Raw genomic sequence first — 108988 nt, forward strand, 5'->3', positions numbered from 1 at the left:
ACCCCCACCCCGACAGCCTCTATCTGGCTCGGTTCGCCGCGCCGGAGTTCACCTCCCTGTGCCCGATCACCGGCCAGCCCGACTTCGCCCACCTGGTGATCGACTATGCGCCGGCCGACTGGCTGATCGAATCCAAGTCGCTGAAGCTGTTCCTCGGCGCCTTCCGCAACCATTGCGGCTTCCACGAGGATGTGACGGTCGGCATCGCCGAACGATTGGTTGCCGAGATGAAGCCACTCTGGCTGCGGATCGGCGGCTATTGGTATCCGCGCGGCGGCATTCCCATCGACGTCTTCTTCCAGACGGGCGAGCCGCCGAAGGGCGTCTGGATCCCGTCGCAGGACGTCCCGACCTACCGTGGCCGCGGCTAAGCCCGCTCCGCTGGCGTCCGCCGACCCGGCGCGGCTGCGGGAGGCCATCCGCAACCGCGCGCTGGCGGTCGGTTTCGACGCGGTGGGGTTCGCCCCCGCCGCGCTGGGACCGGAAGCGCGCGAGCGCCTTGCCCAATTCGTGGCGGAGGGCCGGCACGGCGACATGGGCTGGATGGCCGAGCGCAGCGACCAGCGCAGCCATCCCCAATCCCTGTGGGACGAGGCACGCACCGTCATTGCGCTGGGCACCAGTTACGCCCCCCACGACGACCCGCGCCGGCTGGCGGAGCATCCCGACCGCGGCATCGTTTCCGTCTATGCCCGCAACCGCGATTACCACGACCTGATCAAGGGGCGGCTGAAGACTCTGGCCCAATGGCTGGCTCACCAGACCAAGGCCGGGGTGAAGGTGTTCGTCGACACCGCGCCGGTGATGGAAAAGCCGCTGGCGGCGCAGGCCGGGTTGGGCTGGCAGGGCAAGCACACCAATCTGGTGTCGCGCGACCATGGCTCCTGGCTGTTCCTGGGCGAGATCTACACGACGCTGGACCTGCCGCCCGACCCGCCGGCGCGCGACCGCTGCGGTTCCTGCGACCGTTGTCAGACCGCCTGTCCGACCGCCGCCTTTCCGGCGCCTTACCAGATCGACGCCCGGCGCTGCATCAGCTACCTGACCATCGAGCACAAGGGACCGATCCCCGACGAGCTCAAGCCGCTGATGGGCAACCGCATCTATGGCTGCGACGATTGCCTTGCCGCCTGCCCCTGGAACAAGTTCGCCCACGCGACGGCCGAGCCGGCCTTCCTGCCGCGGGCCGAACTGACAGCCCCCCGGCTGGCCGACTTGGCCCAACTGGACGATGCCGGCTTCCGGCAGGTGTTCAGCGGCTCGCCCATCAAGCGCATCGGCCGCGACCGCTTCGTCCGCAACGTGCTGGTCGCCATCGGGAACAGCGGCGATCCGTCGCTGAAGCCTGTAGCGGCGGCTCTGTGCGAGGATGCGAGCGACGTGGTGCGCGAGGCGGCCGGATGGGCAGCGGCACGGTTGAGCGCTGCGGCAAATACACACGCTTGAATGACATTTCTTCTGCGCGACGATGGCTTCCGCTTACCTTGTCGCCGCCGGCGCTGTTGCGCTATCATTCCTGCGGAGGCATGCATGTCCAACAATGCGGAAGTTCTGAGTGCGCTTCTGGATCTGAAGACCCACTTCGACGGCAAGTTCGATCGGGTTGAGCAACGTCTCGACCGGGTGGAGCAGCGTCTCGACCGCTTGGAGCAGCGGGCCGATGGAGTCGACCAGCGCCTGGACGACATGAACCACCGCCTCAAAGACCTGCAGATCACCACCCACAATCAGGGCGAACGCATCAGCCGGATGGAAGGCCGTCTGGACGAACAGTCGCGCATCCTCGCCGCGCTGATCCCGACCCGCGTCGCCGCGGTTCCGCCAGCCGCCGAATGAGCGGAGGCCAGCCGTTTCCCTCCCCTCGCCAGAGCCCGACTATGGTCCGGCGCATGCCGACGAACTGAGCGCAGTCGCCCGGCTGGCCCGGCTCGGCTTCGGGCTGTCGCGCGACCTGTTCGACCGCTATGCGGCTCTTTTCGGCCCCGACACCATCCGGGTGCTGAGACGTCCGCAGGGCACCGGCACCACCCCGGTGGCCTGCGCCGCGCACTGGATGATGGACCAGTGGTTCGGCGGAAGCCCGGTTCCGGTACAGGCGGTCGCCATGGTGGCGGTCGATCCCGCCCTGCGCGGCGCCGGCCACGGCAAGGCAATGATGCGCGCGCTGCTGATGGAGGCGCGTGCCGCCGGAGCGGTACTCTCGGTCCTCTGCCCCGCCACGCTGCCTTTCTATCGCGGGCTCGGCTACGGGTGCGGCGGCGTCACCTGCCAGTGGAGCGCACCGCCCACCGCCTTCGCCGCGCCAGTCTCCGGCGCAGCAGTCCTCCGGCCGACGGATCCGCTCGACGCCGCGCCGCTGGCCCTGCTCCGCCGCCCATTGCTGGCCGACGGGAACGGGTTGCCGGAACGGACGGAGGCGCTGTGGACGCTTGCCCTTTGTCCGGACGGCGATCCGGCCGACCTCTTCCGAGACGATGACGGATACATCGCCATAATGCCGCCGCGGGATCGGCGGCTTGCGGTCGCCGACCACTGCCTACCCTCAGGCGCAACGCTGGGCGGGGCAATGGGCCTGCTCGCAGGCTTCCGCGCCCAGGTGGACCGGGTAACATGGTCCGGCGGTCCCAACGACCCCCTGGCGCTCCTGGCCGGTGACGGCTTGCGGCTGGACGGACAGGAAGAGTGGATGGTCCGCCCGTTGGACGTTGCGGCGGCGTTGGAGAAACGCGGCTATCCGGCGGGTCTCACCGAATCGGCTACTTTCGAGATAAGAGATTCTTTAATCTTCGGCAATTGCGGGCGATACCATCTTGAGGTTGCCCGCTCCAGGGGGAATATCTCCCAAATCGAGCAAGTTGTCGAGGCGCCGGCCAGGATGGAGATTGGCACCTTCGCCAGTCTGTTCACCGGACACGCAAGCGCTCGCGCATTGTGGCGGGCGGGTTTGCTTCATGGTGAAGAAAAGATGATCGACCGGCTGCAGCGCATATTTTGCGGCGCGGCACCGTGGATGCCCGACCGCTTCTGAAATAAGGCAGTTTCCTGACCTGAATCAAACCGGACGTTAACCGACCTGTGGTTCAATCGGACAATGATCGGGAGAAAAGCGTCTCCGGAAGGGCGACGCGAGCGGGGAGTCCACCATTCATGACGATCGGAACGCGGATCGCGCTTGGCTTCGCCACCGTGCTGCTTCTGACGGTTGGCGTGGCGTTCGTCGGCTGGAACAGCCTCAGCACCTATGCCGAGCGAGTCGATCTGGCGGCCCACACCGCCGACCTCGACACGCGGCTGAAATCGGTGCGGCTGGAAGAGGCGCGCTTCGTGACCGAACGCGACGCAAAGGCCGCGGCCAATGTTCCCGGCATGCTGGACGCCCTGCAGGCCGAAGCGCAGGAGACCCGCGCCGCGCTCGCCGAAGGGGAAGGCCGGCGCCTGCTGGACGAGGTGCGTTCGGGCATCGACGGCTACCGCGCCGCCTTCACCAATTTCGTCACCCAGGACGCAGAGGCGCACGCCCGCACGGCCAGCATGGAGACTCGCGCGCGCGCCCTGCGCGAGATCGCCGAGAAGATCGGCAAGCAGCAGTCGGAGCGCTATGACCTGAACATGGCCAGCAAGCGCGACGCCGACGCCGAACTGCGCCATGCCATGGACACCGCCGAGCGGGCCAACCGCGTGATCGAACGGGTTCTGGAGGTCCGCCGCCGGCAGAGCGATCTGCGGCGCAACCCCGAGGAGGCGCTGGCCGCCCAGATCGGGGAGGCGCTGGACGAGCTTGTGCAGACCACCGACACCGTCGCCAAGGACCTTGTCGGCACCAACGACGAGACGCTGGCCGCGCGGATCGCCGACGACACCCGTGCCTATCACGGCACGGTGCAGGCCTTGCGCAGCAGGGGAGCCGCGGCGCTGGCCGATCCCGGGGTCGCCGCCGGGCTGGACGAGGCCGCACGCGGCGTGCAGGAACGCGCCGTGGAGCTTCAGCAGAACCAAGCCATCGTGACCGAAGCGCTGCGCGAAGCCTCCAAATACGCCCAGAGCGAAGTGAACGAGGCGGTGATGCTGCGCGGTCTGGCGATGCGCCTGGTGCAGGGTGCCCAGTCCGCGATGCTGGGCCAGCGTGATTTCCTCCTGTCCGGCGCGTCGGATGCATCCACAGGCGCGAAGGCCGCGGTCGCCGCGGCGGTCAAGGAGATCCTCGACATCGCCGGACAGGCCGGAGCCGTGCTGGTCGACCAGGAAGGGCGCGCACTGATCGCCGCCATCACCGACGCCGCCCGCGCCTTCGACTCGGAATTCGCAGCGCTATCGGCCGCCGCCGCCAAGCAGCACGAGGCGTCGGCCGCCATGGCCCAGGCCTCCTCCGCGGTCAGCGGACAGGTCGGCCGGCTGGTCACCCTCCAACGTGAGGATCGCGAGGCCGGCCGCGCCAGCGCCGGCATGGTGATCGCCATCGGTGCGGCGGTGGCCCTGCTGCTGGGCGCGCTGATGGCCTGGATCATCGACCGTGCGATCACCCACCCGCTGCATGCCATGACCGGCGCCATGGGCCGGCTGGCCGAAGGCGATCTGACGGTCGAAATCCCCGGCGGCGACCGCAAGGACGAGATGCGCCACATGGCCGACGCCATGACCATCTTCAAGGACAATGCCCTGGAGATGCAGCGGATGGAACGCGAGCGCGAGGAGATGCGCATCCAGATCGACGCCGACCGGCGCCGCACCATGAACGAGTTCGCCAACGGCTTCGAGCAGGCGGTGTCCGGCGTGGTGATGTCGCTGACCGAGTCGGCAGGGTCGCTGGGTCGCGACGCGCAGGAGATGTCGTCCGATGCGGCGCTGACCACCGCCAAGTCCACCGCCGTCGCCACCGCCTCGCAACAGGCGACCGCGAATGTCCAGACCGTCGCCGCGGCGGCGGAGGAGCTGTCCGCCTCCATCGCCGAAATCTCGCGCCAGCTGAACGCCAGTTCCGCCACCGCCTCCGGCGCCGCCGACAAGGCGGTGCAGACCAACAGCATCGTCGAAGGCCTGTCGCTCGCCGCCGAGCGGATCGGTCAGGTCGTCGGGTTGATCGGCGAGATCGCCGAGCAGACAAACCTGCTCGCGCTCAACGCCACCATCGAAGCGGCCCGCGCCGGCGAGGCCGGCAAGGGCTTCGCCGTGGTGGCGACGGAGGTGAAGAACCTCGCCGGCCAGACCGCCAAGGCGACGGAGGAGATCTCGGCCCAGGTCGCGGAAATGCAGACCGCCACCTCCAGCGCCGTGGCGGCCATCCGCACCATCTCCGACGCGGTGACGGCCATCAGCGGAACCGTCACCGACATCGCCCACGAGATGGAGCAGCAGGGCAGCGCCACCCGCGAGATCGCCCAGAATGTTCAGCAAGCCGCGGAAGGCACCCAGCAGGTGATGCGCAACATCGCCGAGGTGACCACCGCCGCCACCAAGACCGGCGGCGCCGCCGATGCGGTCCTGAATGCCAGCCGCACCCTGACCGCCCAGGCCGACCGCCTGCGCGGCGAGGTGCAGGGCTTCCTCGACAAGGTGCGGACGGCGTAGCTGTTTCCGGTAATCCGGCTTGCTGCGGTTGCGCCGGTTCCTCCCGTCCCTTCGGTGGCGAGGGGGGCCGGCACCTGCAGCGGATCGTGTCCGCTAAGCGGCCGCCGGCGACGACCAGCGTTGGATGGGTGCGCGGGATAGGGACGAGTTGCCGTAGGCCCGCAGCGTGGTGACCTCCGCCCCGATCCAGTCGGGCAGCGGAACGGTCTGGTCGGGGTCTTCCAGTTCGACTTCCGCGATGATCAGGCCGGTGTTCTCACCGTGGAAGACGTCGATTTCCCAGCACAGGCCATCCTGGCGGTGACGGTAGCGCGTCTTGTCGATCACCCGCCCCTCGCAACCGTAGAGCATCAGGCGGCGGGCGAAATCCAGCGATAGGGGATGTTCCACCTCCTCGCGGCAGGCCCCCTGCTTCAAGGATTTGATGGTGAGTGTCGCGCGGTTATCGGCGATACGGACGCGGACCGTGCTGATGCCGTCGGACGGCAGATATCCCTGGACGATTCGCACACCGTCCCGGCAGAGATGCCGGACGTCCTTGCGGACCAGGAATCGTCGCTCGATTTCCAGTGCCATGACCGGGCCCTTCGGACGAGTTCGCCGACGACCCTAGCCGAAAGTCGTGCCCGCCTTCAACCTCGCTGCCCTGTGTGCGGCGCAACCGAGACCGCATGCGGCTGTACTATGCCGTGACGATCAGTCGCAAACACTCCGTCCTCGGTGCTATCCTGGAGCGATGAACGCCGAATCTTCCGCCAACGGTCTCTGGGCCGCCATTCCCTGGCTGGTCCTGTTCGCCTTTTATGGGCTGCCGCTGCTCCATGTGGCGCTGTCGCGCCGCGGTGGCGGATGGCGCCCGCCTGCCGGATCACGCTGCCCATTCGGACCGCGCGCCGGCTGGCTGGTGATGGTGCTGATGCTGGGGCCGGTCGGGTGGCTGATGTTCGCCCTCCGCCGGCCCCGCCGTGCATCAGACAGATAGACTGCCGACGGGCCGTGGATCAGATCCGGCCCATCAGCAGCAGGACGATCAGGACGATCAGCAGCACGCCGAGGATGCCGCTGGGACCATAGCCCCAGCCGCGGCTGTGCGGCCAGGCCGGGACGGCACCGAGAAGCAACAGAATCAAGATGATGAGCAGAATCGTGCCGAGCATGGCCTTCTCCCTTCTGGTGGAGCATTCGTGACGGACAAGCGGAAACGGAACGGGTATCCCTGGACTTTGTTCCTGTCCGGCTCGAACGTGACATTTCGCCACCACCAAGGGGGGATTCGGCTCCTCCGGCGCTCCCCGAACGCGACGCCTGCGGACTTCCGGCTGGTCGGCCCCTGTTGACGGGGCGGCGGCGGCAGCTTAGGCTGGTCCCATGATCATGCATCGCTTCGACGGCATTCTGCGAATTAGCGGCCCGGTTCTCCTTTGAGAGCCGGGGATTTCGCTCGTCCATTCCGCAGAACCGTCTGAAAGCCTGATTACGCCATGTCCCAAACCGTGAAGACCACCGCTGCATCCGCGTCGGATGCGCGCGCCACCGCGCCCGGTCGCCGGGTCGCCTTTTCCCTGGTCGCCGATGCCGATCCCGGCACCCTGCCCCGCGTTCTGGAATTCGTTGCAAAGCGCGGGCTGGTCCCGCTGGCCCTGCACAGCCGCCTGACCGACGATACGCTCGCCATCGCCATGGAGGTGGGTGATCTGCCCCAGGCGGAGACCGACCATATCGGCCGTTGCCTGGGACAGATCCCGATGGTGGCGCGGGTCATCGTTGCGGAACTTGCCGCCACCGCGTCCGCCGCGGAACTGGTGGCGGCGGAATAGCGGCGGCGGAACGCAGCAGGCGGAAGGCCGGTCAGACCGGCTTCCGCGGTTCCTCTCCGGACGCTGCGATGTCGTCAGACGGCTGCGCCCCGGAAGAGACTTCGTCCCCAGCATCCAGCCCCGGTTCCGCGATCTCCGTGCGCATCAGTTCCGCGGCACTCTGCAGCTTGCGGAACTGGAGGACGGAGAAGGGCAGCATCGACAGATAGGCCAGCCCGACGATGGACAGCGTCCACCAGGGCTGGCTGACCAGCATGGCGGCCAGCAGCCCGACACCGGCCAGCGCCGGCACCACCCATTGGGCCGGCACACGGGCGCCCTTGAAGGAGAATGTCGGCAGGGTGCTGACCATCAAACCACCGATCAGCAGGGTCCAGGGCACGATCACCGCCGGATGGCCGAGGAATTGCGGCCCGATCTCGAACCCCAGGATCATCGGCAGCAGGACGAGACCGGCGCCGGCCGGAGCCGGAACCCCGGTGAAGTAGTTGTAGGCCCAGGGCGGCAGATCGACCACACCGAGTCGCGAATTGAATCGCGCGAGACGCAGCGCGCAGCACACGGCATAGGCCATGGAGGCGATCCAGCCCAGGCTTCCCGCGCCGTTCAGCCCCCACAGATACATCATGAAGGCGGGCGCGACGCCGAAGCTGATGGCGTCGGACAGGCTGTCCAACTCCTCGCCGAACTTGCTCTGGCCGTTCAGCAGGCGGGCGATCCGGCCGTCCAGCGCATCCAGGATGGCGGCGATGACGATGGCGATGACCGCCGGCTCCCACCGCTCCTGCATGGCGAATCGGATCGCGGTCAGGCCGGAGCAGAGCGCCAGCACCGTCAGCACGTTCGGCAGCAGGTGGTTGATCGACAGCCCCTTCAGCCGCGGATGCGGCCGGCCGGGACGGCGCGCGCGGTGCGGGCGGAAAATCTGCTGGCGGAAGACGGGCGGTCGTTTCATCGACGCACATCCCCCTGCCGTTGCACTTCCGTCCCGTCCAGGTCGGCCAGGATCGTCTCGCCGCCGATGGCGGTCTGGCCGACGCAGACCAGCGGGGCGACTCCGTCCGGCAGATAGATGTCGGTGCGGCTGCCGAACCGGATCAGGCCGAATCGCTCACCCGCCTTCACCTCCTGCCCGGCCTTGACCCACCACAGGATGCGGCGCGCCACCAGACCGGCGATCTGGACATAGGCGATCTCGCGCCCGTCGGGCAGGCGGTGGCGGAAGGCCATCCGCTCGTTCTCGTCGCTGGCCTTGTCGAGCGCGGCGTTGACGAAGGTGCCCTTGTGGTATTCGGCCGCCACGATGGTGCCGTCGGCCGGCACGCGGTTGACGTGGACGTTGAAGACGTTGAGGAACACGCTGATCCGGGTCAGGGGCTTGTCGCCCATGCCCAGTTCCTTCGGCGGCACGGCCTGGACGATCATGGTGACGCGCCCGTCGGCCGGGCTGACCAGCAGGCCGGGCCGGGTCGGCGTCACACGGTCCGGATCGCGGAAGAAGTAGGCGCACCAGAGCGTGAGGACCAGCCCGATCCAGCCGAGCGGCGCCCAGACGGCGAGACCGAGAACCAGGGAGACCACGGCGAAGCCGGCGATGAAGGGCCAGCCGGCACGATGGATGGGGACGACGACGGTATCGATGGCGGACATCGCCTGCTTTCTTCGTATTTTCAGACCACAGCGAACAGCCATTCTAGACGCGCGTTCCGGGCCTTTACAGAATTTTAGCTGGCGGAGCCCATGCTGTCGTCTCAATCGCCCCAGAAGCCGAGCGTACCGCCTTGTCCGTTCCCGATCTGAAGACCATTCAATCGCTGGCCGAGGTGCCCGACGGCGCCCTGCCGATCAGCCCCGGCTCCATCGAGATGACGCCGGAAGGCGTGCTGGGCATCGCCAGGCCGCCGCGCCCCTGCAAGCTGACCTTCATGGCCGACGGCCTGCCCTTCAACGTCGCCGTCCGGCATGAGAGCGAAGAGGAAGGCGGCGGGTCGATCTGCCAGATTTGGGCCGATGTCGGCCATGTGCCCTACACCGCCCAGGCGCCGGAACGCCGCCGCTCCCTGCTGGCGGTGCTGCGCGGGATCGAGGGGCTGCCCCATGTCCGCTTCATTGTCCAGGGCGGGCAGAAGATCATCCTGTTCTCGGAAATCAGGCTGGAACACCACGCCTCGCCCGAGGATTTGTTCCACCAGACGACGCTGGTCCTGCAGGAAGCGCGTCCGTTCCTGCGGCTTCTGGGCGAGTACCTGTAAAGCGGGGCGGCTGGACGCCTTCAGCCCTCCGGCCAGAACGCATCATCCATAAGCTGGGCGAAGCTCCACGGGCATTGAACCGGAAACACCGCTTCGTCGAAGCCGGTTTCGGCAGCGGCATCGCGCCGCGCCAACCGGTACGAGTCGGCAATCGACTCGTCGAGCTTCGATTTAAGGCTTGGATTGTCGCGCAGATGCGTTTCGATCTCGTCGCGGCTGTTGGCGACCGATAGACGCCAGGAATTGCCGCGCCGGGCCGGCTGATGCGCCCACTTCAGCAGGTGGTGCAAGAGCACGCGCAGCCGGCTGATCAACTCGCGCTTCTCGGTCTTGCCCATGCTTTCGATCTCCTCGGCGATGTGCTCGATGTCCGCCGCGTCGAGCTTGCCGGCCCGCAGAAGGGCGGCCTGTTCGTTCGCCCAGGCGTAGAAATCGCTGTCGTAGAGGCTGCTTCCGTCCATCGCCCACCTCCCCACATCGCCGAAGGGCGCGACGGACAGGAGGCTTTCACCACCGGTTCGCCGCGCCGTACGCTGCTTACTTCGGAACCTTGCCCTGCACGCCCTCGACGTACCAGTCCATCTTCAGGATCTGCTCGTCGGTGGCGGTCTTGCCCTCGGGGATCACCACCTTGCCGGCCTGGTCCTTGACCGGACCCTGGAAGGAGTGGCGCTTGCCCGACACGATGTCGGCCTTGAGCTGATCGGCCATCTTCACGACGTCGGCCGGGATGGCCGGGTTGTAGGGGGCCAGCTCGACCATGCCGGTGTTGATGCCGCCCCAGGTGTCGATCGGCTTCCAGCTGCCGTCCAGCACCGCCTTGACGCGCTGGACATAATAGCCGTTCCAGTCCTCGACGATCGCGGTCAGGTGCGACTTCGGACCGAATCGGGTCATGTCGGACGACTGGCCGACCGACCACAGCCCACGCTCCTGCGCGGTCTGGATCGGGGCCGGGCTGTCGGTGTGCTGGACGATGACGTCGGCACCCTGGTCGATCAGCGCCTTGGCCGCCTCGGCTTCCTTGCCGGGATCGTACCAGCTGTTGACCCAGACGACGCGGACCTCGGCCTTCGGGTTCTGCTCGCGCAGCGCAATCGTGAAGGCGTTGATGCCGCCGACCACCTCGGGAATCGGGTAGGAGCCGATGTAGCCGATGATGTTCGACTTGGTCATCTTGCCGGCGATGGCGCCGACGACGGTGCGGCCTTCATAGAAGCGGCCGGAGTAGGTCGCGACATTCTCGGCGCGCTTGTAGCCGGTGGCGTGCTCGAACTTCACGTCGGGATAGCGCTTGGCCACCTTCAGCGTCGGGTTCATGAAGCCGAAGGAGGTGGTGAAGATCAGCTTGTGGCCGCTGGCGGCCAGCTGCTCGACCACACGCTCGGCGTCGGCGCCTTCCGGCACATTCTCGACGAAGGTGGTGGTGACCTTGTCGCCCAGCGCCTTCTCCACGGCCAGACGGCCCTGGTCGTGCTGGTAGCTGTAGCCGTGGTCGCTGACCGGGCCGACATAGACGAAGCCGACCTTCAGCTTGTCCTGCGCCAGGGCGGAGCCCATGCCCACGCTCAGCGCGATCGCGGCGCCGGCCAGACCCAGCACCGCCTTGCCCATCGTCCTTCTGTTCACGTCGAAGCTCCTTGTTCTTGATATCTCTGTGATATGGGCTTTGTTTCGATTTCAAAACGACGCGTCAAGCATCGGGATGAAACAGTTTTCCCAGACAGGCCGGCGCGTTCAGGCGGATGCGGGCGACGTCCCGCGAAATCAGCACCAGGACCAGGACGGTAGCCAGATAAGGCAGCATCGACAAGAGCTGCGAGGGCACGTCGATCCCCAGCCCCTGAACGTGCAGTTGCAGGATGGTGACGCCGCCGAACAGCCAGGCGCCCAGCATGGCGCGCACCGGTTTCCAGGTGGCGAAGACCACCAGCGCCAGCGCGATCCAGCCGCGGCCCGACGTCATGTTCTCCGCCCACATCGGCGTGTAGTCCATCGACAGGAAGGCGCCGCCCAGCCCCGCCATGGCGCCGCCGAACAGCACGGCGAGGAAGCGGATGCGCAGCACCTTGTAGCCCAGGGCGTGGGCGGCCGTGTGGTTCTCCCCCACCGCGCGCAGGACCAGCCCGGCGCGGGTGCGGTACAGGAACAGGTGGACCAGCGGTACCGCGGCGACCGCCAGATAGACCATCATGTCCTGGCCGAACAGCGCCTGCCCCACCACCGGCAGGTCGGTCAGGCCGGGGATGTACAGCTTGGGCAGGCCTTCCAGCGGGATGCCGACGAAGCCCTGCCCGATCAGCGCCGACAGACCGACGCCGAACAGGGTGAGCGCAAGGCCGGTCGCCACCTGGTTGGCCAGCAGGAACAGGGTCAGCACGGCGAACAGCGAGGCGGTGGCGGCACCGGCCAGCGCCGCGACCAGGAATCCGGTGACGGCGCTGCCGGTCTGGATCGTCACGGCGAAGCCGCAGACGGCGCCCACCAGCATCATGCCTTCCACGCCCAGGTTGAGGACGCCGGACTTCTCGACCACCAGTTCGCCCAGCGCGGCGAACAGCAGCGGCGTGGCGGCCGCGAACATCGCGGCCAGGATCGGGCCGATCAGGGCAAAGTCGCTCATGCCACCGCCCTCCGCGCCCCGAAGCGGACCCGGTAGCGGATCAGCACGTCGCTCGCCAGCAGGAAGAACAGAAGCATGCCCTGGAACACTCCGGTGATGGCCTTGGGCAGGCCCATGGCGATCTGCGCCGCTTCGCCGCCGATGAAGGACAGCGCCATCAGCAGCGCCGCCAGCAGGATGCCGACCGGATGCAGCCGGCCAAGGAAGGCGACGATGATGGCGGTATAGCCGTAGCCCGGCGAAATGCTGGCCGTGACCTGCCCGATCGGCCCGGCGACCTCGCCCATGCCGGCGATGCCGGCCAGGGCGCCCGACAGCAGCAGGGCCAGCCAGACGATGCGCTTCTGGTCGAAACCGGCATAGCCGGCGGCGGCCGGGGTCAGGCCGATCACCTTGATCTGGAAGCCGATGAAGGTCCGCGCGATCAGCAGCCAGCCGCCCGCCACCGCGAACAGAGCGAACAGCGCGCCCAGATGGACGCGGGTGCCCGTCCACAGGATCGGCAGAACGGCGTCGGCCTCGAACAGGCGCGACTCCGGGAAGGCGAAGCCGTCGGGGTCGCGGTAGGGGCCGTGGACCAGATAGTTGAGCAGCAGCAGCGCCACGTAATTCAGCATCAGGCTGGTCAGGATCTCGCTGGCGTTGAATCGCAGCCGCAGGAAGGCAGGCACCGCTGCCCAGACCGCACCGCCGACCGCACCGCCGATCACCATCAGCGGCAGCAGCCACCAGCCGCCCTCGCCGTAGAAGGCCAGCGCCAGCCCGCCGCCGGTGATGGCGCCCAGCGTCAGCTGCCCTTCGGCACCGATGTTCCAGACATTGGCGCGAAAGCCGATGGCGAGGCCGACGGCGCACAGCACCAGCGGGGTCGCCTTCACCACCAATTCGCCCAGCCCGCGCACCGAGGTCAACGGAGCAATGAAAAAGGCATGGAGCGCCCTGACGGGGTCGAATCCCATCGCCAGGAACAGGATGAAGCCGCTGAGCAGGGTCAGCGCCACCGCCAGCAGCGGCGTGACGTAGACCATTGTCTTCGACGCCTGCCCGCGCGGCTCAAGACGGATAAAGCTCATGCGGCGTCTCCGGCAATCACGAAACCATCAGACCGCACGCGTGATCTCCCCGTCTTCGTCCGGCGGCGTGCCGAACAGGCCGCCCATCAGCAGGCCGATGCGTTCCACCGTCGTCTCGTGCGTCGGCCGGCTGTCGGACAGGCGGCCGTGGAACAGCACGGAAATCCGGTCGCTCAGCACGAACAGCTCGTCCAGGTCCTGGCTGATCACCAGAACCGCGGCACCGGAGCGCGCCAGCCCGATCAACGCCTTGTGGATCGCCGCCGCGGCACCGGCATCGACGCCCCAGGTCGGCTGGCCGACGACCAGAAGCTTCGGCTTCTGCAGGATCTCGCGGCCGATGATGAATTTCTGCAGGTTGCCGCCCGACAGCGACCGCGCTTCCGCCCGGTGGCCGTGGGCGACCACGTTGAAGCCGCGGATGATCGTCTCGGCATAGGCCCGCGCCCGGCCGAAATGGACCATGCCGCCGCGCACCAGCGGTTCACGGGCATAGCCCGACAGCAGCGCGTTCTCCGACAGGCTCAGTTCCGGGACGGCGCCGCGGCCCAGACGCTCCTCCGGCACGAAGGCGAGACCCAGCGCGCGGCGGGCCCGCGGCCCGAGATGGCCGGCCGACGTGCCTTCGATCACCACGGCATCGGCGTCGGCGATCAGCATCTCGCCGCTGAGCGCGGCCATCAGTTCCGCCTGACCGTTGCCGGCGACGCCGGCGATGCCCAGGATCTCGCCTGCCCGCACCTCGAAGCTGACATCCTTCAGATTGGTGGCGAAGGGGTTGTCGGAGGTGGTGGACAGGTGGCGCACCGACAGGCGCGCGGCCCCGGCGGCACCCTGCGGCGGCCGTTCGGGCGTAGACAGCTCCGCCCCCATCATCATCTCGGCGAGGCTGCGCGCGGTCTCCTGCCGCGGGTCGGTGGCGCCCACCACCTTGCCGGCCCGCAGGACGGTCGCGCGGCTGCACAGCGCGCGGATCTCCTCCAGCTTGTGCGAGATGTAGAGGATGGTGCAGCCCTCCGCCGCCAGGACGCGCAGCGTCTCGAACAGCTTGGCGGCCTCCTGCGGCGTCAGGACCGAGGTCGGCTCGTCCATGATCAGCAGCTTCGGGTCCTGCAGCAGGCAGCGCACGATCTCCACCCGCTGCCGCTCGCCCACCGAAAGGTGGAAGACATGGCGTTCCGGGTCGAGCGCGAGGCCATAGCGTTCGGACACGCTGCGGATGCGGTCGGCCAGCTCGTCCATCCGGCCGGCATCGTCCAGGCCGAGCGCGATGTTCTCCGTCACCGTCAGCGTGTCGAACAGCGAGAAATGCTGGAACACCATGCCGATGCCCAGCCGCCGGGCGCCGGCCGGATCCGGGACATTGGTCTCCACCCCCTGCCACAGCATGGTTCCGGAGTCGGGGTGCAACACCCCGTAGATCATCTTGACCAGGGTGGACTTGCCGGCGCCGTTCTCACCCAGCAGCGCATGGATCTCGCCCGGCTGGAGGACGAGGTCGACATGGTCGTTGGCGAGGCATCCGGGGAATCGCTTGGTGATGCCGCGCAGCTCCAGGCGGGGCGGCGAAGCGTCCGGGGGAAAAGTCTCGGCGTGCGAAGGCAAGGAGGGGAAATCCGGAATAAGGTCAAACCTGTATGGCAATGCCAAAGCCGTGCCACCGCTACCAACAGAGTAATCCGGTGGCACCACCGGCCGTCAACAGCCGATCCTCTGCCTATACGCAATGCATTTGCCGCTTTGGTCATCATGCCACAGTCCGTGGCGGCAACCCAGCCTTTCGCCCGGGGGGCTGTTGCGATGCGGCAGACCCTTGCCAGCCGGCCCGTTCGGACCAACACTCCAGACGGTCGGCAGTTCGGCCGATCGGACAGGGTGGAGGCAAGGATGTCGGCGGGTTACGCGGTGCTGGACCGGCGGAGCGTGGTGGCGGTGACGGGGGAGGACCGCAAGGCCTTCCTGCAGGGGCTGGTGTCCAACGACATGCTGCGCGTCACCCCCGATCATGCCGCCTATGCCCTGTTCCTGACCCCGCAGGGCAAGTTCCTGCATGATTTCACCATTGTTGAGTCGGATGCCGTCGAGTCGGGTGCGGATTCGGCCGCCGCCCTTCTGCTCGATCCGGAGACGGACCGCCGCGCCGACCTGCTGCGCCGGCTGAAGATGTACAAGCTCCGCTCGAAGATCGCGCTGGAGGACCGGGCCGAGGCGCTGCGCGTCGCCGTAGCGTTCGGCGACGGCGCGCTGACGGCGCTGGGACTGCCGGCGGAGCCGGGCACGGCTCGGCCCTTCGGCGGCGGGATCGCCTTCACCGACCCCCGCCTGCCGACACTGGGCGCCCGCCTGTTCCTGCCTGCGGACGGCATCGCGGCGCTGGAGGCGGCCGGGCTGGTGCGACGGGATGCCGCGGACTACGACCGCCTGCGCCTGTCGCTCGGCGTGCCGGACGGGACCGCCGATCTGATTCCGGAAAAGTCGATTCCCCTGGAGAACCGGATGGACGCGCTGAACGCCATCTCCTGGGACAAGGGCTGCTACATGGGGCAGGAGCTGACCGCCCGCACCAAGTACCGCGCCCTGATCAAGAAGAAGCTGTTTCCCGCCGCCGTCGACGGCCCGATGCCGGAGCCCGGAACCGCGGTGACGCTGGACGGCAAGGAGGCCGGGGAGATCCGCAGCGTCCGCGACGGTGCGGCACTCGCCCTGCTGCGGCTGGAGGAGGTGGAGCGCGCGGCCAAAAACGGGCTTTCGTTCCAGGCCGGTCCGGCGACGCTGACGCCGCAGGAACCGGGTTGGGACATTACCACCAAGGGCTAGTTCCACACCGAAAGAGTTCACGGAAGGTGAAATCAAACGGGGCTTGCGCCTGTTGTTCTGGTGTCTTTCGACACAACGACAAAGGAGCCACCCCATGCGTCGCACCCTGATTGTCACCGCCGCCACGCTGGCTTTGCTCTCCGGTGCCGCCGTCGCGCAGACCACCTCGCCGACCGTGGGCAATCCGTCCTCGTCGACCTCCACCATGTCCAACAGCGCGTCGCCGGACAGCGCCACCACCGGCAGCTCGGCCACGTCCGGCGCCACCGGCGGCCAGTTGGCCAGCGCCGAGGAGCTGATCGGCAAGAACGTCTACGGCCGCGACAACGACAAGATCGGCGAGGTCGACGACGTCATTCTCGATGCCAACGGGCAGGCCAAGCAGCTGGTGGTCAGCTCCGGCGGCTTCCTCGGCATCGGTGAGAAGCAGGTCGCAGTCGACTACACCGCCGCCAACTGGGATTCGCAGAACAACCGCCTGAATCTGGCCGGCATGAGCCGCGATGACGTCAAGGCGATGCCGGAGTTCAAGTACGACGACACTATGACGTCGCTGAACAAGAACCGGAAGCCGGCCGAAGACGAGAAGGCGGCGCCGGGCGCCGCCCCGACCGCCGGCTCGACCGGGACCACCGGCAGCAGCACGGCGAAGTAAGGCGGACCAAGCCCCCTCCCTAACCCTCCCCCACCTTCGGTGGGAGAGGGAACTGCCGCCGCAATCGGAAATCTCCCCTCTCCTGCAATCGGATCGGCCTTCGGCCGACCGAGGGCGGGGGAGGGAGGGGCCCGCGGCAAAGCCGTGGGAGGGAGGGGGCATCCACCCCAGCAACCTACCCCCGCAGCAGATCCACGAAGCGCCGGCAGGCCACGATCTCCGCACGCACGTTCGCGCGGCGCTTCGTGGCCTCGGCGTCTTCGCCCCATTGTTCGATCTGGTAGGTCTCGTCCAGCTGCGAAACCTCGAAGGCCTCTTCCGCACTGATGCGGCCTTCCAGCAGGGCCAGCGCCACGATGATGGAGCCGCAGACGCCGGTCGTGGTCTGCAGCGCCGACAAGTACCAGTCGTCCGTCCGCTCCACCACCCGGCGCAGGGCGGCCAGCGCCTCCTCCGGCTGCGGCTTGGGCATCAGGCCGGCGCAGACATGGAGAGGCGCGTCGTAGGTCAGCGCCGCCCAGTCAAGCAGCGGCTGCCACAGCTGCGCCTGCCGGTCCACCAGCGGCTGCGGATGTTCGGCGCGGTAGCACAGCAGGTCGGTGCCGGCATAGGCGCTGATGGCCTGGACGATGTCCTGCCGCTTGGCCGGGATCAGGTCCACGGCGGTGCTCGACAACTGCATCAGCGGCATGGAATGGGCGTGGATCTGGTCGCCCTGCGCCGCCCATTCGTCCGCGACGCCCTGGGCCAGCGGCCGGCTGGGGAAGACCAGCGGCGCCTTGGCCGGGCTGCGCACCGGACGACCGTCCAGCTCGACCCGGAAACCGCCCTCGGTCTCGCCGACCCCCGCCGCCTTGTAGAAACGCTTCATCGCTTACCCTTCCAAAAGCTCCAGCACCGCGGTGGCGACATCCCGCCCGCGGTGAACGATGCGGTCCGCCCCGGCCCGCTCCAGCTCCGGCACCGCATGATAGCCCCAGGAGACGCCGACCGAACGCACCCGCGCGTTGCGGGCCATTTGAATGTCGTAGGTCGTGTCGCCGATCACAACCGTGCCTGCCTCCTCCGCGCCGGTCTCCGCCAGCGCGCGCTGGACCATGTGCGGGTTGGGCTTGCCGGGACCGACATCGGCAGTCTGCAGCGTGACGAATCGCCCGGTCAGGCCGTGCCCCTTCAGCACCGCGTCCAACCCGCGGCGCGACTTGCCGGTCGCGACGCCCAGCAGGACGCCCGCCTCTTCCAGCGCCGCCAGCGTGTCGACGATGCCGGGGAACAGCGGCTCGTCCACATCGCCCCGGCTGCGCGCGGCAGCGAAAGCGCGCTTGTAGCTCTCCGCAACCGCGACATGGGCCTCGGCATCGTGCTTCGGCAGCAGCAGGGACACCGCCTCCACCAGCGACAGCCCGACCATGCGGCGGACCTCCATCGGGTCGGGCTCGCCCAGCCCGTGCTCGGCCCAGGCCTGGGTCATGGCGTCGATGATCGCAAACTGGCTGTCGACCAGCGTGCCGTCGCAATCGAACAGGGCCAACCGCAGGGGCGATTTCCCGGAAGCCGCCATCACTCGAAATCCTCGAACGGATCGTCGCGCAGGTTGGGGCTGAAGCCAAAATACTTCCAGGTCGCCTGCATGTGGTCGGGCAGCGGCGCCGTCACGTCGATGGTCTTGCCGCCGCGCGGGTGCGGCAGGATCAGCCGGCGGGCATGCAGATGCAGCTTCTTCGCCACCTCCGCCCCGGCCAGGAAGGCGCCCTGTCCGGCATATTTGCCGTCGCCGAGGATCGGCGTGCCGACGGCGGCCATGTGGACGCGCAGCTGGTGGGTGCGGCCGGTCAGCGGCCACATGGCGACGAAGGCCGCCTGCTTGCCGACATTCTCCTGCACCGAATAGACGGTGACGGCGCGCTTGCCCTCTTCCTTGTTCTCCGCCACCCGCTCGCCATGGGGACCGCCTTCCTTGGCAAGCGCGAGGTCGATCTTGCCCTGATAGGGCGTCGGCACGCCGACGGTGACGGCCCAGTAGATCTTGCGCACGGCGCTGCCGCGGAACAGCTCCGTCAGCTTGCTGGCGGCGAAGGTGGTGCGGGCCAGCAGCAGGACGCCCGAGGTGTCCTTGTCCAGCCGGTGGACCAGCTTCGGCCGCTCGTTGCCGTCGAAGCGCAAGGCGTCGAGCATGGCGTCGAGGTGCTTGGAGGTGCCGGTGCCGCCCTGCACCGCCAGACCCGCCGGCTTGTTGATGGCGATCACGTCGGCGTCGCGGTAGAGCACCAGCGCCTGCAGCTCGGCGATCTGCTTGTCCGACATGCCCTTGGGCTTGCCCGCCCCCGGATTGGGCCCCCTGACCGGAGCCGCCCAGGCGGCCAGCGGCGGGATGCGCACGCCCTGCCCCGCCGCCAGACGCGACGACGTCTCCGCCCGCTTGCCGTCGATGCGGACTTGGCCCGTACGCAGCAGCTTCTGCAGATAGCTGTGGTTCACGTCGGGGAAATGCCGCTTGAACCAGCGGTCGAGCCGCATATCGGCCTCGTCGGCCGTGACGATGCGGGTTTCGACCTTGCTGTCGCCCTTGGATTCGGTCGACGCGGTATCGGCGTGATCGGCAGCGGGATTGGGAGAGTCAGTCATCAGAGGGACACCGAAACAAGAGAACGCACGGCCCACAGGCCGGCAAAGAAGCCCACCACGCTGAACAGCGTCGAGGCGAGGAAGTATCCCGCCGCCGCGGCGAACTCGTCACGGGCGACGAGAACGCCGATGTCCAGCGTGAAGGAGGAGAAGGTGGTGAAGCCGCCGAGCACGCCGACCAGCAGCAGGGCGCGCAGCTCCGGGGATGGCGACCAGGTCAGCGCCGCCAGTTCCGACAGCACGCCCATCACCGTGCAGCCGATCACGTTGACGACGATCGTCCCCACCGGGAACCGGGTGCCGGCCCACTGCATGATCGCCAGCAGCATCAGATAGCGCGCCACCGAACCGGCGGCACCTCCGGCGGCGACGGCAAGCAAGGACAGGGGGGATGCGAGCACGGCGCCTCCGGTTCAGCGCAGAACGGTGGGAATGGGGATCGAGCGCCGGATTAGAGCCAGAAACCGCGCCACTTGTCACGCGATGGACAATGGCGGCAGGATCGTCGGCATGGAAACGCTCCCCAACAACACCGCCCTGCTGGTCGTCGACCTGCAAAAGGCCATCGACGACCCGCGCTGGAGCCGCATCGGCCCGCGCAACAACCCGCAGGCCGAAGCCAACATCGCGGCATTGCTGGCCGCCTGGCGGCAGGGCGGGCGGCCCATCGTCCATATCCGCCACGATTCGACCGATCCGGCCTCCACCTATCGTCCCGGCAGTGCCGGCCATGCCTTCAAGGAGGAGGCCATGCCGCTGCCGGGCGAGACCGTGATCGGAAAGCGGGTGAACAGCGCATTCATCGGCACCGGCCTGGACGAGTGGCTGCGCGGCCGCGGCATCGGCACGCTTGTGGTGGCCGGCGTCATCACCAACAACAGCGTCGAGGCGACGGTGCGGATGGCCGGGAACCTGGGCTACGACGTACGTCTGGTCGCCGACGCCTGCTTCACCTTCGCCCGTCTGGACCGGGCGGGGAGATTCCGCACCGCGGACGAGGTCCACGACCTGTCGCTCGCCAACATGGACGGCGAATATGCGACGGTGAGGGAGACGGCGGAGGTGTTGGGAGAGGTGTTGCGGTGATGCCCCCTCCCCATCCCTCCCCCGCTTTGCGGGAGAGGGGGTAGGAGCTTTGCGGGAATCCGGCGGAGTTCCCTCTCCTGCGTTAGCGGGGGAGGGTTAGGGAGGGGGCAACAGCACGCCTGCCTACGCCAGCTTCGCCTTCAGGAACTCCACCGTGCGCTTCCAGGCCAGATCGGCGGCCTCCTTGTTGTAGCGTTCGGCCGAAGTGTCGTTGTGGAAGGCGTGGTTGACGCCCTCGTACATGTGGATCTGATGTTCGACGCCGGCCTTCTTCAGCGCCTCGTCATAGGCGGGGATGCCGGCGTTGATGCGCTGGTCGAGCCCGGCAAAATGCAGCATCAGCGGAGCCTTGACGGTGGTGACCAGCGCCGGGTCGGGCGTCGGGCCGTAGAAGGCGACGCCGGCCATCAGGTCGGGCGCCTTCAGCGCCAGCCGGTTGACCATGCCGCCGCCCCAGCAGAAGCCGATGGCGCCGACCTTGGCCGAGGAATAACGGTAGGCCATCAGGTAGCTCATGGCCGCGATCAGGTTGTTGACCGTCTTGTCGCCGTCCAGTTGGCCGATCATATCGCGTGCCTTGTCCGGGTCCTGCGGCGTGCCGCCCAGCGGCGACAGCAGGTCGGGCGCCAGGGCCACGAAGCCTTCGGTGGCGAGCCGGCGGGTAACGTCCTCGACATAGGCGTTCAGGCCGCGGTTCTCGTGGATGACGATCACCGCCGGGGCCTTGTCCGAGAGTTTCGGCCGGGCGAGATAGCCGGCAACGTCGCCGGTCGCCCCCTGGAAGCTCACTTTTTCCGCCGCCAGACGCTTGTCGTCCTCGCCGACGATGGCCGCGTGGGCATAGTTCGGCTCGATCGCAGACAGAATGGCCGGGATCGCCGCCGCACTGCCGGCCAGCACCGCCAGCCGTTCCAGGAAGACCCGGCGCGGCAGCGGTGCATGGGTGTATTCGTCGTAGAGATCGATGATACGCTGGTCCATCCCCGATGCCCCCTGTCTTGCCTATGCCGCAGCTCAGCCGGCGCGGTCGCGCTTGAGAGTGGGGGCACGACGCCGGCTTGGCAACCGGGGGAAGGACGCGCTTTCGGCCTATGACGCGTCCGGCACCGCCTCGGCCAACGGGACCAATTCCGACGGCTGGTACTCGACCAGCCGCCCGTCGCGCATCTCCAGAACCCGGTCCATGCGGCGGGCGAGGTCCAGATTGTGCGTCGCGACCAGGGCCCCCACCTTGGCCTGACGGACGATCGCCGACAGCATGGTGAAGACATGCTCCGCCGTATGCGGATCGAGGTTGCCGGTCGGCTCGTCGGCGATCAGCAGCGACGGGGCGTTGGCCAGCGCGCGGGCGATGGCGACTCGCTGCTGCTCGCCGCCCGACAGGCGGGCCGGACGGTGGGTGCCGCGCTGTTCCAGCCCGACCATGCGCAAAAGCTCGTCCGCGCGCTGGCGGGCGACCGACTTCGGCACGCCGGCGATCATCTGCGGCAGGACAATGTTCTCCCGCGCCGAGAATTCCGGCAGCAGGTGGTGGAACTGGTAGACGAAGCCGATGGACCGGCGCCGAACCTCGGTCCGTTTGCCGTCGTCCAGGTTCGAGACGTCGGTGCCGGCGATGCGCACCGTGCCGCCGGTCGGCCGTTCCAGCAGGCCGGCGATGTGCAGCAGCGTGGACTTGCCGGCACCCGACGGGCCGACCAGGGCCACCAGTTCGCCGGCGCCGACGGTCAATTCGACCCCGCGCAGCACCTCCAGAATCTCGCCCGCCTGTTCGAATCGGCGGACGATGCCCTTCAGTTCCAGCATCGGTTCCATAACGGCGTCACTCATAGCGCAGCGCCTCCACCGGATCGAGCCGGGCGGCGCGCCAGGACGGATAGATGGTGGCGGCGAAGGACAGGCCGAGCGCCATCAGCGTCACCTGCACCACCTCGCTCCAGTCGATCTTGGCCGGCAGATGGGAGAGGAAATAGATCTCGGCGTTGAACAGGTTGGTGCCGGTCAGCCCCTGGATGACCTGCCGGATGCTCTCGATGTTCAGCGCGAAGGACACGCCCATCGCCAGCCCCAGCAGCGTCCCCGTCACGCCCACGCTGGCGCCGGACAGGAAGAAGATGCGCATGACCATGCCGCGCGTCGCCCCCATGGTGCGCAGGATCGCGATGTCGCGCCCCTTGTCCTTCACCAGCATGATCAGGCTGGAAATGATGTTGAAGGCCGCGACCATGATGATCAGCGACAGGATCAGGAACATCACGTTGCGTTCGACCTGGAGCGCGGTGAAGAAGCTGGCGTTCGACTGCTGCCAGTCGACCACCCGCCCCTCCCCGGCCACCGCCGACTGGACGGCGGCACGCGCGGCCACGATCTGCATCGGGTCGTCGATGAAGACCTCCAGCGAGGTGACGGCGTCGCCGGTGCGGAAGAATGCCTGCGCCTCCTCCAGCGGCAGGAAAATGAAGCTGTTGTCGTATTCGAACATTCCGACGTCGAAGATCGCGCCGACGGGATAGCTGCGCATCCGCGGCACGGTGCCGAAGGCGGTGACGTTGCCCTGCGGCGCGATCAGCGTGATCTGGTCGCCGACACTCAATCCCAGCCGCTGGGCCATGCGCGATCCGATTGCGATGCGGTCGTCTCCGAACTCCTCCGCCGAGCCGCGGATGACGTTGTTGGCGAGCGTCGGCCGCATCTTGAAGTCTTCTGCCCGCACGCCGCGGATGACCGCGCCGGACGCGACGCCGCGCACCGACACCAGCGCCTGGCCTTCCACCGTCGGCGTGACTGTGTTGACGCCGGGCGTGTTGCGCAGCTTGCCGGCCAGGATGTCGAAGTCCGGCAGCGGCCCGCCACGCATGTTGTAGACGTTGAGGTGCCCGTTGAGGCCGAGCACGCGGCCCAGCAGCTCCGCCCGGAAGCCGTTCATCACCGCCATCACGATGATGAGCGTCGCGACGCCGAGCGCGATGCCCAGCAGCGAGAACCCCGCGATGACCGAGATGAACCCTTCCTGGCGGCGCGCCCGGAGGTAACGCATCGCGACCATGCGTTCGAAGGCGTTGAAGATCATGCGGCTGGGGTCCTGTGGGTGGGCTGAAACGACGCCCTACATAAGAACGTGAGCGTGGCGGGAAAAGGGCAAAGCCCGGATCGCCGGCTTAGGCGAACCGGGCTGCCTTTTCGAGCTAATCCGATCAGCCCAGCAGCTTCGCCAGGGCCGCCTCGACCGGCAGTTCTTCCTTCTCGCCGGTGGCGCGGCGCTTCAGCTCGACGACGCCGTTCTTCAGGCCGCGCGGGCCGACGACCAGCTGCCACGGAACGCCGATCAGGTCCATGTCGGCGAACTTCGCGCCGGGACGCTCGTCGCGGTCGTCATAGGCGACCTCCAGGCCGGCCGCTTCGAGCTTGGCGTTCAGTTCGGCGCAGACGCGGTCGGTCTCTGCATCGCCGGACTTCAGGTTGATCAGGCCGACGTTGAAGGGGGCGACGGCGTCCGGCCAGATGATGCCGTTGTCGTCGTGGCTGGCCTCGATGATCGCACCCATCAGGCGCGACACGCCGATGCCGTAGCTGCCCATCTCCACCGGGATCGACTCGCCGTTCGGGCCGGCGACCACGGCATTCATCGGCTTGGAGTATTTGGTGCCGAAGTTGAAGATGTGGCCGACCTCGATGCCGCGGGCCGAGACCAGATCCGATTCCGGAAGCGGGCTGTTGGCCGGATCGTGCTTCTCGTCGGTCGCCGCATAGATGCCGGTGACGCGGTCGAAGAAGGGCTGCAGGTCGTCCTCCATGCCGGGGGCGTCCTTCAGCACGTCCAGGTTCATCCAGTCCTTGTGGCAGAAGACGCCGCTTTCGCCGGTCTCGGCCAGGATGATGAACTCGTGGCTCAGGTCGCCGCCGATGGGGCCGGTGTCGGCGCGCATCGGGATCGCCTTCAGCCCCATGCGGGCAAAGGTGCGCAAGTAAGCCAGGAACATCCTCTGGTACGAACGGCGCGCGCTGTCCGCATCGATGTCGAAGGAGTAGGCGTCCTTCATCAGGAACTCGCGGCCGCGCATCACGCCGAAGCGCGGGCGGATCTCGTCACGGAACTTCCACTGGATGTGGTAGAGGTTCAGCGGCAACTGCCGGTAGCTCTTGACGAAGGAGCGGAAGATGTCGGTGATCATCTCCTCGTTTGTCGGGCCGAACAGCATCTCGCGGTCGTGACGGTCGGTGATGCGCAGCATCTCCTTGCCGTAATCGTCGTAACGGCCGCTCTCGCGCCACAGATCGGCCGACTGGATGGTCGGCATCAGCAGTTCCTGCGCACCGGCGGCGTCCTGCTCCTCGCGGACGATCTGCTCGATCTTGCGCAGAACCCGATAGCCCAGCGGCAGCCAGGCATAGATGCCGGCGCTGGTCTGGCGGATCATCCCGGCCCGCAGCATCAGGCGGTGCGAGACGATCTGCGCCTCGGTCGGGGTCTCCTTGAGGGTCGGCATGAAGAAGCTGGACAGCCGCATGGCTCTGCTCTCGTGTGCGAGGTGTTCGACAAGGCCGCGCGGACATGCTCCATTTTCGAACAGGAGCGGACTCGGGCGGCGGGTGAGCGACTTTAGGAAGGTCGCCCGCACTTGTCCACTGTAAGCCCCCGCTTCCTCCCCTGCCTGTTCCGGCCCTACCGGGCGCGGCAATAGGCGTAGAGGCGGTCCTCTGCCCCCGGATCGATCGGCTGGCCGTTGAGATAGAGCCGGTCGCCGACGACGCTCAGCCAGACCGAGGTCACGTCGTCGGGCAGGAACGGCACCGACGGCAGGACGATGCCCATCCGCCGGGCGAGATCGACCGACAGCGGCAGGTCGATGGGAGTGGGCGGCTGGGCGCCCGCGGTGCCCGGCAGGTCGGCCGGCACCACCGGGCGGCCGTTCACATCCACCCCCGGCCGGTATTCCACATCGGCGGCCGGCACATGGCGGGTCAGCCGCTGGCACAGCGACAAATCGATCACCGGCCGCTCGCGGGCGGCATCGGGGGTCAGCGGAATGGGCCCTGGCAACTGCGGCTGCGATTGCGCCGAAGCGGTGCCGGCCGCCAGAGCCAGCAGGCACGCCGTCAGGCCGGCGCGCAGGGCCTTTGGCGCCGTCACAGCGTGTGCCGCTCGGCCACCAGGGCCGGGTTGCGCATGGCTTTCCAATAGAGCGACAGGTAGGGCATGCCTTTCTCCGCCTCCTCCTGGGTCCGCGCCGACTGGCGGATGTATTTGCCGATGAAGGGCTTGTTCACATGCTCCAGGTCGACCGCGGCCTTCAGCACCAGGAACTCGCCGATCTTGTCCGGCAGATTGTAATGCCATTTCTGCAGGCAGTCCGAGGTCACACCCGGCTTCGCCTGCTCGGGTTCGGGCATATAGAATTCCTGGTGGTGGTACTGCGTGATTTCCTTCCAGGCCTGCGCCACCCGGCCGGGCTTCAGCCGCGGCAGGGCCTTCAGGATGCGGACATCGTCGTGGAACAATGGCAGGAAACCGCGCTTCTCCGCCAGTTCGGTCAGCATGATGTGCAGCCCGGCCATCACGCCGCCCTCCGCGCCACCGCCATGGCCGCTGTCGGACCTCTCCTCGCGCTTGCGGCCGAACAGGGCGCTGAAGAAGCCCTTCTTCGGCTTGGCGCCGCCACCTGCCCCGCCACTGTCCTGCCCGACCTTGCGCTCGTCCCACAGCGAATCCCAGGCATACTCCCAGGCGGTGAAGACGGCATTGGAGCGGTCGTCGAGGACCGTCAGCAGATATTCGCGCCCCTCCCGCGCCCAATCGACGTCGCCGACAATTGCGCGCACCGGCCGGCGGCTGAGCACGACCGGCAGGATGCCGACACGCACGAGGTCCTGATAGAACTCGACGAAGGACGGCGTCTGGATGAAAGGCAGCATGGAGCAAGGCTGCTGATCCGGCGCCAGCAACTCCATGCTTTTCCTGGTCCGCTCCAACAGTTCGGTCGTCAGAACCGCGGCGAACTGATCGAACCGTTCGTTTTCGTTCGCGGCCATCGGCGCCTCGACTGTCGTCCTTCTTCTGACGCCCGCCGGAACGGGCGATGACCGGCTTGTCCGATCGGCCAATGCGGACGGCCACCTGGGCGGCGCGTGCCTCCGGGCGGCGTTCTTTGCGACCATTCCCGCCGGAAAGGGAGAAACCCCAGGGCAGAGGCGGGCCGAGCAACGCTACCAAGGAAACCGTTAACGTTTTCTGGACCTGCAGCGGAAATTTCCCGTCCGCAGGCAAACAATCGGCATCGCGGATAAAGAAAGGCCGCGCGGCAAATGCGGCGCGGCCTGTCGAGTTTAGGGAGGAATCGCCACCAGGCGTCGGAAAGGGAGGAAGAACCTCCCTCGTCACAGCAAAAGTGTGGACCCGAGCCGATCCCGTGGCAAGCCTAAAACTGAGGCAGAGCCCTGTCATGCTCAAAGTTTTTGCAATTTTGCCCAGCCTTTCGGCGATTGCCGCCGTTCTGACCGGGACATTGCCTATTTCACGGGCTCATACCCGCGATAGCCGTTGTCGACCGCGGCTTTCCAGGGCGGACTCTGCGCCAGGACGGCGGCGTGGACCGGGCAGTCCGGCTGATGCGCGCCCGGCAGGTAGCCGAGGCTCATCAGAAATTCGCCGACGATCTCGCCGCCGGTGAAGCGAAAGGTCCGGCCGAACAGCTTCACCCATTCCGCTTTGGTCAGCGGATGGTGGGCGCGCAGCCAGCCGTCGAATGAACCGTGGGTTTCGCGCAATGCGATGATGCGGCGGGCATTCTCGATCACCGCATCGACCTTCAGGCGGTTGCGGATGATGCCGGCGTCGGCCAGCAGCCGTGCCCGCTCCGCCTCGCCATAGGCGGCGACCCGATCGATGTCGAAATCGTCGAAGGCGGCGCGGAACGCCTCGCGCTTCTTCAGAATGGTCAGCCAGGACAGCCCGGCCTGGTTGATCTCCAGAACGAGCCGCTCGAACAGCACCCGGTCGTCGCCGCTCGGGAAGCCGTATTCGCCGTCATGGTAGGGACCATGGTGGGGATGGCCGGGTGCGGCCGCGCAGTAGGTCAGGCTCACCCCGCCCTCTCCTCTCCGGTCGGTCAGTACATATGCCGCGCCATCTCGCGGAAGGAGATGATCCCGGATTGTTCCACGCCGAAGATCACCAGCCAAACCAGCAGGGCGACCACCGACGTGATCATGAACTTGCGCAGGATGCGCGGTTCGACAGGCGCGGAAGAGGCCATGCCGGGCTCCGGCTCGTCCGGCGTCCTGACACCCCAGGGCAGCACCCCGAACAGCACCACCCACCACACGACGATATAGACGAAGACCGCCGTCACCCAGTTGTCCATCGCCCTCTCCGCGCTCCAGTCCCGTCAGGCAGGGTCAGGCCTGTTCCAGTTCCACAAGCGTCCCGCAAAAGTCCTTGGGGTGCAGGAACAGGACCGGCTTGTCGTGGGCGCCGATCTTGGGCTCGCCGTCGCCGAGCACGCGGGCACCCTGCTCCTTGATCCGGTCGCGGGCGGCGAGGATGTCGTCCACCTCGTAGCAGATGTGGTGGATGCCGCCGGACGGATTCTTTTCCAGGAAGCCGGCAATCGGCGACTTCTCGCCGAACGGATGCAGCAGCTCGATCTTGGTGTTGGGCAGGGTGACGAAGACGACGGTCACGCCGTGCGGCGGCAGATCCACCGGCTGCGACACCGCGGCACCCAGCGTGTCGCGGTAGAGCGCCGTCGCCGCCGGCAGGTCCGGAACGACGATGGCGACGTGGTTGAGCTTCCCGATCATGCGTGTCCTCTCGCTGGCTTTCCGTTCGGCCCGTTATCGGGCTCTGATAAGCCTGTTATACACAATTTCCGTCAGACGCGGACCAGATGGACCTCCGTCACCGGCTTCTTGCCATGGGTCGCATTGAAGCAGCGGCGCACGGCGATCCGCGCCGCCTCCTTCACCTGAGCATCGTCGGCCCGCGCCGATTTCGGCAGCATCGCCACCGATTCGCGCACCGCGTCAATCACATCGAGCAGAATGTCGCGGTCGGTCGCCTCGTCGATCAGCCCCATCACCGCCATCTGCGGCGCGGTCAGCAGTTCGCCCGTTCCGGTCATGACCAGCGTCACCACGGCGGCACCATTGTTCACCATGCGGTTGCGCGCCCGCATCATGCCGGTGTCGAGCGGCACCAGCCGCTTGCCGTCCACCGCCATGCGGCCGGACCGCACATGGGCCACCACCTGAGCGCCCTCCACCCCGTCGAGCCGGATCAGTTCGCCATTGGCCGGCACGATGCTGTGGGCAACCTGACAATCCTCGGCCAAAGCGGCGTGGGCCTGCTGGTGGCGCTGCTCGCCATGGACCGGCACCGCGATGCGCGGACGCACCCACTGGTACATGCGCACCAGTTCGTCCCGCGCCGGATGGCCGGAGACATGGACCGCCGCCTCGTCCGCCGTCACCAGCTCGACCCCCTGGGCGACCAGCTGGTTCTGCATGCGGCCGATGGCCCGCTCGTTGCCGGGGATCTCGCGGGAGGAGAAGATCACCACGTCGCCGCGCGACAGGGTCACCTGCGGATGGTCGTTGGCGGCGATGCGGGCAAGGGCGGAGCGCGGCTCCCCCTGGCTGCCGGTACAGATCAGCACCAGCTTTTCCCGCGGCAGGTAGCTGGCGTCATGCTCCGACAGGAATTTCGGCACGCCGGCCAGATAGCCGCTGGCCCGCGCCGCCTCGTTGATCCGCCACAGGGACCGTCCGACCAACGCCACGTGGCGGTCGTGGGCGGCGGCGGCGGCGGCGATGCTCTCCAGCCGCGCCACGTTGGTCGCGAAACAGCTGACGGCGATTCGCGAGTCGCGGTAGCGCCCGAACAGCTCCATCAGCGAGGCGCGCACCGTCGCCTCCGACCCGGCGGAGCCCGGAACCAGCGCGTTGGTGCTGTCGCCGACCAGCGCCAGCACCCCTTCGTCACCGATGGCGCGCAGCCGCGCCTCGTCGGCGATGTCGCCGACCAGCGGATCGGGGTCCAGCTTCCAGTCGCCGGTGTGCAGGACGGTGCCGGCGGAGGTGCGGATGGCGAGCGCGTTCGGCTCAGGAATCGAATGCGTCATGGTGACGTATTCGACGGAGAAGGGACCGATCTCCACCGTGCCGCCCAGCGGAATCTCGTGGATCGGAACCGTCGCGCTCAGCCCCTTCTCATGCAGCTTGGCGCGCAGGAAGGCTGCGGTGAAGGGCGTGCAATAGACCGGGCAGCGCAGTTCCGGCCACAGATACTGTACGGCGCCGAGATGGTCCTCATGCGCATGGGTCAACACCAGCCCGACCAGATCCTGCCGCCGCTCGGCGATGAATGCCGGGTCGGGCATGATCACGTCGAGGCCAGGCATGGTGTCGTCGGCGAAGGAGATGCCGAGGTCCACCATCAGCCACTTGCCCTGATGGCCGTAGAGGTTGAGGTTCATCCCGATCTCGCCGGAACCGCCGAGCGGGAGGAAATACAGGGCGCCATCCTCCGGAACGAAGGTGTCCGCCGGGGCTGCAGGGGTTCCGGCGGCTGTCTTGGAGGATTGTGTCATTGGACCGTGTTGCGCTTGTGGATCAGGAGGAGACCGCGGAGCGTCAGCTCATTGTCGGTGTGTTCGATCACATGGGTAGCCTTGGCGAAAAGAACAGCCAATCCGCCAGTGGCGACAACCCGCATCGGTTCGCCGTACTCCGCCCGGATGCGGGCCACCAGCCCTTCGATCAGGCCGACATACCCCCAGAAGATGCCCGACTGCATGCAGGCGATGGTGTTCCTGCCGATCACGTGGTCCGGCGGCTGGATCTCGACCCGCGGCAGCTTGGAGGCGGCCATCTGCAGCGCCTCCAACGACAGGTTCAGCCCCGGTGCGATCACGCCGCCGCAATAGTTGCCGTCGGCATCCACCACGTCGAAGGTCGTCGCCGTGCCGAAATCGATGACGATCAGCGGGGTCTTGTAGGTCGCGGCGGCTGCCACCGTGTTGACAAGCCGGTCGGCCCCGACCTCCTCCGGCCGGTCGACCAGCGCCTTGGCGCCCAATTCGACGCCGGGCTGGCCGACGATCACCGGTTCGCAGCCGAAATGATCCTTGCACAGGCGCTTCAGGTTGAAGGTGGCGCCGGGCACGACGCTGGCGATGATGGCGCCATGGATGTCGACCGGCTTCAGCCCTTTCAGCGCCATCAGGTGCGTCAGCCACACCATGTATTCGTCGGAGGTGCGTTTGGGATCGGTCGCCGTGCGCCAGATGCCGCGCTGGCGGTCGCCGTCATAGATGGCGAACACCACATTCGTGTTTCCGGCGTCGATGGCTAGCAGCATGGCGTGGTCCTGAAGGCGATGGGCACTTGGGATTAGCTGGCGGCGGGAGGCGCGAAGAACACGTCCCCGGCGGCGATCCGCTGGCGCGGTCCGCCGTCCGTTGGATCAAGCAACAGAACGCCGTCGCTGTCCAGATCGGCGAAGGTGCCGGGGATCGTCCGATCGGCCAGCCTGACCAGGATCGGCCCGCCCAATCCGCGGGCCCGAGCCAGCCACGCTTCACGCACCGGAGCGAAGCCATAAGCGCGCCAGCGCCCATACCAGTCCGCCAGATGGCCGGCAAAGACCTCCAGCAGCGCGCCTGCCCCCATCGGCGGCGCCCCCTCCGCGATCAGCGATGTCGCGCCGTAATCGGCGGTCGCGGGAAAATGCCGCAGGTTGATGCCGACGCCCAGCACCACCCAGGCGACCGTACCGTCCGCCGCAGGCTCCGACTCGAGGAGGATGCCGGACAGCTTGCGGTCTTGCACCAGCACGTCGTTCGGCCATTTGCAGCGCACGCCGCCGGGATCGGGCAGCACGGATTCGGCGGTCTCGGCGATGGCCAGCGCGGCGACGAAGGAAACCTGTGCGGCTTCCGCCGGTGGCATCCCGGGCCGCAGGATCGTCGAGCTGTAGAGATTGCCTTCGGGCGAGGTCCAGGCCCGGCCGCGTCGGCCGCGCCCGCTTTCCTGGCGGCGGGCCCAGACGATGGTGCCTTCGGGTGCCCCTGAACGCGACAAGGCCTTCGCTTCGTCGTTCGTACTGCCGACGGAGTCGAAGGCCTTGACCTGGAAGCCGGGAGGCAGGCGCAGACGCGCCGCCTCCGCTTCGAGCGATACCGTCATCGGTCCGCCGTCACCCGGCGAACAGGGCCGCCGCAGCAGCAGCCGCACCGTTCAGGATCGGCGCCGGAGCGACGAAGAACAGCAGGGTGAACAGGCTGGTGACAACCAGGACGCCGGTCATGCCGTCGTCGTCCACCTTGTCGACCACAACCGCGGGCTCATCGAAATACATGATCTTGATGATGCGCAGGTAGTAGAAGGCGCCCACGACGCTCGTCAGCACGCCGATCACGGCCAACGTGTATTCCTGTGCCGCGACGGCGGCCAGGAAGACGTACAGCTTGCCGAAGAATCCGGCCATCGGCGGGATGCCGGCCATGGAGAACATGAAGATCGCCATGGTCGCGGCCAGCATCGGGTTGGTCTTCGACAGACCGGCGAAGTCCTTGATCTCCTCCAGCATCTGGCCCTTGGCCTTCATGCTGAGGATGACCGCGAAGGCGCCGATGTTCATGGCGATGTAGAGCGCCATGTAGATCAACACGCCGCGCACGCCGTCCTGGGTGCCGGTGGTCAGGCCGACCAGGGCGTAACCGACGTGGCCGATGGAGCTGTAGGCCATCAGGCGCTTGATGTTCGTCTGCATGATGGCGACGAAGGACCCGATCACCATCGACAGCACGGCGGCGGCGACCAGCACCTGATGCCACTGGGCGGCGAGATGGCCGAACGGCTCGATCACCACCCGGGTCAGCAGCGCGATGGCTGCGACCTTCGGGGCCGCCGCGAAGAAGGCGGTCACCGGGGTCGGCGCGCCCTCATAGACGTCCGGGGTCCACATATGGAACGGGGCCGCGGAGATCTTGAAGGCCAGGCCAGCCATCACGAACACGAGGCCGATCACCAGCCCCGGCGACACGTGGGCGCCGCCGGCGAACAGCGCCGCCACCTTGTCGAACGAGGTCGTGCCGGCGAAGCCGTAGACCAGCGACGCACCGTACAGCAGCATGCCCGAGGAGAGCGAGCCGAGGACGAAGTATTTCAGGCCAGCTTCAGACGACTTGGCGCTGTCGCGGCGGAAGGCCGCGATGACGTAGAGCGCAAGGCTCTGAGTCTCAAGGCCAACATACAGAGAGATGAAATCGTTGGCCGAGATCATCATCAGCATGCCGAGGGTCGCGAAGACCATCAGCACCGGGAACTCGAAGCGGGCCATCTGCTCCCGCTCGTTGAAACCGAGCGAGAGGACGACCGCGAAGGCCGCGGACACCAGCACCAGCACCTTCATGAAGACGCCGAAGGCGTCCATCACGAACATGCCGTTGAAGGTGACGATGCGGCCGCTGCCGTAGCCCATCGCCAGGACGGCGGCGAGCAGCATGCAGACGATCGACAGGTAGGAGACGGGACGGGTGAAGCCGTCGCCGCGGAACACGCCCAGCATCAGCAGGGCGACGCCCGAGAGTGCCAGGAAGATCTCCGGCAGGGCCGGCCAGATGTCGGGAAACACTGCGGTCATGTCGAAGAACCCCTTACCGAGCGGCGACCGAGACGCCGGACGCGGCGTGCGACGCGGCCAGCTTGGTCTGGTAGGTCTGGATCAGCTGCTCGACCGATGCCGAGGTGACGTTCAGGAAGCTGCTGGGATAGACGCCCATCCACAGGACGACGGCGACCAGCGGCAGGAACACCGCGATTTCGCGCGGGGTTATGTCGAACATCGCCTTGACGTCCGGCTTCACGAGCTTGCCGTAGACGATGCGGCGGTACAGCCACAGCGCGTAGGCGGCACCCAGCACCATGCCGGTGGCGGCCAGGGCGGCGACCCAGGTGTTGTCGCGGAAGACGCCGAGCAGCACCAGGAACTCGCCGACGAAACCGGCGGTGCCCGGCAGGCCGACCGAGGCCATGGTCATGAACAGGAAGATCACCGCGTATTTCGGCATGTTCTTCACGAGGCCGCCGTAGCGGGCGATCTCGCGGGTGTGCAGCCGGTCATAGACGACGCCGACGCACAGGAACAGGGCTCCCGACACGATGCCGTGCGACAGCATCTGGAAGATCGAGCCCTCGATGCCCTGCTGGTTCAGCGCGAACATGCCGATGGTGACGAAGCCCATGTGCGCGACCGACGAATAGGCGATCAGCTTCTTCATGTCCTCCTGGGCGAGAGCGACGAGCGAGGTGTAGATCACGGCGACGACCGACAGGGTGTAGATCAGCGGCGCGAAATACTCGGTCGCTTCCGGCAGGATCGGAATGTTGAAGCGCAGGAAGCCGTAGCCACCCATCTTCAGCAGCACGCCGGCCAGGATGACCGAACCGGCGGTCGGTGCCTCGACGTGGGCGTCCGGCAGCCAGGTGTGGACCGGCCACATCGGCACCTTCACAGCGAAGGAGGCGAAGAAGGCGAGCCACAGCCACAGCTGCATGTTGCGCGGGAACTGGGTGGCGGTGATGGTCGGGATGTCGGTGGTGCCGGCCACGAAATACATGGCCAGGATCGCCAGCAGCATCAGGACCGAGCCGAGCAGCGTGTAGAGGAAGAACTTGAAGGCGGCATAGACGCGGCGCGGACCGCCCCAGACACCGATGATTAGGAACATCGGGATCAGGACGCCTTCGAAGAACATGTAGAACAACACGAAGTCCAGCGCGCAGAACATCCCGATCATCAGGGTTTCCAGCGCGAGGAAGGCCATCATGTATTCCTTCACCCGGACCTGCACCGACTCCCAGCTCGCCAGGATGCACAGCGGCATCAGAAAGCCCGACAGGACGACGAACAGCACCGAAATGCCGTCGACGCCCATGTGGTAGTTGATGCCGAATTCCGGGATCCAGCCCGCCTTCTCGACCATCTGGTAGCCGGGATTGCGCGGATCGAAGTTGGCCCAGACGAGCAGGGTCAGCACGAAGGTGACGAGCGTCGTCCACAGCGAGATGTACCGCACGTTCCGCAGCACGTCCGGGGAATTGCCCCGGCAGAACAGCAGGATCAGCGCGACGCCCACGAGCGGCAGGAAGGTCGCGAACGACAGGATCGGCCAGCTAGCCATTGTTGTTGTTCTCCTTCGATACCGCTCAGCCGAAGACCGACAGCCAGGCGACGAACAGGACGACCCCGATCACCATGGCAAAGGCGTAATGATAGACGTAACCGGACTGCAGACGGCTGGCGCGCGCCGCGACGTCGCGGGTGGCGGCGGCGACGCCGTCGGGACCGACGCCGTCGATCACCGCACCGTCGCCCGCCTTCCACAGCCCATAGCCCAGGGCCTTGGCCGGACGGGTGAACAACGCGTCATACAGCTCGTCGAAGTACCACTTGTTGTAGAGGAACTGGTGGATGCCGCGGAAGGTGCCGGCGATCTTGCCCGGCAGGCCCGGCATCATGATGTAGCCGACATAAGCCATGGCGATGCCGATCAGGCCGACCACCAGCGGGGCCAGCTTGACCCAGCCCGGCGTGTGGTGGTGAGCGGCCTCGATCGTGTCGTGGTCCTGCAGGACCATCAGGGCCTTGCCCCAGAACTCGGCACGGTCGTGACCGATGAACCACTCGTGGAAGCCGACACCGGCGAACAGCGCGCCGAGGGTCAGCACCGCCAGCGGCACCAGCATGACGACCGGCGATTCATGGGCGTGGTCGTACACCTCCTTGTCCATCCGCGGCGTGCCGTGGAAGGTCATGAACAGGAGACGCCAGGAGTAGAAGGCGGTCAGCAGCGCGGCTGCGATGCCGAGCGCGAAGGCGAAGCGCCCAACCCCGCTGCCCGACGCGAAGGCCGCCTCCAGGATCATGTCCTTGGAATAATAGCCGGCGAAGAAGGGCAGACCGGCCAGCGCCAAGTTGCCGATCCACATCATCGCGTAGGTGACGGGGATCTTGCGCCAGACGCCACCCATCTTGCGCATGTCCTGTTCATGGTGCAGGGCATGGATGACCGAGCCGGCACCAAGGAACAGCAGAGCCTTGAAGAAGGCGTGCGTGAACAGGTGGAACATGGCGGCGCTGTAGGCCGACACGCCGATGGCGAAGAACATGTAGCCGAGCTGGGACATCGTCGAATAGGCGATGACCCGCTTGATGTCGAATTGCGTGAAGCCGATCGTCGCCGCCACGAAGGCGGTCAGGCCGCCGACCACCGCGACGACTTCCAGCGCCGTCGGCGCGTATTCGAACACCGGCGACAGGCGGCAGAGCATGAAGACGCCGGCCGTCACCATGGTGGCGGCGTGAATGAGCGCCGACACCGGGGTCGGGCCTTCCATCGCGTCCGGCAGCCAGGTGTGCAGGCCGAGCTGCGCCGACTTGCCCATGGCGCCCATGAACAGCAGCAGGCAGGCGATGGTCAGGCCGTTGAAGTCCCAGCTGAGGAAATGCAGCGTCTCGCCGGTCAGCGTCGGGGCCTTGGCGAAGATCGCGTCGAACTGGACGGAGCCGGTCAGCACGAAGATCGCGAAGATGCCGAGCGCGAAGCCGAAGTCGCCGACGCGGTTGACCAGGAAGGCCTTCATGGCTGCGGCGTTGGCCGAGGGCTTCTCGTACCAGAAGTTGATCAGCAGGTAGGAGGCGAGACCGACGCCTTCCCAACCGAAGAACAGCTGAACCAGGTTGTCAGCCGTCACCAGCATCAGCATGGCGAAGGTGAACAGCGACAGGTAGCCCATGAAGCGCGGCTTCTGCGGATCCTCGGCCATGTAGCCGATGGAGTAGACGTGCACGCAGGCCGAGACGGTGTTGACGACGATCAGCATCACCGCGGTGAGCTGGTCGACGCGCAGCGCCCACTTCACGTCCAGCGTGCCGCTCTGGATCCAGGTCATCAGCTCGATGGTGCGCGGATGACCGCCCACGGCGACGTCGAAGAACAGGACCCAGGACAGGATCGCCGAGACCAGCACGGCACCAGCGGTCACGAACTGCGAGACGCGGTCGCCGACGGTCGGCGGACCGGCGACGACATGGTGGTCGTCGTGGGCGTCGTCGTGCGCGTGGTCCAGCTCGTCGTGCGAGATGTGGTGGGCATGATCGTCATGGGCGTGGGCGATCTGGGCGTGCCCGTGATCGTCATGGCCATGACCGTGGCTTCCGTGACCCGCAGCCGCCGGCTCGGCCTTCGGCCCGCCGAACAGCGCGATCGATCCGGCGACGAGGAACGCCAGGAGCGGAAGGAATACGACTAGCACTTCCATGGCGCCGCCTCAGCCCTTCATCATGTTGATGTCTTCGACTCGGATCGAGCCGCGGTTGCGGAAGTAGACCACCAGGATGGCGAGGCCGATGGCCGCCTCGGCGGCGGCGACGGTCAGGATGATCATGGCGAAGATCTGGCCGACCAGATCGTGCAGGAAGGTCGAGAAGGCGACGAGGTTGAGGTTCACCGCCAGCAGCATCATCTCGATCGACATCAGGATGATGATGACGTTCTTCCGGTTCAGGAAGATTCCCAGCACACCCAGCGTGAAGATGATGGCCGAGACCGTCAGGTAATGTCCGAGACCGATCTCCATGATCACACGCCCTCCCCGGTCGTGACCTTGCGAATGACGACCACGTCTTCCCGGCGACGGGAGATCTGGGCGCCGACATTCTGTTTGCGCACGCCCGGACGATGCCGCAGCGTCAGCACGATGGCGCCGATCATGGCGATCAGCAGGACGATGCCCGACGCCTGGAACAGGTAGACGTACTGCGTGTACATCAGCCGGCCGAGCGCATGGGTGTTCGTCACCTGATCGAGCGCCGGCGTCGGCGCACCGGCGACGGCGGCGACGTTGGGAGCCACGATCCAGCCGCCCAGCACGGCCGCCAGTTCCGCCAGCAGGATCAGCCCGACGAGCGCGCCCAGCGGCAGCGCCTCCATCGCACCCTTGCGCAGCTCGCGGAAGTTGATGTCGAGCATCATCACCACGAACAGGAACAGCACGGCCACGGCGCCGACATAGACGATGATGAGAATCATCGCGATGAACTCGGCGCCCATCAGGACGCAGAGACCGGCCGCCTGGAAAAAGGCGAGGATCAGGAAAAGGACCGAATGAACGGGGTTCCGCGCCGAGATGACCATCACACCGGAGGCCACCAGCAGCGCGGCGAACACGTAGAAGGCGATGCCTTGGAGTATCATCGTTTTTCTCGCTTCCGCTTACCGGTAAGGAGCCTCGGCCGCGAGGTTCTGGGCGATTTCCGCCTCCCAGCGGTCGCCGTTCGCCAGCAGCTTCTGCTTGTTGTAGAAGAGCTCTTCACGGGATTCGGTGGAGAACTCGAAGTTCGGCCCCATGACCACCGCGTCGACCGGGCAGGCCTCCTGGCACAGGCCGCAGTAGATGCACTTGGTCATGTCGATGTCGTAGCGCGTCGTGCGGCGGCTGCCGTCGTCACGCGGTTCGGCCTCGATGGTGATGGCGAGAGCCGGGCACACCGCTTCGCAAAGCTTGCACGCGATGCAGCGCTCTTCGCCATTCGCATAGCGGCGGAGCACATGCTCGCCGCGGAAGCGCGAGCTGATGGGGCCCTTCTCATAGGGATAGTTGATCGTGACCTTGGGCTTGAACATGTAGCGCAAGGTCAGCGCCATGCCGCCCAGCAGCTCGGTCAGGAACAGGCTGCGCGCCGCGCGGTCGAGGAACGCCATGGCCTCTTCGTCTCCTTCCTCGCCGGCGGACGCCCTTTTGTTCGGACGGCTCGCCGGCACTCAAATCGACACATCAATGATGGGTTCGGTGCAGGCTGGCTTGCTTGGGGCCCGCTTACTTGGGCAGCCAGCCGAAGGTCACCAGGACACCGGCGGTGAGCACGACCCAGAACAGCGAGAAGGGCAGGAAAACCTTCCAACCCAGCCGCATCAGCTGGTCGTAGCGGTAGCGCGGCATGGTGGCGCGAACCCAGACAAAGGTGAACAGGCACAGCGCGATCTTCAGCGCGAACCACACGATGCCCGGCACCCAGGTGAAGGGCGCGAAGGGCAGCGGAGGCAGCCAGCCGCCGAGGAACAGGATGCTCGTCATCGCGCTCATCAGGATCATGTTGGCGTATTCGCCAAGGAAGAAGAGCGCGAAGGGAGCGGAGCTGTATTCCACCATGAAGCCGGCGACCAGTTCCGATTCGCCTTCCGGCAGATCGAACGGGGCGCGGTTGGTTTCTGCGAGCGCCGAGATGAAGAACATCACGAACATCGGCAGCAGCGGGATGGCGAACCACACCGTTTCCTGCGCCTTCACGATGTCGGTCAGGTTCAGCGACCCGACGCAGAGCAGCACGGTGATGATGATGAGGCCCATCGAGACCTCGTAGGACACCATCTGCGCCGCGGAGCGCAGCGCGCCCAGGAAGGCGTAGCGCGAGTTCGACGCCCAGCCGGCCATCACGATGCCGTACACGCCCAGCGAGGAAATCGCGAACAGGTACAGCACGCCGACGTTGATGTTGGACAGCACCACCCCATAGTCGAACGGGATGACCGCCCAGGCGATCAACGCCAGGAAGAAGGTGAGCATCGGGGCGATGTAGAAGACGATCCGGTTGGCGCCTTCCGGCAGGATCTGCTCCTTCGCGAACAGCTTCAGGCCGTCGGCGAAGGGCTGCATCAGGCCGAAGGGGCCAACGATGGCCGGACCCTGGCGCAGTTGCATCGCGCCCATAATCTTGCGCTCGGCATAGGTCATGAAGGCGACCGCCACCAGCAGGGGCACCGTGATCGCCAGGATTTGCAGGACCATAATGATCAGCGGCAGGAGGAAGCCGCTCCAGAACTCAGCCATGGGTGCCAGTCCTCTCCTGAGCAGGGCCCACCAGCGCTTCCGTGCAGTTGGCCATCGTCACCGATGCCCGGCTGATCGGGTCGGTCATGTAGAAGTTGGTGATCGGCGTCACGAAGGGAGCGGCGTCGACCGGGCCCTGCGCGCCGAACGGCGCCCAGGCGGCCGGGGTCATCTCGCCGATCGCACCGAAGATCGGGTTCGCAGCCATCAGCCGCTGGCGCAGCTGGCCATGGGTGTCGAAGGGCAGCGTGGTGCCCAGGACTTCCGACAGGGCGCGGACGATCTTCCAGTCCTCGCGCGCTTCGCCGGGCGGGAAGACCGCGAGACGGGCGAGCTGCGGACGGCCTTCGGTGTTGACGTAGACCGCGTTCTTCTCGGTATAGGCGGCACCCGGCAGGATGACGTCGGCGCGGTGGGCGCCGGCATCGCCATGGTGGCCCTGATAGACGACGAAGGCATTGCCCAGCTTGGCCGTGTCGATCTCGTCGGCGCCCAGCAGGTAGACCACGTCGATCTCGCCCTTCGACGCGCCGTCGAGGATCCCGTGAACGTCGCGACCGCCTTCGCCCGGCAGGAAGCCGGCCTCGATGCCGCCGACACGCGCCGCGGCGGTGTGCAGCACGTTGAAGCCGTTCCAGTCGTCGCGGAACATTCCGTAGGCCTCGCCGACCAGACGGGCGGCGGCCTGTACCGCGAGACCGTCGGCGCGCTGGAAGGCGCCCATGCCGACGATGATCATCGGATTCTTGGCGGTGCGCAGGGTTTCGGCGAACGGGTGGCTGCCGTCGACCAGTTGCTGCAGCGTCTCCGGACCGGAGCCGATCACGCTGTAGGGATAGGTCAGATCACGCTGCTCGCCGATGGAGGCGATGGTGACGCCGCCGGCCAGATAGCGCTTGCGGATGCGGGCGTTGACCAGCGTGCCTTCCCAGCGCGGGTTGGTGCCGACCAGCAGGATCACGTCGGCCTTCTCGATGCCAGCGATGCCCGAGTTGAACAGGTAGCCGGCGCGCACCAAGGTGTCGAACCGCGCACCGTCCTGGCGGCAATCCAGGTTCGCGGAACCCAGACGCGACAGCAGCTCCTTCAGCGCGAACTGCGCCTCAACATCGACCAGATCGCCGGAGATGGCGGCGATGCGGTTGCCGGGCAGGCCCTTCAGACGCGCCGCGATGGCGGTGAAGGCCTCGGCCCAGCTGGCCGGGACCAGCTTGCCGTTCTGGCGGATGTAGGGGCGGTCCAGGCGCTGACGCTTCAGACCGTCATAGGAGTAGCGGCTCTTGTCGTTCAGCCACTCCTCGTTGATGTCGTCGTTGACGCGCGGCAGGACGCGCATCACCTCGGCGCCGCGGGCGTCGACGCGGATGTTCGAGCCGACGGCGTCGAGGACGTCGATGGTCTCGGTCTTGCGCAGTTCCCACGGACGGGCCGTGAAGGCGTAGGGCTTGTGGGTCAGCGCACCGACCGGGCAGACGTCGGCGAGGTTGCCCGACAGCTCCGAGCCGATCGCCTTCTCGACGAAGGTGGTGATCTCCATATGCTCGCCGCGATAGACGGCGCCGACATCGGGAACACCGGCCACTTCGTTGATGAAGCGGATGCAGCGGGTGCAATGGATGCAACGGGTCATGATGGTCTTGATGACCGGACCCATATACTTGTCGTTGACCGCCCGCTTGTTCTCGCCGTAGCGGCCGCGGTCGAAGCCGTAGGCCATGGCCTGGTCCTGCAGATCGCACTCGCCGCCCTGATCGCAGATCGGGCAATCCAGCGGGTGGTTGATCAGCAGGAATTCCATGACGCCCTTGCGAGCCTTCAGGACGGTCTCGCTGTTGGTGCGGACGACCATTCCGTCGCCGCAGGGCATGGCGCAGGATGCGACCGGCTTGGGCGCGCGCTCCATCTCCACCAGGCACATGCGGCAGTTGGCCGGCACGCTGAGGCGCTCGTGGTAGCAGAAGCGCGGAATCTCGATCCCCAGCTGCTCGCAAGCCTGGAGGATCGAGGTGCCCGGCTCGACCTCGATCTCGATCCCGTCGATGGTCAGTTTCGGCATGGGAACGGGAACTCCTTACTCGGCCGCCAGCGGGGCGCTGTTGCGGTAGGCCTGGATGCGCCGCTCGACTTCCGGACGGAAGTGGCGGAACAGGCCCTGGATCGGCCAGGCGGCGGCGTCGCCGAGCGCGCAGATGGTGTGGCCTTCGACCTGCTTGGTGACCTGCAGCAGCATGTCGATCTCTTCCATGCGGGCATTGCCGGTGACCATGCGCTGCATGACGCGGTTCATCCAGCCGGTGCCCTCGCGGCACGGCGTGCACTGGCCGCAGGACTCATGCGCATAGAACTGCGACAGGCGGGCGATGGCCTTCACGATGTCGGTGGACTTGTCCATCACGATCACCGCGGCGGTGCCGAGGCCGGACTGCACTTCGCGCAGGCTGTCGAAGTCCATCAGGACGGTGTCGCAGATCGACTTCGGCAGCACCGGGACCGACGAGCCGCCGGGGATGATGCCCAGCAGGTTGTCCCAGCCGCCGCGCACGCCGCCGGCATGCTTTTCGATCAGCTCCTTCAGCGGGATGCCCATCTCCTCTTCCACGTTGCACGGATTGTTCACGTGCCCGGAGATGCAGAAGAGCTTGGTGCCCGAGTTCTTCGGACGGCCGAGGCCGGCGAACCAGGAGGCGCCGCGACGCAGGATGGTGGGAACAACCGCAATGGATTCGACGTTGTTCACCGTGGTCGGGCAGGAATAGAGACCGGCCTGGGCGGGGAACGGCGGCTTGTTGCGCGGCTGGCCCTTCTTGCCCTCGATCGATTCGATGAGCGCGGTTTCCTCGCCACAGATATACGCGCCCGCACCGCGGTGGATGTAGACGTCGTAATTGTAGCCGGTGCCGCAGGCGTTCTTGCCGATCAGCCCCGCCGCATACGCCTCGTCGATGGCGCGCTGGACGTTGGAGCCCTCGTTGTAGAACTCGCCGCGGATGTAGATGTAGCAGGCGCTGGCACCGATGGCGAAACCGGCGATCAGGCAGCCTTCGATCAGCTTGTGCGGATCGTGGCGCAGGATGTCGCGGTCCTTGCAGGTGCCGGGCTCGCCCTCGTCGGCGTTGATGACGAGGTAGACGGGCTTGTCGGTCACGTTCTTCGGCATGAAGGACCACTTCATGCCGGTCGAGAAGCCGGCGCCGCCGCGGCCGCGCAACCCCGATTCCTTCACCTGCTCGATGATCCAGTCCCGGCCGTTGGCCAGGAAGGACGCCGTGTTGTCCCAGTCACCGCGCTTGCGGGCCGCCTCGAGACCGAAGTCCTGGTAGCCGTAGAGGTTGGTGAAGATGCGGTCCTCATCGCGAAGCATCGCTGTCCCCTCCCCCTCAATCGTCCGCTTGCGCGGTGTTGGCGTCCGCTTGCGCGGTGGTAAAGGCCTTCAGCGTCGTCGGGCCGCCGACCGGCTCCGACGACTGACGGCCGGTCTGCGAACCCGGCTTCGGCGTCTCGCCGCGCGCCAGCGCGTCGAGGATGCGCTCCATATGCTCCGGGGCCACGTCTTCGTAGTAATCGTCGCCGATCTGCACAACCGGCGCGTTGACGCAGGCGCCCGAGCACTCGACCTCGCCCAACGTGAACTGGCCGTCGGCCGTGGTCTCGCCCACCTCGATGCCGAGCTTCTTCTTGCAGGTGTGGACGATGTCGTCCGACCCGCGCAGCCAGCAGGGCGTGGTGGTGCAGACCTGGATGTGGTGCCGGCCGACCGGGTTCTTGTTGTACATCGTGTAGAAGGTCGCGACCTCGTACACGCGGATGCGCGGCATGCCGAGCAGGTCGGCCACGGCGTCCATGGCGACGCGCGGCAGCCAGCCGCCGTTCTGGCGCTGGGCCACGTCCAGCAGCGGCATGCAGGCGCTGGCCTGCTTGCCCTGCGGGTACTTGGCGATGATGCGCTTCGCCAGCTCCAGGTTTTCAGGAGTGAAGGTGAAGCTCGTCGGCTCGGCGTGGCCGTGATCGGAAGCGGGCGCGCTCATCGATCGATTTCTCCGAAAACGATGTCCATCGAGGCGATGTTGGCGACGGCGTCGGCCAGCATGTGACCCTTCGACATGAAGTCCAGGCCCTGAAGATGGGCAAAGCCCGGCGCGCGGATTTTGCAGCGGTAGGGCTTGTTGGTGCCGTCGGACACCAGATACACGCCGAATTCGCCCTTGGGCGCTTCGATGGCGGTGTAGGTCTCGCCGGCGGGGACGTGGAAGCCCTCGGTGAAGAGCTTGAAGTGGTGGATCAGCGCTTCCATCGAGCGCTTCATCTCGCCGCGCGGCGGCGGCGACACCTTCCGGTCCTCGATCTTGTAGGGGCCGGCCGGCATCTCCTTGCAGCACTGGCGGATGATCCGCAGCGACTGCCGCATCTCCTCCATGCGCACGAGATAGCGCGCCCAGCAGTCGCCGGTCACGCCGACCGGGACGTCGAACTCCATGCGGTCATAGACCTCGTAGGGCTGCGACTTGCGCAGGTCCCAGGCGACGCCGGAGCCGCGCAGCATCGGACCGGTGAAGGCCCAATCGAGCGCCTCCTCCTTGGTGACGATGCCGATGTCGACCGTACGCTGCTTGAAGATGCGGTTCTCGGTCAGCAGGCTTTCGAGGTCGTCCATGAACTTCGGATAACGCTCGGTGAAGGCCCAGATGTCGTCCAGCAGGCCGTCCGGCAGGTCCCAGGCGACGCCGCCGGGCCGGAAATAGTTGGCGTGCAGGCGGGCACCCGACACGCGCTCGTAGAACTCCATGAGGATTTCGCGTTCCTCGAAGCCCCACAGAGCCGGCGTGATGGCACCGACGTCGAGTGCGCCCGTCGTGATCGACAGGATGTGGTTCAGGATGCGCGTGATCTCCGAGAACAGCACGCGGATGTACTGGGCGCGCAGCGGCGCCTTGATCTGCAGCAGGTTCTCGATGCCGAGCACATAGGCATGCTCCATGCACATCGGGCTGACATAATCCAGGCGGTCGAAATACGGCACGGCCTGGACGTAGGTCTTGTACTCGATCAGCTTTTCGGTGCCGCGGTGCAGCAGGCCGATGTGCGGATCGCAGCGCTCCACGACCTCGCCGTTCAGCTCCATCACCAGACGGAGCACGCCGTGGGCGGCCGGGTGCTGCGGCCCGAAATTCATCGTGTAGGGCTTGATCTGCGTCTTGGTCTCAGGCCCCGACGCGCTGATCGGCCCAGTGGGGCCAGTCGTGACGACGCCGGTCGCCGATTCGGTCGAAACGGTCATGCTCACGGCTTCTTGCTCCCGTCCTGGAGGGCCGCCTTCTCATCGCCGGGCAGCATGACGTTGGTCATGCCTTCCCACGGGCTGAGGAAGTCGAAGGCGCGGAAATCCTGGGTCAGACGGACCGGCTCGTAGATCACGCGCTTCTGGTCCTCGTCGTACCGGGCCTCGACATAGCCGGTCAGCGGGAAGTCCTTGCGGAAGGGGTGCCCCTCGAACCCGTAGTCGGTGAGGATGCGGCGCAGGTCCGGATGATTCTCGAAGAAGATGCCGAACAGGTCCCACACCTCGCGCTCGAACCAGTTGGCCGCGCTGAAGACGGAAACGGCCGACGGAACGGGCGTGTCCTCGTCGGTGGCCAGCTTCACGCGCATGCGCCGGTTGTGGGTGTAGCTGAGCAGCTGATAGACGACCTCGAACCGCTCGACGCGATCCGGGTAATCGACCGCGGTGATGTCGGTCAGCTGCTCGAACCGGGTGGCCGGATCGTCGCGCAGCGCGGTCAGCACCGTCAGGATGGCCGGCCGTTTGACCGTCACCATCAGCTCGCCGAGCCTCACCTCGACCTTCAGGACGTCGCCGCCGAGTTTGGCCGCGATGACGTCCCCGAGTTCCTTCAACGCCTGTTCGGACATGGGTGGGACCCTGCCTTCCTACTTGTCTTCAGCGCGCTTGTCGTTCGTCCCGCCCGGCAGCGGCATGGCTGCGGGCGGGAACGGTACGCCGTGGTCAGCGGGCGATGCGGTTGCCGCGCTTGATCTTCTTCTGGAGCTGGAGGATGCCGTAGATCAGCGCCTCCGCCGTCGGCGGGCAGCCGGGGACATAGATGTCGACCGGAACGATCCGGTCACAGCCACGAACCACGGCGTAGGAATAGTGATAATAACCGCCGCCGTTGGCGCAGGACCCCATGGAGATCACCCAGCGCGGCTCCGGCATCTGGTCGTAGACCTTGCGGAGCGCGGGGGCCATCTTGTTGGTCAGGGTGCCGGCGACGATCATGCAGTCGGACTGGCGCGGGCTGGGACGCGGGATCACGCCGAAACGGTCCAGGTCATACCGGCTCATATAGGCGTGGATCATCTCCACCGCGCAGCAGGCCAGACCGAAGGTCATCGGCCACAGCGAGCCGGTCCGGGCCCAGGCCAGCAGGTCCTCGTACTTCGCCAGCACGAAGCCCTTGTCCTGGATCTCGTCGGAGACCGCGCGGATGTAGGCGTCCTGTTCCGGTCCGGGCGGAATCGGCGCCAGCGGCTTGGCGACCTCTACTCCCATTCCAGAGCTCCTTTCTTCCACTCATAAATGAAGCCGATGGTCAGGATGCCCAGGAACAGCATCATCGACCAGAAGCCGAACAGCCCGATGTCGCCGAGGGCGATCGCCCACGGGAACAGGAAGGCGACTTCCAGGTCGAAGATGATGAACAGGATCGAGACCAGGTAGAACCGCACGTCGAACTTGGTGCGCGCGTCCTCGAACGGCTCGAAGCCGCATTCGTAGGGGGAGACCTTCTCGGCGTCCGGGTTCTTCGGGCTGATGACGTAGGATGCCCCAACCATCACCGCGGCCAGCGCGATGCCGATCAGCAGAAACACCAGGATCGGAAGATACTCAATGATCAGCGGAGTCGACACCGCGTTCCTCCCATAAGCCCACGACCACGGGCGCCGTTCCAGCCGGAAATCGGCGGAAGCGCAAAGCCGTGGCAGCCATGCCTTGGATTAGCCCATCAGACGGGCCGGAATATATGCCGAGACCGTGGGCAAGGAAAGCGCTTTGAATCGCTTTTCACTACGCGGAAGGACAAGTCGGTCCCTGCGGTAGAGCCTGGTAATACCACGTTTTTAAAAAAGGGCAAAGGGTAGACTATTCGCATGCGAAAAAGGACCCGCGATTAGCGAGTCCTTGGGCCATACTGGCGAATGACAGCGAAATTTTAAAAGGAAAGTGGCGCGAGTGACGGGACTTGAACCCGCGGCCTCCGGCGTGACAGGCCGGCGCTCTAACCAACTGAGCTACACCCGCGCAGAGCGACTTTGCTTCGACACCAGCCAACCGCAAAGCCAACGCTTTGAACTGCCTGCTGTTTTCACCGGGACCGTTGAGGCCCCCGTCGTTCGGTGGGCGGTTTGTAGTCGCCCGGGAGGCCGCCTGTCAATCACCAAATTGCAAAAAATTAATGCCGAGCCCGCTGATCGGGTTCTGTCCGTTCCCCTGCCCTGCTCAAGGCAGTTGATGCGCCTCCCGGCGCAGCGCTTCCAGGCGGTCGAAGGCCTGGATCATGCCGGCCGACAGCTCCCGGTGGTCGACCGCATCAGGTCCGCCGAAGCGGGTCAGGGTTTCTTCCAGGGCCCGGGCGAGATGCTCGGCGACGTCCAGATGCTTCTGTTCCAGCGCCAATTCGAGTGCGGCGAGGATGCGGTCGCCGAGCCGCCGGTCGTTCGAAGTCATGCGTTTCCCCAGCCCGTGGATTTCTGCGGCCGGCCATCGGCCGCCGGTGTTTCGGTTGCGTCTGCAGGATAGCAGCTTCATCGCGGCGGGGCGGCGGGAATCGCACGCTGCGACATTTCGGAGGCACCTCTTCCGAACAGGGGCCACGCCATGCGATAGTCCGGCCATGCCGTTCCATGTTTCATTCCGCCGCAGCCTCGGCGTGCTTCTGCTGGCCGCCGGCCTCGTCCCGGCCGCAGGACCGGCGCCAGCCGCCTCCAATGTCTCCGCCGCGCAGGCGGAGGCGAAGGAGATCGCCAAGTCCATGGGCAACTGCACCCCGGCCAAGGTTGAGGTGCTGCGCTATACCGTCGGGCGCGAGGGATCGACGACTTTCAAGATCGGCTGCAGCGAGGACAAGGACGCCTTCGTCGTCGTGCAGTGCCGGTCTCGGGTCTGTGCGCTGGCGCGTTGAGGATCGCAAGGACGAGCCGTATGACTGAATTCACCGCTTGTTAACCGCGCTCGCGCGCAATTGCGGAATGCGGCGGACCACGAGCGGTGCGCGCATGGCAACAGGGGCCGGATGACGATGGGCATGGGACGGACGGCGTCGATGCGGGGTTGGCTGGCCATTGCCCTGGCAGGGCCGGTTATGGCGTTGGCCGGCTGCACCTCCCCGCTCGGGCTGGCGGCGGCCGGCGCGGATGTGGTGACGCTGAACGCCACCAAGAAGACCATCGGCGATCATCTGGTGTCGGCCGCCACCGGCCGCGACTGTTCGATCATCAGCTTCGAGCAGACCGGCGATTACTGCCCGGACAAGGTGGTGATCGACCGCTCGCGGATTTATTGCTACCGCACGCTGGCTGATGTCGATTGCCACCACATTCCCGATCCCTACCGCAACGGCAACACGGCGCTTGCCAGCCCGCCGCCGGACATCCGGACGGTGCCGCGCAAAAGAGGCTGGTTCGACGACGCCACGCCCTATACGTCGAACAACGGAACCTAGGGGACTCTCAGCGCACCTTCTTGGCGACGAAGGCCTTGGCGATCGCCATCATCGCCTTCTCATGCGTCGGCCCGCCGGCCGGGGCGTCGTGAACGGTGGCCCCCTTTGCAGCCGCCGCAGCCTTGCCGGCGGGGGCGCCGCGCTGGGGAACCGGTTCCCCTGAATCGCGGCCCAACTGGTTCAGCAGGTTTTCAAGCGCATCGCGGCTGAGGCCCGAGGCGGACGGCCGCCCACCCCCTGCCCCGCCGCCGGCCGCCGGACGCGCGGACGCGTTCCGGCTGGGCGGACGGCCGGCACGCTCGATGGCGGCGGCGGCGATGGCCTTCAGGAAGGGCTGGGCGATCCCGCGCAGCAGGTCGGGATCCTCGACGGCCCAGGCCATCAGGATCTTCTGCGCGTTCATCCGGCTGCCCTTGGCCGCCAGGATCGCTTCGCGGACCTTGCCGTCGACGTAGGAATTGCTCATCGGGAATCGTCCACCGGGATATGTCCGCCAGCCGCGTCAAGACCGCGGGAACCATGGAGGACTGTCGGGCCAACTCGGTTAATAAACGGTTGCAGGTGCTTTGCGCTCTGCGGAAGACGTGGAAGAAGCGGTTGCCGCCGGCCGGAGAGGCGCGGATAGTGGCGGGATGCTGATCGAAACCTTCGCCGACCTGATCTGCCCCTGGTGCTACATCGGCAAGCGCCGGCTCGACCGGGCGCTGATGCAACGGCCCGGCCTGCGCCCGGAAATCCGCTGGCAACCGTTCCAACTGAATCCGGACATGCCGCGGGGCGGAATGTCGCGCGACGATTATCTGGCCGCGAAGTTCGGCGGCGGGGAGCGGGCCCGGCAAATTCACCGGGTGGTGGAGGACACGGCGGCACGCGACGGGCTGCCGCTGGCGCTCGACCGCATCCAGCGCACGCCCAACAGCTTCGACGCGCACCGGCTGGTCCGAATAGCCGGGCGCCACGGGCTGGGCAACGCGATGGCCGATGCGCTGTTCGCGGCCTATTTCGTCGAGGGCGTGGACATCGGCGACCGGGACGCGCTGGCCAGCGTCGCCGCCGGGTTGGGCCTGGATTTTGTCGAGACGCGGCGCCAGCTGTCCACCGACGCCGAATCGGCTTCGGTACATGCCGCCGATGCACTGGCCCGCCAAATGGGACTGCAGGCGGTTCCCTGCTACATCTTCAACCGCCGCTACGCGCTGTCCGGCGCGCAGGAGCCGGCGAGTTTCCTGCCGCTGCTCGACCTCGGCAGCGAGGAACCGGAGAATTTGTCGGTTGTTTCCGGCTGAAACCCCGGAATGAAAAAGGGCGGCCCGAAAGCCGCCCTTTTCCATGTCGTCCCGATCAGGCCGCAGAGATCAGGCTGTAGAGATCAGGCCGGCGTGCTGGTGGTCTTGGCGTAGCCCAGCGTCTTCAGCGCATCGGCGATCTCCGGCAGGATGCCCGGATCGTCGATGGTCGCCGGCATCTTGTAGTCCTGGCTGTCGGCGATCTTTTGCATGGTGCCGCGCAGGATCTTGCCCGAACGGGTCTTCGGCAGACGGTCGACCACCAAGGCACGCTTGAAGTCGGCGACCGGGCCGATCTGTTCGCGCACCAGCTGGACGACCTCCTTGACGATCTCCTCATGCGGCCGGGTGACGCCGGCCTTCAGACAGACGAAGCCCAGCGGCACCTGACCCTTCAGGTCGTCGGCCACGCCGATCACCGCGCATTCGGCGACGTCCTTGTGGCTCGACAACACCTCTTCCATGGCGCCGGTGGACAGGCGGTGGCCGGCGACGTTGATGATGTCGTCGGTGCGCGCCATGACATAGACATAGCCGTCATCGTCGATGAAGCCGGCATCGCCGGTCTGGTAATAGCCCGGGTAATCGGCCAGGTAGGACTTCTTGAATCGCTCGTCGGCGTTCCACAGCGTCGGCAGCGTGCCCGGAGGCAGCGGCAGCTTGACGCAGATGGCGCCGATGTCGCCGCGCGGAACCTCCTTCAGCTCGGCATTCAGCACCCGCACGTCCCAGCCCGGCATCGGGCGGGTGGCGGAGCCGTACTTGATCGGGAACAGGTGCACGCCCAGGGGGTTGCCGGAAATAGCCCAGCCGGTCTCGGTCTGCCACCAGTGGTCGATGACCGGAACGTTCAGATTGTCCTCGGCCCAGTGCAGCGTGTCGGGGTCCGACCGCTCGCCGGCCAGGAACAGGGCGCGGAAGTGCGACAGGTCGTACTTCTTCAGGTAATTGGCGTCCGGATCCTCGCGCTTGATGGCGCGAAAGGCGGTCGGCGCGGTGAACAGGGTGCCGACCTTGTGCTGCTCGATCACGCGCCAGAAGGTACCCGGATCCGGGGTGCCGACCGGCTTGCCTTCGAACACCACGGTGGTGCAGCCGGTCAGCAGCGGCGCATAGACGATGTAGGAGTGGCCGACGACCCAGCCCACATCCGACGCCGCCCAATACACCTCGCCGGGCTTGACGTTGTAGATGTTGGTCATGGTCCAGCGCAGCGCCACCGCATGGCCGCCGTTGTCGCGCACCACGCCCTTGGGCTGCCCGGTCGTGCCGGAGGTGTAGAGGATATAGAGCGGGTCGGTCGCCTCGACGGGCACGCATTCCGCCGGCTCCGCCTTCGCCACGGCTTCCATCCAGTCGACGTCGCGGCCGGCGACCAGCGTCGCCGTCTCCTGCGGGCGCTGATAGACGATGACGCTGCTGGGCTTGTGGGCCGACTGTTCGATGGCGGAGTCCAGCATCGGCTTGTACTTGACGATGCGGTTCGGCTCGATGCCGCAGGAGGCGGAGACGATGGCCTTCGGCTTGGCGTCGTCGATGCGGGTCGCCAACTCGTGCGGGGCGAAGCCGCCGAACACCACCGAATGCACGGCGCCCAGGCGGGCGCAGGCCAGCATGGCGACGACCGACTGCGGAATCATCGGCATGTAGAGGAGGACGCGATCGCCCTTCTCCACGCCCTGGGCGCGCAGCGCGCCGGCGAAGCGGGCGACCTGATCCTGCAGCTCGGCATAGGTGATGGTCTGGACGGTTTGGGTGACCGGGCTGTCATAGATGATCGCCGCCTGCGCGCCGCGACCGCCTTCCACATGGCGATCGACCGCGTTGTAGCAGGTGTTCAGCTCCCCGCCGGTGAACCAGCGGTAGAAGGGCGCGTTGCTGTCGTCCAGCACCTTGTCCCACGGCTTGAACCAGGAAATGTCCTTTGCCGCCTCGCCCCAGAACCCGGCTGGGTCCGACAGGGAACGGGCATGCATCTGGTCGAAAAGCTCTGCAGTCGTGGTGCTGGCGGTCGGGCTCATGGCAGGGCGTCCCTCGTTCTATTTTGGTACTATTCGGTGCGTATTTCCTCTCGGCCGCGAAACGATCCGTTACGCAGCCTCCACAATCTGCGACAAAAGCATAAGTGCTGGCAAATGTCAGAAGGTCGGGGGTGCGGCGAGCTGTCGCATTCCCCATTGGTGAAACACCGTTCCGGAACCTGGAATTCAAAAGGAAACGCAGACCGGCCGGATGGCGAGTCCGACCGACTGCTGGTGGAACCGCTCCTTGTACGATTCGACGATTTCACGGATGAGCGCCAAGGTCGCCGGCCCGCCTTCGGCCAGCAGGGTCAGCACCTTGCTCGGCTCCCGGATCAGACGGCCGGTCTCGCTGTCACGCCAGTGGCCGGAGGCGTCGATGACGGTCAGGCCGTTGGGGAAGCGCGGCGTCACCTCCCCATCCAGGAAATCGGCCCAGTCGCGGTCGCTGACGCCCACGTCCGCACCGATGTTGCGGCCGAAGAACAGATGCGCCTCGATCATCGGGGCGGCGGAATAGGCCTCGCAAGCCAGCGCCGCCGCAGCCGGAGCGAGGGCAGGCTGCGTGGAAGGGGGCGCCAGCTGCGCCGCGGCCGGACCGCTCAGCAGCAGGAGCGGGAGAAGCACTGACGGCAGAGTCGGGACGGGACGCATCGGCGAGACTCCGTTCTGGCGCCGGATGGCGCGTCAAGTCGTGCGGGCGGCATGGAGATCAGCGATGCTCTGGTCAGGACGCCCCCGGACCGTTATGCATGGATCATGGCCATTGATCCACCAATCACCGGGATTCGCCCGATCCTGACCGTCGTCCACGGCAACGGCGAGCGCCTGATCGTGGCCCGTCTCACCAACTTGGGCGGCGGCAGCCAGTCCAACCGCTTCGTCCTGCGTCGCGCCGATTTCCGCGCACCGTGGGAGCAGCCGGAGAAGGGCTATTTCGGCTATGCGGAGGTCGCCCGCGCGCTGGACGCCAACGGCTGGCGCGGCTGCAGCATCGAAGCGATGGCCACCACCGATCTCGAGGAACGCCGCGCCCGCCAGCTCGCCCGCAAGAAGCTGCACCTGCAATGCGTGGAGGCGGCGATCCGGCGGGCGCAGGAGGGGGAAACGTCCGGAGCGGAGTGAGCGCGCGATAGGCGCCGCCCTCACCGCCTCCCCAGCGCGGTCATCCTCCGATCGAAATCGGCGGCGAGGTCGGCAAGCGTCACCTGCCCGAGGTGGCGGACGAGCACCGCCTCCGCCTCGCGCAGCGCCCCGTCCAGGGCGGCATTCACGGCCTGCTCCACCAGACAGCTCGGCTCGTCCGCCGTCGGGCCGATGGCGAAGATCCCCGGCTCCCCCAATGCCCGGTGGATGTCCAGCAGCGTGATTTCGTTCAGCGGCCGGGCCAGCCGCCAGCCGCCGCCATGACCCTTTTCCGACCGTACATGTCCGGCATCGCGCAGACCCGCCATGGTCCGGCGGATGACCACCGGATTCGTGTTCAGCATGGCTGCGATCGCCTCCGACGTCAGGGCGCCGTCATGCCGGTCCATGTGGATCAGCACATGCAGCATGCGGGATAGGCGGCTGTCCTGTCTCATCGATGCTCGGTTCCTTCCGGTGTTGCGCCGGGCGGCCTCGCACTCAGGCCACTTCATAAGTTACATGGCACATTGACCACGCCCGTTCATGTAACTTATCGTGTGTCGTGAAAGGGCGCGAACGGCGCACCCTGCCAATCCCTGGAAAGACAAAAGCCATGGACGCAAACGATCCGACGACCTACGACGCGATCATCGTCGGCGGCAGCTATGCCGGCATCGCCGCCGCGCTTCAGCTGGCACGCGCCCGGCGCCGGGTGCTGGTGATCGACGAGGGGGTCCGGCGCAACCGCTTCGCCTCCCACTCGCATGGCTTCCTCGGCCAGGACGGCCGCCCGCCGGGAGACATCGCCGCAGAGGCCCGCGACCAACTGATGCGCTATCCCACCGTCACTTGGAGGACCGGCCGGGCCGAGGATGCCGCGCGGACCGCCGAGGGGGTTCGGATCACCGATTCGAATGGAATTGCCCACCGGGGGCGCCGGCTGCTGCTCGCCGTCGGTGTGATCGACGAGTTGCCGGCGATTCCCGGCCTTAAGGAACGCTGGGGCCGCTCCGTCTTCCACTGCCCCTACTGTCACGGCTACGAGTTGATGCAGGGCCGGATCGGCGTCGTCGCCGTGTCCGGGCAGTCCATGCACCATGCGCTGATGCTGCCGGACTGGGGACCGACGACACTGCTTCTGAACGGGGCGTTCGTGCCCGACGCCGACCAGTCGGCCCATCTGGCCCGGCGCGGGGTTGCCGTCGAAACCAGCCCCGTCACCGGGATCGGCGGCGATGCGGCAGAGGTCGCGCTTGACGATGGGCGGGTTCTGCCCTTCGCCGGCCTGTTCGTGCTGCCGAAAAGCCGCATCGCAAGTCCACTGGCGGCACAATTGGGATGCGCGACCGAGGATGGACCGCTCGGCACCCACATCCGGGTCGATGCGATGCAGGAGACCAGCGTCCCCGGTGTCTTCGCCTGCGGCGACGCGGCACGGGCGGCGGGATCGGTGGCGCTGGCCGTCGGTGCCGGCACCATGGCCGGAACGGCGCTGCACCGGTCGCTGCTGTTCTGCGAGGACGAAGCCCTGTTCGCCCGCCCCTAACCGATCAGCAAACCGGCGGCGATGGCCCACATCACCAGGGCGATGACGCCGTCCATCACCCGCCAGGACGCCGGCCGGGCGAACAGCGGGCGCAGCAGGCGGGCGCCATAGCCGAGCGCGAAGAAGAACAGGAAGGACGCCGTCATCGCCCCCAGCGCGAAGGCCCCCCGCGCCTCGGCGAAGCGGGCGGAGACGGAACCGACCAGCACCACCGTGTCCAGATAGACATGCGGGTTCAGCCAGGTCAGCGCCAGACAGGTCAGCAGCGCCGGCAGCAGCCCGGCCGGTTCCCGGTCCGCCGGAGCCAGCCCAGCCCCGCTGCGCAGGGCGGATCGGGCGCTGCGCAACCCATAGACCAGCAGGAACGCGGCACCGGCATAGCGCATCAACGGTTCCAGCCATGGCCAGCGCGCACCGGCCGTGGCGAACCCGCTCACTCCGACCAGGATCAGCACCGCGTCGGACAGGGCACAGGTGGCGCAGATCGCCAACACATGTTCGTTGCGCAAGCCCTGACGCAGCACGAAGGCGTTCTGTGCTCCGATGGCGACGATCAGGCTGAAGCCTAGGAACAGGCCCGGCAGGAAGGCGGTGAGCAGCACGGAGGAAAACAGGGAGGCGGCGAAGGGGTCGGTCATGGCGCGGTTCCGGAGTCGGTGGATGCCAATCCGCTACCATCCGACTGACCTTTGCCCTACTTAATCCTTCTTGCCCTGGTTAAGTGGAGCTAATCCATGCTGGACTATCCGCTGCTGATGGCGCTGGCCGCCGTGATCCGCACCGGCAGCTTCGAACGCGCCGCCCAGCAGTTGCACGTCACGCCTTCGGCCGTGTCGCAGCGGGTCAAGCTGCTGGAGGAACGGCTGGGCAGCGTCCTGGTGGTGCGCGGCCAGCCTTGCACCGGGACGGCGGCCGGTCAGCGCCTGTGCCAGCATGTGGAGCGGGTGGCGTTGCTTGAAAGCGAACTGCGCGGCGCCCTGCCCGGCCTGATCCCGGCGGAGGGGCCGGCCACCCTGCGCGTCGCGGTGAACGCCGACAGCCTCGCCACCTGGTTCGTCGCGGCGATGGCCGAGATGCCCGGCTGCCTGTTCGATCTGGTTCTGGATGACCAGGACCACAGCGCCGAATGGCTGCGCAAGGGCGAGGTGCTGGCCGCCGTCACCGCCAGCGCGGCGCCGGTTCCCGGCTGCAACAGCCACCCGCTGGGCGCGCTGCGTTACCGCGCGACCGCAAGCCCCGGCTACATGCGCCGCCACTTCCCGGACGGCGTCACCGCCGACGCCCTGTCCCGCGCGCCCTGCCTGACCTTCAACCGCAAGGACCGGCTGCAGGCGCAATGGCTGCGTCTGGTGCTGGCAAACACCGCACCGGGACACCTGCCGACTCCGCCCACTCATTGGCTTCCCTCCACCCATGCCTTCGTCGATGGGGCGCTGGCCGGGCTTGGATGGGGGATGAACCCCGACCCGCTGGTGGCCGACCATCTCTCCGCCGGCCGGCTGGTGGAACTGGTGCCCGGCCATCCACTGGACGTGCCGCTGCATTGGCAGCAGAGCCGCATCGCCGGAACAGCGCTGGCCGAGCTGTCGCGTGCCGTCCTGCGCGCCGGCCGGCGGGCGTTGCATCCCGCCGACGGAGAGGAGAGCGGCGCAAGCCCGCCGGACGCATGAGGACTTTGCCCGCGGCGCGTGCGCGCTTATATGGATCCAACCAATCTCTGGAGGGATTCGATGACCAGCAGCGCCGCCACGGCCGCAAACGACACCGCCGAACTGGGTGCGCTTCCCACCTGGGACCTGAGCGATCTCTATCCCGGCATGGAGTCGCCGGAGCTGAAGGCCGATCTCGACCGGATGGAGCGGGAGTGCAAGGCCTTCCGCGAACGCTATGCCGGCAAGCTGGCCACGCTGAAGGGCGACGAATTGGCCGCCGCTATCCGCAGCTATGAGGACATCGACGAGACGCTGTCGCGGGTCATGTCCTATGCCGGGCTGGTCTACAACGGCAACATGGTCGACCCGACCATCGCCAAGTTCTACCAGTCGGCGCAGGAACGGGTGAACGACATCTCCGCCCACCTGATCTTCTTCACGCTGGAGATCAACCGGCTGGACGAGGGCGATCTGGCGGCCAAGCAGAAGGCATCCTCGGCGCTGCGCCATTACGAGCCGTGGCTGCGCGACGTCCGCCTCTACCGCGACCACCAGCTGTCAGACGAGATCGAGCGGCTGCTGCACGAGAAGCATGTCGTCGGCCGCGCCGCCTGGAACCGCCTGTTCGACGAGACCATCGCCAGCCTGCGCTTCCCCATGGGCGGAAAGGACCTGACCTGTGCGGAGGCGCTGAACCGCCTGTCCGACCGCAACCCCGTCGTACGCCGCGAGGCCGGCGAGGTGGTGGGCAAGGTGCTGGGCAAGAATGCGCGGCTGTTCGCGCTGATCACCAACACGCTGGCCAAGGACAAGGAGATCGAGGACGACTGGCGCAACTACCCGACGCCGACCTCCGCCCGCAACCTGTCCAACCGGGTCGAGGACGAGGTGGTCGACGCGCTGGTCTCCGCCGTCAAGGGCGCCTATCCGGACCTGTCCCACCGCTATTACGCAATGAAGGCCAAGTGGTTCGGCCAGGACCATCTGGACTATTGGGACCGCAATGCCCCGCTGCCCGAGGATGCCGACCGCAGCATCCCGTGGGAAGAGGCCCGCGACATCGTGCTCGGCGCCTATGGCCGCTTCTCTCCCGACCTCGCCAGCCTGGGCAAGCGCTTCTTCGACAATCCCTGGATCGACGCGCCGGTCCGGCCCGGCAAGGCGCCGGGCGCCTTCGCCCACCCGACCGTGCCCAGCGTCCACCCCTATCTGCTGGTCAACTACCAGGGCAAGACCCGCGACGTGATGACGCTGGCGCATGAGCTGGGACATGGCGTCCACCAGATCCTGGCCGGCAAACAGGGCCATTTCCTGTCCGACACCCCGCTGACCCTGGCGGAAACCGCGTCGGTGTTCGGCGAGATGCTGACCTTCCGCGCCTTGCTGGCGGCGGAGACCGACCCGAAACGCCGCCGCATCATGCTGGCCGGCAAGGTCGAGGACATGCTGAACACGGTGGTGCGCCAGATCGCCTTCTTCGACTTCGAACGCCGCGTCCACACCGAGCGGAGCGAGGGCGAGCTGACGTCGGACCGCATCGGCGAAATCTGGATGGCGGTGCAGACCGAAAGCCTCGGCCCGGCGTTGCGCTTCGACGAGGGATACCGGCACTACTGGTCCTACATCCCCCACTTCATCCACTCGCCCTTCTACGTCTACGCCTATGCCTTCGGCGACTGCCTGGTGAACTCGCTCTACGCGGTCTACCAGGATGCGGAGGAGGGCTTCGCCGAGAAGTATCTGGCGATGCTGTCGGCCGGCGGTACGCTGCGCCACAAGGAGCTGCTGGCTCCCTTCGGGCTGGACGCCTCCGACCCAGCCTTCTGGCAGAAGGGCCTCGGCGTCATCCGCGGCTTCATCGACGAGCTGGAGGGTGGGGAGGCGAAGGGCTGACGATTTGGGTGTCTTGACCGCCGTCAAGAGACCATGACGGCTGTGCGGGTATGGTGGCCTTCGGAGCGTCGTCTCCGAAGGCCATCTTCGTTTCAGGAAGCCCCGCCATGCTTGCAACCGCCACGCCCGCCGCCGACCAAGCCGCCGCCCCTGCCGCTGACGTCCCCCTCCTCGGCTTTGCGGTCATGGACCGCGACCATGTCGATTCCGTCGCCCTGTTGCAGGCGGCCTGCAACGCGCCGGCCGGGCAGCTCCAGGCCCCTTTTGCCGCTTTCGCCAAGCATCTGCGCGAGCATTTCGCCCGCGAAAACGCGCTGATGACGCAGCACGGCTTCTTCGCCCTGCATTGTCACAAGGACGAACACGCCCGCGTTTTGAACGTGGTCGCGGCCATGGAAGCCGAACTGGCGGAGGGCAAGGAGGACCGGGCGCGCCTGTACGTGACCGAGCATTTCCCCGACTGGTTCCACACCCATCTGGCGACGATGGACCGTGTGACCGCGGACTTCCTGGCTCAGGCGGAGGGGTGAGGGTTCGGCCGCGGGTAGCCCCCTCCCCATCCCTCCCCCACCTTCGATGGGAGAGGGGGCCGGATGCTTGTGGAAGCTATCCGAAGAACGGCGGCAATCCCCTCTCCCGCGATCGGACCGGCCTTCGCCCGGCCGAGAGCGGGGGAGGGTTAGGGAGGGGGCAGCACGCGAGGCGCCTCGCCCTCCGACAGAACCCCGGAATTGGAAAGGGGCCGGAACCTGTTCGGTTCCAGCCCCTTATGGATGGTGGGCGCACAAGGACTCGAACCTTGGACCCGCTGATTAAGAGTCAGCTGCTCTACCAACTGAGCTATGCGCCCATCTCTTGATGCGGTGAACCTGACTGAAATCTATGCCGAAATCAGCCGACTGTTCATCGCGCCGGCCAAGCCGTTGTCCCGGCCGGTGTGGCGCGGTTTATAGCGAAGGGCTTTTGGCCTGTCGATAGCAAAATCGCACCCCATGTGAATTTTTTGGCGCGCGCTTTTCGGTGGCCGGACTCCGCCCCCGGCGGCTACACCGGCGCTGTCGATAACGGGCATCGAAACGGGAGATCGGGAATGGGCGGCTGGACGGAAGGCTATGTCGGCGGCATCGACTATATCCGCGCCGTCTATCGCGACTGGTCGCCGCCCCTGCTCGGCTTTGCCCTGACGCTGCGCGGTTGGCGTCCGCCCGAAGCGCTGCGCCGCGGCTGCTTCACCATGGCGGAGCCCGGATGCGGCCACGGGCTGACCAGCGCGCTGCTGGCCGGCGCCCATCCGGCCGCAAGTTTCGAGGCGATGGACTTCAACCCTTCGCATATCGCCGGGGTCCGGCGGCTGGCCAACGATGCCGGGCTCGCCAACGCCACCTTCCTGGAGGAGAGCTTCGCCGACCATGCGCGGCGCGAGGGACCGATGCTGGACGTGGTTGCCCTGCACGGCGTCTGGTCCTGGGTAAGCGCCGAGAACCGGGCGATCCTGCTCGACATGCTGCGCCGCCGGCTGGCACCGGGTGGCGTCGTGTTCGTCAGCTACAACGCCCTGCCCGGCACGTTGGCCCATATGCCGTTGCGCCGCCTGCTGGTGGAGCGCTGCGCCGACGGCGACGGTCCCCTGCCGGACCGCATCGCGCGGGCGGTCGAGTTCGCCTCGCGGATGGCCGCCCAAGGCGGAGGCTGGTTCGGCGCCACCGACGGCGTGGTGGAGCGAATCGAGCAGTTGCGCCACAAGTCGCCGAACTACATCGCCCACGAATACCTCAACGGCGACTGGACGGCGTTCTACCATGCCGATGTGGCGCGCGAGATGGCGGCCGCCAAGCTGGAATTCGCCGGCGCCGCCGTGCCGATGGAGCAGATGCACGACCTCAGCCTGTCCCCCGCGCAGCAGGCTTTGGCGGATGAAGCGCGTGACCCGGCCCAGGCCGAGACCCTGCGCGACGTGATGACCAACCGCAGCTTCCGCCGCGACCTGTTCGTGAAGGGGGGCGAGCGGCTGGGACCGGCGGAACGGCGCGCGCTGTTGGGTGAGACCCGGTTCGCGCTGTTGGTGGGCGCCGACGATTTGCCGGAAGTCGCCTCCACCCCCGTCGGCCGCCTGCCCTTCCCGCGGGCGCTCTACCAGCCGCTGGGCGAGGCACTGGCCGAGGGGCCGCAGAGTCTCGATGCGCTGCTCGCCCGGCCGGCCCTGGCGGCGCAGGGGGAGGACGCCGTGCTGCGCGCGCTGGTCCTGCTGACCAGTCTGGCGCTGGTGGCGCCGGTCATGCCCGAAGACGGATTTGCCGAACGCAAAGCCTCGAGCGAGCGCTTCAACGCCGTGGTTCTGGAGCGCCACCGCTTCGGCGATACGCCGGGGCAGCTCGCCTCCCCGCTGCTGGGCGCCGGGGTGCCGGTGACACGGATCGAGGCATTGTTCCTGCTGGCCGCACGGCTGGGTGAGGACCCCGCCGGCTTCGCCTGGCGCCACCTGTCCGCCGACGGACTCACGCTTGGCCGCGACGGCGAGCGTTGCGAGGGAGATGAGGCCAGCCGGGCGGAACTGGCGCGCCGGCATGCCGCTTTCGTGCAGCGGCGGCTGCCGTTGCTGGAAGGTTTGGGAGTGGTTTGAGGGTTGGGAGCGTCGGCGTCGTTGCCCCAACAGTCCCGCTCAGCGCTCGGCGACCACTTTCGGCAGCTTCTCGGCGATGCCGTAAAGCGCTTCGCGCCGGCGGATTTCGGCGAACACGTCGTCCGGGTGGATGTTCAACGTCGCCCACAGGACCGACAGGTTGTACAGCAGGTCGGCACTTTCGTTGATGACCCCCTGGCGGTCCTCGTTCATGGCATCCAGCGCCACCTCGACCGCTTCCTCGCCCACCTTCTTGGCAATCTTCTTCGGACCGGCGGCGATCAGCCGGGCGGTCTTGGACTGCGCCGGGTCCATCTGCTGGCGGTCGAGGATGGCGTCATAGAGGCGGATCAGGTCGTCGGTCATCAGGGAGGGCTTGTCTCGTCTGCGGGTGGGAACGGCATCCCGTTAACGTGATCGCTCCGCAACGGAAATGCTATCCCCCATCGGCCCGGTCCCGGGCCGAACGATCGCCTTATGCCTTGCGGTGACGCCTCCAGGCATCACTTCACGGCCTCAGCCCACCGGATCATAGGAATGGTCGGCCTTCGGACGCTCGTCCAGCAAGGTCTGGCCGGTGCTGACGAAATGCACGACCTCGGCGATGTTGGTGGCGTGGTCGCCGATGCGCTCCAGGTTCTTGGCGATCATCATCAGGTGCATATGCGCCATGAACTGGTCCGGTGCCGCCAGGGCAGACCGTTCCACTTCCGCAACGAGGCTGGTGTAGAGAGCATCCACCTCGTCGTCGGTGCGCCAGATGCGCAAGGCCGCCTCGCTGTCGCTGTCGACATAGGCGTCCACCACGGCGCTGAGCCGCTCGCGCACCAGCCGGCCGAGCTGCGGCAGGCCCGACAGCGAGGCCGATTCCGCAAGGCTGAAGATGGCGACCGCCCGCTTGGCGGTGTTGGCGGCATGGTCGCCGATGCGCTCCAGGTTGCCGGCGATCTTCAGCGCCGCCACGACCTCGCGCAGGTCGTCGGCCACCGGCTGGCGCAGGGCCAGCAGGCGCATGCAGTGCGCTTCGATGTCATGCTCGAAAGAATCGAGTCGCGCGTCCGACTCGACGATTTCCCGCGCCAGATCGGGGTTGCGCTGGGCCAGGCAGGTCAGGGCCTGGTCGATCTGCGTCTCCGCAGCGCCGGCCATCTGCACGATGGCGGATTTCATCCGCTTCAGCGCGTCCTCGAACGCGGACACGATGTGCGGAGCGGAGGTCTTCATGGTCGGCAAACCCTTCCCGGCGGTCTCATCCAAAGCCGCGACCATAGCGTCTCGACGTTACGGTACGATGACAATGCCTATGACGAATGGAGGTTCCGCCCCCCTCCGCGCGACAATTGAAATGCCCGGTTGATTTTGCGGCGCAGCATTGCGACACATCCGTCATCTCTGCATCTTACCCACTCAACGACGTGCCGAACCCGCCATGATCGAACGCCGCTTCGAACAGATCATCTTCGCCAGCCGCTGGCTGCTCGCGCCCTTCTATCTGGGCCTCGTGGTCTCGCTGATGGCCCTGCTGGTGAAGTTCACCCAGGAAATCCTGCACATCATTCCGCATGTGCTGGACATGAGCGAGAAGGACGTGCTGCTGGCCATGCTCACGCTGATCGACCTGTCCTTCGCCGGCAATCTTCTGCTGATGGTGATCTTCGCCGGCTACGAGAACTTCGTCTCGAAGATCGACGTGGCCAATCACGAGGACCGGCCGGACTGGATGGGCAAGGTCGACTTCGGTGGGCTGAAGCTGAAGCTGATTGCCTCCATCGTCGCCATCTCCGGCATTCATCTGCTGAAGGCCTTCATGAATTTGTCCCAGACCTCGCGGGAGGAATTGATGTGGCTGGTGATCATCCACATGACCTTCGTGGTGTCGGGCGTGCTGCTGGCCTGCATGGACCGGCTGGAGGGACACCACGCCCATGCGGCGAAGCCGGCCGACAAGCCCGGGGCGGAGCATCACTGACCATCCCGCCGGACCGGCGGGCAATTGCCCGTTGCGGCACGGCATGGTTCGGACTAGACACTGAACCGCCACACCGGCCGAACGGCTATTCGGCGGATCGGGACGGCATTTACCGCAAGGGCCGACCTCAAGAGTTTGGCTGTTGACGGAAAATTAACCCTGATCCGCCAGTTTTGCCTTCACCAGACACCGCAAGAGGCGGCGGGCACCGGCCAACCGGGAACCGCTTTCGCGACACGGGTCAGGCCTGCCGGGCGCACTCTCCGCTTGAGCGTGCGGACGCATTCGACTATGGAACCGTCGGCGGGCATGCTATGCCAGTCTCCGCCGGTTCGGCCGTCTCAACCGCTTTGATAGAGTTCGTCAGCTCCATGCTCTCCAAACTGCTGGGCGTTCTGTCCGCCGACATGGCGATCGATCTGGGGACGGCCAACACCCTGGTCTATGTCAAGGGCCGCGGCATCGTCCTGAATGAACCGTCCGTCGTCGCCATCGCCAACGTGCGCGGCAAGAAGCAGGTCCTCGCCGTCGGTGACGAGGCGAAGATGATGCTCGGCCGAACCCCCGGCAACATCCAGGCCATCCGGCCGCTTCGCGACGGCGTCATCGCCGATTTCGAAGTCGCGGAGGAAATGATCAAGCATTTCATCCGCAAGGTTCACAACCGCCGCAGCTTCGCCAGCCCGCAGGTCATCATCTGCGTGCCGTCGGGCTCGACCGCGGTGGAACGCCGGGCGATCCAGGAATCGGCGGAGGCCGCAGGCGCCCGCCGCGTCTTCCTGATCGAGGAGCCGATGGCCGCCGCGATCGGCGCCGGGCTTCCGGTGACGGAACCGACGGGCTCGATGGTCGTCGACATCGGCGGCGGCACCACCGAGGTGGCCGTGCTGTCGCTGGGCGGCATCGTCTATTCGCGTTCCGTCCGCGTCGGCGGCGACAAGATGGACGAGGCCATCATCGGCTACATCCGCCGCAGCCACAATCTGCTGGTCGGCGAAGGCTCGGCCGAGCGGATCAAGAAGGAAATCGGCTCCGCCTGCCCGCCCGAGGACGGCGAGGGCCGCATCCTCGAAATCAAGGGCCGCGACCTGATGAACGGCGTGCCCAAGGAACTGATCATCTCCGAACGGCAGATCGCCGAGTCGCTGGCCGAACCCGTTTCGGCCATCGTCGAAGCGGTGAAGGTGGCGCTGGAACACACCGCTCCGGAATTGGCCGCCGACATCGTCGACAAGGGCATCGTGCTGACCGGCGGCGGCGCCCTGCTGGGCAACCTGGACTTCGTCCTGCGCCACGCCACCGGCCTGCCGGTGTCGATCGCCGACGATCCCCTCTCCTGCGTGGCGCTCGGCACCGGCCGCGCGCTGGAGGAGATGAAGACGCTGCGAAACGTCTTGGTCAGCGCTTACTGATTGGTGTATCCCTGATTGGAAGGCCTCCGGTCCGCCGCCCAACTCCCGGGCGGTGAGGGCCGGAGACGGACCGCGTATCTGGACGGGAATTTCCTGTGAAGTCACGCTCATCCGGCTCCGTCATCCGCCTTGCCGCGCCTTTGCGGGCCCTCGCGCAGCGTTTCTCCTTCCTCCTGCTTGTCCTTGCCTCCATCGCATTGATGATGGTCGGCAAGATCGAGTCCGTGTCGGTGGACAGCGCCCGCGCCCGCGTGACCGACGCCTTCGCCCCGATCCTCGACGCCATCTCCCGCCCCGCCGCGACCGCGGCGCGCGTGGTCGAGTCGGTGGTCGAGCTTGAGAACGCCTTCGACGAGAACCAGCGCCTGAAGGCGGAGAACGCCCGGCTTCTGCAATGGAAGCAGGCGGCTTTGCGGCTGGAGGCGGAGAACAGCAGCCTGCGCAGCCTGCTGCGCGTCCGTCCGGAGCCCTCCGTCAACTATATCGCCGCCCGCGTCATCGCGACCCCCGGCAGCTCCTTCGTCCGCACGCTGGTGGTGACCGCCGGCAAGCGCGACGGGGTGCGCAAGGGTCAGGCCGCACTGGCCGGGGCCGGTCTGGTGGGCCGGGTGATCGAGGTCGGCGAATGGTCGTCCCGCGTCCTGCTGCTGACCGACATCAACGCCCGTGTCCCGGTGGTCCTGGCCAACACGCGCCAGCGCGCCATCCTGGCCGGCGACAATTCCGACCAGGCCAAGCTTCTCTATCTGCCGCCGGAGTCGCCGATCCAGGTGGGCGAGCAGGTGGTGACCTCGGGCGACGGCGGCCTGTTCCCGTCCGGCCTGCCGGTCGGCGTGGTGACCGCGGTCAGCGAGCGCGGCGTGCGTGTGTTGCCCAGCGCCGACTTGGCGCGGGTCGAACATCTGCGCCTGGTGGATTTCGGATTGCCCGGCACCGACCTGGACCCGTCACCGGAGTGGAAGTGAGCCGGTCCGACAGCGCCCCGGCGGGAAGGCCGCCGGTATGACGGCAACTTTCTGGCAACGGGTCGACAAGGCCGGGCGCAATCTGGCGCCCTTCGCCGTTACCGTCATGATGGTTCTGGTCGGCATGATCCCGGTGCCGGTGCCGGGCTACGCCCCGGTGGCGCCGAACCTGACGCTGGTTTCCGTCTACTATTGGACCATCCACAGGCCTGACCTGATGCGTCCGGGGGTGGCCTTTCTGATCGGGCTGCTGCAGGATTTCCTGATCGGCGGACCGCTGGGCGTCAATGCCCTGTTGCTGGTCGTGGCGCAATGGGCGGTTCTGAACCAGCGCCGGGTGTTCCTGGCCAGCACCTTCGCGTTGCTGTGGTTCGGCTTCACCCTGGTGATGGCCGGTGCCGTGGTGCTGCAATGGCTGGCCTTCACGGCACTGGACGCGGCCGCGCTGTCGATCCTGCCGGCGCTGTTCCAGGGCTTGCTGACGGTGGCGGTGTTTCCTGCGGTGGGCTGGCTGCTGATCCGCGTCCACCGTGCGTTCTTGAACGGGTAAAGGGTCCCGGCGGTTTCATGAGTTCGATCGATCGCGATACCGACCGTTCCCGCCTGCTGGCGCGCCGCGCCCTGGTGCTGGGCGGCATCAAGCTGGCCGGCCTGTCCGCGCTGGTCGGTCGGCTCTATTACCTTCAGGTCGTCGAATCCGCGCGCTACACCATGCTGGCGGAGGAGAACCGCATCAGCCTGCGGCTGATCGCCCCGTCGCGCGGCAACATCGTGGACCGGTTCGGCGTGCCGCTGGCGGTGAACGAGCAGAACTACCGGGTCGTCGTGGTGTCGGAGCGCACCCACAACATCCAGGAGACGCTCGACAAGATCTCCCGCATCGTGCCGCTGACCGACGGCGACCGCCGCCGTGTGATGCGCGAACTGCACCGCAAGCGCCGCTTCGTCCCCGTCACCGTGCGCGAGAACCTGACCTGGGAACAGGTGGCGACGCTGGAGACCAACACCCCCGACCTGCCGGGCGTGGCGATCGAGGTGGGCGAGCTGCGCCACTATCCGCAGGCGGAGGCGACCGCCCATATCCTGGGCTATGTCGGCGCCGTGTCGGAAGCGGAGTTGAGCGGCAACAGCGATCCGGTGCTGTCGCTCCCCGGATTCCGCATCGGTAAGGCCGGCATCGAGAAGCATCACGAGAAGGTTCTGCGCGGCACCGCCGGCACCAGCCAGCTGGAGGTCAACGCGGTCGGCCGCGTCATCCGCGAACTGTCGCGCGACGAGGGGCAGTCGGGCCGCGAGATTCAGCTGACCATCGACATGGCGCTGCAGCGCTTCGTTCAGGAACGGCTGTCGCAGGAGGTCAGCGCGTCGGCGGTGGTGATGGACGTTCACACCGGCGGCATCTATGCGCTGTGTTCCCATCCCAGCTACGACCCGAACCAGTTCACCATGGGCATCAGCGCCGAGCTGTGGGAGGAACTGCTGTCGAACCAGGCGACGCCGCTGAACAACAAGGCGGTGGTCGGCCAATATCCGCCGGGCTCCACTTTCAAGATGATGGCGGCGCTGGCGGCACTCGAATCGGGAATCGTCAGCAGCCGGCATACCGTCTTCTGCCCCGGCCACATGGAACTGGGCGACCATCGCTTCCACTGCTGGAAACGCGGCGGCCACGGCACGGTCGATTTCGTCGGGGCGCTGCGCCATTCCTGCGACGTGTTCTTCTACGACGTCTCGCGCCGCATCGGCATCGACCGCATCTCCGAGATGTCCAACCGCTTCGGCCTGGGCGCCCGCACCGGCATCGACCTGCCGCACGAGCGTGCCGGGCTGATGCCGTCCATCGCCTGGAAGAAGGCGACCTTGGGCAAGGGCTGGGACATGGGCGAGACGCTGGTCGCCTCCATCGGCCAGGGCTATGTGCTGGCGACGCCGCTGCAGCTGGCGGTGATGACCTGCCGGCTGGCCAACGGCGGCTATGCGGTCAAGCCGCACCTGACCAAGCAGATCAAGACCGTCAGCGGCGAACAGACGGCCTGGCCCAGCATCGGCGTGAAGAAGGAGAATCTCGACATCGTGCTGCGTGGCATGAACGAGGTGACCAACGCGCCCAACGGGACCGCCTTCAAGTCGCGCATCACCGAGGTCGGGTACGAGATGGCCGGCAAGACCGGCTCCGCCCAGGTCCGCCGCATCACCATGGCGGAGCGCACCACCGGCGTTAAGAAGAACGAGGACCTGCCCTGGCGCGAACGCGACCACGCGCTGTTCGTCGCCTTCGCGCCCGTCCAGGCGCCGCGCTATGCCTGCGCCGTCTTCGTCGAGCATGGCGGCGGCGGTTCCACAGCGGCGGCACCGATCGCCCGCGACATCCTGCTGGAAACCCAGAAGCGAGACCCCGGCCGCGCCGCGGTGGCTGAAACGCCGCCGACGAGCTTCAAGGATCCGCGGGGGTAAAAGCCCTCTGTCTGTATTGCCCCCTCCCCATCCCTCTCCCACCCTCGGCCGGCCAAAGGCCGGTCCGATAGTGGGAGAGGGGGCAGGAGCTTTGCAAGAGTACAGCGGCAGTCCCCCCTCCCTCGAAGAGGGGGAGGGTTAGGGAGGGGGCATCGCCCCAACCACTCCGCAAAAGAAAAAGCGCGCTCCCGAAGGAGCGCGCTTCTCAACAAACCGATGCGGCTTTCGCCAGATCAGTTCTTCGACTTGTCGACCAGGCGGCGCTCGGCGATCCACGGCATCATGGCGCGCAGCTTCTCGCCGACCTTCTCGATCTCGTGCTCGGCGTTGCGGCGGCGGATCGCCTTGAAGGACGGCTGGCCGGCCTTGCATTCCAGCATCCAGTCGCGGACGAAGCGGCCTTCCTGGATGTCGGTGAGGACGCGCTTCATCTCGGCCTTGGTCTCGGGCGTGATGATGCGCGGGCCGGTGCGGTAGTCGCCGTATTCGGCCGTGTTGGAGATCGAGTAGCGCATGTTGGCCATGCCGCCCTCGTACATCAGGTCGACGATCAGCTTCACTTCGTGCAGGCACTCGAAGTAGGCCATCTCGGGGGCATAGCCCGCCTCGACCAGCGTCTCGTAACCGGCGCGGATCAGCTCGGTCAGGCCGCCGCAGAGCACGGCCTGCTCACCGAACAGGTCGGTCTCGCACTCTTCCTTGAAGGTTGTCTCGATGATGCCGGCGCGGCCGCCGCCATTGGCCGAGGCGTAGGACAGGGCGATGTCCAGCGCATTGCCCGAAGCGTTCTGGTGAACGGCGACCAGCGACGGCACGCCGCCGCCACGCTGGTATTCGCTGCGCACGGTGTGGCCGGGGCCCTTCGGCGCGATCATGAACACGTCGAGGTCGGCGCGCGGCTCGATCAGGTTGAAGTGGACGTTCAGGCCGTGCGCGAAGGCCAGAGCGGCGCCCTGCTTCATGTTCGGGGCCAGATCGTCACGGTACAGATCGGCCTGCAGCTCGTCCGGGGTCAGAACCATCACGACATCGGCCCAGGCGGCGGCCTCGGCCGGGGTCATCACGGTGAAGCCGGCGGTTTCGGCCTTCTTGATGGTGGCCGAACCCGGGCGGAGCGCGATCCGCACGTCCTTCACGCCGCTGTCACGCAGGTTGTGGGCGTGGGCGTGGCCTTGGCTGCCGTAGCCGACGATGACGACCTTCTTGCCCTTGATCAGGTTGACGTCGGCATCACGATCGTAATAGACGCGCATGGAGATGGTTCCTTGAATTCGCAACGAACGAAGACAGAGTGCGTTTCCTGCGGCGGATTACTCCATTGAGCAAAGCCGCCCGTCAAGGGAAACAATCGCTCGATGGAGCGGCAAAATGCAAAGCTTCCTTGCGTTTTTGCCGCCCCAATCTTTCGCAGAATGTTTTTCTGCGGGTGACGGCGCCTCAGAACGCCGCCGGCCCCTTCGACATGGCGACCACGCCGGTGCGGCTGGCTTCCACGAGGCCGAGCTGGCCCATCAGGCCGACGAAATCGTCGACCTGTTCGGTGGTGCCGGTCAGCTCGAAGACGAAGCTGCTCAGCGTGGCGTCGACCACCTTGGCCTGGAAGATGTCGGCAAGGCGAAGCGCCTCGATCCGGCGGTCGCCGGTGCCGGCCACCTTGACCAGCGCCAGTTCGCGTTCCACCGACGGCCCTTCGTCGGTCAGGTCGTGGACGCGGTGGACCGGAACCAGCCGGCCGAGCTGCGCCTTGATCTGCTCGATGATCATCCGGGTGCCGGAGGTGACCAGCGTGATGCGCGACAGGTGGTCGGCGTTGTTCACCTCCGCCACCGTCAGGCTTTCGATGTTGTAGCCACGGCCGGAGAACAGCCCGATGACGCGGGCGAGAACGCCCGGCTCGTTGTCCACCAGCACGGCGATGGTGTGCTTTTCGATCGCGTTTTCCATGAGACCCATTCCCCCGTTCGTTCGTCGTCAGCCGATCAGACCAGCACCATGCCGTCTTCCGGCGTGGCGTCGGACGGGCTGTCGTCCGGACCGAACAGGATTTCGTTGTGGGCCTTGCCGCCCGGGATCATGGGGAAGCAGTTTTCCTTCGGATCGACGGCGATGTCGATGATGCAGGGGCGGTCGGTGACCGCCAGCATCTTCTCGATCACCTGATCGACCTCGGCCACCGTGGTGGCGCGCAGGCCGACGCAGCCCCAGGATTCCGCCAGCTTCACGAAGTCCGGCAGGGCTTCCGAATAGCTCTGGGAATAGCGCGAGCCGTGCAGCAGTTCCTGCCACTGGCGCACCATGCCCATATACTGGTTGTTCAGGATGAAGATCTTGACCGGCGCGCGGTACTGCACGGCGGTGCCGATCTCCTGCATGTTCATCAGGAAGCTGGCTTCGCCCGACACGTCGACGACGATGGCATCGGGATGCGCCAACTGGGCGCCGATGGCGGCGGGCAGGCCGTAACCCATGGTGCCGAGTCCGCCCGAGGTCAGCCAGCGGTTCGGCTGGTCGAAGGGCAGGAACTGGGCGGCCCACATCTGGTGCTGGCCAACCTCCGTCGTGATGTAGTGGTCCTTGCCGCGCAGAGCCTCGCGCAGGCGCTCCAGCGCGTATTGCGGCTTGATGACCGATTCGGTGCGGTTGTAGTTCAGGCAGTTGCGGGAACGCCAGCCCTCGATCTTGCCCCACCACTCCTTCAGCGCAGGCTTGTCGACGCTCTTGGCGCGCGCCTTCCAGATGCGCAGCATGTCTTCCAGCACGGCGCCGCAATCGCCGACGATCGGGATGTCGACCGCCACGTTCTTGTTGATCGAGCTGGGATCGATGTCGACGTGGATCTTCTTGGAGCCCGGCGAGAAGGCCGACAGCTTGCCGGTCACGCGGTCGTCGAAGCGGGCGCCGATGTTGATCATGACGTCGCATTCGTACATGGCGAGATTCGCCTCGTACGTGCCGTGCATGCCGAGCATGCCGAGCCACTGATTGTCCGACGCCGGGAAGGCGCCGAGACCCATCAGGGTCGAGGTGATCGGGAAACCGGTGGTCTTGACGAACTGCGTCAGCAGCTTGGCCGCGAAGGGACCGGCGTTGATCACGCCGCCGCCGGTGTAGAAGACCGGCCGCTTGGCGTTGGCGATCAGTTCGATCGCCTCTTCGATGCGGGCCATCTCCGCCTTCACCTGCGGACGATAGGTCTTGTGCTTGACCTCCGCCGGCGGGACGTAGGTGCCGTCGGCGAACTGCACGTCCTTCGGGATGTCGACCAGCACCGGGCCGGGACGGCCGCTGCGCGCGACATAGAAGGCCTCGTGCAGGGTGCGGGCCAGATTGTCGACGTCCTTCACCAGGTAATTGTGCTTGGTGCAGGGACGGGTGATGCCGGTGGTGTCGGCTTCCTGGAAGGCGTCGTTGCCGATCAGGTGGGTCGGCACCTGGCCCGACAGGCAGACGAGCGGAATGCTGTCGCACAGCGCATCCAGCAGGCCGGTCACCGCGTTGGTGGCGCCGGGGCCGGAGGTCACCAGCACGCAGCCGACCTTGCCGGTCGAGCGCGCGTAACCTTCGGCCGCGTGAACCGCGGCCTGTTCGTGGCGTACAAGGACATGTTTCAGGTCGTTCTGCTGGAACAGCGCGTCGTAGATGGGAAGTACGGCGCCGCCGGGATAGCCGAAGATGATGTCAACGCCCTGATCCTTCAGGGCCTTGATGACGATCTGGGCGCCGGTCAGCTTCTGTTCGGACATCGCTCACGACCTTCTCATGTGGGCGCCTCCTCTAGGGCACCCGGTTCCTTGGGAACACCAACCCCGCCGGATGGGCATAGCCGTTCAGAACAACGGCTTAGCCCCGATGGCGTGTGCTGGGACCGGCAAATTAGTCAAATCATCCGTCATAGGTCAACCCTATTCGCGAATGTTTGCAAAGTTTTTTTGCCGCAGTTTTTCCAATTGTTGCGCGCCCATAGGAGGTGTCCATCCTGCCCGGCCACCGCTTGCCCGAAACGGAAACGGCGACCGCACCGAAGCGCGGCCGCCGTTCCGAAGGGGCGACGACTGGGAAGGACGGACGGTCAGGCGGCCGTCTTCAGCAGTTCGCACAGCCGGCGGATACCCTCGCGGATCTGGGCCGGCTTGGTCACGGAGAAGGCCAGCCGCAGCGTGTTCTTGCCCGACCGGTCGGCATGGAAGGCCGATCCGGGGACGAAGGCGACGTTGGCCTCCTTGATGGCGCGGGCCAGCAGTTCCGTGCCATCGACGCCCTCCGGCGCCTCGATCCAGACGAACAGGCCGCCTTCCGGCTTGGTCCAGGTGACGCCCGGCGGGGCGAATTCGTCCAGCGCCGCCAGCATGGCATCGCGGCGCTCCTTGTAATGGGAGCGCAGCAGCTTGATGTGGCTGTCGAAGATCTGCGAGACGACGTCGTGCATGACGATCTGGTTGATCGTGCTGGCATGCAGGTCGGCCGCCTGCTTCATCAGCACCAGGCGATTCACCACCTCAGGCGCCGCATTGACCCAGCCGACGCGCATCGCCGGGACCATCGTCTTGGAGAAGGTGCCGCCGAAGATGACGTTGGTCAGCTTGCCGCCGTTGCGCTCGCAGTCCAGCGCCGCCATCAGCGGCAGATGCTCGCCGTCATAGCGCAGCTCGCAATAGGCGGTGTCTTCGATCACCGGCACGCCGGCCGCCTCGCAGGCGTCCAGGATGGCGTGGCGGCGGGCCAGCGTCACGGTGGTGCCGTTGGGGTTCTGGAAGTCGGGGACGAGATAGAAGAACTTCGGCTTCTGCGCCAGCGCCTCGGTCAGTGCGGTCATCTCCGGCCCTTCCTCGTCCATCGGAATGGAGAGGTAGGTCGGCTCGTAAGGCGAGAAGGCCTGCAGCGCGCCGAGATAGGTCGGGCGGGTGACCACGATCTTGTCGCCCGGACCGATCAGCAGCTTGCCGACGAACTCCAGCACCTGCTGCGAACCGTTGGTGACCAGCACGCCGTCCAGGCCGATGTTGACGCCCTTGCCGCCCATGTAATCGCAGATCCACTCCCGCAGCGGCGTGTAGCCTTCGGTGATGGAATATTGCAGCGCGGCCCCGGCGCCGGCGTTGGACTGGAAGATCTTCTCGTAGGACCGCGCGATGGCCGAGCTGGGGAACAGGTCCGGGTCGGGAATGCCACCGGCGAAGGAGATGATCTCCGGACGGTCGATCAGCTTCAGCAGTTCCCGGATTTCGGACGCCGTCATGCCGCTCACGCGGCCCGCGAACACATGACCCCAATCAACCGACACGGTGCTTCTCCTTCGGATCAGTAATTTAGTATCGTTCTCAGGCGGTCGAGCATTGCATTTCGTACCGCAGGCGAACAAGGCGAATCGATGGTATGGCAGCTATGCTGTCCTGTATGACTTACCAGCATTTCGGCCGCTTTGCCAACAATCTGATGCCGGAACCAAGTCACCTGCCGTTTGGCATAGCGGCGGGTGGATTGCTGGGCCAGCGCGACCGCCTCGTCCAGCGGGATTTCGCCATCCAGGTGGCGGCGCAGCTCCGGCACGCCGAGCGCCTTCAGCACCGGCAGGTCGGGGGCAAGGCCCTGCTCGCGCGCCAGGGTATCCAGCCGCCACACCTCCTCCAGCGCACCCTGCTCCATCATCAGGTGGAAGCGCTTGTCGCACTGCGCATAGAGGTCGGCCCGCGGCGGGTCGAGCACGATGACGGTGAAGCGCAGCCCATCCGGCGCACCCTGGGCGGTCCGGCTCTGCCAGTGGGACAGCGGATGGCCGGTCGCCTCCAGCACCTCCCAGGCGCGGGTCAGGCGGGTGGTGTCGCCGGGGTTCAGCTTGGCCGACGCCGGATCGCGGGCGACCAACTCGGACCGGAAGGCCTCGCCGCCGATGGCGGCCAGCCGGGCATGGGCGGCGGCGCGCATCTCGTCGGGGATGGAGGGGACCTCGCTCAATCCCTGCATCAGCGCACGCAGGTAGAGACCGGTCCCGCCGACCACCACGGGCAGCCGCCCCTCGGCCTTGGCGGCGTCGATCTCCGCCAGCGCCATGTCGCGCCAGCGCGCCGCCGAACCGCGCTCCGCCGCCGGCAGCACGCCATAGAGGCGGTGCGGCGCCCGCACCAGATCCTCGGCCGGCGGGCGGGCGGTCAGCACGTCGAGGTCGGCGTAGAGCTGCATGCTGTCGGCATTGATGACGGTGCCGCCGAACGCCTCGGCCACGGCGAGCGCCAGCCCCGACTTGCCCGACGCAGTCGGCCCGCCGATGACGATGACGTCGGTAAGGTGGGTGGTGAGAGGGGTGGTAAGGTCGCTCATTGCCCTTCCATGACGTTCCGGCGCTCTCTTTGCAACACCCAACCGCATGCCGACGCCGAAGCTTCGTTGGACCCGGCTCCCCGCCTGTGGTAGGCAGCGCGCAAAGGCCCTCTTTTCCTCGGGATACCCGCCGATGAACGCCGTCGCCACGCTGATCGCCCCCCGCACCGCCACGCTCGACGAGTCCGTCGTCCAGACCGCCAAGGCGGCGCTGGTCGGGCTGGGCGCCGATGCTGGGGCGCCGGATTGGCTGGCTCCCGGCACCGCCTGCGACCTGCCTTTCGGCAATCTGGCGCCGGAACAGGCGGAGGCGGCGATCCGCCATGCCCTGTTGGGGAATGGGAACGGCGCCACGCTGGACATCATCGCCCAGCCGGCGGCGACCCGGCGCAAGCGGCTGCTGGTCGCCGACATGGAATCGACGATCATCGAGCAGGAGATGCTGGACGAGCTCGGCGACTATGTCGGGCTGAAGGACCACATCGCCGCCATCACCGCACGCGCCATGAACGGCGAGATCGACTTCAAGGACGCGGTGCGCAAGCGCGTCGCCCTGCTGAAGGGCCTGAAGGAGACGGTGATCGACGAGGTGTGGCAGCGCGCCACCCTGATGCCGGGTGCAGCCCAACTGGTCGGCACCATGCGGGCCAACGGCGCCGTCTGCGTCCTGGTGTCGGGCGGCTTCCGCTGCTTCACCGGCCGTGTGCGCAGTTGGATCGGCTTCGACGACGACCGCGGCAACGATCTGGAAGTGGTCGACGGCGTGATGACCGGCACGGTGATCGAACCGATCCTGGACAAGGACAGCAAGCTGCAGGCGCTGATGGCCTATGCCGGCGAGCACCGCGTGCCGATGGCGGAGACCATGGCCGTCGGCGACGGCGCCAACGACCTTCCGATGCTGCTGGCGGCCGGTCTGGGCGTCGCCTTCCATGCCAAAGCGGTGGTCGCCGCCGAAGCCCGTGCACGCGTCGACCACGGCGACCTGACGGCCCTGCTCTACGCCCAGGGCTATCGCGCCACCGAGTTCGTGGGGTAAAATCGGCTGCGTTCGCTAATAGCGAATATTTGTTGACCTGTGTTGCTTGTGTTCCGATCATGGACACATGAAGCTCGTCATCGAAGCCTCGGCGCTGAAGATGCTGCTCCGCATGCCTGCCTCGGATGCGGACGGTCTGCGAAGGAAGCTGAAGGCATTTGCCGCAGCTCCTCATGATCCGCATCCTTGGGCCAAGGCTTTTGGCGGAGGCCGAGGTCGCATCCGCCATGGCGACTGGCGGGCCGTCTATACCATCGACGGCGACGTGATGGTGGTCACAGTGTTGAAGATCGGAAATCGCAAGGAGGTTTACCGATGAGCGCGCTGCCAATCCGCCCGATCGCAGAGACTCCCGACAGCGTCACGCTGAGCCGCGCCGACTTTGAAGCGTTGGCGGAGCTGGTAACCGACGCGCAGGATCTCGCAGATGCGGAGGCGGTGAAGACCCGGCTTGCCGCCGGAGAGACAGAAGCATTTCCCTTCGAGGTCGCCGAACGAATCCTGGATGGCGAGCATCCGGTGACGGTCCTGCGCAACCATCGCGGATTCACTCTGCGTGGGTTGGCGGAAGCGGCCGGCATTGCGCCATCCTACCTCTCGGAGATCGAGAATGGCCGCAAGCCGGGAAGTTTCGATGCCATGGGGCGCATCGCTGAGGCGCTGAACGTACCGCTGGACCTGCTGGCGCGCCGCTGAAGCGCCCGCTCACGCCCACACGCCGCGCACATAGGGCGTCAGCTGCGTGTCCATCAGGATGATGTGGCGGACAAGCCAGTCGGCGGTGAATTTGTACAGCTTCTCGGCGTTCTCATGGGTGGGTTCGATGGAGAAGCGGTTGGACAATTCGCTGACCATCTTGACCGCGGCGCGGTGCATGGCGACGTGCTCCTCGAATTGTGGATAGCGCACGATCTGCATGATCCGTTCTTCGCGGGCGAAATGCTCCTTGGTGTATTCCAGCAGCTTGACCAGAATCTTGGCAACACGAACCGGCTGGAACCGCGGGGCGGCCAGCGCTGCGTCGAGTTCGTTCAGATACTCGATCAGATGCTTGTGATCGTCGTCGATGGCCGGCTGGCCGACGCTCAACTGCCGTCGCCATGTGATGGCGCCCATGACCTTGCGGCCTCCCCCCTTACCGGCACCCAGTTTGGACGGAGTATGGCTGGTGCTACCACCGCACCCAAACAGTCGGGACGTCACACGGCAATTTGACGCACCTTGGAGAGGCGTTCCAATCGAAACGGGGCGGATGCGTCGCCGCACCCGCCCCGTTCTTCAACCGGAGATCGGCCGGCTTCAGCCGATGCCAGCCTCAGCCGATGATGGAATAGCCGCAGTCGACGTAGGTGGTGTCGCCGGTGATGCCCTTGGCGCCGTCGGTGGCGAGGAAGGCGGTGGTGTAGCCGACCTCCTCGATGGTCACCAGCCGGCCCTCGGGAGCCCGCTCGGCGGCCTTGTTCATCAACTCGTCGAAATGAGCGATGCCGGACGCGGCGCGGGTCTTGATCGGGCCGGGGGAGATGGCGTGGACGCGGATGCCCTTCGGGCCGAGTTCGGACGCCAGATAGCGCACGCTGGCCTCCAGCGCGGCCTTCACCGGGCCCATCACGCCGTAATTGTCGATGACGCGGTTGGCGCCGAAATAGGACATGGTGAACAGCGACCCGCCGTCCTTCATCAGCGGCTCCGCATACTTGGCCATGCGGATGAAGGAGTGGCAGGAGACGTCCATCGCCTGCTGGAAGCCTTCGCGCGAGCAGTCGACGACGCGGCCGTGCAGATCCTCCTTCGGCGCGAAGGCGATGCTGTGCAGCGCGAAGTCCAGCTTGCCCCACTTCTCGCCGATCTTGTCGAACATCGCCTTCAGCTCGCCTTCGCCGGTGACGTCCACCGGTTCGAAAATCTCGGCTTCCAGCTGCTGGGCCAGCGGTTCGACGAACTTCTTGGCCTTGTCGTTCAGATAGCTGACCGCAAGGTCGGCACCCAGCGCGCGGAAGGCGCGGGCACAGCCCCAGGCGATCGACTGGTCGTTGGCGATGCCAAGGACGAGCCCCTTCTTGCCTTCGAGCGTGGCGGCGGCGGGAATGATCGTGGTCATGGCGGACGGTCCTGCGGTCGGTGTGACGGGAGGAGCGGCCGCAACCCTGGCGGCCCTTTCGCCGGGCAAGGGCACGCGGCGTTCCTTGTGCGGTGCACCATAGACCAATCGCGACAGGTCCGCAACGTGCAATGGGCGCAATTCACGCACCCATCCCAATCATTGCGCAGCATTGATGCCGGCATATCCAGTAAAAGCCGAAGTCCTAGCCGCGATCCCTTTCATTGATCCATATCAAGACGGCCCTCCGACACCGGGCCGGAAGACCGTTTCTTGATGACATTTCTGTTATCCGGCCACACCGCTTGGCCGATCACCCCTTACCGGGCAACGCCGGGCGTGAAGGAGGGCGGATCGCTGGCCGGGAAGGATTCCTGAGACGCCTCGTCGACGATCTCCTCGTCGCAGGCTTCCTGATAGATGTCGCCGGGATGGCGGGAATAGGGATCGATCCCCCGTTCCACATCCTGCGACGGAATGGCCGCGCGGTCGCGTTGCGCCCAATCGGCCAGCATCGACTTGCCGGGGCAGAAGCCGGTCAGGCCGCGCGCCACCAGGACGCCGCCGGCCAGCGCCATCGCGGCGCCGGTCCAGTTCGGCCGGCGCAGGCCCAGCACCGCCAGGGCCACGCCGCCGGCCAGCGAGGCCAGCCGTTCGCTGTGGCCGACATTGATGGTATAGCCGCCGCCGGGACCATGGATGCGGTCGTTGAAGCCGCGCAGGCTGCGCTGGGCCGTATCGGTGATGGAAGAGAGTTCCATGTCGGTCCTCCTGAATGCGGGACCCGAAGCCGCGTGCTCCCGCGATCGGATCGTTATCGTGTCACTGTTGGGAAACCGGCGGCTGGGGGGTGTCGTTCCCCGACGGTGCCTGTGACGGCGGCTGAGTTGCACCACCCTGCCCGCTGCCGCCGGCCGGCGCGGCGCTGGAGCCGGATGCCCGCGCCTGCTGCAGCTCCTGGTTCAACCGCGCCACCTCCTGGGACAGGCGCTGAACTTCCTGGCGCAGGGGCATCGCCGCCGCGTCGTTACCGCCGCCCGCCGAGCCGGCGATGGCGGCCAGCGTCGCCGACTGCTGCATCCAGTAGGGAGCGACGCCGTAATAGGTGTGCACCGCCATCGCCCACTGGCGGTCGTTCATGTTCGGACGGTTGCTGTCGTCGAAGCGCGGGGCGTTCGTCAGCTTGTCCTTCGGCACGTTCAGGACATAACCGTCGCCGGACGGCGCGAACAACGCCCACGGAACCGGAAAGTCGCTGTCGCCGATGCCGAGGAAGCCGCCCAGCTCGACCACCGCGTAAGCGATGCGCCCGGTGGCCGGATCGATCACCAGCTCGGAGATTTTACCCAGATCCTTGCCGTCCGGGCTACGCAACTTGGCGTCCTCGAGGTCGTCGGCGGCCATCGCGCGGGGGTGGGCGATGGAGTCCTGCAGCGCCGTGGCCTCGCCCAGAATCGCCTGGCAGGCCGGGGCATTGCCCTTCTGCGCCGCGCCCTGGGCCGCCTGCTGCAGGGCACGCAGCTGCGCGATTTCCTGCTGGGTCACGGGCGCCGGATTGTTGGGTGCCGCGGCCTCGAGGGCCGCCGCCTGCTGTCCCAGCCGGTCGAGCCCGGCCGCGCAGTCGTCGGCGGCAAGCGCGGGCGCGGCGATGGGTCCCAGCGCGGCCAGCAGCAGCGCAGTGCCCAAGGCCGTTGCAGGGGTCGGGCGCGTCATCAGGGCATCCTCCGGCTTGAATCGTCTCATGCTGCATGAACAGCATGGTCAAGCCGGAGGTTCCCGTGCGCCGGTCTTCCTGCGGTTGTGTCTTCGGGTGTAAGACTCTCAACCCGGCAGGGGCAGGCCGCCGCGCTGGACGATGAAGGACTGGATGGCGTCCACGCCCTCGCCCGCCTTGACGTTGGCGAAGACGAAGGGGCGGTCGCCGCGCATCTTGCGGGCGTCGCGGTCCATCACCTCCAGGCTGGCGCCGACCATCGGGGCGAGGTCGGTCTTGTTGATCACCAGCAGGTCCGACCGGGTGATGCCCGGCCCGCCCTTGCGCGGGATCTTGTCGCCGGCCGACACGTCGATGACGTAGATGGTGATGTCCGCCAGTTCCGGCGAGAAGGTGGCCGCGAGGTTGTCGCCGCCCGACTCGATGAAGATCAGGTCGAGATCCGGGAACTTCGCGTTCATCTGGTCGACGGCGGCGAGGTTGATCGAGGCATCCTCGCGGATCGCGGTGTGCGGGCAGCCGCCGGTCTCCACCCCCATGATCCGTTCCGGCTTCAGCGCGCCGGAGCGGGTGAGGAATTCGGCATCCTCCTTGGTGTAGATGTCGTTGGTGATCGCCGCGACCTCCCAATCCTCGCGCATGCGCTTGCACAGCGCGTCGGTCAGCGCGGTCTTGCCGGAGCCGACAGGGCCGCCGATGCCGACGCGAAGCGGACCGGCGTGGCTCTTTTCGATAGCGGGGAGAGCGCTCATGAGCGGAACAGCCTCGTATATTGGGTTTCGTGGATCATCGAGGTCCAGTCGACGGCCATCGCCCGGCCGCCGAGATCGTCGAGCGGGGCCGCCAGCGCCGCCTCCGCCGCGCTATGGGTGATGGGGTCGAGCGCCGCCAACGCGCGCTGTCCGTCGGTCTGGCCCAGCGGCACCAGCCGGACGCCGGCCGACACCAGGTTGGCGGCGAAGGCATGCAGGTAGGCGGTCAGCGCCGGCCCCTCCGCCACGCCGATCAGCGCCGACACCAGCGCCACCGCCACCGCGTAGGCGACCGGCCGGCCGGTGGAGGCGATCACCGCATCCCAGCGCGGCAGTTCGTCGAGCGGCCATGCGGCGCGGATCGCCAGCAGGAAGGCCTGCCCCTGCGCCCGCGATTCGAGCGCGGTTTCGGATGAGGCGCGCAGGATGTCGGCGCGCTCCACCGCCCAGGCGAAGGCGGCTTCGTCCCCCGCCAGCACCGCGCGGTGGGCGGCGGCGAACAGCATGCCGTCGGTGCGCCCTGCGCCATGGCGCAGGATGCCGTCGAGCCAGACGATCATCGTCGCCCGATCCCGCACCAACCCCTGCTCCACCGCCGCCTCGATCCCATGGCTGTAGGAGAAGCCGCCGACCGGAAAGCTGGGCGACAGCCACGCCAGCAGGCGCGTCAGGGCATGGGTGGAGACGCTATCCGATCCCCTCTCCCCCCCGGGGAGAGGGTTAGGGTGAGGGGGACGCACGGCGAGGATCTCTTCGGCTGCGCCGAACCCCCTCATCCCAACCTTCTCCCCGCTTTCGGCGGACCATGGGTCCGCCTGTCGCGTCAGCGCAAACTCCGTTTGCGCGTGAGCGGGGGGGAGAAGGGGCATATCAGTGCGAATGCCCATGCCCGCCGCCATGCGAGTGCCCGCCATAGGCGCCGCCTTCCGGCATGAAGGGCGCGCTGACGTCGCGCACCTCGGCCCCCAGCCCGCGCAGCATGTCCTCGATCACATGGTCGCGGCGCAGCCGGATGGTGTCGCCGACGATCTGCACCGGCAGGTGACGGTTGCCGAGATGCCAGGCCACCCGCGCAAAGGCCTCCACCGGGCCGGGCACCCGAACCTCCATCAGCTCCTCGGAGGCGGCGACCACGCGCAGGAAACTGCCGTCGCCCAGTTCCAGCCCGTCGCCGTCGTCCAGCGCCACCGCGCGCGGCAGGTCGAGCAGGAAGGCGCCGCCGGCATCGTCGGTCATCGCCATGCGGCGGCGGAAGCGGTCGTCGAAGGCGAGCGTCACGGTGCCGGCCGCCTGCTCGGCGGGCCAATGGCCGCGGGCATGCACTCGGGTGGCGCGGCGGGTGGGATCGGTCATCAGCTAAGCCGTTCGAAGGGGGTCGGGTGGCCGAAGAAGCGGCCGGCCAGCCCGCTGACCAGTGCCGCGTCCCCGGTGGTGAAGAAGCGTAAACCCCGTTCAGCCGGTTCGGGCCGGTATTCGGGATGGCGGTCGAGATACTGCTCCAGCGAGCGGGCGGTCAGGGTCGGCTGGCACAGCACCTCCACCCCCGGCGGCAGCGCGTGGGCGAACAGGTGGCGGACCAGCGGGTAGTGGGTGCAGCCCAGCACCACCGTGTCCAGCGGCTGGCTGCCCATCTTGTCCAGCAGCACGCGGACATAGCCGGCGACCGCCGGTTCGATCTCGGCGTCCGGCGCCCCGCGCTCGATCAGCGGGACGAGGTCGGGGCAGGCCTGCTGGACGACACGGACCGAGGGGGCGCGCTTGCCGATCTCCCGCGGGAAGGAGCCGGAGTTGACCGTCGCCGCGGTGGCGAAGATGCCAACGCTGCGCGGCTCGGCCAGATGGTCCGGCGGCACGGTGTCGATCATCCAAGGAACCCGCGTGATCGCCTCCACCATAGGCACCAGCACGCCCAGCACGTTGCGGCCGGGATGGGCCGATGGCAGCCATTCCTGCTGCAGCCGGCGCAGCGCGACGGCCGCGGCCGTGTTGCAGGCAATGACGACCAGCCGGCAGCCCTGGGCGAACAGCCGGTCCATCCCGGCCACGGTCAGCCGGTAGATGTCGTCCTCGCTGCGCGGGCCGTAGGGAGCGGCGGCATGGTCGCCGAGATAGACGAATGGCCGGTCGGGCGCTGCATCCACCAGGGCGCGCAGCACCGTCAATCCGCCATGTCCTGAGTCGAATACACCGATCAAATTATCTGAGCCCTACGAATATCTCCTTCTCCCCCCTGGGGAGAAGGTTGGGATGAGGGGGTTCGGCGCAGCCGAAGACAGCCCACGCCACGTGCCCCCACCCTAACCCTCCCCCGCTGGGCGGGGGAGGGGAAGAAAAAGCGCCTCAGAACAGGAAATACCGCTGCGCCATCGGCAGGACCTCGGCCGGCTCGCAGGTCAGCAGTTGCCCATCCGCCCGCACCTCGTAGGTTTCCGGGTCCACCTCGATGTGCGGGGTCGCGTCGTTGTGGATCATGTGCTTCTTGCCGACGGTCCGCGTGCCCTGGACGGCGATGAGTTCGCGGTGCAGGCCGAGCTGCCGTCCGACCTCCAGTTCCATCGCCTTGGCGCTGACGAAGGTGACGCTGCTGGCCTGCATCGCCCGGCCGAAGGCGCCGAACATCGGGCGGTAATGCACCGGCTGCGGCGTCGGGATCGAGGCGTTGGGATCGCCCATCAGCGCCGCGGCGATGGTGCCGCACTTGATCACCATGTCCGGCTTCACCCCGAAGAAGGCCGGCGACCACACCACCAGATCGGCCAGCTTGCCGACCTCTACCGAGCCGACGACATGGCCGATGCCGTGCGACAGCGCCGGGTTGATGGTGTATTTGGCGATGTAGCGCTTGACCCGGAAATTGTCGTTGTCGCCGGTCTCCTGCGGCAGCCGGCCGCGCTGCAGCTTCATCTTGTGGGCGGTCTGCCAGGTGCGGATGATCACCTCGCCCAGCCGGCCCATCGCCTGGCTGTCCGACGAGATCATGGAGAAGACGCCCAGGTCGTGCAGGATGTCCTCCGCCGCGATGGTCTCGCGCCGGATGCGGCTTTCGGCGAAGGCGACGTCTTCCGGAATGCGGGCGCTGAGGTGGTGGCACACCATCAGCATGTCCAGATGCTCGTCCACCGTGTTGATGGTGAAGGGCCGCGTCGGGTTGGTCGAGCTGGGCAGGACATTGTCGAGCCCCGCCACCCGGATGATGTCCGGCGCATGGCCGCCGCCCGCCCCTTCGGTGTGGAAGGTGTGGATGGTGCGGCCCTTGAACGCCGCGATGGTGTCCTCGACGAAGCCGGACTCGTTCAGCGTGTCGGTGTGGATCGCCACCTGCACGTCCAGCTGGTCGGCGACGGTCAGGCAGGTGTCGATGGCATCCGGCGTGGTGCCCCAATCCTCGTGCAGCTTCAGGCCGCAGGCGCCGGCGGCGATCTGTTCCAGCAGCGCGTCGGGACGGCTGGTGTTGCCCTTGCCGAAGAAGCCCAGGTTGATCGGCAGCCCTTCGGCGGCCTGGAGCATCCGCTCCATATGCCACGGCCCCGGCGTGCAGGTGGTGGCCGCGGTGCCGGCGGCCGGACCGGTGCCGCCGCCCAGCATTGTGGTGACGCCGCTGTTCAGCGCCTCGTCCACCTGCTGCGGGCAGATGAAGTGGATGTGGGCGTCGATGCCGCCGGCGGTGACGATCTTGCCCTCGCCCGCGATCACCTCGGTGCCCGGACCGATGATGATGTCGACACCGGGCTGTACATCGGGGTTGCCGGCCTTGCCGATGGCGGCGATGCGCCCGCCGGTGATGCCGATGTCGGCCTTGACGATGCCCCAATGGTCGATGATCAGCGCGTTGGTGATGACGGTGTCGACCGCCCCCTGGTGGCGCGAGCGCTGGCTCTGGCCCATGCCGTCGCGGATCACCTTGCCGCCGCCGAACTTCACCTCTTCGCCATAGACGGTGTGGTCGCGTTCGACCTCCACGATCAGGTCGGTGTCGGCCAGCCGGACGCGGTCGCCGGTGGTCGGACCGTAGAGGGCCGCGTATTCGGCCCGGTCGATGCGGTGCGCCATGTTCTCGCCCTTCCTGTCGGCCCGTCAGAGGGCGCCGTTGACCTTGCGGTTGAACCCGATCACCACCCGGTCGCCGCCATAGGCGACCAGCGTCACGCGGCGGGTCTGGCCGGGCTCGAAACGCACCGCCGTCCCGGCCGGAATGTCGAGCCGGAAGCCGCGCGCCTTCTCGCGGTCGAAGGTCAACGCGCCGTTGGTCTCGTAGAAATGGAAGTGCGAGCCGACCTGGATCGGGCGGTCGCCGGCATTGGCGACATCGAGCTCGACGGTGGCGCGGCCGTCGTTCAGCACGATCTCGCCGGCCGCCGGGAAGATTTCACCGGGTTTCATCGGGCGTCCCCCTCAACGGATCGGCTGGTGGACGGTGACGAGCTTGGTGCCGTCGGGGAAGGTGGCCTCGACCTGGATGTCGTGGATCATCTCGGGGATGCCCTCCATCACCTGATCGCGGGTCAGCACGGTGGCGCCGTCGCGCATCAGCTCGGCCACCGTGCGGCCGTCACGCGCGCCTTCCACCACGTAGTCGGTGATGAGGGCGACCGCCTCCGGATGGTTCAGCTTGACGCCGCGCTCCAACCGCCGCCGCGCCACCATCGCCGCCATCGCGACGAGCAGCTTGTCCTTCTCGCGCCCTGTCAGGTTCATCGGGGGATTGCCCTTTCGCCACCCTGTTCGTTGCCGGATCATTGCCGGCCGGTTGGGAGCGATTATGCCACGATGATGCGGTGCGCCAAGTGCGTCGTATGACGTAGGGGGTTGAAAGTGCTTGGCATCAGTAACGGGCGATTTTGGTCCGCGCACCGTTCAGCAGACAATGGGCGTGTAGCGTGCAGCACAGCCACTCGAGATTCGCCGGAGCTTCCTTCAGCAAGCAGTACTCGATGTCGTCCTGCAAAAGTCCGTCCACGCGCGCCGGATCGATACCGAGCAGAGCCACCAACACCGCATTCATCATGGTCGCCATGACCAGCCGCCGGGAATCGACGGGCGCATCGGATGGAAAGCGGAACAGCGACTCCGCCGGCACCTTGGACAGCAGCCAGACATAAAGGGCCGCAACCTTGTGGTTTGCCAGCAGGTTTTCGCCCATGCCGTGGCGGGCCACGAACTGGTCGCGCAAGGCGCCGTAATCTTCAACCAGTTGATCGAGGTGCAGGCTTTCCGCCAGGAAAACGGGGCGGAGACGATCCGGCAAGGCGATGACGGCGGCACGACCGCACTCAACGAGAAAATGCCGCCGCTTGAGAAACAGGGTCGATAACCGGTCGCTCATTCCGTCGCGGAACCCTGCGCAATACGCGCAGCCATCCGCTTCGAACGTTCGGCCAGGAATGCGCTGGACGCCGCCAGATGCCGAACCGCAGCGTCGTAATCGAGCACCTCACTGCCGTTGCCCATGCGAACGCCGTCCAGCCCATCCGTATCCGGCAGCTGTTCGTAGTTCTTGCGGTAGGAGTCCATTGCCCACGTCCCCGACATTTTGTGCTCTGCGCGCGCTACGCACACATGCTCGAAAAGGGTATCACACTCGCAGAAAAACGCGAGATCTTCGCAGCAATTGCAACGCGGCGCCGATTGCCTCGGTCACACCTCCCACAGCCGCGGCAGGCGGGTGGGCAGGCCGGCGGCCTCATTGCGCAGGCCGGACCACAGGGCGGCGTAAGCCAGCCGCACGGCACGGGCATCGCCGCCAAGGATGCGGACGACCAGCAGGCCATCCAGCGCCGTGGCGCCGATGCGGGCACCCTCAAGCGGCTCGGCCAGGGCACGGACGGAATCGAGGTGGCCGGCTGCGTCGGGGGCGGCGTGCAGCAGGGTGGCGCAGGCCGCAGCTCCGCCGAAGCCCGCGGGGTGGGCCAGGGTTTCGGCGATGTCGTCGTCCAGATGCAGGGCGTCGGCCCAGATCAGGCGGCCGTCGCGGGCGACCTCCCAGGCGTCGCGGATCAGGCCGCGGGTCACCGTCTCGCCGAAGGCGGCGCGGCCGAAGACCAGCATCTCGCCGGCGATGGCGCGGCCGTCGCCCGACAGGTCGATCCGGGTCAGGCGGCGCAGGCGCGAACCTTCAAAGACGATGGCTTCCTGCGGCATCCATTCCAGCCACGCGCCATCTTCGACCGACAGCGTGGTGTCGATGCGGCAGTCGGCGCCGGTGGAGCGATAGACCTTCTCCGCCGCCTGGGTGGTGACCAGGGCCTTCGCCCCCGGCCCGACCGAGAGCGCGATGTCCATGCGGTCGCCGCCGACCATGCCGCCGGACGTGGTGGCGAGCACCGCGATGGGAAGGTCGTCCCGGCGCGGCGTCGGCATCAGCACCCGCAGCGGATCGTGGTGGTAGAGCGTCGCCAGCCGGGTCTCGCCGTGGCGATGCTCGAACCGGACGGTGGCGGCGCCATGGACGGCGACCTTCTTTTCCTCGCCACCTGCGTCTTTCGGCCTGTCGGCCACCGCCACCTGAACCAAGCGCCCGCTCCCCCCGGATGTTGCGGGCGACAGTCTGCCGGAAGCGGGACGGTTCAGGCAATGCGGACGAAGGTCCGGACTATCCTTCGCCGGAGAAGCAGCCGTTGCGGGCGGCGACCACCGCCACCTGGGTACGGTTGCGCACGCCCAGCTTCTGCATGATGGCGCGGACATGCACCTTCACCGTGCCTTCCAGCACGCCGAGGCCGCGGGCGATCTCCTTGTTGGAATGGCCGGCCAGCAGCAGTTCGAACACGTCGCGCTGGCGGTCGGTCAGCCTGTCGAGGATGTCGTCGTTGCCGCGCGGTCCCTCGCTCAGCGCTCCGTTCAGCACGGCGCGCGGCAGCGGCAGGAAGACGTCGCCGCTGAGTGCCAGCGAGATGGCATGCTCCAGCACCTCCGGCGGGCTGGTCTTCAGCACATAGCCGCGGGCGCCCATGCGGACGCTGTCGACGATGTCCGCCACCTCGTCGGAGTTGGTCAGGATCAGGACGGGCACCTCGCCCAGCGTTTCCTTCAGGCGGCGCAGCCCGTCGATGGCGCCGCCGCCGCCGGCATCCGCATCGTCCAGGCGCGGCGGGCCGGGATCGTACAGGACCAGGGCCAGTTCGGGAGTCTTGCGGCCGATGTCCAGCGCTTCATCCAACGACCCGGCCTCCAGCACGCGCGTTCCGGGGCAGATTTCGCCGATGGACAGGGCAAAGCCGTGGCGAACCATCGGCTGCTCGTCGACCACCAGAAAAATCCGCGTCGGATTGCCCGCGCTACGCGAACTGCCGCGCGCTTGAAGCTCGAACTCCATCGTGTCCCCTTATGCTCAGCGGACCACTTTTCAGAAGGGCCAAGAACACCAAAAAGCCCCATTGGGAAAGCGGTTCATTCGCGCCGCTCTATGGCGCGCCTACCTCTAAATATCGAATGAACGGATCTCCGTTCAATTTCTGCCCAAATCCGATCTATTGGCTGTGACTTTCCTGTTCTCATCTTGCGCGGTTGGTTAATGAACCGTATAAATCATCCCGGCACGAAGCGTAAAGCCCGCTGTTCCGAACAATATTGTTCTAATTTTTCATGTTCGGAGTCTGCCTGGACCGGATCAGTCGGCCCGGTCCTTGGCCCTGGTCTTCGGACCAAGGTCCAGGGGATGCAGATCAAAGGGGGGATCGCCGCCGCCCGGCAATGGGCGGCCCAGCGGAGGATGATCGATGAAGACATGGACTGTGATGCTGGTCGACCACGACCGGCTTTTCTCGGCGGCTTTGGCGACGCTGATCGGCGGCGGCCCCTTCCGGGTCAGCGCCCACGCGGCCAGTGCCGACGACGCGCTCGACCTCATCGCCGACGGCGACCAGCCCGACCTGATCGTGCTGGCGCTGCAGGACGGCATGCCCGAGGAGATCGCCGGTATCCGCCGCCTGCGCGAAGGCACGTCGGCGCGGATCGTCGTGCTGGCCGACACCATCGCCGACCGCAGCCTTTCGCAATCGCTGAAGGCGGGTGCCGACGCCTATCTGAACAAGAGCATGTCGAGCGAGAGCCTGCTGCGGTCGCTGCGGCTGGTGATGCTGGGCGAGGTGGTCTACCCCACCCATGTCGCCGGCCTGCTGATGGCCGCCGCCAACGAACGTCCGCAGCACACCCCGACGCCCATCGCCATGCCGCCCAGCGGCGACCTGTCGAAGCGCGAGGTCCAGATCCTGCGCTGCCTTCTGGCCGGCCAGTCGAACAAGGCCATCGCGCGAAACCTGCACATCACGGAATCCACCGTGAAGATGCATTTCAAGAACGTGATGCGGAAGATCAACGCGCAGAACCGCACCCAGGCCGCGGTGTGGGCGATCCAGAACGGGTTGTCGCCGTTGGTGACGGCGTAGGGGGTGTGTTGGTGGGGGGTGCCCCCTCCCTTCCCATGCTTCCGCATGGGTCCCTTCCCTCCCCCGCCTTCGGCGGTAGAGGGAGTGTAGCGCAGAGCGGCGGCAGTCCCCTCTCCCGCAAAGCGGGGGAGGGTTAGGGAGGGGGCAAATGCGCCCCTATTCCGCCGCGTGGCGATGGCCGGCGTGGCGGCCTTCGCAGAATTCCTCGATCATCTTGCGGCAGAAGGCCGGAATGTCGTCGGGCTTGCGCGAGGTGACCAGCCCGTGGTCGGTCACCACCTGCTCGTCGACCCAGGTTGCGCCCGCATTGCGCAGGTCCGTCTGCAGCGACGGCCAGCTGGTCATGCGCTTGCCGCGCACGCCGCCGGCATCGATCAGCGTCCAGGGGCCGTGGCAGATCGCCGCGATGGGCCGGTCGGACGTGACGAAGCTCTTCACGAACTCGATCGCCTTGGGCTCCAGCCGCAGCGAGTCCGGGTTCATCACGCCGCCGGGCAGAAGCAGCGCGTCGTAGCGGGCGGCATCGGCTTGGTCGAGCGTCACGTCCACATCGACCATGTCGCCGCGGTCATGGTGATTCCAGCCCTGGATCTGCCCGCCCTTGGGCGCGACCACATGCACGGTGGCCCCGGCCTCGCGGAGCGCCTTCACCGGTTCGGTCAGTTCCACCTGTTCGAAGCCATCGGTGGCGAGGACGGCGACGGTCTTGCCGTCGAGTTTTTGTGCCATGGAGGGGTCTCCTTCGCTGAAGGTCGTACCGCGGCAACCGGATTACCCCTGGATGGTTCCCTGGGAACTGTCCCGCAATTCCTATGTTGATTGTGACATACGAGACACACATCAGCGATGGGAGCCCGACTCATGCGGTTCCAGACCATGTTGGCCGGCCTTGCGCTGGCGACGACCCTATCCTTTGCCCAGGCCGAGTCGGCGCTGGCCGCCGATCCGCGCGGTGGTGACGACCTCGTCGGCGTCGAGGTGACCGGCCTGCTCGGCGAAGAACTGGGACAGATCGTTTCCGTTTCCCCGGCCGCCACCGGCAAGGACGACAGCATCCTGGTCGAGGCCAGCGGCATGCTGGACGTCGGCCACCGCTTCTTCACCGTCCACCGCTCGCAGCTGGCGCCGGGCGAGGACGTGGACACCGTCACCTACAAGAAGACTGCGGAGGACGTGATCCGCCGCCTGCACAGCGACACCCAGGTCGCGGAGCGTTGAGCCAACTCGCGGAGCGCTGAACCGGCGCTCCGCCGGGCCGCCCGACCATTCAGGCGATCTGGTCAGGCGATCTGGTCGGGACCGGTTTCGTCAGGATGGCAGGGTTTGCAGCCGGTGGGCCAGGGCTCGCCCAGATCCTCCACCACCATGCGCCAGGACGGCCCGTCGAGCCGGACACAACCGCCGCCGGCGAAATGCAGGGCGACCCCGCCCTCCACCGTCTCCATCGACAGCAGTTCCAGCATCTGGCCGCGGTCCTTCAGGTCGAAACCGCGCAGCTTTGCGCCGGTCACCCCCTCCACCCGCACGCCGCAATGGACCCGCTCATAGGGAGCCAGATCGTCGTCGTCGGCGGTGGGGCCGGGCCGGGGCTGGTCGGCCGACTCCCAGCGGAAGCGGTTGACGACCATGACGAACCGCTTCTCGTCGGGCTGGAAGCACATGTCGCCGACCGGCAGGATGGCGTCCTGCAGGCAGGCGGAAACGACCTTCAGGTCCTCCTCATCCTCGGCACGCAGGCGGATCGGGGTGATGGCCGTCATAATCAAGGGCACCTCTCGGGAAAGGCCAACCTCTATGGGATGGCGGGAGGGGCGCCCCCGCCGCTTACTCGTCGCCGCCGTGGATGCGCTCGATCTCCGCACCGCAGGCGGCCAGCTTCTCCTCCACCCGCTCATAGCCGCGGTCGAGGTGGTAGACGCGGTTGACCATCGTCTCCCCCTCCGCCGCCAGCCCGGCGAGCACCAGCGACACCGAAGCGCGCAGGTCCGTCGCCATCACGGGCGCACCGGTCAGCCGCTCCACACCGCGCACCAGGGCCGACGAGCCGTGGACCGTGATCCGCGCGCCCATGCGCGTCAGCTCCGGCGCGTGCATGAAGCGGTTCTCGAAGATCGTTTCCGTGATCATCGCCGCACCCTTGGCCGTGCACATCAGGGCCATCATCTGGGCCTGAAGGTCGGTGGGGAAGCCGGGGAACGGCTCGGTCATCACATCGACGCCGTGCAGTTCGCCGTTGGCGCGCGAAACGCGGATCCCGTTCTCGATCTCCTCGAAGGCGACGCCGGCCGGAGCCAGCGCCTTGACCGCCGCCTTGATCAGATCGAGACGGGTGTTCATGATGTCAAGACGGCCCCCGGTGATCGCCGCGGCCATGGCGTAGGTGCCGGTCTCGATGCGGTCGGCCACCACCATGTGGCGGGCGCCGTGCAAGCGGTCGACGCCTTCGACCACCAGCCGGTCGGTGCCGATGCCGGTGATCTTCGCCCCCATCTTCACCAGGCATTCGGCGAGGTCGGTCACTTCCGGCTCGCGCGCGGCGTTGACCAGGATGGTGGTGCCCTTGGCCAGCGTGGCGGCCATCAGCAGGTTCTCGGTCGCACCCACCGACACCTTGGGGAAGACGTATTCCGCACCGCGCAGCCCGCCGGCCGGAGCCTTGGCGACGATGTAGCCCGCCTCGATCCGGATGTCGGCGCCCATCGCCTCCAGGCCCTTGATGTGCAGGTCCACCGGACGCGCGCCGATGGCGCAGCCGCCGGGCAGCGACACCTTGGCCTCGCCGCAGCGGGCCAGCAGCGGACCCAGCACCAGCACGCTGGCGCGCATCTTGCGGACCAGATCGTAGGGGGCGGTGGTGTTGGTGACGTCGCGCGCGGTGAAGTCCACGGCGCGTCCGGCGCAATCGCCGCCGGCCCCGGCCATATGGATCGCCACGCCATGCTGCAACAGCAGATTGCAGAGCGTGTTGATGTCGGCCAGGATCGGCAGGTTGGTCAGCGTCAGCGTCTCGTCGGTGAGCAGCGACGCCGTCATCAGCGGCAGGGCGGCGTTCTTGGCGCCACCAACGGTGATGGAGCCATTCAGCGGGCGGCCGCCGCGGATGCGGATCTTGTCCATGGACCTGTTTCTTTCGCGGATACGCTCTGACGAGCGTTCAGATTAGGAGTGCTCAGAGCCGGGGCAGCGTGACGCCCTTCTGCCCCATGTATTTGCCGGACTTGTCGGCGTAGGACACCTCGCACACGCTGTCGCCCTTCAGGAACAGGAACTGGCACAGCCCCTCGTTCGCATAGACCTTGGCGGGCAGCGGGGTGGTGTTGGAGATCTCCAGCGTGACGTGGCCCTCCCACTCCGGCTCCAGCGGGGTGACGTTCACGATCAGGCCGCAGCGGGCATAGGTGCTCTTGCCCAGGCAGATGACCAGAACGTCGCGCGGGATGCGGAAATACTCCACCGTGCGTGCCAGCGCGAAGCTGTTGGGCGGGATGATGCAGACGTCGGTCTTGCGGTCGACGAAGCTCGAATCGTCGAAGCGCTTCGGATCGACGATGGCGTTGTCGACGTTGGTGAAGATCTTGAACTCGTCGGCGACCCGGGCGTCGTAGCCGTAGGACGACACGCCGTAGGAGATCACGCCTTCGCGCTTCTGGGTCTCGACGAAGGGCTCGATCATGCCCTTGGTCTCGGCCATCTCGCGGATCCAGCTGTCCGGCATGATGCCCATCGCGGGGGTACTCCTTGGCGTATCGATTGGATTGAGGGTCGTGAAGGCTGGTTTGTAGCCGAGCACGCGGCGGGGCTCAAGGAAAGGTAGGCCGCTTGGGGCGCATGGACGGTTCTTTATCACGGCGCTGGTCTTGCCCGCCGCCGCGGCTAAGCTGTCCACCATGATCCAGAGCTTCACCCTGTCCGTGACGGACACCCCCGCCCCGGCCGATTTGGCCGGAGTCTTCGACGGCCTGCGCGCCTACAACGAGGCGTCGCTCGGCCGTCCCTATGACCGCCGCGACCTGGTGGCCGTTGCCCGCGATGCGGACGGCACGCTGAAGGGCGGGCTGGTCGGCTACACCAACTGGGAATGGCTGTATGTCGACCTGCTGTGGGTCGACGAGTCCACCCGCGGCAGCGGCCTCGGTGGCCGGCTGATGGCTGCGGCAGAGTCGGAGGCGCGCACACGCGGCTGCCGCTGGTCGCGGCTCTACACCTACGATTTCCAGGCGCCGGGCTTCTACCCGAAGCTGGGCTATGAGGTATGGGCGGAGATGGAGGGCTATCCGCCGGGACACAAGCAGATCTGGTTCAGGAAGGATTTGGCTTAGCGGTTGGAGCGGCCTTCGGCCGCTCGCCCCCTCCCCGACCCTCCCCCACCTTCGGTGGGAGAGGGTGCCTTAAGGCGAAGCGGCGGCAGTCCCCTCTCCCTCGAAGAGGGGGAGGGTTAGGGAGGGGCATCGGTGCCTTGCGTCCCACTCACTCCCCCCGCTGCCGCGCCTGCTCCTTGCGCTTGCGCAGGTTCTCGCGCAGGCGGGCGGCGAGGCGCTCGTCGCGGGCAGCAGCAGCCGGCTTCGGCTTCACCGGAGCCGGCGGTTCCTTCATCGTCTCGGCGGTGTCGTCCATCGGAGCGGCTCCGCAACCGGCCTCAATGGCCGGGCTCAGTGGTTGGACTGGTGCAGGATCTGGTCGCGCAGGCCGGTGTCATACTCGACGCCGGCCGCGGTCAGGATCGCCGCGCCGGGGGTGCGCTTCACGATGCCCTTGCGCTCCAGAATGGTCCAGACGGCGTCGTTCTGCAGGCCGGTGGCGTCCTTGGCGGCAACGACGGAATGGCCCAGATGGAAGTGGTTGCCGTGCGCATGCGGCAGGGCGGTGATCTGGAAACCCCCCTCCTCGTCCTCGGCCGGTTTGTTCTCCAGGCGGGCCAGTTCCTGCAGCAGGGTCAGGGTGCGCAGCTGCAGCGGGTTCAGGTTCAGCGGATTCTTCTTCGGGGGCATCGATGGTCCCATCGGTCCTGATGTGTCGCGGTCGCGCAGTAGACCGGCAGCGTGGAGCGCCTGTCAAGCGTGCGAACCGGTCACGGAAAGGTCGTGGATGCAGGCTGGCGCCCCGGCCGCCGCTGGGGCATAAGACCGTCGGACCATCGTCATAAGGACTGTGAGACCATGACCATCCTCGTCACCGGTGCCGCCGGCTTCATCGGATCGCATGTCGCGGCTGCGCTGCTGGACCGCGGGGAGAGCGTGCTCGGCCTCGACAACCTGAACGACTATTATGCGGTGGCCTTGAAAGAGGCGCGGCTGGCCCGGCTGACCGGCCGGCGGGGCTTCCGCTTCATCAGGACCGACATCTCCGACCGTGCGACGGTGGAAGGTCTGTGGCCACAGTTCGGTGATGTGACGGGCGTGGTCCATCTGGCGGCACAGCCGGGCGTGCGCTACTCCATCGAGAACCCTTATGCCTATGTCGACGCCAACGTCACCGGTCAGGTGACCTTGCTGGAGGCGGCGCGGCGCATGCCGGACTTGCGGCATTTCGTCTATGCCTCGACCTCGTCCGTCTATGGCGCCAACCGCAAGATGCCGTTCTCGGTGGAGGATCGGGTCGACAGCCCGGTGTCGGTCTATGCCGCGACCAAGAAGGCGGCGGAGATGCTGGCCTTCACCTACAGCCACCTCTACCAGATGCCGATGACCGGCCTGCGCTTCTTCACGGTCTATGGCCCGTGGAGCCGGCCGGACATGGCGACCTGGCTGTTCGCCGACGCCATCACCGCCGGCCGGCCGATCCGCGTCTTCAACGGCGGCAAGATGAAGCGCGACTTCACCTATATCGACGACATCGTCGCCGGCGTGCTGGCCGCCCTCGACCGCCCCGCCCCCGTCGATGCGGAGACCGGCGCCCCGCACCGCGTCTTCAACCTCGGCAACAACCGGTGCGAGGAGCTGATGCGCTTCATCGGCGTGTTGGAGCAGGCTTTCGGCCGCGAGGCCGTGAAGGTGATGGAACCGATGCAGGCCGGCGACGTGCAGGAAACCGCTGCCGACATCGAGTTGAGCCGCCAAGTGCTGGGCTTCGAACCGAAGACCCCCATCGAGATCGGCCTGCCGCGCTTCGTGGAGTGGTACAAGGGCTATCACAAGCTCTGAGCCTTCCACCCGCCACCTCCACCGCCCGAGCCATCATGACCTCCACCGCCTATTCGACCGCGCTGATCGGCGTCTTCCTGCTCTGTCTGGCCGTCGGCTGGTACCTGTCGACGCGGGTTCTGCGTTATCTGCTCGCGAGCAGCATCATGGACATCCCGAACGAACGGTCGAGCCATCAGGCTCCCACCCCACGCGGCGGAGGCTGGGCGGTGATGCTGACGGTGGTGCCGGTCTTCGCCGTCGCCGGGATCGTTTTCGGCCGGCCGCTGGAGACGGGGGCGGTGCTGCTGGGGACGCTGGCGCTGATGGGCGTGTCGTGGATGGACGACCGGCGGGAACTATCGCCGCTGCTGCGGCTGGCGGTGCAGGCGCTGGCGGTGGCCTTTGGGTTGCTGGCGCTGCCGTCCGACCAGCTGGTGTGGCAGGGCTGGCTGCCCTGGGGGCTCGACCGTGCGGCGACCGCCTTCCTGTGGCTGTGGTTCGTCAATCTCTATAATTTCATGGACGGGATCGACGGGCTGGCCGGCAGCGAAACGATCCTGATCGGCGGCGGCGTTGCGCTGGTGTCGCTGGCGATGGGAGAGTTCGGGCTGACCGGAGTCGCCGGGGCGGCACTGGCCGGGGCAGCGGCGGGGTTCCTGACCCACAACTGGCGGCCGGCCCGCATGTTCATGGGCGATGTCGGCAGCATCCCGCTCGGCCATATCCTGGCCTTCCTGCTTGCCTCGCTGGCGGCGCGTGGCGATTGGGCGGCGGCGCTGATCCTGCCTGCCTATTACCTGACCGACGCCACCATCACGCTGCTGCGCCGGCTGCTGCGCGGCGAGAAGATCTGGCAGGCCCACCGCGAGCATTTCTACCAGAAGGCCGCCAAGGGCGCCGGACGGCATGACCGCGTGGTGTTGACCATCATCGGCTACAGCCTCGTCCTCGTCGCCGCGGCGCTGGCAGCCGGAAGCTTCGGCGCCTGGACGCTCCTGCCCGGTGCGGTGACCGTCGCGCTGCTGCTGGCAACGCTGACGCGCATGTCGAAGGCATGATCCCGATGACCGCTGCATTCCTCGACCTGTCGGTCGTCCTTTACCATCCCGATCCGGAGCTGCTGGCCCGTTCGCTCGACACCATCGGTGCCGCCGCCGACCGGCTGGCCGAGGGGGCCGGGGTACAGACCCGGCTGTGGATCGTCGACAATGGCTCACCAAAGGACGGCCATGGGGGCAGCGACCCAGGCTCCAACCCGTTCCGGGCGCTGCTGGACCGCTATGCGGAAGCCGGGCGGCCGCCGGTGACGCTGATCGCAGGGCACGGCAATGTCGGCTATGGCGCCGGGCACAATCTGGCGATCCGGCAGGGCGACGCGCCTTATCACCTGATCCTGAACTACGACATCCTGCTGGAACCCGACGCTCTGCTGGCCGGCTGGCGCTATATGGAGGCGCACCCGCGCACCGTCCTGCTGACGCCCAAGGTGTTCGGCCCGTCGGGCGAGCAGGAATTCCTGTGCAAGCGCCGGCCGACCGTGCTGGATCTCGGCCTGCGCGCCTTCGCCCCTGCATCGGTCAAGCGGATGTTCACCCGGCGGCTCGACCGCTACGAGATGCGCGACGTCACCCGCGACGCCGTCGTCACCGGGCTTGAGCAGGTCAGCGGAGCCTTCATGCTGTTCCGGCGCGATGCGCTGACCCGGCTGGGCGGCTTCGACGACGGCTATTTTCTGTATTTCGAGGATTTCGACCTGTCGCGCCGAGCGATGACGCTGGGTGAGATCGCCTATGTGCCGGAGGTGCGCATGGTGCATTTCGGCGGCAAGGCGGCGCGCAAGGGCGGCGCGCACATCCGGATGTTCGCCCGTTCCGCCCTACGCTTTTTCAACACCCACGGATGGCGGCTGGTCTGAGCTGTGCGATTTCCGCAGCCCCGGCCGGCCGCGGGTCTTCAGCAGCAGCGGGTTCCAGGCGATCATGCCGGCGACCTGACCCAGCGTGGCCTTGCGGTCGCGCTGGATGACGCGGCGCTTGGCGATCATGCGAGGCAGCCCGCACAGGGCATCGCGGATGCCGCGACCGATGGCGCCGGTGCGGTCGCTGCCCAGGCTGCGGAACACCAGATAGACCACCAGCAGCGCATGGCCGAAGAAGGCCAGCGGCAGCAGCGGCAGCGGCATGTTCTTCACCATGGTCCACACCAGATTGCGGACGCCGTGATACTGGGCGAAGGTGCCGTACTGCTTGGACACGCCGCTGCTGACATGCTCCACCACCGCGTCGCCGACCTGGACCGCCGGTCCGCCGCTGAGCCGGATGCGGAAGCCGAGATCGACATCCTCGCAATAGCAGAAGAAATCCTCGTCGAAGCCGCCGACGGCCTCGAAATAGTCGCGCCGGTACATGGCCGCGGCGGCGCACGGCGAAAAGACCGTTCCGCTGTAGTAGGGCGGCTTCAGCATGCGGCGGTAGTTGACCCGCCAGGCGAAGCCGAAGATGGAATACTGGTCGCCCTCGCCGTCGATCATGCGGGGATCGTGCGAGAAAAGTTGGGTCGAGCCGAACATCGCCACATCGGGCTGCGCATGGGCGGCGGCCTGCAGCCGCTCCATCCAGTCGCGGCGCGGGAAGGCGTCGGGGTTCAGCGTGACGATCCAGGGAACGGTGGCACCGGCGGCACCGACATTGTTCGCCTTGGCGAAGCCCACATTCGTGTCCAGCCGGACCATGCGGAATCGCGGATCGGCAGGCAGAGCGATGCCGTCGACGTCCTTCGAGGCATTGTCGACGATCACCACCTCGAAAGCGGGATCGGTCTGGTCGAGCAGACAACCAATGACGCGATTGACGAAGTCGGCGCAATTAAAGCTGACGATGATGATTCGGCTGTGCCGATCATTCGCATCGTCCACGAGATGTGACATGTCTTGGTAGCGTCCTTATTCACGCGTCCCTGTCCAGCTTATAACCATTCCCTTCATCGACCGAAAGCCGGAAAAGGTGCCTGGGACCTTGCGCCGTGGCGCACCCTGGCCAAACCGGATAATAAATCGTTCCTCAGTCCACCATACCAACCAAGCCCGGACCATCCCGCACATGCGCGTTCTCCTGACCGGCGCCACCGGCTTCGTCGGCCGCCACACCGTCCCGCTGCTGGCCGCCCGCGGACATCAGGTGCGTGCGGCGCTGCGCACCGCCTCGGAAGGGCCGTGGGAGCCGGCCGTCGTCGGCGACATCGGCCCCGACACCGACTGGACGGCCGCACTCGCCGGCGTGGCCGCCGTGATCCACATGGCGGCCCGCGTCCATGTGATGCGCGACACCGCCGCCGATCCGCTGGCGGAGTTTCGCCGCGTCAACACCGCCGGCACCGTCCGGCTGGCGGAGCAGGCGGCCGCGGCCGGGGTGAAGCGCTTCGTCTTCCTCAGCAGCATCAAGGCGATGGTGGACGAAAGCCGCCCCACCCCGCTGGACGCCGCGACGACACCCGACCCCCACAGCCCCTATGGAGTGTCGAAGCTGGAAGCCGAACGCGCGCTGGCGGAGATCGCGGCCCGCACCGGCATGGAGGTCGCGGTGATCCGCCCGCCGCTGGTCTATGGGCCAGGCGCCGCCGGCAACATGCGCGCCCTGCTGAAGCTGGTGGCGACCGGCCTGCCGCTGCCCTTGGGCGGCATCCGCAACCGGCGCAGCCTGATCTATGTCGGCAACCTCGCCGATGCGGTGGTGACGGTGCTGGAGCATCATGATGCCGCCGGACAGACCTTCCTGGTCCAGGATGGGGAGCCGCTGTCGACCGCCGATCTGGTGCGCGCCATCGCCGCCGCGCTCGGCCGTCCGGCCCGGTTGATCCCGGTGCCGCAGGGGCTGATGGCGCTGGGCGCGGCGCTGACCGGGACGCGGGCGGTGTTCGACCGTCTGGCGGGCACGCTCACGGTGGATGACGCTCCCATCCGCAACAGGCTTGGCTGGCGCCCGCCCCATGACCTTGCGACCGGGTTGCGCGCCACGGCGGAATGGTTCAAAGCTTCCCGCGGCTGATCGCGACGTCGAAACAAGCCGAACGAACGAACAAGGTTTAGCGGCATGCGCATCCCGTCCGCACGGGCATCCCTGGTGTTCCTGCATGATCTGGTGATGACCGGGGTGGCCCTGGTCGTCGCCCTCTATCTGCGGGTGGGCGGTTCCGCCTTCGGTCTTTACTTCGACGCGCTGACGATCGCCCTGCCGGTGCTGGTCGGGCTGTCGGCCGCGGTGTTCGTGCTGTTCGGTCTGTACCGCGGCATCTGGCGCTACGCCTCCATCCCCGACCTGATGCAGGTGGTGCGCGCCGTCACGGTGGCGGTGCTGTGCTTCGTGCTGGCGATGTTCCTGCTGACGCGCGCCGAACTGCTTCCCCGCTCGCTGCCGCCGATCCTGTGGCTGGTGCAGATGCTGCTGCTGGGCGGGCCGCGCTTCGCCTACCGCTTCCTGAAGGACCGCCGTTTCAGCTGGGCCGAGGCGGTGGAGGGCGTGCCGCGCATCCCCGTCCTGCTGCTGGGCGTCGGCGACGCGGCGGAGCTGTTCATCCGCTCGCTCGACCAGCCGGGACAGTCGGCCTACCGCGTGGTCGGCATCCTCGACGACAAGGGCCGCCGCATCGGCCATGCCGTGCGCGGCGTGCCGGTGCTGGGCGGCCCCGACGACCTCGAACAGGTGGTCCAGGCGCTGGAGCGCAAGGGCGAACGGCCGCAGCGGCTGATCATCACCAAGGGCAATGCCGAGCTGAAGGGATCGACCCTGCGCAGCCTGCTCGACCGGGCGGAGGCGCTGGGGCTGGTCATGTCCCGGCTGCCCAGCCTGACCGAGTTCAAGTCGGCGCTGGGCGAAGGCAAGGGCGTGGAGGTGCGCCCCATCGCGCTGGAGGATCTGCTGGGCCGGCCGCAGGCGGTGCTGGACCGCGGAGCCATCTCCGGACTGATCGGCGGGCGGCGGGTGATCGTCACCGGCGCCGGCGGCACCATCGGCAGCGAGCTGGTCCGCCAGATCGCCGCGCTGGGTCCGGAACGGCTGATCCTGCTCGATGCCGGGGAGTTCAACCTCTACAGCATCGAGATGGAGGTGCGGGAGAAGTTCCCCGGCCTCGACACCCGCGCGGTGATCGCCGACGTGCGCGACCGCGACCGGGTCATGCGCCTGTTCCAGGACGAACGCCCCGCCCTGGTCTTCCATGCCGCCGCGCTGAAGCATGTGCCGCTGGTGGAGGCCAACCCGTGCGAGGGCGCGCTGACCAACGTGGTCGGCACCCGCAACGTGGCCGACGCGGCGCGCACCGCCGGCTGCCTCGCCATGGTGCTGATCTCCACCGACAAGGCGATCCGCCCGACCAGCGTGATGGGCGCGGCCAAGCGCTTCGCCGAGACCTATTGCCAGGCGCTGGACGTGTTGCCGCCGCGCGACGGGACGGAGCACGCCACCCGCTACATGACCGTGCGTTTCGGCAATGTGCTGGGCTCGTCCGGCTCCGTCGTGCCGCTGTTCACCCGGCAGCTGGCGCAGGGCGGGCCGCTGACCGTCACCCACCCGGACATGCGCCGCTATTTCATGACCGTGCGCGAAGCGGTGGAACTGGTGCTGCAGGCGTCGGCCCACGGCGCCACCCGCGCGGAGGACCGCGGCAAGATCCTGGTGCTGGACATGGGCGAGCCGGTGAAGATCGCCGACCTCGCCCGCCAGATGATCCGGCTGGCCGGCTATCGGCCGGGCGTGGACATCGAGATCGCCTACACCGGCCTGCGCCCAGGCGAGAAGCTGTTCGAGGAAATCCTGACCGCCGCGGAGGCGCCGAGCCGCACCGAGGCCGACGGCGTCTTCCTCGCCTCCCCCCGGCTGATCGACTATGCGCTGATCAACCGTGCGGTGGGCGAGCTGGAAACCGCGGCGCGGGCTGGCGACGGCGAGCGGGTTCTGTCGATCCTCGGCACCGTCGTGCCCGATTTCCGCGCCGAAGCGGTGCTTCCGCCTGCCGCCACGCAGGCGTAATTCGGGAGCTTATTCCGGGAGCGAAAAAAAGTGGCCTGCGGTGTGATTTTAAGCGCTTGCATCCCCAAAAGGCCTGTGGCATAACCCGCGCCACTTCGGGGGGCGGTCAAGCCTGAACGCCTCACCCGGACGCATCGCCCCGGCGATGATCGGTTATCGGGGCTGCCGTAGCTCAGTGGTAGAGCACTCCCTTGGTAAGGGAGAGGTCGAGAGTTCAATCCTCTCTGGCAGCACCATTCCTCCGATCCTGTCATCAGGCGTTCGTATCCGGCGCTGCCGTAGCTCAGTGGTAGAGCACTCCCTTGGTAAGGGAGAGGTCGAGAGTTCAATCCTCTCTGGCAGCACCATCCTCCTCTTTTAAAAACTCCCCTTGAAAATCGGTTCATCGCTTCCTTGACCTTGCCGCCGAAAGGCCGCAAGAAACGCGCGCGCGTTCACACAGCGTGAACAGTTGGTACACGATTTCACAGTGCGTGAAATCACAGGCGCGGGTTCGTTTCGGGAGGATGTCACCATGGCCGGCAACAGCTTCGGCACGCTTTTCCGCTTCACCACCTGGGGCGAGAGCCACGGTCCGGCCATCGGCGTCGTCGTGGACGGCTGCCCGTCGCTGATCGACCTCGTTGCGGAAACGGACATCCAGCCCTGGATGGACAAGCGCCGGCCCGGCCAGTCCCGCTACACCACCCAGCGCCAGGAACCCGATCAGGTGAAGATCCTGTCCGGCGTGTTCGAGGGCAAGACGACCGGCACCCCGATCTCGCTGCTGATCGAGAACACCGACCAGCGTTCCAAGGACTACAGCGACATCGCCGGCAAATTCCGCCCCGGCCATGCCGACTACACCTACTGGCAGAAATACGGCATCCGCGATTACCGCGGCGGTGGCCGGTCCTCGGCGCGGGAAACCGCCTGCCGGGTCGCCGCCGGTGCGGTGGCGCGCAAGGTGCTGGGCAGCGCCATCCAGGTGCGTGGCGCGCTGGTGCAGATCGGTCCGCACAAGATCGACCGCAGCCGCTGGGATTGGGCGGAGATCGACAACAACCCCTTCTTCTGCCCCGACCCGGTCGCCGCCACCCGGTGGGCCGAGTATCTCGACGGCATCCGCAAGAGCGGCTCGTCGGTCGGCGCGGTGGTGGAACTGGTGGCGTCCGGCGTGCCGGTCGGCCTGGGCGACCCGCTCTACGACAAGCTGGACAGCGACCTCGCCTGCGCGATGATGACGATCAACGCAGTGAAGGGCGTGGAGATCGGCAACGGCTTCGCCGCCGCCGAACTGACCGGCGAGCAGAACGCCGACGAGATGCGCATGGGTCCGGACGGTCAGCCGCAGTTCCTGTCCAACAATGCCGGCGGCATCCTGGGCGGCATCTCCACCGGGCAGGACATCGTCGTGCGATTCGCGGTGAAGCCGACCAGTTCGATTCTGACCCCGCGCCAGACGGTGGACACCGCCGGCAACGACACCGACATCCTGACGAAGGGCCGCCACGACCCCTGCGTCGGCATCCGCGCCGTGCCGGTGGGCGAGGCGATGATGGCCTGCGTGCTGGCCGACCACCTGCTGCGTCGGCGGGCCGAGCGGCGGGAGTAGGTTGTCGGCGATACCCCCTCCCCATCCCTCCCCCGCTCTCGGGCGGCCGAAGGCCGGTCCGATCGCGGGAGAGGGGGCAGGACGTTAGTCGGCGTGAGTGAAATGCCAAAACGGCGGAGTTCCCTCTCCCGCCAAAGGCGGGGGAGGGTTAGGGAGGGGGCCACAGCGCCGGCAATAACGGTCCCTTACACAGTCACCCCACACCACAGGACCACCCCATGCCCGCTCTCCGCCACGGACAGCGCCTGATCCTCGCCCTGGCGATGTTGATCGCCGCCGTGCCCGCGGCCATGGCGGACACCAGGCCCTTCCAGGAGTTCGACGAGACCTTCAAGTCCTGGAAGCTCTACTGCCAGCTCTGGACCGCCACCCGGCAGGTGGAATGCGAGCTGACCGCCCGCGGCACCAACGACCGCACCGCCCGGCTGGTCTGGCTGCGCTCGACCGAGAAATGGCGCGAGGGGCTGCGCTTCCGGGTGTCCGCCGAAGCGCTGGATCTCGACAAGCTGGTGCGCGTCTGGGCCGACCGCGCAGTGTTCAAGCCCGACGCCCCCTGCAAGCCCTACCGGTTCGAGACCAACACCTGCGCGGTGACCGATCCCGACATCAACCGCCGCATGGTGGAGAGGATCGCCCCGGCGCCGGAAGTCTCCATCGTCGGCCAGTCACCGGCCGGCGAGAAGACGGAGGTGCGTTTCCCGCTCGCCGGCTTCCGCGAAGCGCTGGAGCGCAGCGACGCCATCCGCGCGATGTCCGGCAGGCCATGGTCAACCCGCCCCGATGCCGATTGATCCCTATATAGCAATCCCAGCGACAAGAACCGACGGACTCCCCGCCCAGTGACCGACAGCCATTTCCCCGGCAAGGACGCCATTCTCGCCTTCATCCGGTCCAGCACCACCCCCGTCGGCAAGCGCGAGATCGCCCGCGCCTTCAAGCTGTCCGGATCGGCCGACCGCGAAATGCTGAAGGACCTGCTGCGCGAACTGGAAGCGGACGGAGCTGTGGAGCGCGGGCGCAACAAGCGCATGGCCCCGCCGCAATCCCTGCCCGCCGTCGCCGTGCTGCTGATCACCGGCGTCGATGCGGACGGCGAGTTGTCGGCCCGCCCCTTGACCTGGACCGGCGAGGGCAACCCGCCGCGTATCTTCCTGCTGCCGGAAAGGAAATCGCGGGGCGAGGACAAGCCGCTGGCGGTCGGCGACACGCTGCTGGCGAAGCTCGCCCGCATCAACGACCGCCTCTATGAGGCTCGCGTCATCCGCCGCATAGATGGCGAGCGGGAGGGCCGCATCCTCGGCGTCTACCGGCCGAGCGCCGATGGCGGGCGCATCCTCCCGACCGACCGCCGCCACAAGACCGAATTCCTGGTTCTGCCGTCCAACCGCGGCGACGCCGAAGCGGGCGACCTCGTCTTTGCCGACGTCCTGCCGGCCGGACGTGCCGGCCAGCCGCAGGCCCGCGTGGTGGAACGGCTGGGCTCCACCGACGAGCCGCGCGCCTTCAGCCTGATCGCCATCCACGCCCACGGCATCCCCACCGTCTTCCCGCACGCAGCCCTGCGCGAGGCGGAACTGGCGGCGGTGCCGGCGCTGATGCAGCGGGAGGATTTGCGCGACATCCCGCTGGTGACCATCGACGGCGCCGATGCCCGCGATTTCGACGATGCCGTCTGGGCGGAGCCCGACAGCGACCCAGAGAACCTGGAAGGCTGGCACCTGATCGTCGCCATCGCCGACGTATCCTATTACGTGCGCCCCGGATCGGCGCTCGACCGGGCGGCGTACGAGCGCGGCAACTCCGTGTACTTCCCCGACCGCGTCGTGCCGATGCTGCCGGAGGCGCTGTCGAACGGACTGTGCTCGCTCCGTCCGGAAGAGGACCGCGCCTGCCTCGCCTTCCACCTGTGGATCGACCGCAACGGTGTGCTGATCCGGCATCGGCTGGTCCGCGCACTCATGCGGTCGGCGGCGCGGCTGACCTATGAACAGGTGCAGGATTGCCACGACGGCCGGCCGGACGAGGTGACGGCGCCGCTGGCCGAAAGCGTGATCGCCCCGCTGTTCGGCGCATACGCCCGGCTGGCCGCCGCACGCACCAAGCGCGGGACACTGGAGCTGGATCTGCCCGAACGCCGCGTGCTGATCGACGAGCGCGGCCGGGTCGCCGAAATCGCGGTTCGCGAACGCCACGACAGCCACCGGCTGATCGAAGAGTTCATGATCGCCGCCAACGTCGCAGCGGCGGAGGTGCTGGAACGGCGCACCATGCCCGGCCTCTACCGCATCCACGACCGTCCCTCGATGGACAAGATGGAGGCGCTGCGCGGTTTCCTCGCCGACATCGGCCATCCGCTGGGCAAGAGCGCCGATCTCACGCCCAGCCACTTCACCCGCATCCTGCGCAAGGTGGAAGGCACGTCGCATGCGCCGCTGGTCAGCGAGGTGATCCTGCGCGCCCAGGCCCAGGCCGCCTACAGCCCGGACAACATCGGCCATTTCGGGCTGGCCCTGCACCGCTACGCCCATTTCACCTCGCCGATCCGCCGCTATGCCGACCTGATCGTCCACCGGGCGCTGATCCGCACCCTGGGGCTGGGCGTCGGCGGGCTGGACGACGAGACGCTGGGCCGGCTGGCGGAAATCGGGGAGCACCTGTCCGGAACCGAACGCCGTGCCGCCGCCGCCGAACGCGACGCGGTCGACCGCTACACCGCAGCCTTCCTGGCCGACCGGGTGGGGGAGCGATTCAGCGGCCGCATCGCCGGCGTCAGCCGCTTCGGGCTGTTCGTGCGGCTGGACGAGAGCGGCGCCGACGGGCTGATCCCGGCCAGCACCCTGCCCGACGACAGGTACGATCATGACGAGGCGGCGCACGCCCTGGTCGGGCAGCGTACGGGCCGTACATACCGCCTCAGCAGCCCGGTCAAAGTGGTCCTGATGGAGGCCGATCCGGTCAGCGGCAGCATGCTTTTCCGACTGTCCGACTCGGACTGACTCCAAGTCTCCAGCCGATACCGTTGCTTAACGGCAACGCTTGCGCCGTGTGACGAACCGATGGCGGACTCGTGGCAAAGCCAAGGGTTCGCCCCTGCGGCACCATACAAGCGTGACCTAGGCGACACAGGCCGGGACAATCCGCAACATTGCGAATCGCTCCGCAATTTTGTCCCGCACACCCTCCTGAACGAAGGTGTATCTATCCCCCATCCGGGACCGGCACCATCCTCGTCCGGTCCGGCTGCAGGAAAGGGAGGCCGCGGTTCGCCCCATGGCCAATTGCGATCACAGCGCGTGCGATCACACCGTACCGTCACGCGTGTCGCCGTTTCGGATCCCCGCGATGTCGAGCTTGGCGCGCCGCCTGTGCCGCTCCATCCGCCATTCCGCCCTCCAGCTTTCGACTGCGGCGTTCCTCGCCTCCACCGCGGTCGCAGCCCCCACCCAGTCCCTTCCAGCCAGTGTCCCGCCGCCCGTCAGCGAGCAGGTCTTCGCCGTCGGCTTCGGCAAGATCGCCGAGGTGTATCTGGACGCCGTGTCCTTCAACCGCCTGGGCATGGACGGTCTGAAGGGCCTGAGCGCCCTCGATCCCGCCGTGACGGTGGAGCGCGCCGGCAGCACCGTACGCCTATACGTGTCGGGCACTCTGGCCGCGGAGTACGGAGCTGCGCCGGACGCCGACGCCGGCGGCTGGGCGGCGCTGACCACCCGCGTCATCGACCGCGCGCGCAGCCATTCCCCCGTCCTGTCCAAGGCGACGCCGGAACGGCTGTACCAGGTGGTGTTCGACGGCATCACCGCCGATCTCGACGGGTATTCCCGCTACACCGGCGTCCAGCGCGCGACCAACGAGCGGGCGCAGCGCGAAGGCTATGGCGGCGTCGGCATCTCGCTGGACAGCAACGCCAATGGCCGCGTGACCTTGCACGACATCATGCCGCACAGCCCGGCCGAACGCGCCGGCATCATCGACGGCGAACAGCTTCTGGCGATCGACGGCGAGCTGACGACACGGATGACCGCGGCCGAGATGCGCGACCGGCTGCGCGGCCCGACCGGCACCCTGGTCACGCTGACCGTCGCGCGCGACAACGCCGCGCCGCGCCGCCTGCCGCTGCGGCGGGAGCGGGTGGTGCCCAACACCATCACCTATTCGCTGTCCGGCGACGTCGGCATCGTCAAGCTCGACCGCTTCAACGCCACCACCGCCTCCAGCCTGCGGACTGCGGTCAACGCCATCCGCCAGACCGCCGGCCCGACCCTTAACGGGATGGTGCTGGACCTGCGCGGCAATCCGGGCGGGCTGCTGGACCAGGCGGTCGCGGTGGCGGACCTGTTCATGCGCCGCGGCCGGATCATCTCCACCGAAGGGCGCAACCCGGAAAGCCGCCAGCGCTTCGACGCCAACCCTGACGACCTGTTGGACGGGCTGCCGCTGGTGGTTCTGGTCGACGGCCGCTCCGCCTCCTCGGCGGAGGTGGTGGCGTCGGCGCTGCAGGACTCGGGCCGTGCGGTGGTGGTGGGCGCGTCCAGCTACGGCAAGGGCAGTGTCCAGACCGTCACCCGGCTGCCCAACGACGGCGAGCTGTTCCTGACCTGGAGCCGCATCTACACGCCGGCCGGCTACACCCTGCACCGCCAGGGCGTGCAGCCCACCGTCTGCACCAGCCGGGCCGGCCAGACCGATCCGGACACCCTGCTGTCCGATCTGCGCGAGGGGCGGCTGCGCCCGGCGCAGATCGCGAGCTGGCGGTCCAAGGCGGCCGACGACGAGCATGCGCTGAGCGCCCTGCGCGAAGCCTGCCCCTGGAAGGAGCATGAGCCCGACCTGGACCTGAAGGTCGCCATGCGGCTGCTGTCCGAGCCGGCGCTGTACCAACGCGCGGTCGCCAGCGCCGTGGTCAACACGGTGGCGGAGCGCTGAGTCCGGACACGGGAACGACGGGCCCTGTGGCAATCGAGGTCGGGCATCGATTTCACCGCCCATAAGGCTTGACATTGCGGCGTCAGACGGTATTTTCCGCCGCTACGACGCCGCCCCCGCCGGGCCGGCGGGGCACGGATTTTTTGTCGGGATCGAGATCATGGCCAAGCAGAACACCGTCCTCATCAAGCTGGTGAGCACGGCTGACACCGGTTTCTTCTACGTGAAGAAGAAGAACCCGAAGAAGACCACCGAGAAGCTGTCGTTCCGCAAGTACGACCCGGTGGCGCGCAAGCACGTTGAGTTCAAGGAAGCCAAGATCAAGTAAGTCTTGTCCGACACTGAGCTGTGCTTCGAATGAACAAGGCCGCCTTTATGGCGGCCTTTTCGTTTTTGTCAGAGCTTTGCATTTTCCACACCAGGGCTGGTGCGGCATCCGGTCGCTGCCGCTATTTGCGGTGACCGCCACACCACGGATGCGTGCATTCCAAATGGGGCACTTCGGGCGGACACTGTTCGGACGGTAACCGACTCCGGAGGGACCGACCATGCCCGACACGCATCTCATCCCGTCCACCGGCCCGTCCGCCAACCCGCCCACCGGCCCGCTTGCCGACTCCGGCGCGACCGTGCCGGACGCCGGCCGGCGGCAGGCTCTCGCGACCCGCTTCCAGAAGGCGCGCGCCCGCACGGCTGAACTGGTCGCCACCTTGTCGCCGGAAGACCTGATGGTCCAGACCGTCCCCGACGGCGCCCCGGCGAAATGGCACCTCGCCCACACCAGCTGGCTTTTCGAGGTGGCGGTGCTGATTCCCTTCAGCCCAGGCTACCGCCCCTACGACCCCGCCTTCCTCGACCTGTTCGCGGCGCGCGGCGAGCGATTCGCCGCTCCGCCCCGCGTGCTGTCCCGTCCCAGCACCGCGGAGATCATGCGCCATCGCGACCAGATCAACGCCGCGGTGCTGCATCTGATCGAGCAGATCGACGACGGCCTGTGGGACACGGTCGAACCGGCACTGGTGATGGCCATCGCCCACGAACGCCGCCACCAGGAGCGCATGCTCCTGCACATCAAGCATGCCCTGTGGTCCAACCCGTTGCGCCCAGCCTATGAACCGGCGCCGGACCATCCGCATCTTGGGGCACCGCCCGACGGCTGGGTGGAACAGGCCGGTGGGCTGGTCGAGATCGGCCGCCCCGCCCCCTTGCCCGGATTCGACCATGAGGGGCCACGCCACCGCGTCTGGCTGGACCCCTATCGCTTGGCCGCCCGCCCGGTCACCTGCGGCGAGTTCCTGGCCTTCATCGAAGCCGGCGGCTACAGCGACCGCTCGCTCTGGCTGTCCGACGGTTGGGAGACCGCGCGGGCGGAGGGCTGGAGCACCCCGCTCTATTGGGAGCGCGGCAGCAGCGAGCAGAGCGGGGACCTGAAAAGCGTTTCCGGCTGGCGGGTCTTCACCCTCTACGGCATGCAGCCGCTCGACCCGGACGAGCCGGTCTGCCATGTCAGCTGGTACGAGGCCGACGCCTATGCCCGCTGGGCCGGGAAGCGCCTTCCACGTGAAGCCGAATGGGAGGCGGTCGCCGCCGGCTGCGACAGCATGGGCAATCTGCTGGGAACCGGCCATCGCCATCCGCGCTGCGGCACCTGTCACGGCACCGGCCCCTGGCAGATGTGCGGCGACGTGTGGGAATGGACGGCCGATGCCTTCGCCACATATCCGGGCTACCGCCGGCCGGACGGCCCGGACGAGGCGGTCAATGGCCGACTCGCCAGCAACCGCATGGTCCTGCGCGGCGGCAGTTGCCTGACCCCCTTCGACCATGCCGGACCCTGGACGCGGCATTACCTGCGGCCGGAGACCCGTTTGTCGGTGAGCGGTTTCCGGCTGGCGGAGGACGCGGTTTAGGAGATTTGGCCGGACGTCCCCGCCGCGCCTGCCGCCACGCCCCCGGCCACCAGCGCCCGCGCCTGCCCCTGGGTCAGGATGCCGCGTTCGGTCAAGCGGGTGAACAGCGCGGCGGCCAGTTCGGCCACGGCCAGCGCCTCCCCCTGGGGGCCGTTGCGTGGGTGATGGACCACGCCGAAGGCGGCGGCGAACCGGTCGGGGGACGCGCCGGCCAGCGCCGGGTCCAGCGACGCCGCCAGTACGCCGAGGTCCAAGCCCTGCGGCAGGGCGGGATCGGCGATGCCCGCCAGCGTGGCGGACCGCGCCAGGGCGGCGAGCGCCTGGTCGATGCCGATGCCGACGGCGATGCAGTTGTGCAGCGCATCCTGGATCGCCGGCCAGACGGCGGCGAAGGGGCGTTCGCCCGCCACCATTGCGGTGCCGATGCCGTGACGGGCGGTCGCCTCCTCCGGCACCGGATCGATGGGGTCGATCAGAAGGGCGAGCGACACGGTCGGGAAGATGCGCGATCCCGCCAGCCGAACCGTGCCGACCGCGATGACCGGACCGCTGTCCGGCTCCACCCCCGCCGTCGCCACCCACAGCGCGACGAACGGCAGTGCGGCCAGCGGCTCGTCGTCACCCAGCGGGGCGGCAGGCTGGGCCGTTCGAAGAGTGAGCGCCCGCTTGCCGGTCAACCCGGCGCCGTTGGCCATGCCGCGGGCGGGAAAGGACAGCATCACTCCGGAATTCAGGCCGAGATCGACGAGCCTTGCGGACAGTTCACCCTCTTCCGTCCGGCGCAGCACCGCGGAGGCGGGCGCCCCGCCGCCGCGCGCCCGTTCGATGGCGCGGGCCAGATCGTCGCGCAGCAGGGCCTTGCCGATGTCGGCACCCTCCTCCACCTCCAACAGCCGGGCGGCGGCGGGGTTGAGCCGCTCCACCCGCCCCAGTTCGTCGATGATCAGCAACGGATCGTCGGTGAGGACCAGCGCCGCGCGAACCGCCCGGTCCATGCGACCGCCGCCCAGTGGTCCAAGCCCGAGAGGCCCGCGCCCCAACGGA

The 108988-nt window shown here is 67.2% G+C and carries 117 protein-coding genes, 4 tRNA genes and 2 pseudogenes (1 of these 123 cut by a window edge); 45 read left to right on the plus strand and 78 right to left on the minus strand.

From position 1 onward, the window contains the following. From queF to VD964_RS04225, 6 genes and pseudogenes are all read left to right on the plus strand, one after another. Nucleotides 1-371: preQ(1) synthase (queF, locus tag VD964_RS04200; RefSeq protein WP_324865886.1), on the plus strand; the 371-nt coding region annotated here is incomplete at its 5' end. Then, nucleotides 358-1446 (plus strand): tRNA epoxyqueuosine(34) reductase QueG, encoded by a 1089-nt coding sequence (queG, locus tag VD964_RS04205; protein WP_324865888.1) that lies wholly within the window; start codon nt 358-360, stop codon nt 1444-1446. The genes queF and queG, both read left to right, overlap by 14 nt. Before the next feature lie 84 nt (nt 1447-1530). After that, nucleotides 1531-1836, plus strand: coding sequence for a hypothetical protein (locus tag VD964_RS04210; RefSeq protein ID WP_324865890.1), 306 nt, complete (start codon nt 1531-1533; stop codon nt 1834-1836). Between the two features lie 58 nt (nt 1837-1894). Continuing rightward, nucleotides 1895-2239: pseudogene (locus tag VD964_RS04215) on the plus strand (GNAT family N-acetyltransferase); the annotation flags it as partial. A gap of 447 nt (nt 2240-2686) precedes the next feature. After that, nucleotides 2687-3028: a sterol carrier protein domain-containing protein gene (locus tag VD964_RS04220; protein WP_324866111.1), complete on the plus strand. Its 342-nt coding sequence runs from the start codon at nt 2687-2689 to the stop codon at nt 3026-3028. A gap of 119 nt (nt 3029-3147) precedes the next feature. Then, complete coding sequence (locus tag VD964_RS04225) at nt 3148-5565, plus strand: methyl-accepting chemotaxis protein (RefSeq protein ID WP_324865892.1); 2418 nt, start codon at nt 3148-3150, stop codon at nt 5563-5565. 93 nt (nt 5566-5658) lie between these two features. Here the strand turns inward: VD964_RS04225 and VD964_RS04230 are convergent, their stop codons facing one another. Continuing rightward, entirely contained in the window at nt 5659-6141 is a 483-nt protein-coding gene (locus VD964_RS04230; protein WP_324865895.1) for a CYTH domain-containing protein, read from the minus strand. 160 nt (nt 6142-6301) lie between these two features. Here VD964_RS04230 and VD964_RS04235 point away from each other — a divergent pair, with 160 nt between their 5' ends. Then, nucleotides 6302-6547 (plus strand): hypothetical protein, encoded by a 246-nt coding sequence (locus VD964_RS04235; RefSeq protein ID WP_324865897.1) that lies wholly within the window; start codon nt 6302-6304, stop codon nt 6545-6547. A 19-nt stretch (nt 6548-6566) separates the two neighbouring features. On the opposite strand, the gene VD964_RS04240 is transcribed toward VD964_RS04235, so the two are convergent. Continuing rightward, nucleotides 6567-6722 carry a DUF3309 family protein gene (locus tag VD964_RS04240; protein ID WP_082860756.1) on the minus strand — a complete coding sequence of 52 codons (156 nt, stop codon included), beginning with the start codon at nt 6720-6722 and terminating at the stop codon, nt 6567-6569. Nucleotides 6723-7046: 324 nt separating this feature from the next. Here VD964_RS04240 and VD964_RS04245 point away from each other — a divergent pair, with 324 nt between their 5' ends. After that, nucleotides 7047-7382 carry a hypothetical protein gene (locus VD964_RS04245; RefSeq protein ID WP_324865903.1) on the plus strand — a complete coding sequence of 112 codons (336 nt, stop codon included), beginning with the start codon at nt 7047-7049 and terminating at the stop codon, nt 7380-7382. 31 nt (nt 7383-7413) lie between these two features. Here VD964_RS04245 and VD964_RS04250 read toward each other — a convergent pair whose 3' ends face one another. Further along, complete coding sequence (locus VD964_RS04250) at nt 7414-8337, minus strand: phosphatidylcholine/phosphatidylserine synthase (RefSeq protein ID WP_324865905.1); 924 nt, start codon at nt 8335-8337, stop codon at nt 7414-7416. Then, nucleotides 8334-9032 (minus strand): phosphatidylserine decarboxylase, encoded by a 699-nt coding sequence (locus VD964_RS04255; protein ID WP_414637092.1) that lies wholly within the window; start codon nt 9030-9032, stop codon nt 8334-8336. The genes VD964_RS04250 and VD964_RS04255 overlap by 4 nt, the downstream gene beginning before the upstream one ends. Before the next feature lie 131 nt (nt 9033-9163). Between VD964_RS04255 and VD964_RS04260 the strand changes: the two genes are divergently transcribed. Beyond that, complete coding sequence (locus VD964_RS04260) at nt 9164-9634, plus strand: hypothetical protein (protein ID WP_324865909.1); 471 nt, start codon at nt 9164-9166, stop codon at nt 9632-9634. A gap of 20 nt (nt 9635-9654) precedes the next feature. Here the strand turns inward: VD964_RS04260 and VD964_RS04265 are convergent, their stop codons facing one another. The 5 genes from VD964_RS04265 to VD964_RS04285 all read right to left on the minus strand — a co-directional run bounded on the left by VD964_RS04265 (nt 9655) and on the right by VD964_RS04285 (nt 14935). Beyond that, nucleotides 9655-10095, minus strand: coding sequence for a DUF29 domain-containing protein (locus VD964_RS04265; RefSeq protein WP_324865911.1), 441 nt, complete (start codon nt 10093-10095; stop codon nt 9655-9657). A 76-nt stretch (nt 10096-10171) separates the two neighbouring features. Further along, on the minus strand, nt 10172-11248 hold the full coding sequence (locus VD964_RS04270) for a BMP family ABC transporter substrate-binding protein (RefSeq protein WP_324866113.1): 1077 nt from the start codon (nt 11246-11248) through the stop codon (nt 10172-10174). A 79-nt stretch (nt 11249-11327) separates the two neighbouring features. After that, nucleotides 11328-12257 carry an ABC transporter permease gene (locus tag VD964_RS04275; protein WP_324865913.1) on the minus strand — a complete coding sequence of 310 codons (930 nt, stop codon included), beginning with the start codon at nt 12255-12257 and terminating at the stop codon, nt 11328-11330. Then, entirely contained in the window at nt 12254-13330 is a 1077-nt protein-coding gene (locus tag VD964_RS04280; RefSeq protein ID WP_324865915.1) for an ABC transporter permease, read from the minus strand. The genes VD964_RS04275 and VD964_RS04280 overlap by 4 nt, the downstream gene beginning before the upstream one ends. Nucleotides 13331-13357: 27 nt before the next feature. Next, a complete protein-coding gene (locus VD964_RS04285) occupies nt 13358-14935 on the minus strand; it encodes an ABC transporter ATP-binding protein (RefSeq protein WP_324865917.1) in 1578 nt (525 codons plus the stop codon). Between the two features lie 282 nt (nt 14936-15217). On the opposite strand from VD964_RS04285, the gene VD964_RS04290 reads away from it, so the two are divergent. Both VD964_RS04290 and VD964_RS04295 read left to right on the plus strand, forming a co-directional pair. Further along, nucleotides 15218-16147, plus strand: coding sequence for a folate-binding protein (locus VD964_RS04290; protein ID WP_324865919.1), 930 nt, complete (start codon nt 15218-15220; stop codon nt 16145-16147). Between the two features lie 94 nt (nt 16148-16241). Next, the gene (locus VD964_RS04295; protein WP_324865921.1) at nt 16242-16802 is read left to right on the plus strand and encodes a PRC-barrel domain-containing protein; all 561 of its coding nucleotides are present in this window, start codon (nt 16242-16244) and stop codon (nt 16800-16802) included. Nucleotides 16803-16977: 175 nt separating this feature from the next. Here the strand turns inward: VD964_RS04295 and VD964_RS04300 are convergent, their stop codons facing one another. Genes VD964_RS04300 through crcB form a run of 4 tightly spaced genes read right to left on the minus strand, consistent with a single transcriptional unit; the run spans nt 16978 to nt 19828 of the window. Continuing rightward, nucleotides 16978-17673: an ATP12 family chaperone protein gene (locus VD964_RS04300; protein WP_324865923.1), complete on the minus strand. Its 696-nt coding sequence runs from the start codon at nt 17671-17673 to the stop codon at nt 16978-16980. 3 nt (nt 17674-17676) lie between these two features. Next, nucleotides 17677-18363, minus strand: coding sequence for an HAD-IA family hydrolase (locus tag VD964_RS04305; RefSeq protein WP_324865925.1), 687 nt, complete (start codon nt 18361-18363; stop codon nt 17677-17679). Beyond that, nucleotides 18363-19427, minus strand: coding sequence for an RluA family pseudouridine synthase (locus tag VD964_RS04310; protein WP_324865927.1), 1065 nt, complete (start codon nt 19425-19427; stop codon nt 18363-18365). The genes VD964_RS04305 and VD964_RS04310 overlap by 1 nt, the downstream gene beginning before the upstream one ends. Beyond that, entirely contained in the window at nt 19427-19828 is a 402-nt protein-coding gene (gene crcB, locus VD964_RS04315; RefSeq protein WP_324865929.1) for a fluoride efflux transporter CrcB, read from the minus strand. The genes VD964_RS04310 and crcB overlap by 1 nt, the downstream gene beginning before the upstream one ends. A 109-nt stretch (nt 19829-19937) precedes the next feature. On the opposite strand from crcB, the gene VD964_RS04320 reads away from it, so the two are divergent. Further along, a complete protein-coding gene (locus tag VD964_RS04320) occupies nt 19938-20513 on the plus strand; it encodes a cysteine hydrolase family protein (RefSeq protein WP_324865931.1) in 576 nt (191 codons plus the stop codon). Nucleotides 20514-20636: 123 nt separating this feature from the next. Here the strand turns inward: VD964_RS04320 and VD964_RS04325 are convergent, their stop codons facing one another. The 29 genes and pseudogenes from VD964_RS04325 to VD964_RS04460 all read right to left on the minus strand — a co-directional run bounded on the left by VD964_RS04325 (nt 20637) and on the right by VD964_RS04460 (nt 47127). Beyond that, nucleotides 20637-21413 carry a dienelactone hydrolase family protein gene (locus tag VD964_RS04325; RefSeq protein WP_422652932.1) on the minus strand — a complete coding sequence of 259 codons (777 nt, stop codon included), beginning with the start codon at nt 21411-21413 and terminating at the stop codon, nt 20637-20639. Between the two features lie 9 nt (nt 21414-21422). Further along, a pseudogene (locus VD964_RS29960) lies at nt 21423-21500 on the minus strand (hypothetical protein); the annotation flags it as partial. 102 nt (nt 21501-21602) lie between these two features. After that, the gene (locus VD964_RS04330; RefSeq protein WP_324865935.1) at nt 21603-22343 is read right to left on the minus strand and encodes an ABC transporter ATP-binding protein; all 741 of its coding nucleotides are present in this window, start codon (nt 22341-22343) and stop codon (nt 21603-21605) included. After that, nucleotides 22336-23583 carry a lipoprotein-releasing ABC transporter permease subunit gene (locus VD964_RS04335; protein ID WP_324865937.1) on the minus strand — a complete coding sequence of 416 codons (1248 nt, stop codon included), beginning with the start codon at nt 23581-23583 and terminating at the stop codon, nt 22336-22338. The genes VD964_RS04330 and VD964_RS04335 overlap by 8 nt, the downstream gene beginning before the upstream one ends. Nucleotides 23584-23707: 124 nt before the next feature. Next, nucleotides 23708-25021, minus strand: a complete 1314-nt coding sequence (gene proS / locus VD964_RS04340; RefSeq protein WP_324865939.1) for a proline--tRNA ligase — start codon at nt 25019-25021, stop codon at nt 23708-23710. A 155-nt stretch (nt 25022-25176) separates the two neighbouring features. Beyond that, nucleotides 25177-25644, minus strand: coding sequence for a hypothetical protein (locus VD964_RS04345; protein WP_324865941.1), 468 nt, complete (start codon nt 25642-25644; stop codon nt 25177-25179). Continuing rightward, nucleotides 25641-26543: a hypothetical protein gene (locus tag VD964_RS04350; RefSeq protein ID WP_324865943.1), complete on the minus strand. Its 903-nt coding sequence runs from the start codon at nt 26541-26543 to the stop codon at nt 25641-25643. Before VD964_RS04350 ends, VD964_RS04345 begins: the two co-directional genes overlap by 4 nt. A gap of 477 nt (nt 26544-27020) precedes the next feature. After that, complete coding sequence (locus tag VD964_RS04355; RefSeq protein WP_324865945.1) at nt 27021-27596, minus strand: DNA-3-methyladenine glycosylase I; 576 nt, start codon at nt 27594-27596, stop codon at nt 27021-27023. A gap of 23 nt (nt 27597-27619) precedes the next feature. Continuing rightward, a complete protein-coding gene (locus VD964_RS04360) occupies nt 27620-27874 on the minus strand; it encodes a DUF1467 family protein (RefSeq protein WP_324865947.1) in 255 nt (84 codons plus the stop codon). A gap of 34 nt (nt 27875-27908) precedes the next feature. Continuing rightward, entirely contained in the window at nt 27909-28313 is a 405-nt protein-coding gene (gene mce / locus VD964_RS04365) for a methylmalonyl-CoA epimerase (RefSeq protein ID WP_324865949.1), read from the minus strand. A 71-nt stretch (nt 28314-28384) separates the two neighbouring features. After that, nucleotides 28385-30100, minus strand: a complete 1716-nt coding sequence (locus VD964_RS04370; RefSeq protein WP_324865951.1) for a ribonuclease J — start codon at nt 30098-30100, stop codon at nt 28385-28387. Next, complete coding sequence (locus VD964_RS04375) at nt 30097-30870, minus strand: type III pantothenate kinase (RefSeq protein WP_324865953.1); 774 nt, start codon at nt 30868-30870, stop codon at nt 30097-30099. Before VD964_RS04375 ends, VD964_RS04370 begins: the two co-directional genes overlap by 4 nt. Before the next feature lie 32 nt (nt 30871-30902). After that, nucleotides 30903-31697: a biotin--[acetyl-CoA-carboxylase] ligase gene (locus VD964_RS04380; RefSeq protein ID WP_324866115.1), complete on the minus strand. Its 795-nt coding sequence runs from the start codon at nt 31695-31697 to the stop codon at nt 30903-30905. Between the two features lie 10 nt (nt 31698-31707). Next, nucleotides 31708-33156: an NADH-quinone oxidoreductase subunit NuoN gene (nuoN, locus tag VD964_RS04385; RefSeq protein WP_324865955.1), complete on the minus strand. Its 1449-nt coding sequence runs from the start codon at nt 33154-33156 to the stop codon at nt 31708-31710. A gap of 13 nt (nt 33157-33169) precedes the next feature. Then, the gene (locus VD964_RS04390; protein WP_149222103.1) at nt 33170-34696 is read right to left on the minus strand and encodes an NADH-quinone oxidoreductase subunit M; all 1527 of its coding nucleotides are present in this window, start codon (nt 34694-34696) and stop codon (nt 33170-33172) included. A gap of 25 nt (nt 34697-34721) precedes the next feature. Continuing rightward, nucleotides 34722-36836 (minus strand): NADH-quinone oxidoreductase subunit L, encoded by a 2115-nt coding sequence (nuoL, locus tag VD964_RS04395; RefSeq protein ID WP_324865958.1) that lies wholly within the window; start codon nt 36834-36836, stop codon nt 34722-34724. Nucleotides 36837-36845: 9 nt separating this feature from the next. Then, entirely contained in the window at nt 36846-37154 is a 309-nt protein-coding gene (gene nuoK / locus VD964_RS04400) for an NADH-quinone oxidoreductase subunit NuoK (RefSeq protein ID WP_014248409.1), read from the minus strand. Nucleotides 37155-37156: 2 nt separating this feature from the next. After that, nucleotides 37157-37771, minus strand: a complete 615-nt coding sequence (locus VD964_RS04405; RefSeq protein WP_324865963.1) for an NADH-quinone oxidoreductase subunit J — start codon at nt 37769-37771, stop codon at nt 37157-37159. An 18-nt stretch (nt 37772-37789) separates the two neighbouring features. After that, complete coding sequence (gene nuoI / locus VD964_RS04410) at nt 37790-38278, minus strand: NADH-quinone oxidoreductase subunit NuoI (RefSeq protein WP_014248411.1); 489 nt, start codon at nt 38276-38278, stop codon at nt 37790-37792. Between the two features lie 115 nt (nt 38279-38393). Further along, entirely contained in the window at nt 38394-39404 is a 1011-nt protein-coding gene (gene nuoH, locus VD964_RS04415; protein ID WP_324865966.1) for an NADH-quinone oxidoreductase subunit NuoH, read from the minus strand. Beyond that, nucleotides 39397-41460 carry an NADH-quinone oxidoreductase subunit NuoG gene (gene nuoG, locus VD964_RS04420; protein WP_324865968.1) on the minus strand — a complete coding sequence of 688 codons (2064 nt, stop codon included), beginning with the start codon at nt 41458-41460 and terminating at the stop codon, nt 39397-39399. Before nuoG ends, nuoH begins: the two co-directional genes overlap by 8 nt. Before the next feature lie 15 nt (nt 41461-41475). Continuing rightward, nucleotides 41476-42765, minus strand: a complete 1290-nt coding sequence (gene nuoF, locus VD964_RS04425) for an NADH-quinone oxidoreductase subunit NuoF (RefSeq protein ID WP_310112626.1) — start codon at nt 42763-42765, stop codon at nt 41476-41478. Nucleotides 42766-42781: 16 nt separating this feature from the next. Further along, the gene (gene nuoE, locus VD964_RS04430; protein ID WP_014248415.1) at nt 42782-43429 is read right to left on the minus strand and encodes an NADH-quinone oxidoreductase subunit NuoE; all 648 of its coding nucleotides are present in this window, start codon (nt 43427-43429) and stop codon (nt 42782-42784) included. After that, nucleotides 43426-44574, minus strand: a complete 1149-nt coding sequence (locus VD964_RS04435) for an NADH-quinone oxidoreductase subunit D (RefSeq protein WP_414637093.1) — start codon at nt 44572-44574, stop codon at nt 43426-43428. Before VD964_RS04435 ends, nuoE begins: the two co-directional genes overlap by 4 nt. A 107-nt stretch (nt 44575-44681) precedes the next feature. After that, nucleotides 44682-45311 (minus strand): NADH-quinone oxidoreductase subunit C, encoded by a 630-nt coding sequence (locus tag VD964_RS04440; protein WP_014248417.1) that lies wholly within the window; start codon nt 45309-45311, stop codon nt 44682-44684. Between the two features lie 94 nt (nt 45312-45405). Beyond that, complete coding sequence (locus VD964_RS04445) at nt 45406-45951, minus strand: NuoB/complex I 20 kDa subunit family protein (protein WP_174470176.1); 546 nt, start codon at nt 45949-45951, stop codon at nt 45406-45408. Further along, nucleotides 45942-46310 carry an NADH-quinone oxidoreductase subunit A gene (locus VD964_RS04450; RefSeq protein WP_014248419.1) on the minus strand — a complete coding sequence of 123 codons (369 nt, stop codon included), beginning with the start codon at nt 46308-46310 and terminating at the stop codon, nt 45942-45944. Before VD964_RS04450 ends, VD964_RS04445 begins: the two co-directional genes overlap by 10 nt. Before the next feature lie 314 nt (nt 46311-46624). Further along, nucleotides 46625-46701: transfer RNA gene (locus tag VD964_RS04455), tRNA-Asp, on the minus strand. A gap of 198 nt (nt 46702-46899) precedes the next feature. Next, nucleotides 46900-47127 carry a hypothetical protein gene (locus VD964_RS04460; RefSeq protein ID WP_149222112.1) on the minus strand — a complete coding sequence of 76 codons (228 nt, stop codon included), beginning with the start codon at nt 47125-47127 and terminating at the stop codon, nt 46900-46902. A gap of 166 nt (nt 47128-47293) precedes the next feature. On the opposite strand from VD964_RS04460, the gene VD964_RS04465 reads away from it, so the two are divergent. Then, nucleotides 47294-47581 carry a hypothetical protein gene (locus tag VD964_RS04465; protein WP_324865976.1) on the plus strand — a complete coding sequence of 96 codons (288 nt, stop codon included), beginning with the start codon at nt 47294-47296 and terminating at the stop codon, nt 47579-47581. 141 nt (nt 47582-47722) lie between these two features. Beyond that, nucleotides 47723-48121: a hypothetical protein gene (locus VD964_RS04470; RefSeq protein ID WP_324865978.1), complete on the plus strand. Its 399-nt coding sequence runs from the start codon at nt 47723-47725 to the stop codon at nt 48119-48121. A gap of 7 nt (nt 48122-48128) precedes the next feature. Here VD964_RS04470 and VD964_RS04475 read toward each other — a convergent pair whose 3' ends face one another. Beyond that, nucleotides 48129-48587 carry a hypothetical protein gene (locus tag VD964_RS04475; protein WP_324865980.1) on the minus strand — a complete coding sequence of 153 codons (459 nt, stop codon included), beginning with the start codon at nt 48585-48587 and terminating at the stop codon, nt 48129-48131. Nucleotides 48588-48753: 166 nt separating this feature from the next. On the opposite strand from VD964_RS04475, the gene VD964_RS04480 reads away from it, so the two are divergent. Further along, nucleotides 48754-49407, plus strand: a complete 654-nt coding sequence (locus tag VD964_RS04480) for a DsbA family oxidoreductase (protein ID WP_324865982.1) — start codon at nt 48754-48756, stop codon at nt 49405-49407. Between the two features lie 83 nt (nt 49408-49490). Here VD964_RS04480 and VD964_RS04485 read toward each other — a convergent pair whose 3' ends face one another. Together VD964_RS04485 and VD964_RS04490 are read right to left on the minus strand one after the other, a co-directional pair. Beyond that, the gene (locus VD964_RS04485; RefSeq protein WP_324865984.1) at nt 49491-51428 is read right to left on the minus strand and encodes a propionyl-CoA synthetase; all 1938 of its coding nucleotides are present in this window, start codon (nt 51426-51428) and stop codon (nt 49491-49493) included. A 186-nt stretch (nt 51429-51614) separates the two neighbouring features. Further along, the gene (locus VD964_RS04490) at nt 51615-52082 is read right to left on the minus strand and encodes a DUF3574 domain-containing protein (RefSeq protein WP_324865988.1); all 468 of its coding nucleotides are present in this window, start codon (nt 52080-52082) and stop codon (nt 51615-51617) included. Between the two features lie 105 nt (nt 52083-52187). On the opposite strand from VD964_RS04490, the gene VD964_RS04495 reads away from it, so the two are divergent. Further along, nucleotides 52188-52553 (plus strand): hypothetical protein, encoded by a 366-nt coding sequence (locus tag VD964_RS04495; protein ID WP_324865995.1) that lies wholly within the window; start codon nt 52188-52190, stop codon nt 52551-52553. A gap of 20 nt (nt 52554-52573) precedes the next feature. Here the strand turns inward: VD964_RS04495 and VD964_RS04500 are convergent, their stop codons facing one another. Continuing rightward, nucleotides 52574-53011, minus strand: a complete 438-nt coding sequence (locus VD964_RS04500; protein WP_324865996.1) for an Rrf2 family transcriptional regulator — start codon at nt 53009-53011, stop codon at nt 52574-52576. A 158-nt stretch (nt 53012-53169) separates the two neighbouring features. Between VD964_RS04500 and VD964_RS04505 the strand changes: the two genes are divergently transcribed. Further along, entirely contained in the window at nt 53170-54102 is a 933-nt protein-coding gene (locus tag VD964_RS04505) for an NAD(P)/FAD-dependent oxidoreductase (RefSeq protein ID WP_324865997.1), read from the plus strand. Here VD964_RS04505 and VD964_RS04510 read toward each other — a convergent pair. Beyond that, nucleotides 54099-54740, minus strand: a complete 642-nt coding sequence (locus VD964_RS04510) for a LysE/ArgO family amino acid transporter (protein ID WP_324865998.1) — start codon at nt 54738-54740, stop codon at nt 54099-54101. The two genes, VD964_RS04505 and VD964_RS04510, sit on opposite strands and share 4 nt — an antisense overlap. A 96-nt stretch (nt 54741-54836) precedes the next feature. Between VD964_RS04510 and VD964_RS04515 the strand changes: the two genes are divergently transcribed. The 3 genes from VD964_RS04515 (at nt 54837) to VD964_RS04525 (ending at nt 58177) form a co-directional block, all read left to right on the plus strand. After that, complete coding sequence (locus VD964_RS04515) at nt 54837-55772, plus strand: LysR family transcriptional regulator ArgP (RefSeq protein ID WP_324865999.1); 936 nt, start codon at nt 54837-54839, stop codon at nt 55770-55772. 60 nt (nt 55773-55832) lie between these two features. After that, nucleotides 55833-57647 carry a M3 family oligoendopeptidase gene (locus VD964_RS04520; RefSeq protein ID WP_324866004.1) on the plus strand — a complete coding sequence of 605 codons (1815 nt, stop codon included), beginning with the start codon at nt 55833-55835 and terminating at the stop codon, nt 57645-57647. 107 nt (nt 57648-57754) lie between these two features. Then, nucleotides 57755-58177 (plus strand): hemerythrin family protein, encoded by a 423-nt coding sequence (locus tag VD964_RS04525; protein ID WP_324866006.1) that lies wholly within the window; start codon nt 57755-57757, stop codon nt 58175-58177. Between the two features lie 244 nt (nt 58178-58421). On the opposite strand, the gene VD964_RS04530 is transcribed toward VD964_RS04525, so the two are convergent. After that, a tRNA-Lys gene (locus VD964_RS04530) sits at nt 58422-58497 on the minus strand. Between the two features lie 240 nt (nt 58498-58737). Here VD964_RS04530 and VD964_RS04535 point away from each other — a divergent pair. Beyond that, entirely contained in the window at nt 58738-60267 is a 1530-nt protein-coding gene (locus VD964_RS04535; RefSeq protein WP_324866008.1) for a class I SAM-dependent methyltransferase, read from the plus strand. 39 nt (nt 60268-60306) lie between these two features. On the opposite strand, the gene hisE is transcribed toward VD964_RS04535, so the two are convergent. Beyond that, nucleotides 60307-60633: a phosphoribosyl-ATP diphosphatase gene (hisE, locus tag VD964_RS04540; RefSeq protein WP_014248435.1), complete on the minus strand. Its 327-nt coding sequence runs from the start codon at nt 60631-60633 to the stop codon at nt 60307-60309. Nucleotides 60634-60783: 150 nt separating this feature from the next. Then, a complete protein-coding gene (gene phoU / locus VD964_RS04545; protein ID WP_324866011.1) occupies nt 60784-61491 on the minus strand; it encodes a phosphate signaling complex protein PhoU in 708 nt (235 codons plus the stop codon). Nucleotides 61492-61699: 208 nt separating this feature from the next. On the opposite strand from phoU, the gene VD964_RS04550 reads away from it, so the two are divergent. The 5 genes from VD964_RS04550 (at nt 61700) to mrdA (ending at nt 67067) form a co-directional block, all read left to right on the plus strand. Continuing rightward, a complete protein-coding gene (locus tag VD964_RS04550) occupies nt 61700-62236 on the plus strand; it encodes a TIGR00645 family protein (RefSeq protein WP_349255952.1) in 537 nt (178 codons plus the stop codon). Nucleotides 62237-62607: 371 nt separating this feature from the next. After that, nucleotides 62608-63648 (plus strand): rod shape-determining protein, encoded by a 1041-nt coding sequence (locus VD964_RS04555; RefSeq protein ID WP_012974729.1) that lies wholly within the window; start codon nt 62608-62610, stop codon nt 63646-63648. Between the two features lie 95 nt (nt 63649-63743). Next, the gene (mreC, locus tag VD964_RS04560) at nt 63744-64613 is read left to right on the plus strand and encodes a rod shape-determining protein MreC (protein WP_324866018.1); all 870 of its coding nucleotides are present in this window, start codon (nt 63744-63746) and stop codon (nt 64611-64613) included. Nucleotides 64614-64650: 37 nt separating this feature from the next. Further along, entirely contained in the window at nt 64651-65163 is a 513-nt protein-coding gene (gene mreD, locus VD964_RS04565) for a rod shape-determining protein MreD (protein ID WP_149222126.1), read from the plus strand. Nucleotides 65164-65180: 17 nt separating this feature from the next. Then, a complete protein-coding gene (gene mrdA, locus VD964_RS04570) occupies nt 65181-67067 on the plus strand; it encodes a penicillin-binding protein 2 (RefSeq protein WP_324866021.1) in 1887 nt (628 codons plus the stop codon). A gap of 233 nt (nt 67068-67300) precedes the next feature. Here the strand turns inward: mrdA and ilvC are convergent, their stop codons facing one another. The 5 genes from ilvC to miaA form a co-directional block, all read right to left on the minus strand. Beyond that, nucleotides 67301-68320, minus strand: coding sequence for a ketol-acid reductoisomerase (ilvC, locus tag VD964_RS04575; protein WP_014248441.1), 1020 nt, complete (start codon nt 68318-68320; stop codon nt 67301-67303). A 184-nt stretch (nt 68321-68504) separates the two neighbouring features. Then, nucleotides 68505-69011: an acetolactate synthase small subunit gene (ilvN, locus tag VD964_RS04580; protein ID WP_194912668.1), complete on the minus strand. Its 507-nt coding sequence runs from the start codon at nt 69009-69011 to the stop codon at nt 68505-68507. Nucleotides 69012-69046: 35 nt separating this feature from the next. Further along, complete coding sequence (locus VD964_RS04585; RefSeq protein ID WP_324866025.1) at nt 69047-70810, minus strand: acetolactate synthase 3 large subunit; 1764 nt, start codon at nt 70808-70810, stop codon at nt 69047-69049. 326 nt (nt 70811-71136) lie between these two features. Further along, nucleotides 71137-72348 (minus strand): PLP-dependent aminotransferase family protein, encoded by a 1212-nt coding sequence (locus tag VD964_RS04590; RefSeq protein ID WP_324866027.1) that lies wholly within the window; start codon nt 72346-72348, stop codon nt 71137-71139. 17 nt (nt 72349-72365) lie between these two features. Continuing rightward, nucleotides 72366-73382 (minus strand): tRNA (adenosine(37)-N6)-dimethylallyltransferase MiaA, encoded by a 1017-nt coding sequence (miaA, locus tag VD964_RS04595; RefSeq protein WP_324866029.1) that lies wholly within the window; start codon nt 73380-73382, stop codon nt 72366-72368. 133 nt (nt 73383-73515) lie between these two features. Here miaA and serB point away from each other — a divergent pair, with 133 nt between their 5' ends. From serB to VD964_RS04610, 3 genes are all read left to right on the plus strand, one after another. After that, a complete protein-coding gene (serB, locus tag VD964_RS04600; protein WP_324866031.1) occupies nt 73516-74421 on the plus strand; it encodes a phosphoserine phosphatase SerB in 906 nt (301 codons plus the stop codon). Nucleotides 74422-74488: 67 nt separating this feature from the next. Continuing rightward, a complete protein-coding gene (locus tag VD964_RS04605; protein ID WP_324866033.1) occupies nt 74489-74740 on the plus strand; it encodes a type II toxin-antitoxin system RelE family toxin in 252 nt (83 codons plus the stop codon). Continuing rightward, nucleotides 74737-75117, plus strand: coding sequence for a helix-turn-helix transcriptional regulator (locus VD964_RS04610; RefSeq protein WP_324866035.1), 381 nt, complete (start codon nt 74737-74739; stop codon nt 75115-75117). Before VD964_RS04605 ends, VD964_RS04610 begins: the two co-directional genes overlap by 4 nt. A 9-nt stretch (nt 75118-75126) precedes the next feature. Here VD964_RS04610 and VD964_RS04615 read toward each other — a convergent pair whose 3' ends face one another. From VD964_RS04615 to VD964_RS04685, 15 genes are all read right to left on the minus strand, one after another. Continuing rightward, complete coding sequence (locus VD964_RS04615; RefSeq protein WP_111066794.1) at nt 75127-75537, minus strand: bacteriohemerythrin; 411 nt, start codon at nt 75535-75537, stop codon at nt 75127-75129. Between the two features lie 199 nt (nt 75538-75736). Continuing rightward, nucleotides 75737-76522: an enoyl-ACP reductase FabI gene (gene fabI, locus VD964_RS04620; protein ID WP_324866040.1), complete on the minus strand. Its 786-nt coding sequence runs from the start codon at nt 76520-76522 to the stop codon at nt 75737-75739. 320 nt (nt 76523-76842) lie between these two features. After that, the gene (locus VD964_RS04625; protein WP_324866042.1) at nt 76843-77283 is read right to left on the minus strand and encodes a DUF2892 domain-containing protein; all 441 of its coding nucleotides are present in this window, start codon (nt 77281-77283) and stop codon (nt 76843-76845) included. A gap of 61 nt (nt 77284-77344) precedes the next feature. After that, nucleotides 77345-78265: a PRC-barrel domain-containing protein gene (locus VD964_RS04630; protein WP_324866044.1), complete on the minus strand. Its 921-nt coding sequence runs from the start codon at nt 78263-78265 to the stop codon at nt 77345-77347. Nucleotides 78266-78343: 78 nt separating this feature from the next. Then, nucleotides 78344-78988 (minus strand): urease accessory protein UreG, encoded by a 645-nt coding sequence (ureG, locus tag VD964_RS04635; RefSeq protein ID WP_194912675.1) that lies wholly within the window; start codon nt 78986-78988, stop codon nt 78344-78346. Continuing rightward, nucleotides 78985-79764 (minus strand): urease accessory protein UreF, encoded by a 780-nt coding sequence (locus tag VD964_RS04640; protein WP_324866046.1) that lies wholly within the window; start codon nt 79762-79764, stop codon nt 78985-78987. The genes ureG and VD964_RS04640 overlap by 4 nt, the downstream gene beginning before the upstream one ends. Nucleotides 79765-79858: 94 nt before the next feature. Then, nucleotides 79859-80341: an urease accessory protein UreE gene (locus VD964_RS04645; protein WP_324866048.1), complete on the minus strand. Its 483-nt coding sequence runs from the start codon at nt 80339-80341 to the stop codon at nt 79859-79861. After that, nucleotides 80341-81183: a glutamate racemase gene (gene murI, locus VD964_RS04650; protein WP_324866050.1), complete on the minus strand. Its 843-nt coding sequence runs from the start codon at nt 81181-81183 to the stop codon at nt 80341-80343. The genes VD964_RS04645 and murI overlap by 1 nt, the downstream gene beginning before the upstream one ends. 145 nt (nt 81184-81328) lie before the next feature. Continuing rightward, entirely contained in the window at nt 81329-83038 is a 1710-nt protein-coding gene (gene ureC, locus VD964_RS04655) for an urease subunit alpha (protein WP_324866052.1), read from the minus strand. A 24-nt stretch (nt 83039-83062) separates the two neighbouring features. After that, entirely contained in the window at nt 83063-83368 is a 306-nt protein-coding gene (locus VD964_RS04660; RefSeq protein ID WP_324866054.1) for an urease subunit beta, read from the minus strand. Nucleotides 83369-83380: 12 nt separating this feature from the next. Continuing rightward, nucleotides 83381-83683 (minus strand): urease subunit gamma, encoded by a 303-nt coding sequence (locus tag VD964_RS04665; RefSeq protein ID WP_014248459.1) that lies wholly within the window; start codon nt 83681-83683, stop codon nt 83381-83383. 127 nt (nt 83684-83810) lie between these two features. After that, a complete protein-coding gene (locus tag VD964_RS04670; RefSeq protein WP_324866056.1) occupies nt 83811-84311 on the minus strand; it encodes a hypothetical protein in 501 nt (166 codons plus the stop codon). Continuing rightward, nucleotides 84308-84499 (minus strand): hypothetical protein, encoded by a 192-nt coding sequence (locus VD964_RS04675; RefSeq protein ID WP_324866057.1) that lies wholly within the window; start codon nt 84497-84499, stop codon nt 84308-84310. Before VD964_RS04675 ends, VD964_RS04670 begins: the two co-directional genes overlap by 4 nt. Nucleotides 84500-84622: 123 nt before the next feature. Beyond that, the gene (locus VD964_RS04680) at nt 84623-85489 is read right to left on the minus strand and encodes an urease accessory protein UreD (RefSeq protein ID WP_324866117.1); all 867 of its coding nucleotides are present in this window, start codon (nt 85487-85489) and stop codon (nt 84623-84625) included. Between the two features lie 88 nt (nt 85490-85577). Next, complete coding sequence (locus VD964_RS04685; protein WP_310112550.1) at nt 85578-86300, minus strand: response regulator transcription factor; 723 nt, start codon at nt 86298-86300, stop codon at nt 85578-85580. Between the two features lie 403 nt (nt 86301-86703). Here VD964_RS04685 and VD964_RS04690 point away from each other — a divergent pair, with 403 nt between their 5' ends. After that, nucleotides 86704-87372 carry a LuxR C-terminal-related transcriptional regulator gene (locus tag VD964_RS04690; protein WP_014248463.1) on the plus strand — a complete coding sequence of 223 codons (669 nt, stop codon included), beginning with the start codon at nt 86704-86706 and terminating at the stop codon, nt 87370-87372. A gap of 156 nt (nt 87373-87528) precedes the next feature. Here VD964_RS04690 and VD964_RS04695 read toward each other — a convergent pair whose 3' ends face one another. After that, on the minus strand, nt 87529-88101 hold the full coding sequence (locus VD964_RS04695) for a type 1 glutamine amidotransferase domain-containing protein (protein ID WP_324866061.1): 573 nt from the start codon (nt 88099-88101) through the stop codon (nt 87529-87531). 132 nt (nt 88102-88233) lie between these two features. On the opposite strand from VD964_RS04695, the gene VD964_RS04700 reads away from it, so the two are divergent. Beyond that, nucleotides 88234-88590: a hypothetical protein gene (locus tag VD964_RS04700; RefSeq protein ID WP_324866063.1), complete on the plus strand. Its 357-nt coding sequence runs from the start codon at nt 88234-88236 to the stop codon at nt 88588-88590. Between the two features lie 62 nt (nt 88591-88652). Here the strand turns inward: VD964_RS04700 and VD964_RS04705 are convergent, their stop codons facing one another. From VD964_RS04705 to dcd, 3 genes are all read right to left on the minus strand, one after another. Then, nucleotides 88653-89132 (minus strand): DUF2948 family protein, encoded by a 480-nt coding sequence (locus VD964_RS04705; protein ID WP_324866065.1) that lies wholly within the window; start codon nt 89130-89132, stop codon nt 88653-88655. Nucleotides 89133-89196: 64 nt separating this feature from the next. Beyond that, on the minus strand, nt 89197-90489 hold the full coding sequence (murA, locus tag VD964_RS04710) for a UDP-N-acetylglucosamine 1-carboxyvinyltransferase (protein ID WP_324866068.1): 1293 nt from the start codon (nt 90487-90489) through the stop codon (nt 89197-89199). A 52-nt stretch (nt 90490-90541) separates the two neighbouring features. After that, a complete protein-coding gene (gene dcd / locus VD964_RS04715) occupies nt 90542-91096 on the minus strand; it encodes a dCTP deaminase (protein ID WP_014248468.1) in 555 nt (184 codons plus the stop codon). Between the two features lie 133 nt (nt 91097-91229). On the opposite strand from dcd, the gene VD964_RS04720 reads away from it, so the two are divergent. Next, complete coding sequence (locus VD964_RS04720; RefSeq protein WP_324866072.1) at nt 91230-91691, plus strand: GNAT family N-acetyltransferase; 462 nt, start codon at nt 91230-91232, stop codon at nt 91689-91691. 148 nt (nt 91692-91839) lie between these two features. Here the strand turns inward: VD964_RS04720 and VD964_RS04725 are convergent, their stop codons facing one another. Together VD964_RS04725 and VD964_RS04730 are read right to left on the minus strand one after the other, a co-directional pair. Next, nucleotides 91840-91986 carry a hypothetical protein gene (locus VD964_RS04725; protein WP_324866074.1) on the minus strand — a complete coding sequence of 49 codons (147 nt, stop codon included), beginning with the start codon at nt 91984-91986 and terminating at the stop codon, nt 91840-91842. Between the two features lie 35 nt (nt 91987-92021). After that, entirely contained in the window at nt 92022-92360 is a 339-nt protein-coding gene (locus VD964_RS04730) for a hypothetical protein (RefSeq protein ID WP_324866076.1), read from the minus strand. Nucleotides 92361-92528: 168 nt separating this feature from the next. Here VD964_RS04730 and VD964_RS04735 point away from each other — a divergent pair, with 168 nt between their 5' ends. The 3 genes from VD964_RS04735 to VD964_RS04745 are packed head-to-tail and all read left to right on the plus strand — an operon-like array spanning nt 92529 to nt 95409. Continuing rightward, nucleotides 92529-93512, plus strand: coding sequence for an SDR family NAD(P)-dependent oxidoreductase (locus tag VD964_RS04735; protein ID WP_324866078.1), 984 nt, complete (start codon nt 92529-92531; stop codon nt 93510-93512). Between the two features lie 35 nt (nt 93513-93547). Next, on the plus strand, nt 93548-94552 hold the full coding sequence (locus VD964_RS04740; protein WP_324866080.1) for a glycosyltransferase family 4 protein: 1005 nt from the start codon (nt 93548-93550) through the stop codon (nt 94550-94552). 5 nt (nt 94553-94557) lie between these two features. Beyond that, nucleotides 94558-95409: a glycosyltransferase family 2 protein gene (locus VD964_RS04745; RefSeq protein WP_324866081.1), complete on the plus strand. Its 852-nt coding sequence runs from the start codon at nt 94558-94560 to the stop codon at nt 95407-95409. Here VD964_RS04745 and VD964_RS04750 read toward each other — a convergent pair. Next, a complete protein-coding gene (locus tag VD964_RS04750; protein WP_324866083.1) occupies nt 95371-96420 on the minus strand; it encodes a glycosyltransferase family 2 protein in 1050 nt (349 codons plus the stop codon). The genes VD964_RS04745 and VD964_RS04750 overlap by 39 nt on opposite strands. 172 nt (nt 96421-96592) lie before the next feature. Between VD964_RS04750 and VD964_RS04755 the strand changes: the two genes are divergently transcribed. From VD964_RS04755 to egtB, 10 genes are all read left to right on the plus strand, one after another. After that, nucleotides 96593-97537, plus strand: a complete 945-nt coding sequence (locus VD964_RS04755; protein ID WP_324866085.1) for an SDR family oxidoreductase — start codon at nt 96593-96595, stop codon at nt 97535-97537. Nucleotides 97538-97582: 45 nt separating this feature from the next. Then, entirely contained in the window at nt 97583-99517 is a 1935-nt protein-coding gene (locus VD964_RS04760; RefSeq protein ID WP_324866087.1) for a nucleoside-diphosphate sugar epimerase/dehydratase, read from the plus strand. A gap of 161 nt (nt 99518-99678) precedes the next feature. Further along, nucleotides 99679-99753, plus strand: a tRNA-Thr gene (locus tag VD964_RS04765). 36 nt (nt 99754-99789) lie between these two features. Next, nucleotides 99790-99864 (plus strand) — tRNA-Thr (locus tag VD964_RS04770). Nucleotides 99865-100031: 167 nt separating this feature from the next. Next, a complete protein-coding gene (gene aroC, locus VD964_RS04775; protein WP_324866089.1) occupies nt 100032-101111 on the plus strand; it encodes a chorismate synthase in 1080 nt (359 codons plus the stop codon). A gap of 218 nt (nt 101112-101329) precedes the next feature. After that, complete coding sequence (locus tag VD964_RS04780) at nt 101330-101902, plus strand: hypothetical protein (protein ID WP_324866091.1); 573 nt, start codon at nt 101330-101332, stop codon at nt 101900-101902. A 48-nt stretch (nt 101903-101950) separates the two neighbouring features. Next, nucleotides 101951-104107 carry a ribonuclease R gene (rnr, locus tag VD964_RS04785; protein WP_324866093.1) on the plus strand — a complete coding sequence of 719 codons (2157 nt, stop codon included), beginning with the start codon at nt 101951-101953 and terminating at the stop codon, nt 104105-104107. A gap of 346 nt (nt 104108-104453) precedes the next feature. Next, nucleotides 104454-106034: a S41 family peptidase gene (locus VD964_RS04790; RefSeq protein WP_324866095.1), complete on the plus strand. Its 1581-nt coding sequence runs from the start codon at nt 104454-104456 to the stop codon at nt 106032-106034. Nucleotides 106035-106194: 160 nt separating this feature from the next. Beyond that, the gene (rpmG, locus tag VD964_RS04795) at nt 106195-106362 is read left to right on the plus strand and encodes a 50S ribosomal protein L33 (protein WP_012974790.1); all 168 of its coding nucleotides are present in this window, start codon (nt 106195-106197) and stop codon (nt 106360-106362) included. A 220-nt stretch (nt 106363-106582) separates the two neighbouring features. Next, the gene (egtB, locus tag VD964_RS04800) at nt 106583-107944 is read left to right on the plus strand and encodes an ergothioneine biosynthesis protein EgtB (RefSeq protein ID WP_324866105.1); all 1362 of its coding nucleotides are present in this window, start codon (nt 106583-106585) and stop codon (nt 107942-107944) included. On the opposite strand, the gene VD964_RS04805 is transcribed toward egtB, so the two are convergent. Next, nucleotides 107941-108988, minus strand: partial view of a DNA polymerase III subunit epsilon gene (locus tag VD964_RS04805; protein WP_324866107.1) — the 3' portion only. Its footprint extends 356 nt past the window's final position; only the last 1048 of its 1404 coding nucleotides appear in the window; its start codon lies off the right edge, out of view; it ends in the stop codon at nt 107941-107943. The genes egtB and VD964_RS04805 overlap by 4 nt on opposite strands.

The organism is Azospirillum sp. (genome assembly GCF_035628975.1).
Lineage (GTDB): Bacteria > Pseudomonadota > Alphaproteobacteria > Azospirillales > Azospirillaceae > Azospirillum.

What these genes read in the sequence shown, in the direction of transcription:
- mrdA (WP_324866021.1), top strand. Translation starts at nt 65,181, where the DNA reads ATGAGTTCGATCGATCGCGATACCGACCGTTCCCGCCTGCTGGCGCGC.
- murA (WP_324866068.1), bottom strand. Translation starts at nt 90,489, where the DNA reads ATGGACAAGATCCGCATCCGCGGCGGCCGCCCGCTGAATGGCTCCATC.
- VD964_RS04375 (WP_324865953.1), bottom strand. Translation starts at nt 30,870, where the DNA reads ATGCTGCTAGCCATCGACGCCGGAAACACGAATGTGGTGTTCGCCATC.
- rpmG (WP_012974790.1), top strand. Translation starts at nt 106,195, where the DNA reads ATGGCCAAGCAGAACACCGTCCTCATCAAGCTGGTGAGCACGGCTGAC.
- fabI (WP_324866040.1), bottom strand. Translation starts at nt 76,522, where the DNA reads ATGACCACGATCATTCCCGCCGCCGCCACGCTCGAAGGCAAGAAGGGG.
- ilvC (WP_014248441.1), bottom strand. Translation starts at nt 68,320, where the DNA reads ATGCGCGTCTATTACGATCGTGATGCCGACGTCAACCTGATCAAGGGC.
- VD964_RS04510 (WP_324865998.1), bottom strand. Translation starts at nt 54,740, where the DNA reads ATGACCGACCCCTTCGCCGCCTCCCTGTTTTCCTCCGTGCTGCTCACC.
- VD964_RS04525 (WP_324866006.1), top strand. Translation starts at nt 57,755, where the DNA reads ATGCTTGCAACCGCCACGCCCGCCGCCGACCAAGCCGCCGCCCCTGCC.
- VD964_RS04745 (WP_324866081.1), top strand. Translation starts at nt 94,558, where the DNA reads ATGACCGCTGCATTCCTCGACCTGTCGGTCGTCCTTTACCATCCCGAT.
- VD964_RS04485 (WP_324865984.1), bottom strand. Translation starts at nt 51,428, where the DNA reads ATGAGCCCGACCGCCAGCACCACGACTGCAGAGCTTTTCGACCAGATG.
- VD964_RS04390 (WP_149222103.1), bottom strand. Translation starts at nt 34,696, where the DNA reads ATGGCTAGCTGGCCGATCCTGTCGTTCGCGACCTTCCTGCCGCTCGTG.
- nuoE (WP_014248415.1), bottom strand. Translation starts at nt 43,429, where the DNA reads ATGAGCGCGCCCGCTTCCGATCACGGCCACGCCGAGCCGACGAGCTTC.
- VD964_RS04740 (WP_324866080.1), top strand. Translation starts at nt 93,548, where the DNA reads ATGACCTCCACCGCCTATTCGACCGCGCTGATCGGCGTCTTCCTGCTC.
- VD964_RS04790 (WP_324866095.1), top strand. Translation starts at nt 104,454, where the DNA reads ATGTCGAGCTTGGCGCGCCGCCTGTGCCGCTCCATCCGCCATTCCGCC.
- nuoK (WP_014248409.1), bottom strand. Translation starts at nt 37,154, where the DNA reads ATGGAGATCGGTCTCGGACATTACCTGACGGTCTCGGCCATCATCTTC.
- nuoI (WP_014248411.1), bottom strand. Translation starts at nt 38,278, where the DNA reads ATGGCGTTCCTCGACCGCGCGGCGCGCAGCCTGTTCCTGACCGAGCTG.
- nuoN (WP_324865955.1), bottom strand. Translation starts at nt 33,156, where the DNA reads ATGACCGCAGTGTTTCCCGACATCTGGCCGGCCCTGCCGGAGATCTTC.
- VD964_RS04615 (WP_111066794.1), bottom strand. Translation starts at nt 75,537, where the DNA reads ATGGGCGCCATCACATGGCGACGGCAGTTGAGCGTCGGCCAGCCGGCC.
- nuoF (WP_310112626.1), bottom strand. Translation starts at nt 42,765, where the DNA reads ATGCTTCGCGATGAGGACCGCATCTTCACCAACCTCTACGGCTACCAG.
- VD964_RS04350 (WP_324865943.1), bottom strand. Translation starts at nt 26,543, where the DNA reads ATGGCCGCGAACGAAAACGAACGGTTCGATCAGTTCGCCGCGGTTCTG.
- VD964_RS04230 (WP_324865895.1), bottom strand. Translation starts at nt 6,141, where the DNA reads ATGGCACTGGAAATCGAGCGACGATTCCTGGTCCGCAAGGACGTCCGG.
- VD964_RS04320 (WP_324865931.1), top strand. Translation starts at nt 19,938, where the DNA reads ATGGAAACGCTCCCCAACAACACCGCCCTGCTGGTCGTCGACCTGCAA.
- nuoH (WP_324865966.1), bottom strand. Translation starts at nt 39,404, where the DNA reads ATGGCTGAGTTCTGGAGCGGCTTCCTCCTGCCGCTGATCATTATGGTC.
- ureC (WP_324866052.1), bottom strand. Translation starts at nt 83,038, where the DNA reads ATGGCGCACCGCATCGACCGGGCCGAATACGCGGCCCTCTACGGTCCG.
- VD964_RS04305 (WP_324865925.1), bottom strand. Translation starts at nt 18,363, where the DNA reads ATGGCGGCTTCCGGGAAATCGCCCCTGCGGTTGGCCCTGTTCGATTGC.
- VD964_RS04515 (WP_324865999.1), top strand. Translation starts at nt 54,837, where the DNA reads ATGCTGGACTATCCGCTGCTGATGGCGCTGGCCGCCGTGATCCGCACC.
- VD964_RS04290 (WP_324865919.1), top strand. Translation starts at nt 15,218, where the DNA reads ATGTCGGCGGGTTACGCGGTGCTGGACCGGCGGAGCGTGGTGGCGGTG.
- VD964_RS04435 (WP_414637093.1), bottom strand. Translation starts at nt 44,574, where the DNA reads ATGAATTTCGGGCCGCAGCACCCGGCCGCCCACGGCGTGCTCCGTCTG.
- VD964_RS04360 (WP_324865947.1), bottom strand. Translation starts at nt 27,874, where the DNA reads ATGGACAACTGGGTGACGGCGGTCTTCGTCTATATCGTCGTGTGGTGG.
- VD964_RS04495 (WP_324865995.1), top strand. Translation starts at nt 52,188, where the DNA reads ATGGCCATTGATCCACCAATCACCGGGATTCGCCCGATCCTGACCGTC.
- VD964_RS04780 (WP_324866091.1), top strand. Translation starts at nt 101,330, where the DNA reads ATGCCCGCTCTCCGCCACGGACAGCGCCTGATCCTCGCCCTGGCGATG.
- VD964_RS04555 (WP_012974729.1), top strand. Translation starts at nt 62,608, where the DNA reads ATGCTCTCCAAACTGCTGGGCGTTCTGTCCGCCGACATGGCGATCGAT.
- phoU (WP_324866011.1), bottom strand. Translation starts at nt 61,491, where the DNA reads ATGAAGACCTCCGCTCCGCACATCGTGTCCGCGTTCGAGGACGCGCTG.
- miaA (WP_324866029.1), bottom strand. Translation starts at nt 73,382, where the DNA reads ATGAGCGACCTTACCACCCCTCTCACCACCCACCTTACCGACGTCATC.
- VD964_RS04300 (WP_324865923.1), bottom strand. Translation starts at nt 17,673, where the DNA reads ATGAAGCGTTTCTACAAGGCGGCGGGGGTCGGCGAGACCGAGGGCGGT.
- VD964_RS04405 (WP_324865963.1), bottom strand. Translation starts at nt 37,771, where the DNA reads ATGATACTCCAAGGCATCGCCTTCTACGTGTTCGCCGCGCTGCTGGTG.
- nuoL (WP_324865958.1), bottom strand. Translation starts at nt 36,836, where the DNA reads ATGGAAGTGCTAGTCGTATTCCTTCCGCTCCTGGCGTTCCTCGTCGCC.
- VD964_RS04370 (WP_324865951.1), bottom strand. Translation starts at nt 30,100, where the DNA reads ATGACACAATCCTCCAAGACAGCCGCCGGAACCCCTGCAGCCCCGGCG.
- VD964_RS04700 (WP_324866063.1), top strand. Translation starts at nt 88,234, where the DNA reads ATGCGGTTCCAGACCATGTTGGCCGGCCTTGCGCTGGCGACGACCCTA.
- VD964_RS04500 (WP_324865996.1), bottom strand. Translation starts at nt 53,011, where the DNA reads ATGAGACAGGACAGCCGCCTATCCCGCATGCTGCATGTGCTGATCCAC.
- VD964_RS04610 (WP_324866035.1), top strand. Translation starts at nt 74,737, where the DNA reads ATGAGCGCGCTGCCAATCCGCCCGATCGCAGAGACTCCCGACAGCGTC.
- VD964_RS04730 (WP_324866076.1), bottom strand. Translation starts at nt 92,360, where the DNA reads ATGCCCCCGAAGAAGAATCCGCTGAACCTGAACCCGCTGCAGCTGCGC.
- VD964_RS04245 (WP_324865903.1), top strand. Translation starts at nt 7,047, where the DNA reads ATGTCCCAAACCGTGAAGACCACCGCTGCATCCGCGTCGGATGCGCGC.
- VD964_RS04235 (WP_324865897.1), top strand. Translation starts at nt 6,302, where the DNA reads ATGAACGCCGAATCTTCCGCCAACGGTCTCTGGGCCGCCATTCCCTGG.
- VD964_RS04625 (WP_324866042.1), bottom strand. Translation starts at nt 77,283, where the DNA reads ATGGAACTCTCTTCCATCACCGATACGGCCCAGCGCAGCCTGCGCGGC.
- VD964_RS04280 (WP_324865915.1), bottom strand. Translation starts at nt 13,330, where the DNA reads ATGAGCTTTATCCGTCTTGAGCCGCGCGGGCAGGCGTCGAAGACAATG.
- aroC (WP_324866089.1), top strand. Translation starts at nt 100,032, where the DNA reads ATGGCCGGCAACAGCTTCGGCACGCTTTTCCGCTTCACCACCTGGGGC.
- VD964_RS04705 (WP_324866065.1), bottom strand. Translation starts at nt 89,132, where the DNA reads ATGACGGCCATCACCCCGATCCGCCTGCGTGCCGAGGATGAGGAGGAC.
- VD964_RS04225 (WP_324865892.1), top strand. Translation starts at nt 3,148, where the DNA reads ATGACGATCGGAACGCGGATCGCGCTTGGCTTCGCCACCGTGCTGCTT.
- ureG (WP_194912675.1), bottom strand. Translation starts at nt 78,988, where the DNA reads ATGAGCGCTCTCCCCGCTATCGAAAAGAGCCACGCCGGTCCGCTTCGC.
- VD964_RS04445 (WP_174470176.1), bottom strand. Translation starts at nt 45,951, where the DNA reads ATGGGAGTAGAGGTCGCCAAGCCGCTGGCGCCGATTCCGCCCGGACCG.
- VD964_RS04755 (WP_324866085.1), top strand. Translation starts at nt 96,593, where the DNA reads ATGCGCGTTCTCCTGACCGGCGCCACCGGCTTCGTCGGCCGCCACACC.
- VD964_RS04520 (WP_324866004.1), top strand. Translation starts at nt 55,833, where the DNA reads ATGACCAGCAGCGCCGCCACGGCCGCAAACGACACCGCCGAACTGGGT.
- VD964_RS04470 (WP_324865978.1), top strand. Translation starts at nt 47,723, where the DNA reads ATGCGGGGTTGGCTGGCCATTGCCCTGGCAGGGCCGGTTATGGCGTTG.
- VD964_RS04490 (WP_324865988.1), bottom strand. Translation starts at nt 52,082, where the DNA reads ATGCGTCCCGTCCCGACTCTGCCGTCAGTGCTTCTCCCGCTCCTGCTG.
- VD964_RS04750 (WP_324866083.1), bottom strand. Translation starts at nt 96,420, where the DNA reads ATGTCACATCTCGTGGACGATGCGAATGATCGGCACAGCCGAATCATC.
- VD964_RS04480 (WP_324865982.1), top strand. Translation starts at nt 48,754, where the DNA reads ATGCTGATCGAAACCTTCGCCGACCTGATCTGCCCCTGGTGCTACATC.
- VD964_RS04690 (WP_014248463.1), top strand. Translation starts at nt 86,704, where the DNA reads ATGAAGACATGGACTGTGATGCTGGTCGACCACGACCGGCTTTTCTCG.
- VD964_RS04585 (WP_324866025.1), bottom strand. Translation starts at nt 70,810, where the DNA reads ATGTCCGAACAGAAGCTGACCGGCGCCCAGATCGTCATCAAGGCCCTG.
- VD964_RS04465 (WP_324865976.1), top strand. Translation starts at nt 47,294, where the DNA reads ATGCCGTTCCATGTTTCATTCCGCCGCAGCCTCGGCGTGCTTCTGCTG.
- VD964_RS04270 (WP_324866113.1), bottom strand. Translation starts at nt 11,248, where the DNA reads ATGGGCAAGGCGGTGCTGGGTCTGGCCGGCGCCGCGATCGCGCTGAGC.
- VD964_RS04630 (WP_324866044.1), bottom strand. Translation starts at nt 78,265, where the DNA reads ATGAGACGATTCAAGCCGGAGGATGCCCTGATGACGCGCCCGACCCCT.
- VD964_RS04460 (WP_149222112.1), bottom strand. Translation starts at nt 47,127, where the DNA reads ATGACTTCGAACGACCGGCGGCTCGGCGACCGCATCCTCGCCGCACTC.
- VD964_RS04675 (WP_324866057.1), bottom strand. Translation starts at nt 84,499, where the DNA reads ATGGACTCCTACCGCAAGAACTACGAACAGCTGCCGGATACGGATGGG.
- VD964_RS04695 (WP_324866061.1), bottom strand. Translation starts at nt 88,101, where the DNA reads ATGGCACAAAAACTCGACGGCAAGACCGTCGCCGTCCTCGCCACCGAT.
- VD964_RS04605 (WP_324866033.1), top strand. Translation starts at nt 74,489, where the DNA reads ATGAAGCTCGTCATCGAAGCCTCGGCGCTGAAGATGCTGCTCCGCATG.
- mreD (WP_149222126.1), top strand. Translation starts at nt 64,651, where the DNA reads ATGACGGCAACTTTCTGGCAACGGGTCGACAAGGCCGGGCGCAATCTG.
- VD964_RS04295 (WP_324865921.1), top strand. Translation starts at nt 16,242, where the DNA reads ATGCGTCGCACCCTGATTGTCACCGCCGCCACGCTGGCTTTGCTCTCC.
- serB (WP_324866031.1), top strand. Translation starts at nt 73,516, where the DNA reads ATGAACGCCGTCGCCACGCTGATCGCCCCCCGCACCGCCACGCTCGAC.
- ilvN (WP_194912668.1), bottom strand. Translation starts at nt 69,011, where the DNA reads ATGGAAAACGCGATCGAAAAGCACACCATCGCCGTGCTGGTGGACAAC.
- VD964_RS04725 (WP_324866074.1), bottom strand. Translation starts at nt 91,986, where the DNA reads ATGGACGACACCGCCGAGACGATGAAGGAACCGCCGGCTCCGGTGAAG.
- VD964_RS04640 (WP_324866046.1), bottom strand. Translation starts at nt 79,764, where the DNA reads ATGAGGGGGTTCGGCGCAGCCGAAGAGATCCTCGCCGTGCGTCCCCCT.
- VD964_RS04505 (WP_324865997.1), top strand. Translation starts at nt 53,170, where the DNA reads ATGGACGCAAACGATCCGACGACCTACGACGCGATCATCGTCGGCGGC.
- VD964_RS04255 (WP_414637092.1), bottom strand. Translation starts at nt 9,032, where the DNA reads ATGTCCGCCATCGATACCGTCGTCGTCCCCATCCATCGTGCCGGCTGG.
- VD964_RS04670 (WP_324866056.1), bottom strand. Translation starts at nt 84,311, where the DNA reads ATGAGCGACCGGTTATCGACCCTGTTTCTCAAGCGGCGGCATTTTCTC.
- VD964_RS04330 (WP_324865935.1), bottom strand. Translation starts at nt 22,343, where the DNA reads ATGAGTGACGCCGTTATGGAACCGATGCTGGAACTGAAGGGCATCGTC.
- VD964_RS04310 (WP_324865927.1), bottom strand. Translation starts at nt 19,427, where the DNA reads ATGACTGACTCTCCCAATCCCGCTGCCGATCACGCCGATACCGCGTCG.
- VD964_RS04685 (WP_310112550.1), bottom strand. Translation starts at nt 86,300, where the DNA reads ATGGAGTTCGAGCTTCAAGCGCGCGGCAGTTCGCGTAGCGCGGGCAAT.
- VD964_RS04660 (WP_324866054.1), bottom strand. Translation starts at nt 83,368, where the DNA reads ATGAAACCCGGTGAAATCTTCCCGGCGGCCGGCGAGATCGTGCTGAAC.
- VD964_RS04240 (WP_082860756.1), bottom strand. Translation starts at nt 6,722, where the DNA reads ATGCTCGGCACGATTCTGCTCATCATCTTGATTCTGTTGCTTCTCGGT.
- VD964_RS04735 (WP_324866078.1), top strand. Translation starts at nt 92,529, where the DNA reads ATGACCATCCTCGTCACCGGTGCCGCCGGCTTCATCGGATCGCATGTC.
- VD964_RS04760 (WP_324866087.1), top strand. Translation starts at nt 97,583, where the DNA reads ATGCGCATCCCGTCCGCACGGGCATCCCTGGTGTTCCTGCATGATCTG.
- VD964_RS04275 (WP_324865913.1), bottom strand. Translation starts at nt 12,257, where the DNA reads ATGAGCGACTTTGCCCTGATCGGCCCGATCCTGGCCGCGATGTTCGCG.
- VD964_RS04210 (WP_324865890.1), top strand. Translation starts at nt 1,531, where the DNA reads ATGTCCAACAATGCGGAAGTTCTGAGTGCGCTTCTGGATCTGAAGACC.
- nuoG (WP_324865968.1), bottom strand. Translation starts at nt 41,460, where the DNA reads ATGCCGAAACTGACCATCGACGGGATCGAGATCGAGGTCGAGCCGGGC.
- hisE (WP_014248435.1), bottom strand. Translation starts at nt 60,633, where the DNA reads ATGACCGACGACCTGATCCGCCTCTATGACGCCATCCTCGACCGCCAG.
- VD964_RS04265 (WP_324865911.1), bottom strand. Translation starts at nt 10,095, where the DNA reads ATGGACGGAAGCAGCCTCTACGACAGCGATTTCTACGCCTGGGCGAAC.
- VD964_RS04220 (WP_324866111.1), top strand. Translation starts at nt 2,687, where the DNA reads ATGGTCCGCCCGTTGGACGTTGCGGCGGCGTTGGAGAAACGCGGCTAT.
- egtB (WP_324866105.1), top strand. Translation starts at nt 106,583, where the DNA reads ATGCCCGACACGCATCTCATCCCGTCCACCGGCCCGTCCGCCAACCCG.
- VD964_RS04665 (WP_014248459.1), bottom strand. Translation starts at nt 83,683, where the DNA reads ATGAACCTGACAGGGCGCGAGAAGGACAAGCTGCTCGTCGCGATGGCG.
- VD964_RS04250 (WP_324865905.1), bottom strand. Translation starts at nt 8,337, where the DNA reads ATGAAACGACCGCCCGTCTTCCGCCAGCAGATTTTCCGCCCGCACCGC.
- VD964_RS04535 (WP_324866008.1), top strand. Translation starts at nt 58,738, where the DNA reads ATGGGCGGCTGGACGGAAGGCTATGTCGGCGGCATCGACTATATCCGC.
- mce (WP_324865949.1), bottom strand. Translation starts at nt 28,313, where the DNA reads ATGATCGGGAAGCTCAACCACGTCGCCATCGTCGTTCCGGACCTGCCG.
- dcd (WP_014248468.1), bottom strand. Translation starts at nt 91,096, where the DNA reads ATGGGCATCATGCCGGACAGCTGGATCCGCGAGATGGCCGAGACCAAG.
- VD964_RS04645 (WP_324866048.1), bottom strand. Translation starts at nt 80,341, where the DNA reads ATGACCGATCCCACCCGCCGCGCCACCCGAGTGCATGCCCGCGGCCAT.
- proS (WP_324865939.1), bottom strand. Translation starts at nt 25,021, where the DNA reads ATGCGGCTGTCCAGCTTCTTCATGCCGACCCTCAAGGAGACCCCGACC.
- VD964_RS04440 (WP_014248417.1), bottom strand. Translation starts at nt 45,311, where the DNA reads ATGTCCGAACAGGCGTTGAAGGAACTCGGGGACGTCATCGCGGCCAAA.
- VD964_RS04380 (WP_324866115.1), bottom strand. Translation starts at nt 31,697, where the DNA reads ATGACGGTATCGCTCGAAGCGGAGGCGGCGCGTCTGCGCCTGCCTCCC.
- VD964_RS04335 (WP_324865937.1), bottom strand. Translation starts at nt 23,583, where the DNA reads ATGATCTTCAACGCCTTCGAACGCATGGTCGCGATGCGTTACCTCCGG.
- VD964_RS04475 (WP_324865980.1), bottom strand. Translation starts at nt 48,587, where the DNA reads ATGAGCAATTCCTACGTCGACGGCAAGGTCCGCGAAGCGATCCTGGCG.